Annotated in this window: 102 protein-coding genes, 6 pseudogenes and 1 riboswitch (2 of these 109 running past the window's edge); of the genes and pseudogenes, 43 read left to right on the top strand and 65 right to left on the bottom strand. The window is 73.1% G+C overall.

Going from position 1 to position 112,327, the window contains the following annotated elements:
• The 3 genes from ACZ4VF_RS15990 to ACZ4VF_RS15980 form a co-directional block, all read right to left on the bottom strand.
• Positions 1–409, bottom strand: the start of a protein-coding gene (locus ACZ4VF_RS15990; protein WP_467926420.1) for an ROK family transcriptional regulator. The gene continues 749 nt to the left of window position 1, outside the view; 409 of the gene's 1,158 nt are visible here — the first part of the coding sequence; its start codon is at positions 407–409; its stop codon lies off the left edge, out of view.
• 98 nt (positions 410–507) lie between these two features.
• Entirely contained in the window at positions 508–1,164 is a 657-nt protein-coding gene (locus ACZ4VF_RS15985) for a response regulator (RefSeq protein WP_467926418.1), read from the bottom strand.
• Between the two features lie 14 nt (positions 1,165–1,178).
• Entirely contained in the window at positions 1,179–2,333 is a 1,155-nt protein-coding gene (locus ACZ4VF_RS15980) for a sensor histidine kinase (RefSeq protein WP_467926417.1), read from the bottom strand.
• Between the two features lie 107 nt (positions 2,334–2,440).
• Here ACZ4VF_RS15980 and ACZ4VF_RS15975 point away from each other — a divergent pair, with 107 nt between their 5' ends.
• From ACZ4VF_RS15975 to ACZ4VF_RS15965, 3 genes are read left to right on the top strand one after another with little or no spacing between them, the layout of a single operon-like run.
• Entirely contained in the window at positions 2,441–3,358 is a 918-nt protein-coding gene (locus ACZ4VF_RS15975; RefSeq protein ID WP_467926416.1) for an ATP-binding cassette domain-containing protein, read from the top strand.
• A 2-nt stretch (positions 3,359–3,360) separates the two neighbouring features.
• On the top strand, positions 3,361–4,071 hold the full coding sequence (locus ACZ4VF_RS15970; protein WP_467926414.1) for an ABC transporter permease: 711 nt from the start codon (positions 3,361–3,363) through the stop codon (positions 4,069–4,071).
• 58 nt (positions 4,072–4,129) lie between these two features.
• Complete coding sequence (locus tag ACZ4VF_RS15965) at positions 4,130–4,573, top strand: hypothetical protein (protein ID WP_467926413.1); 444 nt, start codon at positions 4,130–4,132, stop codon at positions 4,571–4,573.
• Here ACZ4VF_RS15965 and mug read toward each other — a convergent pair.
• The 9 genes from mug to ACZ4VF_RS15920 form a co-directional block, all read right to left on the bottom strand.
• Positions 4,534–5,064 (bottom strand): G/U mismatch-specific DNA glycosylase, encoded by a 531-nt coding sequence (mug, locus tag ACZ4VF_RS15960; protein WP_467926412.1) that lies wholly within the window; start codon positions 5,062–5,064, stop codon positions 4,534–4,536. The genes ACZ4VF_RS15965 and mug overlap by 40 nt on opposite strands.
• A 53-nt stretch (positions 5,065–5,117) precedes the next feature.
• On the bottom strand, positions 5,118–6,560 hold the full coding sequence (purB, locus tag ACZ4VF_RS15955; protein ID WP_467926410.1) for an adenylosuccinate lyase: 1,443 nt from the start codon (positions 6,558–6,560) through the stop codon (positions 5,118–5,120).
• Between the two features lie 127 nt (positions 6,561–6,687).
• Positions 6,688–7,476: an SGNH/GDSL hydrolase family protein gene (locus tag ACZ4VF_RS15950; protein ID WP_467926409.1), complete on the bottom strand. Its 789-nt coding sequence runs from the start codon at positions 7,474–7,476 to the stop codon at positions 6,688–6,690.
• Between the two features lie 88 nt (positions 7,477–7,564).
• Positions 7,565–8,584: a hemolysin family protein gene (locus ACZ4VF_RS15945; RefSeq protein WP_467926408.1), complete on the bottom strand. Its 1,020-nt coding sequence runs from the start codon at positions 8,582–8,584 to the stop codon at positions 7,565–7,567.
• On the bottom strand, positions 8,581–10,014 hold the full coding sequence (locus ACZ4VF_RS15940; RefSeq protein WP_467926406.1) for a hemolysin family protein: 1,434 nt from the start codon (positions 10,012–10,014) through the stop codon (positions 8,581–8,583). The genes ACZ4VF_RS15945 and ACZ4VF_RS15940 overlap by 4 nt, the downstream gene beginning before the upstream one ends.
• Positions 10,015–10,166: 152 nt before the next feature.
• Complete coding sequence (locus ACZ4VF_RS15935; protein WP_467926405.1) at positions 10,167–10,709, bottom strand: GNAT family N-acetyltransferase; 543 nt, start codon at positions 10,707–10,709, stop codon at positions 10,167–10,169.
• A gap of 20 nt (positions 10,710–10,729) precedes the next feature.
• Complete coding sequence (locus ACZ4VF_RS15930; RefSeq protein ID WP_467926404.1) at positions 10,730–11,620, bottom strand: LLM class F420-dependent oxidoreductase; 891 nt, start codon at positions 11,618–11,620, stop codon at positions 10,730–10,732.
• A 63-nt stretch (positions 11,621–11,683) separates the two neighbouring features.
• Entirely contained in the window at positions 11,684–14,251 is a 2,568-nt protein-coding gene (locus ACZ4VF_RS15925; protein ID WP_467926402.1) for an ABC transporter permease, read from the bottom strand.
• Between the two features lie 4 nt (positions 14,252–14,255).
• On the bottom strand, positions 14,256–15,098 hold the full coding sequence (locus ACZ4VF_RS15920) for an ABC transporter ATP-binding protein (RefSeq protein ID WP_467926401.1): 843 nt from the start codon (positions 15,096–15,098) through the stop codon (positions 14,256–14,258).
• Between the two features lie 111 nt (positions 15,099–15,209).
• Between ACZ4VF_RS15920 and ACZ4VF_RS15915 the strand changes: the two are divergent.
• Positions 15,210–15,442 (top strand): annotated as a pseudogene (locus ACZ4VF_RS15915) (hypothetical protein); the annotation flags it as partial.
• Positions 15,443–15,720: 278 nt separating this feature from the next.
• Here the strand turns inward: ACZ4VF_RS15915 and ACZ4VF_RS15910 are convergent.
• The 4 genes from ACZ4VF_RS15910 to bioB form a co-directional block, all read right to left on the bottom strand.
• Positions 15,721–16,413 (bottom strand): class I SAM-dependent methyltransferase, encoded by a 693-nt coding sequence (locus ACZ4VF_RS15910; protein WP_467926400.1) that lies wholly within the window; start codon positions 16,411–16,413, stop codon positions 15,721–15,723.
• A gap of 296 nt (positions 16,414–16,709) precedes the next feature.
• Positions 16,710–17,426, bottom strand: a complete 717-nt coding sequence (gene bioD / locus ACZ4VF_RS15905) for a dethiobiotin synthase (RefSeq protein ID WP_467926398.1) — start codon at positions 17,424–17,426, stop codon at positions 16,710–16,712.
• Between the two features lies 1 nt (position 17,427).
• Positions 17,428–18,708 (bottom strand): adenosylmethionine--8-amino-7-oxononanoate transaminase, encoded by a 1,281-nt coding sequence (locus ACZ4VF_RS15900; protein ID WP_467926397.1) that lies wholly within the window; start codon positions 18,706–18,708, stop codon positions 17,428–17,430.
• Positions 18,701–19,924 (bottom strand): biotin synthase BioB, encoded by a 1,224-nt coding sequence (gene bioB, locus ACZ4VF_RS15895; RefSeq protein ID WP_467926396.1) that lies wholly within the window; start codon positions 19,922–19,924, stop codon positions 18,701–18,703. The genes ACZ4VF_RS15900 and bioB overlap by 8 nt, the downstream gene beginning before the upstream one ends.
• A gap of 147 nt (positions 19,925–20,071) precedes the next feature.
• On the opposite strand from bioB, the gene ACZ4VF_RS15890 reads away from it, so the two are divergent.
• Entirely contained in the window at positions 20,072–21,199 is a 1,128-nt protein-coding gene (locus ACZ4VF_RS15890; protein ID WP_467926394.1) for an 8-amino-7-oxononanoate synthase, read from the top strand.
• Positions 21,200–21,256: 57 nt separating this feature from the next.
• Here the strand turns inward: ACZ4VF_RS15890 and ACZ4VF_RS15885 are convergent, their stop codons facing one another.
• Positions 21,257–21,478 (bottom strand): DUF397 domain-containing protein, encoded by a 222-nt coding sequence (locus tag ACZ4VF_RS15885; protein ID WP_467926393.1) that lies wholly within the window; start codon positions 21,476–21,478, stop codon positions 21,257–21,259.
• A 9-nt stretch (positions 21,479–21,487) separates the two neighbouring features.
• Positions 21,488–22,348, bottom strand: a complete 861-nt coding sequence (locus tag ACZ4VF_RS15880; protein ID WP_467926391.1) for a helix-turn-helix domain-containing protein — start codon at positions 22,346–22,348, stop codon at positions 21,488–21,490.
• A 213-nt stretch (positions 22,349–22,561) separates the two neighbouring features.
• Here ACZ4VF_RS15880 and ACZ4VF_RS15875 point away from each other — a divergent pair, with 213 nt between their 5' ends.
• Positions 22,562–23,017 carry an ATP-binding protein gene (locus ACZ4VF_RS15875; protein WP_467926390.1) on the top strand — a complete coding sequence of 152 codons (456 nt, stop codon included), beginning with the start codon at positions 22,562–22,564 and terminating at the stop codon, positions 23,015–23,017.
• Positions 23,018–23,133: 116 nt separating this feature from the next.
• Here ACZ4VF_RS15875 and ACZ4VF_RS15870 read toward each other — a convergent pair whose 3' ends face one another.
• Positions 23,134–24,057 (bottom strand): LysR family transcriptional regulator, encoded by a 924-nt coding sequence (locus ACZ4VF_RS15870; RefSeq protein ID WP_467926389.1) that lies wholly within the window; start codon positions 24,055–24,057, stop codon positions 23,134–23,136.
• A gap of 84 nt (positions 24,058–24,141) precedes the next feature.
• On the opposite strand from ACZ4VF_RS15870, the gene ACZ4VF_RS15865 reads away from it, so the two are divergent.
• Complete coding sequence (locus ACZ4VF_RS15865; RefSeq protein WP_467926388.1) at positions 24,142–24,759, top strand: LysE family translocator; 618 nt, start codon at positions 24,142–24,144, stop codon at positions 24,757–24,759.
• A gap of 7 nt (positions 24,760–24,766) precedes the next feature.
• Here ACZ4VF_RS15865 and ACZ4VF_RS15860 read toward each other — a convergent pair whose 3' ends face one another.
• The 3 genes from ACZ4VF_RS15860 to ACZ4VF_RS15850 all read right to left on the bottom strand — a co-directional run bounded on the left by ACZ4VF_RS15860 (position 24,767) and on the right by ACZ4VF_RS15850 (position 26,760).
• On the bottom strand, positions 24,767–25,240 hold the full coding sequence (locus ACZ4VF_RS15860) for a C40 family peptidase (RefSeq protein ID WP_467926386.1): 474 nt from the start codon (positions 25,238–25,240) through the stop codon (positions 24,767–24,769).
• A 3-nt stretch (positions 25,241–25,243) separates the two neighbouring features.
• Positions 25,244–25,394, bottom strand: a riboswitch (cyclic di-AMP (ydaO/yuaA leader).
• 417 nt (positions 25,395–25,811) lie between these two features.
• Positions 25,812–26,117: a hypothetical protein gene (locus tag ACZ4VF_RS15855; RefSeq protein WP_467926385.1), complete on the bottom strand. Its 306-nt coding sequence runs from the start codon at positions 26,115–26,117 to the stop codon at positions 25,812–25,814.
• A 7-nt stretch (positions 26,118–26,124) separates the two neighbouring features.
• Positions 26,125–26,760, bottom strand: a complete 636-nt coding sequence (locus ACZ4VF_RS15850; protein WP_467926384.1) for an ATP-dependent Clp protease proteolytic subunit — start codon at positions 26,758–26,760, stop codon at positions 26,125–26,127.
• Positions 26,761–26,846: 86 nt separating this feature from the next.
• Between ACZ4VF_RS15850 and ACZ4VF_RS15845 the strand changes: the two genes are divergently transcribed.
• The 8 genes from ACZ4VF_RS15845 (at position 26,847) to ACZ4VF_RS15810 (ending at position 33,607) form a co-directional block, all read left to right on the top strand.
• Complete coding sequence (locus ACZ4VF_RS15845; protein WP_467926383.1) at positions 26,847–27,125, top strand: type II toxin-antitoxin system Phd/YefM family antitoxin; 279 nt, start codon at positions 26,847–26,849, stop codon at positions 27,123–27,125.
• Between the two features lie 229 nt (positions 27,126–27,354).
• The gene (locus ACZ4VF_RS15840; RefSeq protein ID WP_059248006.1) at positions 27,355–27,657 is read left to right on the top strand and encodes an urease subunit gamma; all 303 of its coding nucleotides are present in this window, start codon (positions 27,355–27,357) and stop codon (positions 27,655–27,657) included.
• Positions 27,658–27,668: 11 nt separating this feature from the next.
• Positions 27,669–27,980, top strand: coding sequence for an urease subunit beta (locus ACZ4VF_RS15835; protein ID WP_388327956.1), 312 nt, complete (start codon positions 27,669–27,671; stop codon positions 27,978–27,980).
• Complete coding sequence (locus ACZ4VF_RS15830) at positions 27,973–29,694, top strand: urease subunit alpha (RefSeq protein ID WP_467926381.1); 1,722 nt, start codon at positions 27,973–27,975, stop codon at positions 29,692–29,694. Before ACZ4VF_RS15835 ends, ACZ4VF_RS15830 begins: the two co-directional genes overlap by 8 nt.
• A 10-nt stretch (positions 29,695–29,704) precedes the next feature.
• The gene (locus ACZ4VF_RS15825; RefSeq protein WP_467926380.1) at positions 29,705–30,379 is read left to right on the top strand and encodes an urease accessory protein UreF; all 675 of its coding nucleotides are present in this window, start codon (positions 29,705–29,707) and stop codon (positions 30,377–30,379) included.
• A gap of 55 nt (positions 30,380–30,434) precedes the next feature.
• Positions 30,435–31,112, top strand: coding sequence for an urease accessory protein UreG (gene ureG / locus ACZ4VF_RS15820; RefSeq protein ID WP_467926378.1), 678 nt, complete (start codon positions 30,435–30,437; stop codon positions 31,110–31,112).
• Complete coding sequence (locus ACZ4VF_RS15815; RefSeq protein WP_467926587.1) at positions 31,109–31,867, top strand: urease accessory protein UreD; 759 nt, start codon at positions 31,109–31,111, stop codon at positions 31,865–31,867. Before ureG ends, ACZ4VF_RS15815 begins: the two co-directional genes overlap by 4 nt.
• Positions 31,868–32,011: 144 nt before the next feature.
• The gene (locus tag ACZ4VF_RS15810) at positions 32,012–33,607 is read left to right on the top strand and encodes an alpha/beta hydrolase (protein WP_467926377.1); all 1,596 of its coding nucleotides are present in this window, start codon (positions 32,012–32,014) and stop codon (positions 33,605–33,607) included.
• Between the two features lie 260 nt (positions 33,608–33,867).
• Here the strand turns inward: ACZ4VF_RS15810 and ACZ4VF_RS15805 are convergent, their stop codons facing one another.
• Entirely contained in the window at positions 33,868–34,593 is a 726-nt protein-coding gene (locus ACZ4VF_RS15805) for a lysophospholipid acyltransferase family protein (protein ID WP_467926376.1), read from the bottom strand.
• Between the two features lie 346 nt (positions 34,594–34,939).
• On the opposite strand from ACZ4VF_RS15805, the gene ACZ4VF_RS15800 reads away from it, so the two are divergent.
• From ACZ4VF_RS15800 to ACZ4VF_RS15790, 3 genes are all read left to right on the top strand, one after another.
• On the top strand, positions 34,940–35,302 hold the full coding sequence (locus ACZ4VF_RS15800) for a CATRA system-associated protein (protein ID WP_467926374.1): 363 nt from the start codon (positions 34,940–34,942) through the stop codon (positions 35,300–35,302).
• Between the two features lie 7 nt (positions 35,303–35,309).
• On the top strand, positions 35,310–36,863 hold the full coding sequence (locus ACZ4VF_RS15795) for a CATRA conflict system CASPASE/TPR repeat-associated protein (protein WP_467926373.1): 1,554 nt from the start codon (positions 35,310–35,312) through the stop codon (positions 36,861–36,863).
• 81 nt (positions 36,864–36,944) lie between these two features.
• Positions 36,945–40,394: a CHAT domain-containing tetratricopeptide repeat protein gene (locus ACZ4VF_RS15790; RefSeq protein ID WP_467926372.1), complete on the top strand. Its 3,450-nt coding sequence runs from the start codon at positions 36,945–36,947 to the stop codon at positions 40,392–40,394.
• Between the two features lie 162 nt (positions 40,395–40,556).
• Here the strand turns inward: ACZ4VF_RS15790 and ACZ4VF_RS15785 are convergent, their stop codons facing one another.
• From ACZ4VF_RS15785 to ACZ4VF_RS15760, 6 genes are all read right to left on the bottom strand, one after another.
• Positions 40,557–40,943 carry an STAS domain-containing protein gene (locus tag ACZ4VF_RS15785; RefSeq protein ID WP_467926370.1) on the bottom strand — a complete coding sequence of 129 codons (387 nt, stop codon included), beginning with the start codon at positions 40,941–40,943 and terminating at the stop codon, positions 40,557–40,559.
• 134 nt (positions 40,944–41,077) lie between these two features.
• Complete coding sequence (locus tag ACZ4VF_RS15780) at positions 41,078–42,019, bottom strand: anti-sigma factor RsbA family regulatory protein (protein WP_467926369.1); 942 nt, start codon at positions 42,017–42,019, stop codon at positions 41,078–41,080.
• Entirely contained in the window at positions 42,016–42,798 is a 783-nt protein-coding gene (locus tag ACZ4VF_RS15775) for an MEDS domain-containing protein (RefSeq protein ID WP_467926368.1), read from the bottom strand. The genes ACZ4VF_RS15780 and ACZ4VF_RS15775 overlap by 4 nt, the downstream gene beginning before the upstream one ends.
• Positions 42,799–42,816: 18 nt before the next feature.
• Positions 42,817–44,376 carry an FAD-dependent oxidoreductase gene (locus tag ACZ4VF_RS15770; protein WP_467926366.1) on the bottom strand — a complete coding sequence of 520 codons (1,560 nt, stop codon included), beginning with the start codon at positions 44,374–44,376 and terminating at the stop codon, positions 42,817–42,819.
• Entirely contained in the window at positions 44,373–45,101 is a 729-nt protein-coding gene (locus ACZ4VF_RS15765) for a class I SAM-dependent methyltransferase (protein ID WP_467926365.1), read from the bottom strand. Before ACZ4VF_RS15765 ends, ACZ4VF_RS15770 begins: the two co-directional genes overlap by 4 nt.
• Entirely contained in the window at positions 45,098–46,348 is a 1,251-nt protein-coding gene (locus ACZ4VF_RS15760; RefSeq protein WP_467926364.1) for a lycopene cyclase family protein, read from the bottom strand. The genes ACZ4VF_RS15765 and ACZ4VF_RS15760 overlap by 4 nt, the downstream gene beginning before the upstream one ends.
• A gap of 273 nt (positions 46,349–46,621) precedes the next feature.
• Between ACZ4VF_RS15760 and ACZ4VF_RS15755 the strand changes: the two genes are divergently transcribed.
• From ACZ4VF_RS15755 to ACZ4VF_RS15740, 4 genes are read left to right on the top strand one after another with little or no spacing between them, the layout of a single operon-like run.
• Positions 46,622–48,418, top strand: coding sequence for a polyprenyl synthetase family protein (locus tag ACZ4VF_RS15755; protein ID WP_467926362.1), 1,797 nt, complete (start codon positions 46,622–46,624; stop codon positions 48,416–48,418).
• Positions 48,415–50,184 (top strand): phytoene desaturase family protein, encoded by a 1,770-nt coding sequence (gene crtI, locus ACZ4VF_RS15750; RefSeq protein ID WP_467926361.1) that lies wholly within the window; start codon positions 48,415–48,417, stop codon positions 50,182–50,184. The genes ACZ4VF_RS15755 and crtI overlap by 4 nt, the downstream gene beginning before the upstream one ends.
• The gene (locus ACZ4VF_RS15745) at positions 50,181–51,212 is read left to right on the top strand and encodes a phytoene/squalene synthase family protein (RefSeq protein WP_467926360.1); all 1,032 of its coding nucleotides are present in this window, start codon (positions 50,181–50,183) and stop codon (positions 51,210–51,212) included. Before crtI ends, ACZ4VF_RS15745 begins: the two co-directional genes overlap by 4 nt.
• Positions 51,209–52,213 (top strand): DUF5914 domain-containing protein, encoded by a 1,005-nt coding sequence (locus tag ACZ4VF_RS15740; protein ID WP_467926358.1) that lies wholly within the window; start codon positions 51,209–51,211, stop codon positions 52,211–52,213. The genes ACZ4VF_RS15745 and ACZ4VF_RS15740 overlap by 4 nt, the downstream gene beginning before the upstream one ends.
• A 42-nt stretch (positions 52,214–52,255) precedes the next feature.
• On the opposite strand, the gene ACZ4VF_RS15735 is transcribed toward ACZ4VF_RS15740, so the two are convergent.
• A complete protein-coding gene (locus ACZ4VF_RS15735) occupies positions 52,256–52,516 on the bottom strand; it encodes a WhiB family transcriptional regulator (protein WP_467926357.1) in 261 nt (86 codons plus the stop codon).
• Between the two features lie 308 nt (positions 52,517–52,824).
• Between ACZ4VF_RS15735 and ACZ4VF_RS15730 the strand changes: the two genes are divergently transcribed.
• Together ACZ4VF_RS15730 and ACZ4VF_RS15725 are read left to right on the top strand one after the other, a co-directional pair.
• Positions 52,825–54,198 (top strand): cryptochrome/photolyase family protein, encoded by a 1,374-nt coding sequence (locus tag ACZ4VF_RS15730; protein ID WP_467926356.1) that lies wholly within the window; start codon positions 52,825–52,827, stop codon positions 54,196–54,198.
• Positions 54,199–54,203: 5 nt separating this feature from the next.
• Entirely contained in the window at positions 54,204–55,712 is a 1,509-nt protein-coding gene (locus ACZ4VF_RS15725; RefSeq protein WP_467926354.1) for a cryptochrome/photolyase family protein, read from the top strand.
• 36 nt (positions 55,713–55,748) lie between these two features.
• On the opposite strand, the gene ACZ4VF_RS15720 is transcribed toward ACZ4VF_RS15725, so the two are convergent.
• Entirely contained in the window at positions 55,749–56,687 is a 939-nt protein-coding gene (locus tag ACZ4VF_RS15720) for a cobalamin-dependent protein (RefSeq protein ID WP_467926586.1), read from the bottom strand.
• Between the two features lie 129 nt (positions 56,688–56,816).
• Positions 56,817–57,404, bottom strand: a complete 588-nt coding sequence (locus ACZ4VF_RS15715; protein WP_467926353.1) for an RNA polymerase sigma factor — start codon at positions 57,402–57,404, stop codon at positions 56,817–56,819.
• Between the two features lie 259 nt (positions 57,405–57,663).
• On the opposite strand from ACZ4VF_RS15715, the gene ACZ4VF_RS15710 reads away from it, so the two are divergent.
• Complete coding sequence (locus ACZ4VF_RS15710) at positions 57,664–58,065, top strand: DUF6153 family protein (RefSeq protein ID WP_467926352.1); 402 nt, start codon at positions 57,664–57,666, stop codon at positions 58,063–58,065.
• Positions 58,066–58,175: 110 nt separating this feature from the next.
• Entirely contained in the window at positions 58,176–58,799 is a 624-nt protein-coding gene (locus ACZ4VF_RS15705) for a DUF305 domain-containing protein (protein WP_467926350.1), read from the top strand.
• Between the two features lie 76 nt (positions 58,800–58,875).
• Here ACZ4VF_RS15705 and rocD read toward each other — a convergent pair whose 3' ends face one another.
• From rocD to ACZ4VF_RS15665, 8 genes are all read right to left on the bottom strand, one after another.
• The gene (gene rocD / locus ACZ4VF_RS15700; protein ID WP_467926349.1) at positions 58,876–60,093 is read right to left on the bottom strand and encodes an ornithine--oxo-acid transaminase; all 1,218 of its coding nucleotides are present in this window, start codon (positions 60,091–60,093) and stop codon (positions 58,876–58,878) included.
• Positions 60,093–60,902 (bottom strand): dimethylargininase, encoded by an 810-nt coding sequence (ddaH, locus tag ACZ4VF_RS15695; protein ID WP_467926348.1) that lies wholly within the window; start codon positions 60,900–60,902, stop codon positions 60,093–60,095. Before ddaH ends, rocD begins: the two co-directional genes overlap by 1 nt.
• A gap of 153 nt (positions 60,903–61,055) precedes the next feature.
• Positions 61,056–61,541, bottom strand: coding sequence for an Lrp/AsnC family transcriptional regulator (locus ACZ4VF_RS15690; RefSeq protein ID WP_467926347.1), 486 nt, complete (start codon positions 61,539–61,541; stop codon positions 61,056–61,058).
• A gap of 37 nt (positions 61,542–61,578) precedes the next feature.
• Positions 61,579–61,746: a hypothetical protein gene (locus ACZ4VF_RS15685; RefSeq protein WP_356148704.1), complete on the bottom strand. Its 168-nt coding sequence runs from the start codon at positions 61,744–61,746 to the stop codon at positions 61,579–61,581.
• A gap of 70 nt (positions 61,747–61,816) precedes the next feature.
• A complete protein-coding gene (locus ACZ4VF_RS15680; RefSeq protein WP_467926345.1) occupies positions 61,817–62,767 on the bottom strand; it encodes a cytochrome c oxidase assembly protein in 951 nt (316 codons plus the stop codon).
• A gap of 103 nt (positions 62,768–62,870) precedes the next feature.
• On the bottom strand, positions 62,871–63,896 hold the full coding sequence (locus ACZ4VF_RS15675; RefSeq protein ID WP_467926343.1) for a 6-phosphofructokinase: 1,026 nt from the start codon (positions 63,894–63,896) through the stop codon (positions 62,871–62,873).
• Positions 63,897–64,175: 279 nt separating this feature from the next.
• A complete protein-coding gene (locus ACZ4VF_RS15670; RefSeq protein WP_356148695.1) occupies positions 64,176–64,904 on the bottom strand; it encodes a type 1 glutamine amidotransferase in 729 nt (242 codons plus the stop codon).
• Between the two features lie 20 nt (positions 64,905–64,924).
• Positions 64,925–66,163, bottom strand: coding sequence for a DUF1727 domain-containing protein (locus ACZ4VF_RS15665; RefSeq protein ID WP_467926342.1), 1,239 nt, complete (start codon positions 66,161–66,163; stop codon positions 64,925–64,927).
• Between the two features lie 153 nt (positions 66,164–66,316).
• Between ACZ4VF_RS15665 and def the strand changes: the two genes are divergently transcribed.
• On the top strand, positions 66,317–66,856 hold the full coding sequence (gene def, locus ACZ4VF_RS15660) for a peptide deformylase (protein WP_467926340.1): 540 nt from the start codon (positions 66,317–66,319) through the stop codon (positions 66,854–66,856).
• A gap of 49 nt (positions 66,857–66,905) precedes the next feature.
• Here def and ACZ4VF_RS15655 read toward each other — a convergent pair whose 3' ends face one another.
• Complete coding sequence (locus ACZ4VF_RS15655) at positions 66,906–67,550, bottom strand: TetR/AcrR family transcriptional regulator (RefSeq protein WP_467926339.1); 645 nt, start codon at positions 67,548–67,550, stop codon at positions 66,906–66,908.
• A 170-nt stretch (positions 67,551–67,720) separates the two neighbouring features.
• Between ACZ4VF_RS15655 and ACZ4VF_RS15650 the strand changes: the two genes are divergently transcribed.
• Positions 67,721–68,947, top strand: coding sequence for an acyl-CoA dehydrogenase family protein (locus tag ACZ4VF_RS15650; protein ID WP_467926338.1), 1,227 nt, complete (start codon positions 67,721–67,723; stop codon positions 68,945–68,947).
• 39 nt (positions 68,948–68,986) lie between these two features.
• Here ACZ4VF_RS15650 and ACZ4VF_RS15645 read toward each other — a convergent pair whose 3' ends face one another.
• The 8 genes and pseudogenes from ACZ4VF_RS15645 to ACZ4VF_RS15610 form a co-directional block, all read right to left on the bottom strand.
• Positions 68,987–69,508, bottom strand: coding sequence for a cupin domain-containing protein (locus tag ACZ4VF_RS15645; protein ID WP_467926336.1), 522 nt, complete (start codon positions 69,506–69,508; stop codon positions 68,987–68,989).
• 7 nt (positions 69,509–69,515) lie between these two features.
• Positions 69,516–70,733 carry a cytochrome P450 gene (locus ACZ4VF_RS15640; protein ID WP_467926335.1) on the bottom strand — a complete coding sequence of 406 codons (1,218 nt, stop codon included), beginning with the start codon at positions 70,731–70,733 and terminating at the stop codon, positions 69,516–69,518.
• The gene (locus tag ACZ4VF_RS15635) at positions 70,730–71,794 is read right to left on the bottom strand and encodes a type III polyketide synthase (protein ID WP_467926334.1); all 1,065 of its coding nucleotides are present in this window, start codon (positions 71,792–71,794) and stop codon (positions 70,730–70,732) included. The genes ACZ4VF_RS15640 and ACZ4VF_RS15635 overlap by 4 nt, the downstream gene beginning before the upstream one ends.
• Positions 71,795–71,968: 174 nt before the next feature.
• Positions 71,969–72,202, bottom strand: coding sequence for a DUF6213 family protein (locus ACZ4VF_RS15630; protein WP_356148676.1), 234 nt, complete (start codon positions 72,200–72,202; stop codon positions 71,969–71,971).
• A gap of 26 nt (positions 72,203–72,228) precedes the next feature.
• The gene (locus ACZ4VF_RS15625) at positions 72,229–73,614 is read right to left on the bottom strand and encodes an NADP-dependent succinic semialdehyde dehydrogenase (RefSeq protein ID WP_467926332.1); all 1,386 of its coding nucleotides are present in this window, start codon (positions 73,612–73,614) and stop codon (positions 72,229–72,231) included.
• A gap of 81 nt (positions 73,615–73,695) precedes the next feature.
• The gene (locus ACZ4VF_RS15620) at positions 73,696–74,169 is read right to left on the bottom strand and encodes an NUDIX hydrolase (protein ID WP_467926331.1); all 474 of its coding nucleotides are present in this window, start codon (positions 74,167–74,169) and stop codon (positions 73,696–73,698) included.
• A complete protein-coding gene (locus ACZ4VF_RS15615) occupies positions 74,166–75,704 on the bottom strand; it encodes an ATP-dependent DNA ligase (RefSeq protein WP_467926329.1) in 1,539 nt (512 codons plus the stop codon). Before ACZ4VF_RS15615 ends, ACZ4VF_RS15620 begins: the two co-directional genes overlap by 4 nt.
• A gap of 89 nt (positions 75,705–75,793) precedes the next feature.
• Positions 75,794–76,723: pseudogene (locus tag ACZ4VF_RS15610) on the bottom strand (NAD(P)/FAD-dependent oxidoreductase).
• A gap of 65 nt (positions 76,724–76,788) precedes the next feature.
• Between ACZ4VF_RS15610 and ACZ4VF_RS15605 the strand changes: the two are divergent.
• The 6 genes from ACZ4VF_RS15605 to ACZ4VF_RS15580 all read left to right on the top strand — a co-directional run bounded on the left by ACZ4VF_RS15605 (position 76,789) and on the right by ACZ4VF_RS15580 (position 81,979).
• Positions 76,789–77,361, top strand: coding sequence for a helix-turn-helix domain-containing protein (locus ACZ4VF_RS15605; RefSeq protein ID WP_467926328.1), 573 nt, complete (start codon positions 76,789–76,791; stop codon positions 77,359–77,361).
• A gap of 86 nt (positions 77,362–77,447) precedes the next feature.
• The gene (locus ACZ4VF_RS15600; RefSeq protein ID WP_467926326.1) at positions 77,448–78,413 is read left to right on the top strand and encodes an NADPH:quinone oxidoreductase family protein; all 966 of its coding nucleotides are present in this window, start codon (positions 77,448–77,450) and stop codon (positions 78,411–78,413) included.
• Entirely contained in the window at positions 78,410–79,591 is a 1,182-nt protein-coding gene (locus tag ACZ4VF_RS15595; RefSeq protein WP_467926325.1) for an acyl-CoA dehydrogenase family protein, read from the top strand. Before ACZ4VF_RS15600 ends, ACZ4VF_RS15595 begins: the two co-directional genes overlap by 4 nt.
• The gene (locus ACZ4VF_RS15590; RefSeq protein ID WP_467926324.1) at positions 79,588–80,661 is read left to right on the top strand and encodes an acyl-CoA dehydrogenase family protein; all 1,074 of its coding nucleotides are present in this window, start codon (positions 79,588–79,590) and stop codon (positions 80,659–80,661) included. Before ACZ4VF_RS15595 ends, ACZ4VF_RS15590 begins: the two co-directional genes overlap by 4 nt.
• Positions 80,662–80,776: 115 nt before the next feature.
• Complete coding sequence (locus tag ACZ4VF_RS15585) at positions 80,777–81,682, top strand: phosphatidylinositol-specific phospholipase C/glycerophosphodiester phosphodiesterase family protein (RefSeq protein WP_467926322.1); 906 nt, start codon at positions 80,777–80,779, stop codon at positions 81,680–81,682.
• A gap of 102 nt (positions 81,683–81,784) precedes the next feature.
• On the top strand, positions 81,785–81,979 hold the full coding sequence (locus tag ACZ4VF_RS15580) for a hypothetical protein (protein WP_467926321.1): 195 nt from the start codon (positions 81,785–81,787) through the stop codon (positions 81,977–81,979).
• A gap of 13 nt (positions 81,980–81,992) precedes the next feature.
• On the opposite strand, the gene ACZ4VF_RS15575 is transcribed toward ACZ4VF_RS15580, so the two are convergent.
• Together ACZ4VF_RS15575 and ACZ4VF_RS15570 are read right to left on the bottom strand one after the other, a co-directional pair.
• Complete coding sequence (locus tag ACZ4VF_RS15575) at positions 81,993–83,183, bottom strand: phosphodiester glycosidase family protein (RefSeq protein ID WP_467926320.1); 1,191 nt, start codon at positions 83,181–83,183, stop codon at positions 81,993–81,995.
• Positions 83,184–83,305: 122 nt separating this feature from the next.
• Positions 83,306–83,665 (bottom strand): DUF779 domain-containing protein, encoded by a 360-nt coding sequence (locus ACZ4VF_RS15570; RefSeq protein WP_467926318.1) that lies wholly within the window; start codon positions 83,663–83,665, stop codon positions 83,306–83,308.
• A 124-nt stretch (positions 83,666–83,789) separates the two neighbouring features.
• Between ACZ4VF_RS15570 and ACZ4VF_RS15565 the strand changes: the two genes are divergently transcribed.
• Complete coding sequence (locus tag ACZ4VF_RS15565) at positions 83,790–84,290, top strand: hypothetical protein (protein WP_467926317.1); 501 nt, start codon at positions 83,790–83,792, stop codon at positions 84,288–84,290.
• 34 nt (positions 84,291–84,324) lie between these two features.
• Positions 84,325–85,065 (top strand): DUF2625 family protein, encoded by a 741-nt coding sequence (locus tag ACZ4VF_RS15560; protein WP_467926316.1) that lies wholly within the window; start codon positions 84,325–84,327, stop codon positions 85,063–85,065.
• A 232-nt stretch (positions 85,066–85,297) separates the two neighbouring features.
• Here ACZ4VF_RS15560 and ACZ4VF_RS15555 read toward each other — a convergent pair whose 3' ends face one another.
• Positions 85,298–85,936, bottom strand: a complete 639-nt coding sequence (locus ACZ4VF_RS15555) for a DedA family protein (protein ID WP_467926314.1) — start codon at positions 85,934–85,936, stop codon at positions 85,298–85,300.
• Between the two features lie 111 nt (positions 85,937–86,047).
• Positions 86,048–86,296, bottom strand: a pseudogene (locus ACZ4VF_RS15550) (AbfB domain-containing protein); the annotation flags it as partial.
• Between the two features lie 682 nt (positions 86,297–86,978).
• Here ACZ4VF_RS15550 and ACZ4VF_RS15545 point away from each other — a divergent pair.
• The 3 genes and pseudogenes from ACZ4VF_RS15545 (at position 86,979) to ACZ4VF_RS15535 (ending at position 91,470) form a co-directional block, all read left to right on the top strand.
• Complete coding sequence (locus ACZ4VF_RS15545) at positions 86,979–88,598, top strand: endonuclease NucS domain-containing protein (protein WP_467926313.1); 1,620 nt, start codon at positions 86,979–86,981, stop codon at positions 88,596–88,598.
• A gap of 111 nt (positions 88,599–88,709) precedes the next feature.
• Positions 88,710–89,058 (top strand): annotated as a pseudogene (locus ACZ4VF_RS15540) (transposase family protein); the annotation flags it as partial.
• Between the two features lie 135 nt (positions 89,059–89,193).
• Positions 89,194–91,470, top strand: a complete 2,277-nt coding sequence (locus ACZ4VF_RS15535) for a GmrSD restriction endonuclease domain-containing protein (protein ID WP_467926312.1) — start codon at positions 89,194–89,196, stop codon at positions 91,468–91,470.
• 264 nt (positions 91,471–91,734) lie between these two features.
• Here the strand turns inward: ACZ4VF_RS15535 and adh are convergent, their stop codons facing one another.
• From adh to xylB, 7 genes are all read right to left on the bottom strand, one after another.
• Positions 91,735–93,258 (bottom strand): aldehyde dehydrogenase, encoded by a 1,524-nt coding sequence (gene adh, locus ACZ4VF_RS15530; RefSeq protein ID WP_467926311.1) that lies wholly within the window; start codon positions 93,256–93,258, stop codon positions 91,735–91,737.
• 56 nt (positions 93,259–93,314) lie between these two features.
• Complete coding sequence (locus ACZ4VF_RS15525; protein ID WP_467926309.1) at positions 93,315–94,622, bottom strand: GAF domain-containing protein; 1,308 nt, start codon at positions 94,620–94,622, stop codon at positions 93,315–93,317.
• 103 nt (positions 94,623–94,725) lie between these two features.
• A complete protein-coding gene (locus tag ACZ4VF_RS15520) occupies positions 94,726–95,331 on the bottom strand; it encodes an N-acetylmuramoyl-L-alanine amidase (protein WP_467926308.1) in 606 nt (201 codons plus the stop codon).
• Between the two features lie 315 nt (positions 95,332–95,646).
• Entirely contained in the window at positions 95,647–96,660 is a 1,014-nt protein-coding gene (locus ACZ4VF_RS15515) for an acetamidase/formamidase family protein (RefSeq protein ID WP_467926307.1), read from the bottom strand.
• A 333-nt stretch (positions 96,661–96,993) separates the two neighbouring features.
• On the bottom strand, positions 96,994–98,478 hold the full coding sequence (locus ACZ4VF_RS15510; RefSeq protein ID WP_467926305.1) for an APC family permease: 1,485 nt from the start codon (positions 98,476–98,478) through the stop codon (positions 96,994–96,996).
• 372 nt (positions 98,479–98,850) lie between these two features.
• The gene (locus ACZ4VF_RS15505) at positions 98,851–100,059 is read right to left on the bottom strand and encodes an ROK family protein (protein WP_467926304.1); all 1,209 of its coding nucleotides are present in this window, start codon (positions 100,057–100,059) and stop codon (positions 98,851–98,853) included.
• 51 nt (positions 100,060–100,110) lie between these two features.
• Complete coding sequence (gene xylB, locus ACZ4VF_RS15500; protein ID WP_467926303.1) at positions 100,111–101,556, bottom strand: xylulokinase; 1,446 nt, start codon at positions 101,554–101,556, stop codon at positions 100,111–100,113.
• A 155-nt stretch (positions 101,557–101,711) separates the two neighbouring features.
• Between xylB and xylA the strand changes: the two genes are divergently transcribed.
• Both xylA and ACZ4VF_RS15490 read left to right on the top strand, forming a co-directional pair.
• Positions 101,712–102,878 carry a xylose isomerase gene (gene xylA, locus ACZ4VF_RS15495; protein WP_467926302.1) on the top strand — a complete coding sequence of 389 codons (1,167 nt, stop codon included), beginning with the start codon at positions 101,712–101,714 and terminating at the stop codon, positions 102,876–102,878.
• 144 nt (positions 102,879–103,022) lie between these two features.
• Positions 103,023–104,477, top strand: coding sequence for a fascin domain-containing protein (locus tag ACZ4VF_RS15490; RefSeq protein WP_467926300.1), 1,455 nt, complete (start codon positions 103,023–103,025; stop codon positions 104,475–104,477).
• A 116-nt stretch (positions 104,478–104,593) separates the two neighbouring features.
• On the opposite strand, the pseudogene ACZ4VF_RS15485 reads toward ACZ4VF_RS15490, so the two are convergent.
• The 3 genes and pseudogenes from ACZ4VF_RS15485 to ACZ4VF_RS15475 form a co-directional block, all read right to left on the bottom strand.
• Positions 104,594–105,091: pseudogene (locus ACZ4VF_RS15485) on the bottom strand (esterase-like activity of phytase family protein); the annotation flags it as partial.
• Between the two features lie 105 nt (positions 105,092–105,196).
• Entirely contained in the window at positions 105,197–106,483 is a 1,287-nt protein-coding gene (locus tag ACZ4VF_RS15480) for an SWF or SNF family helicase (protein WP_467926299.1), read from the bottom strand.
• Positions 106,480–109,347 (bottom strand): annotated as a pseudogene (locus ACZ4VF_RS15475) (DEAD/DEAH box helicase). The gene ACZ4VF_RS15480 and the pseudogene ACZ4VF_RS15475 overlap by 4 nt, the downstream one beginning before the upstream one ends.
• A gap of 433 nt (positions 109,348–109,780) precedes the next feature.
• Between ACZ4VF_RS15475 and ACZ4VF_RS15470 the strand changes: the two are divergent.
• The gene (locus tag ACZ4VF_RS15470; RefSeq protein ID WP_467926298.1) at positions 109,781–109,963 is read left to right on the top strand and encodes a hypothetical protein; all 183 of its coding nucleotides are present in this window, start codon (positions 109,781–109,783) and stop codon (positions 109,961–109,963) included.
• Between the two features lie 123 nt (positions 109,964–110,086).
• Here the strand turns inward: ACZ4VF_RS15470 and ACZ4VF_RS15465 are convergent, their stop codons facing one another.
• Both ACZ4VF_RS15465 and ACZ4VF_RS15460 read right to left on the bottom strand, forming a co-directional pair.
• Complete coding sequence (locus ACZ4VF_RS15465; protein ID WP_467926296.1) at positions 110,087–110,947, bottom strand: hypothetical protein; 861 nt, start codon at positions 110,945–110,947, stop codon at positions 110,087–110,089.
• A 142-nt stretch (positions 110,948–111,089) separates the two neighbouring features.
• Entirely contained in the window at positions 111,090–111,386 is a 297-nt protein-coding gene (locus ACZ4VF_RS15460; RefSeq protein ID WP_467926295.1) for a hypothetical protein, read from the bottom strand.
• 98 nt (positions 111,387–111,484) lie between these two features.
• On the opposite strand from ACZ4VF_RS15460, the gene ACZ4VF_RS15455 reads away from it, so the two are divergent.
• Positions 111,485–112,327, top strand: the 5' portion of a protein-coding gene (locus ACZ4VF_RS15455; RefSeq protein ID WP_467926584.1) for an oxygenase MpaB family protein. 72 nt of this gene lie beyond the right edge of the window; 843 of the gene's 915 nt are visible here — the first part of the coding sequence; its start codon is at positions 111,485–111,487; its stop codon lies beyond the right edge, outside the window.

Genomic DNA, 112,327 nt, shown 5'->3' with positions numbered 1-112,327 from the left:
GCTCGGCGACCGCACCGCGCAGCCGGTCGAGCCGTTCGTCCGCCGGGGCCTTCTCGTCGACCTCCTTGGCCTGCGCGCCCAGCACCCGCCCGTCCAGGTCGGACAGGAGGGCGGCGACCCGGTGCGGCCCGATCTCCAGCCCCAGCAGATGCCCCGCCTCGGCCCGGAACCGGAACCGCCGGGCGGGCCGCCCCTGCCGGCGGGCACCGCCGTCGTCGGCCGCCGCCTCCACCACCAGCCCGCCCTCGATGAGCCCTTCCACGACGCCCTCGACGGTCGGCCGGGACAGTCCGGTGACGCGGGTGATCTCGGTGAGCGTCGCGCAGTCCGTGGCGCGCAGCGCGTGCAGCACCACCGCGGAATTGATCCTTCGCAGCAGCGAGGGATCGCCGCCGGTCAGCTGCCCCACCGTCCGTCCTCCCAGCTCGCGGGCGTGTTGGCCGGATCGTACTCGGCCCCGTCCGCCCCGGCGAGTGCCGGGTTCGGCCCGCGGGCCGCGTCCTTCGGTCACCCCGGTTCCACGAAACCGGACTCGTAGGCCGCGATCACCGCCTGGGTGCGGTCCCGCGCGCCGAGCTTGGCCAGCACGGCGCTCACGTGCGACTTCACCGTCTCCGCGCCCACGAACAGCCGCGCGGCGATCTCGGCGTTCGACAGCCCCCGGGTCATCAGCCGCAGCACCTCCGCCTCCCGCTCGGTCAGCCCGGCCCGCTCCAGCGCGGCCCGCGCCGGCCGGCCGCCGTCGCCGTACCGGGCGGCGAGACGCCGTACGGAGGCCGGGAACAACAGCGACTCGCCCTCCGCGGCCAGCCGCACCGCGTGCACGATCTCGGCCGGACGGGCCCGCTTCAGCAGGAACCCGTCGGCGCCCGCACGCAGCGCCTCGTACACGTACTCGTCGTCCTCGAACGTGGTCACGACGAGGATCCTCGGCGGCTGTGGCACCGTGCGCAGCACCGCGCGCGTGGCCTCGATCCCGTCCATGAGCGGCATCCGCACGTCCATGGCCACCACGTCCGGCCGCAGTCGCCGTACGAGCGGGATGACCGCCGCGCCGTCGGCCGCCTCGCCCACCACCTCGATGTCGGGCTGCGCCTCAAGGACGGCCCGCAGACCCGCGCGAACCAGGGGTTCGTCGTCGACGAGGAGTACGGTGACCGGCATCCGGCCAGCCTAGATCAGCGCAGCGGCAGCTCCGCGCGCACCTGCCAGTCGCCCTCGTCCGGACCGGTCCGGGCGGTGCCGCCGAGCAGCGCCGCCCGCTCCCGTATGCCGCGCAGGCCGCTGCCCCGCCCGGGGCCGGGCATCGCCCCCGGCAGCGGGTTGCGGACCTCCAGGGTGAGCAGCCCGTCGGTGACCTCGACCCGGACCCGGACGGGCACCGCTCCCGCGTGCCGCAGCACATTGGTGAGCGCCTCCTGGAGGATGCGGTGGCCCTCGCGGGACACCGGGCCGGGCACGGCCCCGACCGGCCCCGTCACCTCGGCGTCGACCTTGGCGCCGGAGGCCCGCGCCGACTCCAGCAGCCGGCCGGCGTCGGCCAGCGTCGGCCGCGCGCTCACCGGCCGCTCCGCCTCCCGCAGCACACCCAGCACCCGCTCCAGGTCCTCCAGCGCGGCCCGGCCGGTCTCCTCGATGGCACCCAGCGCCCGGTCGGTGAACTCCGGATCGCCCGCCGCGCGCGCGGCACCCGCCTGCACCACCGCCACCGTCAGGGCGTGCCCGATCGAGTCGTGCAACTCCCGGGCCATCCGGGTGCGTTCCAGCAGGTGCTCGGTGCGTTCCTCCAGCGCGGCCAGCCGCTCGGCCGCCGACGGCCCGAGGAGCCGGCGCGCGGCGGCCGTGACCAGCTCGCCGAGCCCGACGACCACGCCGTACAGGGCGAGCAGCGGCAGCGGCGCCAGCAGGGCCCAGGCGGGGTGCGGCGGCAGCCGGTCCAGCAGCGGGGCCCCGGCCGGCGCACCGCCCCAGGCGCACCGCAGCAGTTCGAAGCAGAGGGCGGGCAGCCACACCGAGGCGAACACGGCCGTGCCGCCGAGCAGCATGCGCAGCTCCAGCCACAGCACCGTACGCAGCCGGTCCCGCCAGGTGGCCGCCCGCGCCTGCGAGATGCCCGGCTCCGGCTCGCCCGGCGTGAGCAGCAGCCGCGCCTGCACCCCCTCACCCCGCCGCACCGCGGGCACGAGGCCGAGCGGGAGGAGCAGCAGCGCGGGCACCCAGGGGGTCGACGGGTCGACGAAGAGCCAGACGCTGACCATCAGCATCGGCATCCACAGGTGCAGCAGGCGCGTGTACGTCGTGCCGCGCAGCAGCGGGCGCAGGAGGCGGGACATGACGTCATCGTCGCAGGCGGCACCGACAACGGTTCTCCCCCGCACGGGGGAGACGGTCCCCGCCGGCGGGGGAGGAACCATGTGCCCCGCCCCGCCAGGCTGTTGCCATGACCAGCATCGACGTACGGGACCTCACCAAGGACCACGGCGGCCGGCGGGCCGTGGACCGCCTCACCTTCCGGGTGCACCCCGGCCGGGTCACCGGCTTCCTCGGCCCCAACGGCGCCGGGAAGTCCACGACCTTCCGCCTCGTCCTCGGCCTCGACCGGCCCACCGCCGGCACGGCCACCGTCGGCGGCCAGGCCTACGCGGACCTGCGCGACCCCCTGCGCCGGGTGGGTGCCCTGCTCGACGCCCGCGCCGCGCACGGCTCCCGCACCGCCCGCGACCATCTCCTCGCCCTCGCCGCGAGCAACCGCATACCGGCCCGCCGGGTCGACACCGCCCTGGAGGAGGCCGGTCTCGCCGCCGTGGCCCGGCGCCGGGTTCGGACGTACTCCCTCGGCATGCGCCAGCGGCTCGGCATCGCCGCCGCCCTGCTCGGCGACCCGGAGGCCGTGCTGCTCGACGAACCCGCCAACGGCCTCGACCCCGAGGGCATCGTCTGGATCCGCGCCCTGCTGCGCCGGCTCGCCGCCGAGGGGCGTACGGTCCTGGTCTCCAGCCACCTCATGGGCGAGATCGCCGCCTTCGCCGACCACCTGCTGATCCTCGGCCGGGGCCGCCTGCTGGCCGACACCCCCGTCCAGGACTTCATCCGGGCGCGCGTACAGCCCCGCGTCCGCGTCCGCACCACCGATCCCGCCGCCCTCGGCGACCTCCTCGCCCGGCACGGCCACGACGCCTCCCGCGCCGAGGACGGGACGTGGACCGTACGGCACGCGCGCGTGGACGACCTCGGCCGGCTGATGTCCGGGGCGGGCGTCCCCGTCCTGGAACTCGCCGCCGAGGAGGCCACCCTGGAGGAGGCCTATCTCGATCTGACCGCGGCCGAGGCCGAGTTCACCGCACACCAGGAGGCCTGACCATGCCCTTCGCACCGGTGCTCCACGCAGAGTGGATCAAAATCCGTTCGCTGCGCTCCCTGCTGGGCGCCCTCGCCGCGGTCCTCGTCGTCACCGCCCCGCCGGCGGCGCTCGCCTCGGCCGACGCCGACGGCACCGACCCGCTGTTCTCCGTGTTCTTCGGCATCGGCTTCGGCCAGGTCGCCGCGATCGCCTTCGGTGCGACGGCCGTCTCGTCGGAGTTCCGGGGCGGCGCGCTGCGGCTGACGCTGGCGGCGGTGCCCGGCCGGGGGCGCTGGTTCGCCGCGAAGGCGACGGCGATCGCCCTGCCGGCGCTGGCCGTCGGGCTGCTCACCGGGTTCGTCACGCTCCTGGTGGGCAGGGCGGCCCTCGGCACCTCCGCACCCGGCTGGGGCGAGGGCGTGCGCGGCGCGGTCGGCTGCGGGCTGCACCTGACGCTGATGGCCCTGTTCGCCGCCGGACTCGCGGCCGTGCTGCGCAGCGGGGTCGCGACCCTCGCGGTGCTGATCCCGTTCCTGCTGATCGTGTCCTTCGTGGTGGGCGACCTGTCCGGCCGCGCCGCCGACTTCCTCCCGGACCGGGCGGGCCAAGTGGCCCTGCACAGCGGCTGGGACGGTGCCCTCGGCCCCTGGAGCGGGCTCGCGGTGACCGCCCTGTGGGCGGCGGCGGCCCTGGCGGTAGGCGGGTGGAGGGTCCGGCGCGGGGACGCCTGACGGCGGGCGGCGCCTGACGGACCGCCAATTGTCAGTGCCCCCCGCTTTACTGGGTCCCATGGACATCGCGAAGTGCCTGGCCCTCATCGACCTGCTGTGCGCCCGGGAGTTCCCGGCGGCGTACGGCAGGACGGAGCACGGCGAGAGCGGGCCCGGCTATCACATAGCCGCTTTGGCGACGAGCGAGGACTTCTGGGACGACGACGGCAGCGCACGGGACGAGACGGAGGCACAGGTCGAGGCCGACCGGGACGGCCTCGCCGAGCGGCTGGGGGAGCGGTGGGGCAGTCCGCAGCGGTTCAGCCTGTACAGCGTGCTCGACCGCGGCATGGAGGGCGAGGACCTCGTGGAGCCCTGGGCCGGGCTCAGCGGTCACGTCCCGGACGTCCACCTGTGGCGGGTGCCGGAGGCGGACCGCTGGGTCGCTCTCGGTGTCTCCCAGTGGGACAGGGAACTGCCGTTTCAGCTGCTCGGGATAGTGACGGAGACCGACCCGCCGTGACCGGGCAGGTCCGCCGCCTCCCGCAGCCGGGCGAACTCCTGCGCCATCGTCGCCGCCGTCCAGTGCGCGTTCAGCCCGCTGGGATTGGGCAGCACCCACACCCGGGCCTCCCCGATGGTCCGCTCCTGCGGCCCGACCCGGGCCGTGCGGTCACCGAAGGCGGCCCGGTACGCGGTCACCCCGACCACGGCCAGCCACCTCGGCCGCAGCCGCGTCACCTTCTCGGTCAGCAGCCGCCCGCCCTCGGCGTACTCCTCGGCGGTCAGCTCGTCCGCCCGCGCGGTGGCCCGCGCCACCACGTTGGTGATGCCGAGCCCGTAGGAGAGCAGCTCCCGCTGCTCGGCCGGCTTCAGCAGCCGGGGCGTGAAGCCGGACAGGTGCAGCACCGGCCAGAACCGGTTGCCGGGACGGGCGAAGTGGTGGCCGGTCGCGGCCGTCATCAGACCGGGGTTGATGCCGCAGAACAGCACGTGGAGACCGTCCGCGACCACGTCCGGTACGAGGCGGTCGCGGGCGGCCTCCAGATCGGCCTTGGTCAGGCGGGTCAGAGGATCGCTCCGGGGGTGTAGCCGGCGGCCTCCGGGTGCTGCTTGACGATCTCCTCGATCCGGCCGACGACCACGCCGACCTGGTCGGCGGCGGCACCGGTGAAGGAGAGCTTGTCGGCCATCAGCGCGGCCAGCCGCTCCCGGTCGAGCGGCAGGCGCTCGTCGGCGGCGAGCTTGTCGAGCAGGTCGTTGCGCTCGGCCCCCTGCTCACGCATCGCGAGCGCGGTCGCCACGGCGTTCTCCTTGATCGCCTCGTGCGCCACCTCGCGGCCGACCCCGGCCCGCACGGCACCCATGAGGACCTTGGTGGTGGCCAGGAACGGCAGGTAGCGGTCCAGCTCGCGGGCGACGACGGCCGGGAAGGCGCCGAACTCGTCGAGGACGGTCAGGAAGGTCTCCAGCAGGCCGTCCAGCGCGAAGAAGGCGTCCGGCAGTGCCACCCGGCGCACCACCGAGCAGGACACGTCGCCCTCGTTCCACTGGTCGCCGGCCAGCTCGCCGGTCATCGAGGCGTAGCCGCGCAGGATGACCATGAGGCCGTTGACGCGCTCGCAGGAGCGGGTGTTCATCTTGTGCGGCATCGCCGAGGAGCCGACCTGGCCCGGCTTGAAGCCCTCGGTGACCAGCTCGTGCCCGGCCATCAGCCGGATCGTCTTGGCGAGCGAGGAGGGTGCCGCGGCGAGCTGCACCAGCGCGGTGACGACCTCGTAGTCCAGCGAGCGCGGGTAGACCTGGCCGACGGAGGTGAAGGCCTGCGAGAAGCCGAGGTGGCCGGCGATCCGGTGCTCCAGCTCGGCCAGCTTCGAGGCGTCGCCGCCGAGCAGGTCCAGCATGTCCTGGGCGGTGCCGACCGGGCCCTTGATTCCGCGCAGCGGGTAGCGGCCGAGCAGTTCCTCGACGCGGCCGTGGGCGACGAGCAGCTCGTCGGCGGCGGTCGCGAACCGCTTGCCCAGGGTGGTGGCCTGCGCGGCCACGTTGTGCGAGCGGCCGGCCATGACCAGCTCGGCGTACTCGCCCGCGAGCTTGCCGAGGCGGGCCAGCACGGCCACCGTGCGGTCGCGCACCAGCTCCAGCGACAGCCGGATCTGCAGCTGCTCGACGTTCTCCGTGAGGTCGCGGGAGGTCATGCCCTTGTGCACGTGCTCGTGCCCGGCGAGGTCGTTGAACTCCTCGATCCGCGCCTTCACGTCGTGCCGGGTGACCTTCTCGCGCTCGGCGATCGAGGCGAGGTCGACGGTGTCGAGGACACGCTCGTAGTCGGCGAGCGCCTCGTCCGGCACCTCGATGCCGAGGTCCTTCTGGGCCCGCAGCACGGCGAGCCAGAGCTGCCGCTCCAGTTTCACCTTCTGCTCGGGGGACCAGAGCGTGGCGAGCTCGGCGGAGGCGTAGCGTCCGGCGAGGACGTTCGGGATGCGGGGCTTGGCGGGCGCAGAAGTCACGTGTCCAGATTCTACTGGCGGTTCCTGCAGGCCAACGCCACGGGTGCGGTCGGACGAAGCTACGAGACCCCCGTCACGTCGGCGGCGGCCCTGGCAGCCGACGTGACGGCGAGGGGGCGGGGGAGGACTACGCCAGGTCCTCGTACGCGAGCAGCTCCGGGCGCTTCGGCGGGCGGCCGTCGCCGGAGGACCGGCCGGTCAGGCGGCGGCCTATCCAGGGGAGCAGGTGCTGCCGGGCGAACCGTACGTCGGCGGTCCGCCGCGTCAGCCAGCCCGGCGGGGCCGTCGCCGGCATCGGCACATGCCACGCGGTGTCCTCCGGGTCGTAGCCGAGCGCCTGCCACACCGCCTCGGCGACCCGGCGGTGGCCCTCCGCCGTCAGGTGCAGCCGGTCCACGTCCCACAGCCGCGGGTCGGCCAGCGCGGGCGCCCCGTAGAGGTCGGCCACGACGGCGCCGTGCTTGGCGGCCAGCTCGTCCACGCAGGCGAACAGCTCCTCCATGCGCGGCCGGAACCGTTCCAGCACCGGGCCCTGGCGGCCGGGGCTGCGCATCAGCACCAGCTGCCTGCAGGAGGGCGCCAGCCGTTCCACGGCCTCGGTGAGCAGGTCGCGGACCCGGCCCATGTCGCACTTGGGGCGCAGGGTGTCGTTGAGCCCGCCGACCAGGGTGACGACGTCGGCGTTCATCGCCGCCGCCACCTCCACCTGCTCGTCGACGATCTGCCCGATCAGCTTCCCGCGCACGGCGAGGTTGGCGTACCGGAAGCCGGGTGTCCGCGCGGCCATCCGTCCGGCGAGCACATCGGCCCAGCCCCGGTAGGAGCCGTCGGGCAGCAGGTCCGACATGCCCTCGGTGAACGAGTCGCCGACCGCGACCAGGCTGGTGTACGCAGGAGATGCGGGGTTCGTCTGCATGGCGCCACAGATGGTATCCCGAGGCCAATACCTGCCGGTCGGTAGGCCCGCGCGTTCTGCGCCCCGCAGACCTCCGCTCCCGCCGGTCTCACCCCTGCGCCGGCTGACCGAACAGCTGGCGCAGTACGTCCTCCATCGTCACCAGGCCCGCCAGCCGGCCGTCGTCACCGAGGACGGCCGCGAGGTGGGTGCGGCTGCCGCGCATGGCGGTGAGGACGTCGTCCAGCGGGGTGCCCTCGCGGACGCGGGCGATGGGGCGCATGTCCCGGAGCCGGAAGGGCACGTCCCGGGGGGAGGCGTCCAGCGCGTCCTTGACGTGCAGGTAGCCCACGATCCGGCGGCCGGTGTCGACCACGGGGAAACGGGAGAAGCCCGACTCGGCCGACAGACGCTCCAGCTGTTCCGGGGTGACGCCCACGCGGGCGTAGACGACCCGCTCCAGCGGGACCACCACGTCCCGCACCGGCCGGCTGCCCAGCTCCAGTGCGTCGTGGAGGCGTTCCTGCGCACGGTTGTCGATCAGACCCGCCTCGCTGGCGTCCTTGACGATCTCCGCCAGCTCGGTGTCGGTGAAGGTCGCCGACACCTCGTCCTTCGCCTCCACCCGCAGAAGCTTCAGCAGCCCGTTCGCGAAGGCGTTGATCGCGAAGATCACCGGACGCAGCGACCGGGACAGCGCGACCAGCGGCGGGCCGAGCAGCAGCGCGCTGCGCACCGGTTCGGCGAGTGCGATGTTCTTGGGGACCATCTCGCCGAGCAGCATGTGCAGATACGTCGCGAGGGTCAGCGCGATCACGAACGACACGGCGTGACCCGCGCTCACGGGCACGCCCAGCGCGTGGAACACCGGCTCCAGCAGATGCGCGATCGCCGGTTCGGCGACCACGCCCAGCACCAGTGTGCACAGCGTGATGCCCAGCTGGGCGGCGGCGAGCAGGGCCGAGACGTGCTCCAGCCCCCACAGCACGCTCCGCGCCCGCCGGTCGCCCTCCTGGGCGAGCGGCTCGATCTGCGAGCGGCGCACGGAGATCAGGGCGAACTCGGCGCCGACGAAGAAGGCGTTGACGACGAGGGTCGCCAGACCGATCAGCAGCTGTACGACGGTCATCGCGTCCCCTCCCGCGTCCCACGGGTCCGGCGAGACCCGTCGGTCCCGTCGGTCCCGGCGGTCCTCCCACTCCTGCCTGTCCCGCGGCTCCCGTCGGTTCCGTCGGCTTCCTCGGCGCGCTCGTCGTCCAGCGGTGCGTGCAGCAGCACCCGCGCGGCCCGGCGGCCGGAGGCGTCGACCACGTCGAGCCGCCAGCCGGCCACGTCCACACCGTCGCCCACGGCGGGTATCCGGCCCAGCTCGGTGGCGACCAGGCCGGCCAGCGTCTCGTACGGCCCCTCGGGAACCCGCAGGCCCACGCGGGCCAGCTGGTCGGTGCGGGCGGCGCCGTCCGCCGCGTACAGGGCGCGGCCCCGCTCGTCCGCGCCGGCGGGGGCGAGGTCGGGCGTCTCGTGCGGGTCGTGCTCGTCCCGCACCTCGCCGACGACCTCCTCCACGATGTCCTCCAGGGTGGCCACGCCCGCCGTGCCGCCGTACTCGTCGATGACGACGGCCATGGTGCGCCGGCCGCCGAGCCGGTCCAGCAGCCGGTCGACGGTGAGCGACTCGGGCACCAGCAGCGGTTCGCGCATCACCTGCGCGACCGTGCGGTGGCGCCGCTGGTCCGCGGGGACGGCCAGCACGTCCTTGATGTGGGCGGTGCCGACGACGGCGTCCAGGGTGCCCCGGTAGACCGGGAACCGGCTCAGGCCGGTGGCCCGGGTGGCGTTGGCGACGTCCTCGCAGGTCGCCTGGGTGTCCAGGGCGACGACCTGGACGCGCGGGGTCATCACGTTCTCGGCCGTGAGGTCGGCCAGGTTCAGCGTCCGCACGAACAGCTCGGCCGTGTCCGGCTCCAGGGCGCCCTCCTTGGCGGAGTGCCGGGCGAGGGCGGCCAGCTCCTGCGGTCCGCGCGCGGAGGCCAGCTCCTCGGCGGGCTCGATGCCGATCCGGCGCACGCACCGGTTGGCGGTGTTGTTCAGGTGGGTGATGAAGGGTCGGAAGAGGGCGCTGAACAAGCGCTGGGCGCTGCCCACCCGCCTGGCCACGGCCAGTGGCGAGGAGATCGCCCAGTTCTTGGGCACCAGCTCGCCGACGACCATCAGGACCACCGTCGACAGGGCCGTGCCCAGCACCAGCGCGGTCGTGCTCGCCGTCCCCCGGGACAGGCCCATCGCCTGGAACGGCCCGGCGAGCAGTTCGGCGATCGACGGTTCGGCGAGCATGCCGACGACCAGGTTGGTGACGGTGATGCCGAGCTGGGCGCCGGAGAGCTGGAACGTCAGGTTCCGGACGGCCTTCAGGGCGCCGGCGGCACCGCGCTCGCCGCGCGCGGCGGCCCGCTCCAGCTCGCCGCGGTCCACCGTGGTCAGCGAGAACTCCGCCGCCACGAACGCGCCGCAGGCCAGCGAGAGCAGGATCGCCAGCAGAAGGAGGAGCACTTCGGTCATCGGGTCACCCCCGTCCCATGATCGGACAGGGCAGGGAAGAACGCGCGGTGTCGCGGAGGGGGAGGCTCGCCCATGGGCGGACGCTCACTACCTTTCATAGAGGGCCGAGTGCTCCCTCCATGGTAAAGGATGGGCAAAAACGCGTTCGGGTCTCAGTCCGTGAGCGGTTTCACCCAGCGCCGCCAGTGCTCCTGCGGCCCGTATCCGGCCGCGGCCCAGGCGTGGTGCGCGGTCTCGTTGCGGACCAGCACCATCGCGTCCGCGCGCCGCCCCCCGAGCCGAACGAAGCGCTCCTCGGCGGCGGCCAGCAGCGCCGAGCCGATGCCCTGCCGACGCCGCTCCGGGTGCACCGCGAGCCGGTACAGATGGCACCGCCAGCCGTCGAACCCGGCGATCACCGTGCCCACCAGCTCGCCGTCCAGCTCCGCCAGGACCAGCGCCCCGGGGTCCCGGCCGACCAGCCGCTCCACACCGGCGCGGTCGTCGCTGATGCTGGTGCCCTCCGCGGCCGTCCTCCAGAAGGCGAGGACGGCGTCGACGTCGTCGGAGACGGCGGCACGTATGCGCGGCTCGGTCATGTGAGCATCATGATCGCGAACGGCCGGCCGTGCACGTGCTTTTCGCCGGCCGCATCCCTCCGGGCGTCCGCCGAGGAACCCGGAGCGGGCCCCCGCGCGAAGCCCCTCCCGGGGCACCCCGGAGGCGCCGGGACCCCTCAGGCGGACTCCTCCTCGCGCAGCCGGGCCAGCACCGGTGCGAACGCCTCCATCGACGGCTCCAGCACGGTCAGGTACGAGAACCCGAACCGCTCGCGCTGCGCCCGCGCCTTCGCCACGACGTCGTCCAGCGGGCCGGCCAGCACGATGGGCAGGGCCAGCGCCTCGTCCACGGTCATCCCGGGCAGACTGTCCAGCAGCGGCTTCAGCACCGGCTCCGGGTCGTCGGTGACGGCGACCAGCTGGATCAGCAGGTTCAGCTCGGCGGGCTCCGCCCGGTCCGCCGCCAGCGCGCGGTAACGGGCCACCCGCTCGTCCAGCTCCTCGGCGCGCAGCGGCTCCAGCGTGCCCGGCGTCCTGCCCGGGCGGGCGCCGGTGAAGGCCGCGATGTCCGCGTGCGCGGCGGTCAGCCGCAGCATCCGGTCGCCGTTGGCGCCGACCAGCACCGGCACCCGGGACTGGGCGGGCCGGGGCAGGTGTTCCCCGGAACCGAGCAGTCGTTCCAGCTCCGCCAGGGTGCGCTCCAGGTGGTCCACCCGCTCGCGCGGCGAGCCGAAGGGCAGCCCGGCCGCCTCGTGCTCCGCCTGCACGTACCCGGTGCCCAGGCCCAGTTCGAGCCGGCCGCCGGTCAGCGCGTCCGTGGTCGCGACCTCGCGGGCCAGCAGCGCCGGGTTCCAGAAGCCCGTGTTCAGCACGAACGTGCCGAGCCGCGGACGACGGGTCGCCTCCGCCGCCGCGACCAGCGCCGGGAACGGCGCCACCATGCCGAGGTGGTCCGGGACGAGGATCACGTCGTATCCCAGTTCCTCGGCGCGACGGCACTTGGCGCGCCACTCGTCGGCGGGCGCCGGCGTGAGCAGATTGACTCCGAAGCGGAACGGACGCGGCATGAACTCTCCCCGATACGAGACGACTTGGTCCGCTCCGATTCCATCACGTCCGGGCCGGCACGATCACTCGTGGGCGATCGCCTCCAGCACGTTCATCCGCGACGCCCGCAGCGCCGGCAGCAGGGCCGCGACCACGCCCACCACCGCCGCGCCGATCACCACCGCGACGAGCGTGCCCCAGGGGACCGCGAGCGCCGTCAGCCCGCGCAGGGCCAGCACCCGCTGCATGCACACGCCCCACACCAGCCCCAGCCCCAGTCCCAGGACCGCCCCGAACACCGCGATCACCACCGACTCCAGCCGGATCATCCGGCGCAACTGCCGCCGCCCCAGCCCGATCGCCCGCAGCAGCCCGATCTCCCTGGTCCGCTCCACCACCGACAGGGCGAGGGTGTTGACCACGCCGAGCACGGCGATCACGATCGACAGCCCGAGCAGCGCGTACACCAGGTAGAGCAGCACCGCGATCTGGTCGTGGACCAGGTCCTTGTAGTCGGCCTGGTCGCGCACCTGGACCTGCGGGAACGGCGTGAGCGCCCGCTCCAGGCGGGGCCGCAGGTCCGCGGGGTCCGTGCCGGGGGCCGCGTTGACGTAGAGCGCGGCGTCCTGCCCGTCCGGCAGGTAGGTCTCCAGCGTCGCCAGGCCGAAGAAGAGCCCGCCCTGCGCGCCGAAGCCCTCCGCCTGCTGCTGGTCGGTCAGCGCCCCGACGGTCAGCTCCGCCCGGCGCCCGCCCGGGAACTCCACCGGCAGCACACCGCCCACCCGCACGCCGTGCTCCCGGGCGTAGTCGGCGTCCAGCGCGAGGTGCCCGTCCGCCAGGGCGGCCGCCGAGCCGCCCCGCGCGTAGTCGAGGTGGGCGACGTCGTCGAGCCGGGGGCCGTACCCGGCCGCGACCGTCGTCACCCGCCGGCCGTCCGGCATCCGTACGGCGACGGCCGTGAGCCGCTGCGGTACGACGAGCCCGACCCCGGGGGTCGCGGCCACCCGGTCCGCGACCTGCCGGGTGAACGGCGTGAAGCCCGCGCTCTGGACGACGAAGTCGGCACCCAGCGTCCGGTCGATCTGCCGGTCGAACGACGCGGACAGCGAGGCGCTGGCCACCGACATCCCGCCGACCAGGGCCAGACCCACCATCAGCGCGGCGGCCGTGGCGCCCGTGCGGCGCGGATTGCGCAACGCGTTGCGCTGGCTCATCCGGCCGACCGGGCCGAACAACGCGGGGAAGGCCGCGCCCAGCACCCGGATCACCGGCCGGACCAGCAGCGGTCCGGCCACCACGGTCGCGATCAGCGTCAGGACGACACCGGCACCCAGCAGCGCGGCGGCCTGCGCGATGCGCGACGCCGTCGCGCACCCGGCCAGCGCCGCCGCCCCGGCCGCCCCCACCACCGCGCCGGCGATCGCCCGCGCCCTCAGCGGCTTGCCCGCACCGGCCACCTCGGCGTCGGCGAGCGCGGCCATCGGGGAGACGGCCGCGGCGCGCCGCGCGGGCAGATAGGCCGCCACGAAGGTGACACCGAGGCCGACGACGTAGGCCGCGACCGGTGTCGCCCAGCCGATCACCATCTCCGCGGCCCTCAGGTTCATCCCGAAGGCGCTCATCAGCCGGATCAGCCCGAACGCCAGCCCGGTGCCGGCGGCCAGTCCCAGCGTCGAGCCGACCAGGCCCAGCAGCAGCGCCTCGGTGAGCACCGAGCGCCGTACCTGCCGCCGGTCCGCGCCGAGCGCCCGCAGCAGCCCGAGCTCCCGGGTGCGCTGGGCGATCAGCATGGAGAACGTGTTGACGATCAGGAACACGCCGACCAGCAGCGCGATGCCGGCGAAGCCCAGCATCACGTACTTGACGACGTCGAGGAACGTGCCGAGTGTCGCCGTGGCCGACCTGGCCTGCTCGGCGGCGGTCTTGACCTCGTACGACCGGGTGCCGAGCGCCGCGCCGACGCGGCGCCCCAGTTCCGTGTCGGACACACCCCGCGCCGCGTCCACCGCGATGCCGGTCGCCCGCGCGGACGAGCCGAGCAGTACCCGGCCGGCCACCGCCGGGTCCAGGTAGACCAGGGCCGCGCCGGGGTTGGTCGTGGTGAAGGTGGCGATGCCCACGACCCGGACCCGGAGGGAGCCCGGCTGCGCCTGCAGGGTCAGCGGGTCACCGATCCGTACGTGCCGCCTGCCGGCCGTGTCCGCGTCCAGCAGCACCTCGCCCGCACCGCGCGGGGCGTGACCCGACGTCAGCCGTACCGGGCTGCGGTCGGTCGCGTACCAGGCGGCGGCGATGGTGGGGGCGCCGGTGGTCGGGCTGACGGGCCGGTTGCGGCGGTCGACCACCACCACGTTCTGCACGGACACCTCCGCGCGGGCCGCCGCCACCCCGTCGACCCGGGCCACCCGGTCCCGCAGGGCGGCCGGCAGGGTCTGCGTCACGCCGCTCGTCCGCGCCGACCGCAGATCCTCCTTGGGCCGGACCGTCACATCCGCGGCGGTGGAGGCGAACAGCCGGTCGAAGGTACGGGTCACCGTGTCGGAGAAGATCAGACTGCCCGCGACGAACGCCACGGACAGGACCACGGCCAGCGCGGACAGCGCCAGCCGCCCCTTGTGCGCGAGGAAACTCCTCAGGGTCGCCTTGAGCACCGGGTCAGCCCTCCTGGGCGGCGCGGACGTCGCCGGACCGGCCCGGGAGCGCGTCGGACTCGCAGGTCCGCGGGTTCCCGCCGGGGAAGACACGCATCCGCTCCAGCACGGCCTCCGCCGTGGGCCGGGGCATCTCGTCCACGATCCGCCCGTCGGCGAGGAAGAGCACCAGGTCGGCGTGGGCGGCGGCCCCGGGGTCGTGCGTCACCATGACGACGGTCTGCCCCAGGTCGTCCACGGCACCGCGCAGGAAGCCCAGTACCTCCAGGCCGGCCCGCGAGTCCAGATTGCCGGTCGGCTCGTCGGCGAAGACCAGCTCGGGCCGCGAGAGCAGCGCCCGCGCGCACGCCACCCGCTGCTGCTGGCCGCCGGACAGCTGGGCCGGCCGGTGCGTCAGACGCTCCCTCAGCCCCAGCCGGTCGATCACGTGGTCCAGCCGGCTCGGGTCGGGCTTGCGGCCCGCGATGTCCATCGGCAGCGTGATGTTCTCGGCCGCGGTCAGCGTCGGGACGAGGTTGAACGACTGGAACACGAATCCGACCCGGTCCCGCCGCAGCCGGGTCAGCTCCCGCTCCCGCAGCCCCGTGATCTCGGTGCCGCCGAGCCAGACCTGACCCGCCGTGACGGTGTCGAGACCCGCGAGGCAGTGCATCAGCGTGGACTTCCCGGACCCCGAGGGGCCCATCACGGCGGTGAACCGGCCCCGCGCGATGTCCACGTCCACCGCGTCCAGGGCGAGCACGGCCGTCTCACCGGAGCCGTACGCCTTGGTCAGTCCGCGGGCACGGGCCGCGGTCCCGCCGTCCGGTGTGCGGTCGGGTGCGTGGTGCACAGCAGGTGTCGACAAGACCGCCTCCCGGTCGCCGGTACTGCCCGTCCCGGGCGAGCGTAGGGCACCGCCCGTGCGGGCGAGCGTAGGCGACGTGCGCGCCGGGCGCAGCGCCTCCGTGCGGCCTTGCTGCCGCAGGCGTTTCGGCGCCGGCGTCGGGCCACGGCGAAGACCCGGCCGAACGTGCGCGCGGACGAGGGCGCCGCCCGCGCGGCCCGCGAGCGCGCCGTGGCCCGCGGCATAGCGTCGACCGCTCCATCGAGGAGCCGGTCGGGCAGGACACCGGCGAGGCGGGCCGCACCTTCGTGGAGGCCGCCGCCGACTTCATGAGGCAGTACGGAGCCGTGTTCGCCGAGGAGTTCTCCGACACCTGTTCCGCCGATACCCGTTCCGCCGACACCCGCTCGGCCGACACCCGCTCGGCCGACACCCGCTCGGCCGACACTCGCTCGGCCGACACCGGTGACCGGTTGTCGCTGATTCGGGAGACATCCGGCGTACCCGTCCACGACAGCCCGCACGCCCGCGACGCCTTCCTGGTCCAGCTGCTGGTCGCCGGCGGCGAGAAGGCGGCCCCCGTCCCCGAGCAGTCCCGGGACCTCACCCGGCTGGTCGAGGACGGCGCGGCCGGAGCGTCTGATCAGCGGACGTCCCCTTCGTCCTCCCGCCAGGCCACACCGAGCGAGCAGTAGGAGGCCGGCAGCGCCGGACCGTTCTCGGGCAGCAGCACCCGCCGGTGCGGGCCGAGGCGGAACCCGGCGGCGCGCAGCGCGGCGACCGGGTCCCGGGACAGATGGCAGCCGCCGGCCAACGCCGGCCACAGGGTGCGGTCCAGGGCCTGCTGGGTCAGCGTCATCGCCCGGCCGCCACCCCGCCCGTGCTCGAAGAACCGGACCTCGCCGCCGGGCCGGAGCACCCGTCGTACCTCGCCGAGCGCCCGCTCGACATCCCGCACACTGCACAGCACCAGCGACAGCACGACCGCGTCGAACGCCTCGCTCTTGACCGGCAGCGCCTCCGCCGCGCCCGGCACCACGTCGACCGGCACCTGGGCGCGCAGCGCGGCCCGCAGCGCCAAGCTCCTGAGCAGCGGCTCCGGTTCGATCGCGACGACCTCCGCGACCGCCCCGGGGTAGTACCCGAAGTTCAGCCCGTTGCCCGCGCCGATCTCGATCACCCGCCCGGACAGCCCGGCGAGCAGGCGCCGCCGCACCCCGGCCATCCCCAGCCGGGACTCGGCGCCGACGCTGACCCGGGCGTAGCAGCGGGCGAACAGCGGATGGCTCACCGGACTCCGCGCCGTCCGGCCGGAGCGGGTGGACAGCAGCCGCATGGCAACCTCCCTGCACAGCACGTCCCTGGCAAGAGTGTCCCCCGGGACGGCCCCGCGCACCCGTGCCGGCCGCCGGCGGACGCGGGGCCGCCCCAAGAACACGCGACCGGCGGACGGTGCGGGGAGGCCGTGCCGGACACGGACCGGCGCGTGGCGGCGGGGGCTACGGCGCCGCCCGGATCCGGAAGGCCTCCGCGTCCCAGGTGCCGTCCGGCCGCGGAGCGAGCCAGCCCGGTGCGCGGCGGACGGTGCGGGGAGGCCGTGCCGGACACGGGACCGGCGCGTGGCGGTGGGGGCTACGGCGCCGCCCGGATCCGGAAGGCCTCCGCGTCCCAGGTGCCGTCCAGCCGCGGAGCGAGCCAGCCCGGTGCCGCGTCACGGAACCGGGCGGGCGGCAGCGCCCCGGCGCCCGCGGGCAGCGCGCCGAGCAGCGGGGCGTCGGCGACCTCCGGCAGGTCGGCCACGTTGCAGCGGCTGGCCAGATCGGGGGCGTCGGGCCAGTTGCCGATCACCACACCCGCCAGCTCCACCTCACGGCGCCGCAGTTCGCGGGCCGTCAGCTCCGTGGTGTTGAGCGTGCCGAGCCCGGCCTGCGCGACGAGCAGCACCGGCGCGCCCAGCAGCGCGGCCGCGTCGGCCAGCGTGCCGCCGGCCGCGTCGAACCGGACGAGCAGTCCGCCCGCCCCCTCGACCAGCACCAGGTCGTGCTCGGCGGCCAGCTTGGCGGCCCGCTCGGCCACCTCTCCCGGGTGCACCGGCGCCATCCCGGCCCGCCGGGCCGCCGTGCCCGGCGCCAACGGCTCGGGGAAGCGGGCGAGTTCGGCGGTCGTGACCGGACCGGCGAGCCGCGCGACCTCGTCGGCGTCCCCCCGCTCGTCCGGTCGTACGCCCGTCTGGGCGGCCTTCAGCACGGCCACCGAGCGCCCGGCCGCGAGCGCCGCGGCGGCGACGGCGGCGGTGGTGACGGTCTTGCCGACCTCCGTGCCCGTCCCCGTGATCACCAGTACCGGCATCTCATCCCTCCCGCGCCGCGGCGCACACCGCGCGCGCGATCCGTGCCACGTCCTCGTCCGAGGTGACGTACGGCGGCATCGTGTAGATCAGGTCGCGGAACGGGCGCAGCCACACGCCCTCCCGCACGGCGGCGCCGGTCGCGGCCTCCATGTCGACCGCGTGGTCGAGCTGGACGACCCCGATGGCTCCCAGGACGCGGACGTCCCGCACCCCGGACAGCCCGCGCGCCGGCTCCAGGCCCTCCCGCAGCCCCGCCTCGATCCGCTTGACCTCCGCGAGCCAGTCCTGCCCGAGCAGCAGCTCGATGGAGGCGCAGGCGACGGCGGCCGCCAGCGGGTTGCCCATGAACGTGGGGCCGTGCGCGAGCACCGGCACCTCGCCCCGCGAGATGCCGTCGGCGACCCGCGCGGTGCACAAGGTGGCCGCCATCGTCAGATAGCCGCCGGTCAGCGCCTTGCCGACGCACATGACGTCCGGGGTGACGGCCGCGTGGTCCGCCGCGAACAGCGCGCCGGTGCGGCCGAAGCCGGTGGCGATCTCGTCGAACACCAGCAGTACGTCGTGCGCGTCGCACGCCTCGCGCAGCACCCGCAGATAGGCGGGGGAGTGGAAGCGCATCCCGCCGGCGCCCTGCACCACCGGTTCCACGATCACCGCGGCCAGCTCGTCCGCGTGCCGTGCGATCAGCTCGCGCAGGTGGTCCGCGTACGGCTCCTCGTACCCGGCGGGCGGCGCGTCCGCGAACACCTGGCGCGGCAGCACGCCGGTCCACAGCTCGTGCATCCCGCCCTCGGGGTCGCACACCGACATCGGCTGCCAGGTGTCGCCGTGGTAGCCGCCCCGCCAGGTCAGCAGCCGCCGCTTGCCCGGCCGGCCGAGCGAGCGCCAGTACTGCAGGCACATCTTCACCGCGACCTCGACCGACACCGAGCCCGAGTCGGCCAGGAAGACGTGCTCCAGGCCGTCGGGCGACAGGTCGACGAGGTGCTTGGCGAGCCGGACGGCGGGCTCGTGCGTGAGTCCGCCGAACATGACATGGCTCATCCGGCCCAGCTGGTCGCGCACGGCCTCGTTCAGGACCGGGTGGTTGTAGCCGTGGATGGCCGACCACCACGACGACATGCCGTCGACCAGCTCGCCGGAGCCGTCGGCCAGCCGCAGCCGGACCCCGCTCGCCGCCTCCACGACGAGCGGTTCCACGCGCCCGGGCATCGGGCCGTACGGATGCCACACATGCCGCCGGTCCAGCTCCAGCAGGTCCGGCACGCCGAGGTCAGGCATTGGGCGCGAGGTCCGTTCCGGCGCCCCGGCGGCGGACCGCGACGAGGTCGGGGCGCGGCTCGTGGGCCGTGCCGGGCGCGCCCGCCGTGCCGCAGACACCGCCGCCCTCGTGGGTCCCGCACCCGGTCCCGGCGTGCGCCCCGCACCCGGCGTCCGCGCCCGCGTCCGTGCCGCAGCCCGTCCCGGCGTGCGCGCCGCACCCGCCGCCGGCCGCCCGGTGCTCCGGCAGCGTCACCTCGCCGGCGCCCTCGACCTCGAAGCCGGCGTCCGCGATCATCTCCAGGTCCGCCTTGCCGGCCTGGCCCTCGCTGGTCAGGTAGTCGCCCAGGAAGATGGAGTTGGCCAGGTGCAGCGCCAGCGGCTGCATCGTGCGCAGGTGGACCTCGCGGCCGCCCGCGATGCGGACCTCGACGTCCGGGCAGACGAACCGGACCATCGCCAGGATCCGCAGGCAGCGCTGCGGGGTGAGGTTCCACTCCTTGGCCAGCGGGGTGCCCTCGAACGGGATCAGGAAGTTCACCGGCACCGAGTCCGGGTCCAGCTCACGCAGCGAGAACACCACGTCGACCAGGTCCTCGTCGGTCTCGCCCATGCCCGCGATCAGACCCGAACAGGCGGACAGACCGGCCGCGTGCGCCTTCTGCACCGTGTCCACCCGGTCGGCGTACGTGTGGGTGGTCGTGATGTCCCCGTACGTCCCCTCGGACGTGTTGAGGTTGTGGTTGTACGCGTCCGCGCCGGCCTCGCGCAGCCGCTCCGCCTGGCCGTCGGAGAGCAGACCGAGGCAGGCGCACACCTCGACCTCCTCGTTCTGCTCCTTGATCGCCTTGATGGTCTCGGAGACCCGGTCCACGTCCCGGTCCGTCGGACCGCGCCCGCTGGCCACCAGGCAGACCCGCTTGGCACCGCCCGCGAGGCCCGCCGCGGCGGCCTGGGAGGCCTCGTCCGGCTTGAGCCAGGTGTACTTCAGGATGTCGGCCTTGGAGCCGAGCCGCTGGGAGCAGTACGAGCAGTCCTCCGGGCACAGGCCGGACTTGAGGTTGACCAGATAGTTGAGTTTCACCCGGCGCCCGAACCAGTGCCGGCGCACCTTGCCGGCCGCGGCCACCACGTCGAGCAGGTCGTCATCGGAGGTGGCCAGCACGGCGAGCGCTTCCTCGCGGGTCGGCAGCTCGCGCCGAAGCCCCTTGTCCACCAGCGTGTTCAGCAGGTCCATGAGGTCCGATCCTGTCCTACGGGAGCGCCCCGGGCCAAGGAGACTTCGCACAACAGAGTCGCTTCACCGTGTGGGTATTGCCACACCATGGGCAGTCGGCCGTACCGCTAGGGTCTGTCCGCTACCTACAAAAGCACCGGAGGAACCATGGTGTTCGGCTGGATCGACGAGCAGGCCGAGGCGCGCCGCCGCGCGGGACTCGTCCGCACCCTGCGCCCGCGCCCCGCCGACTCGCCGCTGCTGGACCTGGCGAGCAACGACTACCTGGGTCTGGCCCGCCATCCGGAGGTCACCGAAGGAGCGGCCGAGGCTGCCCGGACCTGGGGCGGCGGCTCCACCGGCTCCCGGCTGGTCACCGGCACCACCGCCCTGCACACCGAGCTGGAGCGGGCGCTGGCGGCGTTCTGCGGGTTCGAGGCGGCCCTGGTGTTCTCCTCCGGGTACGCCGCCAACCTGGCCGCGGTCACCGCGCTCGGCCCGCACGGCTCGCTGATCGTCTCCGACGCGGGCAACCACGCCTCCCTCATCGACGGCTGCCGGCTCGCCCGGGGGGAGCGGCAGGTCGTCGGGCACGCCGATCCGGAGGCCGTGCGCAAGGCCCTGGCCACGCATCAGGGTCCGGCGATCGTCGTCTCCGACACGGTGTTCTCCGTGGACGGCGACCGCGCCCCGCTGGCCGGGCTGGCCGAGGCCTGCCGGGAACACGGCGCGGGACTGGTCGTGGACGACGCCCACGGGCTCGGCGTGCTGGGCGACGGCGGCCGGGGCGCGCCGTACGCGGCCGGTCTCGCGGGCGCCGGGGACGTGGTCGTCACGGCCACCCTGTCCAAGTCGCTGGGCAGCCAGGGCGGGGTGGTGCTCGGCCCGGCGCGGGTGATCGACCACCTCGTCAACGCGGCCCGGACGTTCATCTTCGACACGGGTCTGGCGCCGGCGGCGGCCGGTGCCGCGCTGGCGGCGCTGCGGCTGCTGGAGCGTGAGCCCGAACGGGCGGCGCGGGCCCGGGAGGTGGCCGCGGAACTGCACGCACGGCTGACCGCCGCGGGTCTGGAGGCGGTGCGTCCGGACGCCGCGGTGGTCTCCGTGCGGGCTCCGTCCCCGGAGCAGGCGGTGCGCTGGGCGGCCGACTGCCGTACGGCAGGCCTGGCCGTGGGCTGCTTCCGCCCTCCCTCCGTGCCCGACGGCGTCTCCCGGCTGAGGCTGACAGCCCGAGCGGACCTGTCCGGGGCGGAGATCGAACGCGCTGTACGGGTCATCGGCGAAACGCGACCGTGAGTCGGCGTGGCACGGCCGTGCGTCGCGCAAAAGCGGTCAGGGGCTGATCGAAACCGATCAGAGTGCGGTCAGGAATCCCGTCCAGCTCTCGGGGGAGAAGAGCAGGGCGGGACCGGCCGGCCTCTTCGAGTCGCGCACGGCGAGCAGTCCGGCCGCGGGGCCGGAGCGCGGCCGTGCCGTCTCCACGCAGTTGTTGGCTCCCGTGCTGTGGCTGCTGCGCAGCCAGCGCACATGGAGCAGGTCGGTACTGGCAGGGACGTTCCGAGGCAGAGCGGTCATGGTGCCTCCTTACGCGCCGTCACCTATTCCGGCGATGTAGTCCAACGAGTCCTCGGGGGAAAGGGCGTGGAACCGAAGGATGTCGAAGGCCTCCGAGTAGGCCATGAGGTCTTCTTTCCGTTCCAGGTAGAGGCTACTCGTCAACTGGTCGAGAACAACTACGTCCAGATCAGAAGTGCTCGGAAATGAGAAAATAACGAAAGGCCCGGTGAGGCCGACATGTGCCCCCGCGGCGAACGGCAGCACCTGGAGCCGTACCTGGGGCAGCCGCGCGGCCTCCATCAGCCGCTCCAGTTGCCGCGCCATCACCTCCGGACCACCGACCTCGCGCCGCAGCACCGCCTCGTCCAGTACGGCGCTCAGCACCAGCGGCGGGTCCGAGCGGAGCACGTCCTGCCGGGCGAGCCGCACCTCCACCAGCGTGTCCAGGCGGTCCTCGTCCAGGTCCTTCACCGCCGCCCGGGTCACCGCGCGGGCGTACTCGGCCGTCTGGAGCAGACCCGGCACGACCGTGGTCTCCAGGGTGCGCATCGCGCTGGCCTGCGACTCCAGGCTGATGAAGTCGCGGTACGTGGGCGGCAGCACCCCGCGGTAGGCGTGCCACCAGCGGTGCCGGCCGCCCGCGTCCTCCGACCCGGCCAGCATCAGCAGCAACTCGCGCAGATGCCCGTCCCGGACCCCGTAGGCGTCCAGCAGTAATTCCAGATCCGCCGGTTTCACGCCGCTGGAGCCCGTCTCGATGCGGCTGACCTTCGACTGGTGCCAGCCGACCAGCCGTGCGGCCTCACCACTCGTGAGCCCGGCGCCGGTACGCAGCATGCGCAGCTCGGCGCCCAGTTTGCGGCGCCGCACCGCCGGACCGTTCTGCATGGGCTTCTCCTTACTCCTGACGGGCCGCCCCGATACGGTCTCCCGTCGCAGAGTTCACCGCTTCGAGCGACAGATATATGCATATCTTGGTGGATCGCCCCCCGTGACCGGCCCGTTGGTGGCAGTCTGGCGGACAAGCACCAGTCCGGGACCGTACTCGAACCCCCCGCCGCCTGTCGGACCGCGGTCCCGTGGGAAAGGGACGACGTCGCCATGGCAGACCACCTGGAAGCATCCGTCACTCTGCCGAGCGATCCCGCCTCGGTCTCCGCCGCCCGCTCCTACGTCGTCGGCACCCTCGCGGAGTGGGGTCTGCCCTCGGACACCGAGACGGCCGACACCGTCCGGCTCATCGTCTCCGAACTCGCCACGAACGCCGTACAGCACACCTTCGGCCAGTCACCCACCTTCACGGTCGAGATCGCGCTGCACCATGACGAACACCTGCGCATCGGTGTCACGGACAGCCACCCCCGCTTCCCGAAGAGACTGCCCGCCGCCGTCCAGCAGGACAACGGTCGCGGCATGGTCATCATCCGCTGGCTCACCGCGGAGTGCGGCGGCAGACTCCGCATCCGCCCCACCCGTGAGGGCGGCAAGACGGTCTCCATCGAACTGCCCTGGACCGTCCCGGCCGCCCCGGTCCCGGCGGGCCAGCCGGAGCCGTAACCCTCCCGCACGGGGCCACGCCGGTGCTTCGGGGCCCCACCGGACACCTCGCGCACGGCAGTGTCCCCGAGGCGTCGGCCCACGCCGGGAACCGGTGGCCCGCGCACACGGCAGGCTCAGCCGCCCGTGCTCCTCCCCGCCCGCCCGAACGCCCCCCGCAGCAGCGCCCGGAAGGCGTCCGCCGCCGGATTCGTCTCGTCCGCCCGGTACGCCACCGAGATCGTGCGCCGCAGCCGCCCGCCCTCCAGCGGCCGCACCCCGACCGGCGTCGTCGCGGTCCGCGCCACCATCTCCGGTACGACGGCCACCCCCAGCCCGGCACTGACCAGCGCGCACACCACGGCATAACCGGGGGTCGGCACCAGCAGCGCCGGTGTGGCACCCGCCTCGGCGAGCAGGGCCTCGATCTCCCGCCGGGCCGCATGGTGCGGCGCCATGCTGATCAGCGGCTGTCCGGACAGCTCCGTCAGCGGCAGCCGGGCCGAGGCACTGGCGAGGGCGTGCCCCGGGGCCGTCACCAGCACCAGTTCCTCCACCAGGACCGGCTCCAGCCGCACCGCCGCCGGTACCGGGACGGGCTCCGCCGGATGGTAGGTGTGGGTGAGCGCCAGGTCCACCTCGCCGGCCGCCACCGCGGTGACCCCGGACGGCGGGTCGTAGTCCGCCACCGAGAGCCGTACGTCGGGATGCGCCCGGCGGAACGCGCTCAGCGCGGGCGGCAGGAGATGCACCCCGGCCGTCGGGAACGTGCCGAGCCGCAGCGCGCCGCCGGTGAGACCGGTCAGCCGCGCCAGTTCGTGCCGGGCCCGCTCCAGTTCGTCCAGCACCCGGCGGGCATGGGCCACCAGGACCTCCCCGGCCTCGGTCAGCCGGGCCCCGCGGTGGTGGCGCACCAGCAGCGCCGCCCCCGCCTCCCGCTCCAGCTTGGCCAGCTGCTGGGAGAGGGCGGGCGGCGTGTAGCCGAGCCGGTCCGCGGCCCGGGTGATCGAGCCGGCCTCCGCGACGGCCACCAGCGCGGCGAGCCGAGTCGGGTCGTACATGCGCTCAGGCTAAAGCAATGCTTAAGGCTCACCCTGCTGATTCCACATACCTGCTGAAGGCTGTTCCCCGGCAGGCTGGCCGGCATGGACGCACAGCTCATCGCCTTCACCGGGATCGCCGCGGCCCTGGTCGCCATGCCGGGCGCCGACTTCGCCGTGGTCGTACGCCACGCGCTCGTCTCGCGCCGGGCCGGCGCGGTCTGCGGTCTCGGCATCGCCGGCGGGCTCCTGGTGCACACGACCCTGGCGGTGGCCGGCGTCGCGGCCGTCCTGGTCGCCGTGCCCGCGCTGTTCCGCGCCCTGCAGCTGCTGGGCGGCGCCTACGTGCTCCAGCTCGGCGTACGCACCCTGTGGGGGCTGCGGCGGCCCGCCGGGACGCCCGGAGAGACCGCGGCCGGAGCCGCCCACCCGCTCCGGCAGGGCTTCGTCACCAACGTGCTCAACCCGAAGGCCTCGCTGACCTTCCTGAGCCTGCTGCCGCAGTTCGTGCCGGCGGGCAGCCAGGCCCTGCCGCGGACCCTGCTGCTCGCGCTGATCGTGTGCGTGCTGGCGCTGCTGTGGTTCCAGCTGGTCGCCCTGCTGGTGGAGCGCCTCGGCAGCCGGCTGCGCCGGCCCCGGGCCGCCCGTGGGCTGGAGGCGGGCACCGGGGTGGCGCTGACGGCCCTGGGAGCGGCCCTGCTGCTGGAGCCGCTCCTTGCCTGAGGACGGGTCAGCTGACCCGGCCGTACCAGACGCTCCTCGTCCAGATCTTCTGGAGCTTCACCACGTCGCCGGTCTTCGGGGCGTGCCAGATCTTCCCGTGACCGGCGTAGATGCCGACGTGGTAGACGTTCGAACCCGAGTGGAAGAAGACCAGGTCCCCCGCCTTGCGGCTGCGGGCGGAGATGTGGTGGGTCTTGTTGTACTGCTGCGCCGCGGTGCGCGGCAGCTTCTTGCCGGCCTTCTTGTAGGAGTAGAGCGTCAGCCCCGAGCAGTCGAATCTGCGCGGCCCCGTGGCTCCCCAGGCGTACGGGGCACCCTTCTTGGAGGCCGCGATCCGCAGCGCTTTGGTCGCCGTGGTCGCCGCCGAGGCCTCACCTGCGAGACCGGGCACCACGATCGAGCCGCCGACGGCGGCGAGAGTGAGAGCCGAGGCCGTGCCGGCCCGGGCCATCAGCGACGGGACACGATTGAGCGCAGTCATGCGCAACCCTTCGTCAGCCGCCTGTGAAGGATGACCTGTCGGATTCGGGCTGGCGAAGTTGCCCGGCCGCGTTGCCGCGGCTTCACCCCAAGGGCTGCTCGGAACCTCACGCCCGTCCGTGTCGGACGAACATCCGTTCCGGCGACCCGTCTTGCTTGGGTCCTCCACTCCTGCCGATCCACTCCGTCGACCGGTCATCCGGGCGGCGGCAGGACTCGGCGTCCGCCCGGATCGCCCCGCCGCGGTGGCGGGGGCTTGTCGTCAGACAGGGATCTTGGCTCACTCCTGTCCGAAAATCCCAATGGAATCGGGGATTTGTGGCGTTACTCACCACTCACCCGTTCGGGTGGACACTGCTCTGTTCGAGCCTCCGTCAGTTCCCGGACGTAGCCCCCGACCTGGGGCGAAGCGTCGCCACGCGACCCGCGAACCCGCGTGCCGCGCAACTCGGGAGGCCCGGAAAACGATCCGGATGTACACCGGTCGGCGGTACGTCGTTCGGGCCGTTTCAACTCCCCTCCGAACGACGCCCGTCGACGCCCGGGTGTCCCGGGCCGGTCGGATGTCCGTCTCAGCCGGCGCCGTCCGGCGGGAGCGCGACGCGAGCGACCCGGCGCTCACCGTCCAGCACCCGCAGGGCCCGTGCCAGCGTGTCCCCGTGCAGCTCCGTCTCGCCCCGCTGGTGCATCAGTGCGAGCGCGTCGCGCAGCTCTGCCGCCTTGCGCACCAGGGCCTGCGCCGCGCGCAGTCCGTGGTAGGTGCCCCCGGGGCGGGCCGGGTTGATGCGGCCGAGCAGGTCGACCGCCTCCAGGTAACGGTCGACCAACTCGCCCTCGGCGCGGGTCAGGGCGGGCAGCGGCGGAAGGTCCGGCAGCACGGCCGGCTCACCTCGCGCCCGGTGCGCCGGGCGTGTCCCGGCGGCTGGGCACGATGCCGTCCACCAGACCGTAGGCGACGGCTCCGGCGGCGTCCAGGATCAGGTCACGCTCCAGGTCCGCGTCGACCTGCTCGGCCGTGCGCCCTGTGTGCCGGACGAGCATCTCGCGGAGCGTCTCCCGGGTCCGGGTCAACTCCTCGGCCTGGAGGAGCAGGTCGCTGGGCTGGCCGCGCACCGGTTCGGGCAGCGCGGGCTGCTCGATCACCATGCGTGCACCCGGAAGGGTGAACCGCTTGCCCGGGGTGCCGGCCGCGAGCAGCACCGCGGCCGAGGCGGCGGCCTGGCCCAGGCAGTAGGTGACGACGTCACAGGTGACGTACCGCATCGTGTCGTAGATCGCCGTCATGGCGTCGAACGAGCCGCCCGGCGAGTTCACGTACAGCGTGATGTCCCGGTCGGGTGCCGCGTGCTCGAGGTACATCAGCTGCGCCGTCACGTCGGTCGCCGCCGCGGCGTCGACCGGCGTGCCGAGGAAGACGATCCGGTCCTCGAAGAGCTTCGCGTACGGATCGAGGGTGCGGACGGCGCCTCCCGTGCGCTCGGTGAACTCGGGCAGGACGTGCCGGGCTGCCGCTCGGTGCATGGACATACGCCTCCTCATGACGAGGCCCCCTTGGGCTCGACTTCTGTAAAAAATGTACAGGACGTACGTGACGTTATGATGGGGGTATGGCCTACGAGATTCCGGTGACGCAAGCCAGGGCTGAGCTCGCCGACCTGATCAACCGCGTGGTGTACGGCGGTGAGCGCGTCGTGGTGACCCGGCACGGCAAGCCGCTGGTCGCCCTCGTCTCGGCCGCCGACCTGGAGCGCCTCGACGCGCTGGAGGCGCCGGCCGAGGAGCAGATCGTCAGGTCGGTCTCCACGGTCCGCGAGGCCGGTTCCGTGTCCCATGAGCAGCAGCGCTTCGGGATCGCGGCGGAGCACCGCCGGCCGGGCGCGTCCTGAGCCGTCCCCACCGTCTGCGGGAGACCATCGGCCGGTCATGGGCCGATCAAAGTCTGGTTAACGTCGTTGAAACTCCGGCGCTCTAGCCTGCCGATCCACGCCACCAGGGGTTTTTCTGCCCGGAATGCAGCATCTCCGGGGATTTGTCTGTGTGTTACACCTATCCCCGCCGTGGTGGCTGCGGCAACCGGACCCCGCACGGTCCGGAGCAAGGACTGTGAGGTGGGACGTGCAACTGACCCCGCACGAGCAAGAGAGGCTGCTGATCCACGTGGCGGCCGACGTGGCCGAGAAGCGCAGGGCCCGCGGGCTGCGGCTCAACCACCCGGAGGCGGTCGCCCTCATCACGTCGCACATCCTGGAGGGCGCGCGGGACGGCCGTACCGTCGCCGAACTGATGTCCTCCGGCCGCAAGATCCTGACGAGGGACGACGTCATGGACGGCGTCGCCGAGATGATCCACGACGTCCAGGTCGAGGCCACCTTCCCGGACGGCACCAAGCTCGTCACCGTCCACGAGCCGATCATCTGAGGGAGGCCGCGATGATTCCCGGAGAGATCCTGTTCGCGGACGACCCCGTCGTCTGCAACGCGGGCCGTGAGGTCACCCGGCTCACCGTCCTCAACGCCGCCGACCGGCCGGTCCAGGTCGGCTCGCACTACCACTTCGCCGAGGCCAACCCCGGCCTGGAGTTCGACCGCGCCGCCGCCCGCGGCAAGCGGCTCAACGTCGCCGCGGGCACCGCCGTCCGCTTCGAGCCCGGCATCCCCGTGGAGATCGAACTGGTGCCGCTCACCGGCGCCCGCGTCGTGCCCGGGCTGCGCGGGGAGACCGGAGGTGCCCTCGATGCCTGAGATCTCCCGCGACGCCTACGCCGACCTGTTCGGCCCCACCACCGGCGACCGCATCCGGCTCGCCGACACCGATCTGCTGATCGAGATCGAGGAGGACCGCTGCGGCGGCCCCGGAAGCTCCGGCGACGAGGCGGTCTTCGGCGGCGGCAAGGTCATCCGCGAGTCCATGGGCCAGTCCCGCGCCACCCGCGCCGAGGGCACCCCCGACACCGTGATCACCGGTGCCGTCGTCATCGACCACTGGGGGATCGTCAAGGCCGACGTCGGCATCCGCGACGGCCGGATCACCGCCCTCGGCAAGGCCGGAAACCCGGACACCATGGACGGCGTCCACCCCGACCTCGTCATCGGCCCCGAGACCGAGATCATCGCGGGCAACGGGCGCCTCCTCACCGCCGGCGCCATCGACGCGCACGTCCACTTCATCTGCCCGCAGGTCGCCGACGAGGCACTGGCCTCCGGCGTCACCACCCTGGTCGGCGGCGGCACCGGCCCCGCCGAGGGCTCCAAGGCCACCACCGTCACCCCCGGCCCCTGGCACCTGGCCCGGATGCTGGAGGCGATGGAGGCCTACCCGGTCAACGTCGGCTTCCTCGGCAAGGGCAACACCGTCAGCCACGAGGCGATGCTCTCCCAGATCCGCGGCGGCGCCGTCGGCCTGAAGCTGCACGAGGACTGGGGCTCCACGCCGGCCGTCATCGACGCCGCGCTCACCGTCGCCGACCGCACCGGCATCCAGGTGGCCATCCACACCGACACGCTGAACGAGGCGGGTTTCGTCGGCGACACCCTCGCCGCGATCGCGGGCCGGGGCATCCACTCGTACCACACCGAGGGCGCCGGCGGCGGCCACGCACCGGACATCATGACGGTCGTCTCGCAGCCGAACGTGCTGCCCAGCTCCACCAATCCGACCCGGCCCTTCACCGTCAACACGACCGAGGAACACCTCGACATGCTGATGGTGTGCCACCACCTCAACCCGGCCGTGCCGGAGGACCTCGCCTTCGCCGAGTCCCGGATCCGCCCCTCCACCATCGGGGCGGAGGACATCCTCCACGACCTCGGCGCCATCTCGATCATCTCCTCCGACTCCCAGGCCATGGGCCGCGTCGGCGAGGTCGTCCTGCGCACCTGGCAGACGGCGCACGTGATGAAGCGCCGGCGGGGCGCCCTGCCCGGCGACGGCCGCGCCGACAACCGCCGGGTACGGCGCTATGTCGCCAAGTACACGATCAACCCGGCGCTCGCCCAGGGCCTCGCCGCCGAGACCGGCTCCGTGGAGCCCGGCAAGCTCGCCGACCTGGTGCTGTGGGAGCCGGCCTTCTTCGGCGTCAAGCCGCTCCTCGTCATCAAGGGCGGACAGATCGCGTACGCCCAGATGGGCGACGCCAACGCCTCCATCCCCACCCCGCAGCCGATCCTGCCCCGCCCGATGTACGGCGCGATCGGCCGCGCTCCCGCCTCCAACTCCGTCAACTTCGTCTCGGAGGCGGCGATAGAGGACGGGCTGCCGGAGCGGCTGGGGCTCGGCAAGCGGTTCGCGGCGATCGAGTCCACGCGCGCGGTCACCAAGGCCGACATGCGGGAGAACGACGCCCGGCCCGACGTCCGGATCGACCCCGACAGCTTCGCCGTGCACATCGACGGCGAACTGGTCGAGGCCGCGCCGGCCGCCGAACTGCCCATGGCCCAGCGTTACTTCCTCTTCTGAGGGCGGCGTGATGTCACGGGCAGCACTGCTGGTCCTGGCCGACGGCCGCTTCCCCGCCGGAGGACACGCGCACTCCGGCGGGGCCGAGGCCGCCGTCAAGGCCGGCCGCATCACCGACGCCGCGAGCCTGGAGGACTTCTGCCGGGGCCGGCTGCACACCGCCGGGCTGGTCGCGGGCGCGCTCGCGGCCGCCGCCGTGCTCGGCGCCGACCCGGGCGAACTGGACGCGGCGGCCGACGCCCGCACGCCGTCCCCGGCCCTGAGGGCCGCCGCGCGGCGGCTCGGCCGACAGCTGCTGCGGGCGGCGCGGGCGACCTGGCCGTCCGCCGAACTCGACGCGGTCGCCCGGCAGTTCCCCAAGGGAGCCCACCAGCCGGTGGTCCTGGGCCTCGCCGCCCGGGCGGCCGGACTCACGCCGGAGGACGCGGCCCACTGCGCGGCGTACGAGAGCGTGAGCGGGCCGGCGACGGCCACCGTGCGGTTGCTGAGCCTGGACCCGTTCGACGCGACCGCGGTGCTCGCCCGGCTGACGCCCGAGCTGGACCGGGTGGCGGACGCCGCCGTGGCGGCGGCGCGCAGGACGGCCGGGGAAGGGGTCGACGCGCTGCCGGCCGCGTCGGCCCCCGTGCTGGAGGTCATGGCCGAGGCGCACGCCGCCTGGCCCGTGCGGCTGTTCGCGTCCTGAGCCCGCACCCCCCACCCGCCCGGCTGAAGACCCACCGACCCCAGGAGCCGCACTCATGCACCTCGACCACCCCCACCCCGGCCCCGCCGCCGTCAGCGCGGACGCGCACCGCCCCGACGGCACACGCCGCGCCCTGCGCATCGGGCTCGGCGGCCCCGTCGGATCGGGCAAGACCGCCACCGTCGCCGCGCTCTGCCGGGCGCTGCGCGACGAGCTGTCCCTCGCCGTCGTCACCAACGACATCTACACCCGCGAGGACGCCGAGTTCCTCCTCCGGGAGGCCGTGCTGCCGCCCGAGCGGATCACCGCCGTCGAGACGGGGGCCTGCCCGCACACCGCGATCCGCGACGACATCTCCGCCAACCTCGAAGCCGTCGAGGACCTGGAGGACGCGGTCGGCCCGCTGGACCTGATCCTCGTCGAGTCCGGCGGCGACAACCTCACCGCCACCTTCTCCAAGGGGCTCGTGGACGCCCAGATCTTCGTCATCGACGTGGCCGGCGGCGACGACATCCCGCGCAAGGGCGGACCCGGCGTCACCACAGCCGACCTGCTCGTCGTCAACAAGACCGACCTCGCCCCGTACGTCGGCTCCGACCTCGCCCGGATGGCCGCCGACGCCAAGGCCCAGCGGGCCGAACTCCCCGTCGTCCTGCAGTCGCTGCGCGGCGGGACCGGCGTCGCCGACGTGGCCGCCTGGGTCCGCGGACGGCTCGCCGCGTGGACGGCGTGACCGTCACCGGGGTCCGGGCGAGCGCCCGGATCGTCGCACGCCCCGACGGCCGCGGCGGAACGGTCCTGCCGGTCCTGGACGGCGAGGGCCCGCTGGCCCTGCGCCGCACCCGGTCCACCGGAACCGGCGCGAAGGTCATGGTCGTCGGTGCCATGAGCGGGCCCCTCGGCGGCGACCGCTTCACGCTGTCGGCACGGGTGGAGGAGGGCGCCCGGCTGCACGTCGGCTCGGCCGCCGCCACCCTCGCCCTGCCGGGCCAGGCCGAGGGCGAGGCCCGCTACGACGTCCGGATCGACGTGGCCGCGGGTGGCGAACTGCACTGGCTGCCCGAGCAGTTGATCTCCGCCGACGGCAGCGACCTGTACGTCACCACCCGGGCCGAACTCGCCGCCGGCGCCCGCCTCGTCCTGCGCGAGGAGCAGGTGCTGGGACGGGCCGGCGAGCCCCCCGGCCGGCTCACCAGCCGCCTCACCGTGCGCGTCGGGGGCCGGACCGTACTGGACCAGGAGCTGTCCTGCGGCCCCGGCGCACCGGGCGGCTGGGACGGGCCGGCGGTGCTGGCGGGCCACCGGGCCGTCGGGCAACTGGTCGTCGTCCGTCCCGGGTTCGCGGAGCGACCGGTACCGGCCCGGATGCTGGGGGAGAGCGCGGCCCTCATACCGCTGGCCGGTCCGGCCGTGCTCGTCAGCGCCGTGGCGTCCGACGCCCTGCGCCTGCGACGGCTCCTGGACGAGGCACTCACCGGGCTCGACTGAGGCGGACGGGCGGTTCGCGGCTCGAACATGATCATCCGGTTATCGGATTGGTAAAGAAGACCGGAAAACCCTGTTCCCAGCGCGCTCGCAGCCGAGAGGATCCCCGCCTGAGCACTCACAGCGAGGTACGGGGAGGGGCCCCACTTGAGGGAGAACAGTCCGAAGAGCCGTCTGCTGGCACTCGGTTCCGCCGGAGCACTCGTCACCGCCACCCTGATCGCCGGCGTCGTGTCGGCGCCCACGGCCGGTGCCGTCGGGCGCACCGCGCCGGACCGGGAGGCCAAGGGCGCGGAGATAGCCGCCGCCCGCGCCGCCAAGGACGGCGTCAAGTGGCAGGACTGCCCGGCCGACTGGGGGCTGGAGAAGCCCATCCAGTGCGGCTGGGTCAGCGTGCCGCTCGACTACGCCCACCCCTACGGCAAGCAGATCAAGCTCGCCGTGGACCGCATCGGCAACACCGGCACCAAGAAGGAGCGCCAGGGCGCGCTCGTCTACAACCCGGGCGGCCCCGGCGGCTCCGGCCTGCGCTTCCCGCGCCGGGTCACCACCAAGAACGCCGTCTGGGCGAACGTCGCCAAGGCCTACGACTTCGTCGGCTTCGACCCGCGCGGTGTCGGCCACTCGGCGCCCATCTCCTGCATCGACCCGCAGGAGTTCGTCAAGGCGCCCAAGATGGACCCGGTGCCGGACAGCCGGGCCGACAAGACCGCGCAGCGCAAGCTGGCCCGCGCGTACGCGGACGGCTGCGCCGAGCGCAGCGGCCGGATGCTGCCGCACATGACCACCCCGAACACCGCCCGCGACCTGGACGTCATCCGGGCCGCGCTGGGCGAGAAGAAGCTCAACTACCTGGGCGTCTCCTACGGCACCTACCTCGGCGCCGTCTACGGCACCCTCTTCCCGGGCCACCTGCGCCGCATGGTCGTCGACAGCGTGGTCAACCCCGCGAAGGAGAAGATCTGGTACCAGGCCAACCTGGACCAGGACGTCGCCTTCGAGGGCCGCTGGAAGGACTGGCAGGACTGGGTCGCCGCCAACGACGCCGCCTTCCACCTCGGCACCACCCGCGCCGCCGTCCAGGCCAAGTGGCTGGACCTGCGGGCCACCGCGAAGAAGCACCCGATCGGCGGGGTCATCGGCCCGGCGGAGCTGATCTCCTTCTTCCAGAGCGCGCCGTACTACGACTCCTCGTGGGTGCCGGTCGCCACCGTCTTCAGCAAGTACGTCGCCGGTGACACCCAGGCGCTGGTCGACGCGGCCGCCCCGGACCTGTCGGACACCGCGGGCAACATCGCCTCGGAGAACAGCAACGCCGTCTACACGGCCGTCGAGTGCGCCGACGCCAAGTGGCCCACCAGCTGGCGGAAGTGGGACCGGGACAACACCCGGCTGAACAAGGACTACCCGTTCCTGACCTGGGCCAACGCCTGGATGAACCTGCCGTGCGCCACCTGGTCGGCCAAGCAGCACACCCCGGTCGAGGTCGGGACCCACAAGGGCCTGCCCCAGGTCCTGATCGTGCAGTCCACCCGTGACGCCGCCACCCCGTACGACGGCGCCGTCGAGCTGCACAAGCGCTTCAAGGGCTCTCGCCTGATCACCGAGAAGGACGCGGGCTCCCACGGTGTGACCGGCCTGGTCAACCCCTGCATCAACCAGCGCGTCGACGCCTACTTCCTCGACGGTGCGCTGGACGGCAAGGACGTGACCTGCGCCCCGCACGCCACGCCCAAGCCGTAACCGCACCGGTACGGTGACCAGGGGCGGCCGGACTTACCCGGCCGCCCCTTCCGTGCGCCCGCCGGGCCGCGCCCCGGGCGTCCTCCGCCGCGTGGCCGGACAGGTCCGGGCACACCCGGGCGAGCGGGCGGACCTGGCCGAAGAGGGGAAGACCGTGCGCCGGTCCCGGTCGCGCCGCGCCCCGATCACCATTCCTGTCGCCGTGCGGCGATCCCCGGTACCCGGCCGACGGCGGCACCGCCCTCCGCCGACGGCGGGGATCAGGCGAACGGCGCCCGCGGGAACCTCCGCTCCCGCGCCCGCTGTTCCGCCGCGTGCCGTTCCTTGACGACCGCCGCGTACTCGTCGACGTACTCCTGCCCGGACAGCTTCAGGATCGCGTGGACGATCTCGTCGGTGACCGCCCGCAGCACGGCCTTCTCGTTCTCCATGCCGGCATGGCGGGAGAAGTCCAGGGGCTCGCCGAAGCGGATGGTCACCGGGCGGATCCGGGGGACGACCTTGCCGGGCGGCTGGGCCTCGAACGTGCCGATCATCGCGCAGGGCACCACCGGCACCCCCGCCGTGAGGGCCATGACGGCGACCCCGACCTTGCCCTTGTACAGCCTGCCGTCGTGCGAACGCGTGCCCTCCGGGTAGATGCCCAGCAGCTCCCCCCTGCGCAGCACCCCGAGCCCCTCCCGGATGGCGGCCTGCCCCGCCTCCTTGCCCGAGCGGTCCACCGGGATCTGACCGGCGCTGCGGAAGAAGAACGCGGTGAGCCGGCCCTTCACCCCCGGCCCCGTGAAGTACTCCGCCTTGGCGAGAAAAGTGATGCGCCGTCTGAGGATCGCGGGCATCAGGAAGTGGTCGGAGAAGGACAGGTGGTTCCCGGCGACGATGGCCGGCCCCGACGCGGGCACGTGCTCCAGGCCCTCGATCCGGGGACGAAAGAGCAGTCTGAGCGGCGGCCCCAGGAACACGTACTTGAGCAGGTAGTAGAACACGGCTCGCCCTTCACTCGGTCAGGTCCGCTGCCGACCTGGGCTTCAGCAGGTCAGCGCATCGGTCGTGGGACTTGACTCACTGCGCCTGCAGTCATCTGTAACCACGTGCGGCAGAACTCATGCTGACCCTTCGCCGCATCAGGTGATGGGCTGTCAGTGGAGGGTCGCTGTCAGCCGGTGGGCCAGGGATGACGCGGATCGTAGGGCGAGGTCTGCTGTCATACGGAGTGAAGTGGGTTCGAGTGGCCGACGACGGGCCAGTGGGGCGCTCGTCAGGCCGCGTGCAGGAAGCCACCGACGGGCGCAGTCGTACGTCCCGCCTACCGTTCAACTAGCATCTGTACTTATGGAGTTGCCGGAACGAGATGCGGTCGAGGCGAGCACTGCGGAGGACCGGGACGAAGCCGTGGAGGCGGTTTCCGGGATCACCGGTCTGGTACTGACGTCGGCGGGGTGGGAACGGGTGAGGCGTGCGCTCGACCGGATGGAGAGCGCGGTCGTGTCGGGGAACGCGGAGGGCTTGAACGCCGCTACGGGACAGCTGGAGCTCGCTATGCCCGCCAGGATCCGGACGCCGCTCGGCGAAGAGGGGGAGCCCGCACCGTGCGACGTGCTGGAACGAGCCAACCGGCTGGTACACGCGTTGCGCGGCGAAGCTCGGGACGGTGATCGCGCGGAGGGCGAGCCGACCGGTGACGGCCCTCACTGACCAGTCCTTGGTCGTCCATCTGTTCACCGCCACGACCGGACGGCGTGCCGCTGAGTCGTACCGGCGGCTGCGCGAGGCGTGGGAGGCGTTCGGGACGGATCTCGGTATGACGCATCCTGTAGCGGCGACCGGGCTCCCCGACGTGCTTCCCGAAGAGCTGGGGGGTCTGCCCGCGGCTGCGGGGCTGGCGGCGCGGCGCAGCCGCGACGGCCTCTCGCAGGCGATCCTGCGACGGCATCAGGACTTGTTGTGCCTGTCCGTGGCACTCTCGCCCGCTGCGGGTGCCGAGGCGTCGTGGGCGGAATGGGACCGCCGATGGGCGCAGGTCGTCGGTACGACGGGAGAGTGGGCCGTCGGCGAAGCCCGGCTTCTCGTCGCCTACCGTGCCGCGGCTGACGGGTCCCCGGTGAACACCCGGCTGATGGAGGAGTCGATCCGGTCGGGGCTGTCTTCTGTCGATCCGCTGCCGCTGGGGCCCGGTGCCGACGTGGTCCGCCCACCGGTCACCGTGTGGGAGGCGGGTGACACCTCCGAGAGCCGGCAGCTGCGCCGGTTCGTCGCCGTTGCCGTCGACCGTGGCAGCGAGCCGCAGGAAGTCGAGCGCTGGCTCTGGAGCCAGGGGGGCAGCGTGCCGCCGGCGTTCGTCCGGTATCTCGCCAACGCGGCCAAGCTCCGCTATGAGATCAGGGTGCGAGCGACCCACGACAGTCATCCGGGTTCCGGCGTGGGGGCGATCGTGGACGCCGCGCTGGCGGTTCTGGACAGGTCCACGACGTTCGACGAGGCGCAGCCGGACGCACGCGGCGACGAACTGGCCTTGTGGCGCAACCGGCTGCTGGCGCTGACCGCCGGCTCCGCCGGGCTCACCCAGCGGATCACCCGCTTGAGGGAGATGCGCGCCACCGCACAGATCGCCGAGGCGAACATGCGTGTCTTGAGGGACGATGCCGGGGTGTCCGCCGACGGGGCCGGCGTGTTCGCGGAGGACATCGCTCTGGCCAGCCGATTCATCCAGCATCTCGCCGACGAACTGGTCTACCTGGAAGCGGACCGGGAACGCGCACGAGACGCGCTGGCGGCTGTGGCGGCCGAGGCGGAGCAGGCCGTACAGCGGCGCCGGGAGATCGTGCAGGAACGGGCCGACGCCCTCCAGCGGCGGCAGAGCGAGACGAATCTGATGCAGACGGCCCTGCTCGGTGCCGTGCTGATGGTCCTGGCCGCCGCCCAGACCTTCGAATACCGGATTCCTTTCCTGCCCCGTCCCGTGATTCCCGCCCTCATCGCACTGCTCGGCGCGGCCGCCCTCCTGTTGGGCAGCATGGTGCTGTGGCTCGTCGTCCCGTCGCGAACTGCTGTACAGGGCCGTGGACGGAGGCGGGTCGGCGCTGTGTTCGCAGGCCTGGTCGGCGCCGCCGTGGGCTGGCTGACCGTCACCGTGCTCGTGTACGCGGTCACCGGCAGGGCCTCGCCGGTCGTGCTGACGCTGGCTGCGGCCGTGCCTGCGTTCGGTTGTGGAAGCTTCATCATGCACCGCCACCTGCACCCACGCGACCGGAATTGATTTGTGGCGACCGAAGTCGGGCGGGATCGACTGCGTCTACCAAGGTGTTGGCTTTTTCGCTGAGTGTGCGGAGGGGGAAGCATGTGGGAGGAGCCCGCTGCGGCCGTTGCCGCGCGTGTGCGCCGGTTCGAGACGGAGAGCGACCTGGCGGCGGTACTGGAGCCGGAGGCGTTGGCCGATGCCCGCCGACTCGCGGCAGTGTTGCGGGACGACGAGGTGGGTGAACCCAGGACCACGCTCGGTTTCCTGTACTGGTACAGATCGGGCGCATTGCAGTGGGAGGGCCGCCCGAACCACGAGGAGATCGAGGCGGCGGTAGGGGTTCTCGCGCCGTGCTTCGTGGCGGGTGGCATACCGTTGCCCGAGCTCCTGCTGCCCCTGCTCGCCCGTGCCGCCGTCCCCGTCGCGCTGGCCATGCTCCAGGACATGCGAGAAGACGCGGGCCCCGAGCTGTGTGCCGTCGTCCCGGGCCTGTGGGGCCGTATCGTGGAGGCCACGCCCCCCATGGTTGCCGCATCCCGGGCCTTCAGCTTGGCCAAGCTGAGCGAGGCTTTACTGCTGCGATTCAAGAAGGAGCGAGCGAAGCCCGATCTCGAGGTGGCGATCGACGTTGCCCGGGAAGCCGTACAGCTGGTCTCCTCCGAGGATCCGGCCCGGGCGGGATACCTGCACGCCCTGGGCGAGGCACTGCAGGCACGGCACCAATACACGGACGACCGGGACGTACTGGCCGAGGCGGTCACCCTTTTCCGCCAAGCCGTACGGACCGCGCGTGGTGACGACCCGGGCCGGGCGATGTACCTGGCACACCTGGCGGATTCCCTACTGGAACAGTACCGCCGGACGGGGACGACCGAGCACCTCGACGAGGCCATCGAGGCGCATGCACGGGCAGTGCACCTTCCACACCACGACGATGAGGATCCAGCGCGGGCCAGGTTGCTGGGCAACCTCGGCATGCTCCTGCGGGAACGCTTCGAACGCACCGGGGAACCCGGGTACCTCCACGAGGCCGTCGCGGCGAGCCGTGCTGCCCTGGAGGCTGCTGCCCCCGAGGACACCCTCCTCCGGGCGGCTGTCCTGTCGAATCTGGGTGCATCCCTGCGGAACCAGTTCGGGATCACCGGTCGTCAGGAACTCCTCGACGAGGCCGTCCCCCTGCTGCGTGAGGCGGCGAGCCTGTCCCCCCGTGAAGATCCCGGTGGCGCTGCCGCCTTCTCCAATCTGGGGGCAGCGCTCGGTGACCGGTTCGTCCGCACCGGCGCCCAGGGCGACCTGCACGAAGCGATCGGACACCTGCGTGAGGCCATCCGACGTGCTGCGCCGCCGAACGCGGCCGAGCCGGAACCAGGTGTGTACTGGGCCAACTTGAGCGGTCTTCTGAGGAGACGTTTCGAGCGCTTCGGTGAGCCGGCGGACCTGGACGAATCGATCGACGCAGGCCGGCGGGCCGTGCGTCTCACCCCCCACGATCATCCCAACCGGGCCCTGTACCTCTCCGCCCTGGCAGCCGCTCTCGGCTACCGGGCGGACACATCCACCGGCCGACCGTCCCACCTGGGGGAGCTGGTCGACATCTGCCGCCAAGCCCTTCGGGCGGCGCCTCCCGGGCACCCGCTCCACGTAGTGTGTCTCTCCAACCTCAGCGACGCCCTCCGCCTCCAGCACGAGGGCTCCGGCGGGAAGTCCGGAAACCTCGACGAGGCAGTCGAAACGGCCCGGGCGGCCGTGCAGGCCGGATCCGGAACCGATCCCTACAGGGTCGTCCACCAGTACAACCTGGGGCGGGCTCTTCAGATTCGCGCCCAAGCGCGCGCGGACGCCACCGACGTGGACTCGGCGACAGAGGCTTACGCCGCCGCCGCATCGAACACCGTCGGCGCGCCGGCTTGGAGGATCAGCGCAGCGGGTTCGGCTGCGAAACTGGCGCGGGAGCGGGGCGACACGCGCTACGCCGCCGAGCTCCTGGAGACCGCCGTGCGTCTGCTTCCTGACACCGTCCCGCGCAGACTCACTCGTGTCGACCAGCAGCACGCCCTGAGAAGCCTTTCGGGACTGGCCGGCGATGCCGCCGCCCTCACCCTGGCCGCCCATGGCCAAGCCGGTGCCGCACGCGCACTGGGACTGCTGGAGCAAGGCAGAACAGTGCTGCTCAGCCAGGCCCTTGACACCCGCAGCGACCTGACCGACCTGCGCCAGCGGCATCCCGCCCTCGCGGCCCGCTATGCGGAGTTGCGTGACCAGCTGCACGCTTTCGGGGCGCTTCTCGGCGGCACGCGGCCGGCGACCGACACACCGCACGTGCTCCTCGACAGACACGAGCTCTCCGCTCGGTTCGCCGAGACCGTCGACGAGATCCGGGGGCTCGATGACTTCCACACCTTCCATCTTCCACCCGGGACGGAACAGCTCGTGCAGGAGGCGTATCACGGCCCCATCGCGGTGCTCAACGTCAGTTCGCACGGCAACGACGCCATTCTTGTGCGGCCGCAAGGAATCACGAGCATCGAGCTGCCCTCGCTCACTGTGGAAAACGTCAGCGAAAGACTCTTCCAGTTCCACAAGTCGCTCGCCGACGTCCACGACCCCAGCCTTGGACAAGAGGAACACGACCGTGCGCAGGGAGCGCTGCACGACGTGCTGGAATGGCTGTGGGAAGCGGCTGCCGAACCTGTCCTCGAACGGCTGGAGATCTGCGGGCCACCGTCGGAGGGAGGGGCCTTGCCGCGCATGTGGTGGGTTCTCGCAGGTCCTCTCGGCCTACTGCCGATCCACGCTGCCGGACGCCACCGGCAAAGGACCGGGGACACCGTCATGGACCGTGTCATCTCTTCCTACACTCCGACGATCCGTGCCCTGAGCCACGTGCGACGAGCGACTCCGCCCACGGCTCCTGCCGGCAAGGCGCTGATCGTGGCCGTGTCGAACACACCCGGGGCTCGCCCGCTGCCCCACGTACGCGGCGAGGTCGAGAGCATCAAGAGGCGACTGCCCGAGCACGTCGTCCTCACGGACGATCCGGACACCAGCGCGGAGCAGACACACGATGCGTCAGCCACCACGGCCAATGTCCTCTCCCACCTGGCCGACTGCACCTTCGCACATTTCGCCTGCCACGCCGTCAGCGATGCCGCGGACCCTTCCCGCAGTGGCCTACTGCTCCACGGCGACCGGGAGGCACCGATGTCCGTCGCCGATCTCGCCTCGGTCAGTGTCCGTGCTCGGCTGGCCTATCTGTCGGCATGCCGCACCGCGCTCACGGCTGACCTCCGCCTCGTGGATGAGGCGATTCACCTCACCTCCGCGTTCCAACTCGCCGGGTTCCGCCACGTGATCGGCACTCTCTGGGAAGTGAACGACAGGTTCGCCGCCCGAGTCTCCGGCCGCTTCTACGCCAGTCTGCTCGAACCTACGGACACAATCGAAGACGACGGGGTCGCCACCGCGCTGCACCACACGATGCGCACGGCACGCGACAGATACATCGATACGCCGTCCTTGTGGGCAGCCCATGTCCATGTGGGGCCGTGACCGGGTCTCGGCCTGCGTCGCGAGCACGTGCCGCCGCTGTCAGGCCACGGTCTCTCCGCGTCCCGCTCCGCGCGGCCACCGGTCTGACCGTCCCGGCGATCGCCACCGGCACAGCGGCGGTTGGCCGATCGGTTCACGCCCCGGCCCGCCGCGTCCCGGGGTTCAGACCGAGCCCGCGTCCTCGCGGGCGTCCATGCGGCCGGGCGCGGCCGGCGCGGCGGGCGCCTTGAGGGCGGCGTCCGCCGTGGGGAAGACGGGGAGCACGGCGTGCAGACCGAGGATGTCCCACACGTGCCGGTAGTGGTCGTTGAGAGCGGCGAGACGCAGGCTGCCGGCGCGGTCCTCGAGGGTGCGCCACAGCGTGATGAGCATGCTGACGCCCGACGAGTCGAGGTACTCGAGCCGCGACGCGTCCAGTACCAGGGTGGTGCACCCCCGCCGGATCAGGTCCTCGCACTGGGCAGCGGCGACCGGGGCGGTGTCGTAGTCGATCTCCGCCGGCAGTTGTGCGACTGTCGTGTTCTCGCCCTGCATTCGCACGGTGAGCATGGGGTGAGGTGCTCCCATCTTGACCGTTTGTCTCGTTCAGCCCCGTCTGGGTGCTGTCCTACGCCTACCCACCACCCCGCCGGCCACGCGCCGGGGGTGCCGGGACGCCGTCGGAGCCGGGCCGCACCGGCGGATCACTCGGGCAGCGCGGTGTGCAGCCGTATCGTGGTGCCCTCGTGCGGTGTGGACCTGATCTCCACGAGGTCGCACAGCTGATGGACCAGCCACAGGCCGCGTCCGCCCGTCTGCCGGGGGCCCGGCCTCCGCCGCCCGGCCAGGGGGTCCTCGATGTAACCGGCGTCACGGAACTCGGACACGAGCCGGCGGTCCTCGCTCCACGTCCGCAGCACGCCCTGCCCGCCGCCGTGGCGGATGCTGTTGGTGGCCACCTCGGTGGCGGCGAGGTGCAGCTCGCGCAGCCGCCGGCCCGTCAGGCCGTGCTGCTCGGCGCAGGCGGCGATCTTCTCGCGCACGGCGGACAGGTCGCCCTTGGTGTAGGTGAACTCGTCGTACGGGTCACAGGGGGCGGTGAGAGGCGTGAACGCGAACGGCGCCCGCGGGTCGTACGTCTCGCACGGCACCGTCCGGCCGTTCTCGCGCAGCTCGGGGTGGCAGTCGGCCATCTGCGCGAGAGCGGCCCCCTCCTGGGCGGTGTCGTAGGGGCACAGCAGCCACCAGGCCGGACCCTGGGCGAACGCCTTGTTGAGGAGCCACTCATGGTAGCGCAGTTCCTGGGCCTCGGCCCGGCTGCGGACCGTGTCCCAGGGCGATTCGCCGATGCCGCGGACCGGCCGCCCTTCCGAGGCGTACTCCTGGATCCAGTCCTGCCAGGCGGCGATCAGCCGGCCCGGGTGGTGCGCCACCCGGCTCGTGTCGACGTAGCGCACGGCGTCGTCCTGGCGGATCTCGGCGCGCAGCAGGGACGCCTTGTCCGACGGCACGGCCACGACGACGGCCTCGTCACCGTCGAGTGCGTCCCGGATGAAACGCACGGTGCCCTCGACGAACTCGTCCTTGCCGGAGTACGGGTACAGCTCGTGCCGGTACCCGGCGGAGGTGGGCGCGGAGGAGGTCACGGCGTCATCACCACCGGGATGTCGGGGCTCGCGAAGCCGGACAGTTCCCAGGAGAGCCGCACGGTCTCGTTGGCACCCTCCAGGACGACCTTGCGATCCGGGAGGAGCGTGACGGCGTCGGCCAGGGCACTCATCCCGGACACGTCGAAGAACTCCAGGGTGTGGCAGATCAGGCGTACCGTCGCCGTCTGCGCCAGGAGCGCGCACAGAACGGCGCCGAAGGCGGCCGCGCCCTCGCTGTCGACGATTCCGTCCACCGCCCAGCTCTCCCTTCCTGCCCGGAACACTCGGAAAGCGGGAGATACCGGACGGCTGCCCAGCCAGTGGGGATGCACACATCCGATCTGCTGGAGGGCGGGAAGATCCCAGTCGAGGCCGTGGTAGGCGCATACCACCAGGGCCCCGGTGTCGGCGGCGAACTCGTCGAGGTCGAGTTCGCTCCGCAGCAGCTCGTCGGCCTGCTCGGGGCAGCAGCCGGGGCCGACGTGATGCAGCACACGGAGCGAACGGAAGCCCTGCCGGTCGGCGGTGGCCGCCTCCCGGCGCACCGCGGCCAGTAGGGAACCCCGCAACCGGGCGGGGTCGAGCACGACCCGCGGGAACCCGCTCTCCGTCTGGAGCATCGGACCGACGATCACCACCTTGTCGCCGTGCAGCGCTCCGTCCGCGACGAAGGCCAGACTGCGGTCGACGACGTCGTCCGCGTGGTCCAGGACCTGGCAGACGTGATCACCGGCGTCGACCTCGTCCAGGCTCGTCAGAGTGCGCGGCGCTCTCACTACCCCTCCCTAGCCTCCTCACCTCACTCTACTGGCGAACCGGGAGGCCAGCGTCCGCAGGACCGCGCTCCGCCCGCGGTCCGGCACCGTCCACAGCGTCTGCCCCCGCACCCCCCACCGCTCCAGCAGGGCGTTGGCCGCGAGGAAACCGCTCGTCGCCGCCCGCTCCATCAGCGCCACGGGGAGACCGGTGCGGACCAGGTCGCCGGCCACGACCAGGCGCGGGTCCGGGGTGCGGACGGTGGGGCGGTCGCCGTACCCGCCCGCCGGGAACAGCGGACAGTCCGCGTGCCACTCGTGGCGGGCGTCGACGACCGTGGCCGCGCGGGTCTCCGGGTAGACGCGGTGCAGCCGGGCGACGAGACGCTCCTGTTCGGCCTCCCGGACCGATCCGGGCGGTACGGCGTAGGCGTGCAGCTCGACCACGGAGCCGCCGGTGCGCGCGCTCCAGCGGGCCGCCTCGTCCTCGTAGCGTTCCAGCACGCTGATGTTGTCCAGGGTGCCGAAGCCGCTGGTACCCAGGAAGCCGGGGCGGTCCGGCGCGACGGGCCGGTCCAGCCACAGGCGGCTCACCAGGAAGGGCGGGGCGGTGCGCAGCCGTCCGATCCGCTCGCGCCAGGCCGCGTCGCCCAGCTGCCCGCAGCGCTCGACCAGTGAGCGCAGGCCCGCGCAGTCCAGGGCCAGGACGACCCCGTCGTACCTTCGCTCCTCCCGGTCGGAGGCGACCAGGAGACCGCCGTCCGGAACGGGCGCGACGTGCTCGACGGCCGTGCCGGTGCGCACCTGCGCGCCGTGCCGGGCCAGGTAGCCGGCGAGCGGGTCCCACAGGGCCGGGAAGGGGGAGCGGGGCACGTCGAACAGCAGGCCTTCGGCGGAACCGAGGAAGTAGATGTGGAACATCAGCGCCATCTCGGCCGCCGACAGCTCACGCGGGTCGGCGAAGAAGCTCCGGGAGAACACCTCGAAGGCCAGGTGACGGGCGCTGTCGGGGAAGCGGACGGCGTCCAGGAAGGCGTCGGCGCTGGTGCCGTCCATACGGTCGTACACCTCCGGCACCCGCACGTCGAGCAGCGGCAGGGCCGCCAGCGGGTCCATCGCGCGCAGGTCCGCGAGCCGGAAGGAGGGACTGAGGGCGACGAAGCCGAGCGCGCTGAGCGGCGGGGTGCGCGGGACGTGCCGGAAGCTGTCGCGCAGGCCGCCGGCGTGGAGCAGCGGGTAGTCCGGGAGGGCGGCGAGCCGTTCGAGGCCGGGGTCGGTCCGGCGCAGCAGTCCACGCAGGTTGTAGTACTGACGGAAGAACGCGTGGAAGCCCCGGCTCATGGTCACCGTGGTGCCGTCGCCGAGTTCGGTCGGCCATCCGCCCACCCGTCCGCCGAGGTACGGCTGTCTCTCGTACACGGTGACGGCCACCCCGCGCTCGGCGAGCGCGGTGGCGGCGGCCAGGCCGGCGATGCCCGCGCCGATCACCGCCACCGACGGCGGGGTCCCGCGTACCCGGGGGGCGGCGGGCCGGGCGGGCAGGATCCGGGCCCGGCGGTCGCGTCCCCGGCGCGCACCGCCCTGCCGGGGGGCCCTCACGCGTCCTCCCCGGGGTCGTGCGGCCGGCGGGCGACGAAGGTGTGGGTGATGCCCGTCTGCCAGCCCGGCAGCGGTACGGCGCGTACGTGGTCGAAACCGGCCGCGGCGAGCCGCCGCGTGAATCCCGCGGCCGTGTCGAACTCGACGACGCTGCGCCACAGGTGCCGGTACAGCGGCCCGTCCCCGAGCAGGGTCGCCACGGGCTGTACGACACCGCGGCTCACCAGCGCCCAGACCGCGCGGTCGGCACGGCGCCCGCTGAGGGTGTACTCGTGCACCCCGAGCCGGCCACCCGGCCGCAGCAGCCCGCGCACGGTGGCGAGGACGGCGTCGGGGTCGGTGACGTTGCGCAGGAGATAGGCGGCGAACACCGCGTCGAAGGGGCCACGCACCCCGGCCTCGGTCAGCCGCTCGGCGGGGGCGTGCACGAAGGTCACCCCGTCCGCCCACGGCTTGGCGGCGGCCCGCCGCAGCATGCCGGCCGAGGCGTCCACGGCCGTGATGCAGGCGGCGGGCAGGACGGAGCGCAGGGCGGCGGTGGAGGCGCCGGTCCCGCAGCCGAGGTCGAGCAGGCGCAGCCCCTGCCCCCGCCCGGGCAGGCGGAGCCGGCGCACCGAACGGCGGAGGTGGGCGTGGTAGCCGGGGTTCGCGGCCACGAGCGTGTCGTAGGTGCGGGAGGCGTGGTCGAAGGCGGCGGCGAGGTGCTCGTCGCGCAGCAGCGTCATGCGGTCTCCGTCGGGAGGTGCGGGGCGGCTCGATGGGCCGGCGGTTGCGGGGGCGGGGGCAGGTCGAAGGGGCGGCGGGGCAGGCGGGGCAGCTCCAGCGCGGAGCGCAGCATGGGCCCGACGGGCGTGCGCAGGCCGATGCCCAGGTCCTCGTGCAGGCGGGTGCTCCCGTCAAGGAAGCGCAGCAGCCGCGCCATGGGCACACGGGCGAACAGGCGGCCGAAGAGCTCCGGACCGTCGGCCCGGCCGCTGTCCAGGGCGCGGAGCAGAACGGCGTCCATGGCACGCGAACGTGCCCGGTGCGCGGCGGGCGGCACCGGGCGCCGACCACGGCGCAGGGCGTCGGCGACGGCCCTGGTCTGGCGCTGCAGGCCGGCGAAGGTGTAGCCGGTGGCGGGGCGGGTCGCTCCGCCGGCGGCGCCGATGCGGAAGACCGAGGCCCCGGTCTGCCGCGGGACCGGCGCGTCGGTCATCGGGATGACACCGGTCTCCCGGGCCAGGACCTGCCGGTCGCCGAGCCGCAGCACCTCGTCGGCGTAGTGCCGTACGGCGGCCTCGTACCGGTCCCACGTGAGCGGGTGGGGGGAGAACTCGGTGTACTCGACGAGCGCCTCGCACGGGCCGGTCGGCAGGACGTAGCCGAAGGACAGGCCGTGGGCGGGCTGCGGGGTACGGAAGTCCATCAGCTCTGCCGCGGCCGGGTCGAACGCGGGGCGGGCCGTACGCACGAACCAGCCGTGGAAGTGCTGCAGCAGGACGGTACGCGCGGCCGGGAGGCTGCCGAGGGGACGGGAGTCGAGCACCCAGCGGGCACTCAGCACCCGCACCCGGCCGTCGGGATCCCTCAGGTGGACGTGCGCCCCGCCGGGCACGTCCTCGACGGCTTCGACGGTCGCTTCGAGGCGCCGGACGTTGGGGCTGCGGGCCAGGTCCCGGAGGACCATGCGCTCGAAGTCGTCCGAACGGATCATGCGGTACCTCAGGGGGGTGATGTCCCCCTCGACCGGGGCGCCGGTGCGCGGGCGCACTCTCAGCCGCTGCCACTGAGCCCGCACCACCGCGTCGAACCGCCCCGGTCCCGCCGCCCAGAAGCACCAGGTACGCGGCGGCGGCCGCAGCGGGCCGGGCGGCGCGTCCACCAGGACGACGGACGGTGTCCGCAGGCCGGGAACGCTCCCGGCGAGCCGGTGGGCCAGCGACAGCCCGGCCGCGCCCGCGCCCACGATGGCCACGTCCGCTTCCGGCACGGCGTCCTCCCTTCGTACGGCGGTGAGGTGGGCCGGCGGGTCCGGTGCCCGCTCTCGGCTGCCCCGGTCCGGTCTTCCGCAGTCTTTACCCCGGCGGATGCAGGGCACCCCCTGACGGCGAGCGGCCGGACGCCGGGTGCAGCACGGTGGAGAGGGCGGATCCCCGGTGGCCCCCGCGATCGAGTGGGGCGTTCGCGCATCCGTCCGTGGCACCCGGACGGAAGCAGTCGGGTGACGGGAACGACGGACACGGAGACGACGGAGGGAACCGGGATGCGTCCCACCCAGGCGAAGGACCACCCCGCGGCCTCGCCGCCGCGGCCGGTCGCGGCGGTGCCCGGCGCGGCGTTTCCGCGCGGGCCCGTGACCGGCGGCGGGGAGGGACGGGACGGCACGGAGGCGCGCTGCGTGACGGGCGGGCCGCTGCCGGACCGGGCCGAGGAGGTGCGGCGGATCGACGCCGACGTGCCCGGCGCCGTCGGCCGGATCCTCGACGAGGTGCGGCGGATCGACGCGCCCGTGACCGGGGGCGGCGGGGGAGAGGGCGGCATGGAGGCGCGCTGCGTGACGGGCGGGCCGCTGCCGGACCGGGCCGAGGAGGTGCGGCGGATCGACGCGCCCGTGTCCGGGGGCGGCGGGGGAGAGGGCGGCATGGAGGCGCGCTGCGTGACGGGCGGGCCGCTGCCGGACCGGGCCGAGGAGGTGCGGCGGATCGACGCCGACGTGCCCGGTGCCGTCGGCCGGATCCTCGACGAGGTGCGGCGGATCGACGCGCCCGTGTCCGGGGGCGGCGGGGGAGAGGACGGCACGGAGGCGCGCTGCGTGACGGGCGGGCCGCTGCCGGTCCGGCCCGACGAGGTGCGGCGGATCGACGCCGACGTGCCCGGTGCCGTCGGCCGGATCCTCGACGAGGTGCTGCGGGAGCGCCTGCGCCGCGCACGGCTGGCGGATCCCGTGTTCGCGGAGGACGTGGCCGAACGGGTGGCGCGCTTCACCCTCCAGGGTGGCAAACGCACCCGCGCGCGGCTGGTCTGGTGGGCCACGCGGGCCTGCGCCGGCCCGGACCCCGCCGCCGCGGCGGCGGCCCTGCGGATCGCGGGCGCCCTGGAACTGCTCCAGACGTGCGCGCTCGTCCAGGACGACGTGATGGACCGGGCCGTCCTGCGCCGGGGCCGCCCCACGCTGCACACGGACCTGACCGCCGGGTACGCCGACCGGACGGGGCCCGAGCGGGCCCGGAGGTTCGGGCAGTCGGCGGCGGTGCTCGCCGGGGACCTGGCGCTCGCCTGGGCCGACGACCTGGTGGCTGAGACACCGCTGGCGGCATGGACCGGGGTGGTGGTGCGGCGGCTGTGGAGCGACATGCGCACGGAGATGGTGGCGGGCCAGTACCTGGACGTGCAGGGCCAGGTCACCGCGGCCTGGTCCCTGCCCCGCGTGCTGCGCGCCGCCCGCCTGAAGAGCGCCCTGTACTCGGTCGAGCGGCCCCTCGCCCTGGGAGCCGCCGTGGCCGGCGCGGACGATGCGACGCTGCGCCGGCTGTGCGACGCCGGACGCTGCGTGGGCCTGGCCTTCCAGTTGCGCGACGACCTGGACGACGTCTTCGGTGACCCGGAGGAGACCGGCAAGGCGCCCGGCGGCGACATCCGCGAGGGCAAGCCCACCTACCTGGCCGCGGTCGCCCGCGCGCGGGCCGAGACCGCCGGCGACAGTGCCGTGCTCGCCGTGCTGGACCGGCGGCTCGGTGACGCGGCGCTCACCGGGCGCGCGCTGGACGAGGTGCGGGAGGTGCTGGTCGCGACGGGTGCCCGCGCCACCGTGGAGGCCAAGATCGACCGGCTTGCCGCGCAGGGACTGCGGCACTTCGACGGCGCGGCCCTCGACCCGGAGGGCGCCGGTCCGCTGCGCGCCCTCCTGCTCGCGACGGCCGGGGCGCGATCGGGCGGGGCGCGGCCGGGCGGGGCGCGGCCGGGCGGGGGACGGCCGGGCGCGGAGGCCGCCGTGAGCCCGGGGCCGGTACCCGATCCGTACGCCGCACCGGCCCGCGGCGGCGCGGGAGGAGGCCGGTGACCCGCGCCCTGCCCGGCCCCACGGACCACGTGGTGGTGGTCGGCGCCGGACTCGCCGGACTGTCGGCGGCGTTGCACCTGCTGGGCGCCGGACGCCGGGTCACCGTCGTGGAGCGGGACGAGCTGCCCGGCGGCCGCGCCGGGCGCGCCGACCTGGCCGGGTACCGGATCGACACCGGGCCCACCGTGCTGACCATGCCCGACCTCGCCGAGGAGGCGTTCGCCGCCGTCGGCGACAGCCTGTACGACCGGGTCGACCTGATCCCCCTGCACCCGGCCTACCGGGCCTGTTTCGCGGACGGCAGCAGCCTCGACGTGCACACCGGCGCGGACGCGATGGCCGCGGAGGTGGAGCGGTTCGCCGGGCCGGCCGAGGCGGCGGGCTACCGGCGGCTGCGCGACTGGCTCCAGCGCCTGTACCGGGCCCAGATGCGCCGGTTCGTCGACGCCAACTTCGACTCGCCGCTCGGCCTGCTCAACGCCGACCTCGCCCGGCTGGCCGCCCTCGGCGGCTTCGGCCGCCTCGACGCACGCATCGGCCGGTTCCTCGGCGACGAGCGGCTGCGCCGGGTGTTCTCCTTCCAGGCCCTGTACGCGGGCGTGCCCCCGGCGCGGGCGCTGGCCGCCTACGCGGTCATCGCCTACATGGACACGGTGGCGGGCGTGTACTTCCCCCGGGGCGGCATGCACGCCCTGCCGCGGGCGATGGCGGACGCCGCCGCCGCGGCCGGCGCCGATCTGCGGTTCGGGCAGCGGGTGACCCGCCTGGAGCGGTCGGGCGAGCGCGTGACGGCCGTCGTCACGGACGCCGACCGCATCCCCTGCGACGCGGTCGTCCTCACCCCGGACCTGCCCGTCGCCTACCGGCTGCTCGGCCGCCGGCCCCGCCGGCCGCTCCGGCTGCGCCACTCGCCCTCCGCGGTCGTGCTGCACGCCGGCACGGACCGCACGTGGCCGCGGCTCGCCCACCACACGATCTCCTTCGGCGCGGCGTGGCACTCCACCTTCGACGAACTCACCCGCGCCGGGCGGCTGATGAGCGACCCGTCCCTGCTCGTCACCCGCCCCACCGCCACCGACCCCGCTCTGGCGCCGCCCGGCCGCCACCTGCACTACATCCTCGCCCCCTGCCCCAACACCGACATCGGCCCGGACGCGGCGGCCTGGTCCGACCTCGGCCCGCGCTACCGGGACGCGCTGCTGCGGGAGCTGGAGCGGCGCGGGCTGGACGGCCTCGGAGCCGCCATCGAGCAGGAGTGCCTGGTCACCCCGGCGGACTGGCACGCCCAGGGACACGCCGCCGGGACCCCCTTCTCGGCCGCCCACACCTTCGCGCAGACCGGGCCGTTCCGGCCGCGCAACCTGGTGCGCGGCACGCAGAACGCGGTCCTGGCCGGCTGCGGCACCACACCGGGTGTCGGCGTGCCGACCGTGCTGTTGTCGGGGAAGCTGGCCGCCGCCCGCGTCACGGGGCCGCCCGGGCGGGACAGCGCCCGCGCACGCTCCTCCGCCCCCGTCGGACGGACCCGCGCCGCGGCTCCCCCCACCTCCCAGGCTCCCTCCCCGGCTCCGCGCGCGCTCCGGGCCGCCGGGCCGGAGCCGTCGGCCGGACCGCGCGCGCACGGGGCACCGCGCACCCGTGCCGGCGCCGCACAGGAGCCGCCGGCCGGCCCGCCGGAATCCCCGGCCGCCGCGAGGCGGACCGCGGCGCCACAGCACCCGCCGGCCGGCCCCACGACCCCCGCGACCGAAGGCAGGGCAGGATGACCGTTCGAGAACTGGACGCGGCGGGGATCACCGATCCGGCGCTGCGCGCGGCCTACCGCCACTGCCGCGACCTCAACGCCCGGCACGGCAGGACCTACTTCCTCGCCACACGGCTGCTGCCCGTCGAGCGCCGGCCCGCCGTGCACGCGCTGTACGGATTCGCCCGCTGGGCCGACGACATCGTCGACTCCCTCGCCCCCGGCGCCGGAACGGAGGCGCGGGCGCGGGCACTGACCCGGCTCCAGGCGGAGATGGAGGAGGGACTGCGGCGGGGCGGGGCCGCGGAACCCGTCGTCCACGCCCTCGCCGACACCGCCCGCCGCTACGCCATCCACCACGCCCACTTCCGGGACTTCATGACCGCGATGCGCTCCGACCTCAGCGTGAGGGCCTACCCCACCTACGCCGAGCTGGACGCGTACATGCACGGCTCGGCCGCGGTGATCGGCCTCCAGATGCTGCCGGTGCTGGGCACGGTGGTGCCGCGGGAGGAGGCCGAGCCGTACGCCGCGGCGCTCGGCGTCGCCTTCCAGCTGAGCAACTTCCTGCGGGACGTCGGCGAGGACCTCGACCGCGGGCGCGTCTACCTGCCCGCCGACCTGCTCGGCGGCCACGGCGTCGACCGGGAGCTGTTGCTCTGGAGCCGTACGACGGGCCGCCCGGACCCCCGGATCACCGCCGCGCTCCGGGAGTTCGAGGCACTGACCCGTGGCGTGTACCGGGAGGCGGTGCCCGGGATCGAACTGCTCGAACCGGTGGCGCGGCCCTGCATCCGCACCGCGGCCGTCCTGTACGGCGGCATCCTCGACGCCGTCGCCCGCGACGGCTGGTCCGTGCTGCACCGGCGGTCGGTGGTACGGCGACGGCGCAGGGCCGTCGTCGCCGCCGACGGGCTGGTCCGGGTGGCGGCGGCACGGCTGCGTGCGCGGACCGGACCCGCACACCGGCCGCCCGCCCGCGCCGGCGCCCGGTCCGTGGCCGCGTTCTCACCGGCGGGGGCCGTCCGCTCACCCGAGGAGGTGGCGTGAACCGCCGTCGTCTGCCGCTGTCGCTGCGCCGGCACGCCGTGCCCTGGGAGAACCAGCGGCCCGCCTGGCGCGAGGCACGGCCCGCGGTGATCGCCGCGGCACTGAAACGGGCGCAGGCCCGCCCGTCCGGGAACTGGTACGTCGTCGGCGCCTCCCGCGCCCTGCGCGGCGACGGCAAGCTGGCACTGACCGTGGCGGGGCAGGAGGTGGTGGTCTGGCGGGGTCCCGGCGGCCGCCTCGTCGGCGGACCGGGCGTCTGCCCGCACCTGGGGGCGCCGCTGCGGGACAGTCCGGTGCGCTGCGGCACGCTGGTGTGCCACTGGCACGGCCTGGCCCTGGACGGCACCCCGTACGCGGGCTGGTCGCCGCTGCCCGTGCACGACGACGGGGTACTGGTGTGGGTGCGGCTGGACGCGGTGGGCGGCGAGGAGCCGCTGGAGGCACCGGTCGTACCGCGGCGGCCCGGGCCCGCGCGCGCCCTGACGGCCGTCTACACCGGAGTGGGCGGCTGCGAGCCGGAAGACGTGGTGGCCAACCGGCTCGATCCGTGGCACGGAGCGTGGTTCCACCCGTACTCCTTCGTCGACCTGACGGTCGTGGACGTACCCGGCCCCGACGGCGCGGAGGACGGGAGCCGGGACGCCCTGACCGTCGACGTGTCGTTCAAGGTGGCGGGCCGGCTGGTGGTGCCGGTCCGCGCCGTCTTCACCGCGCCCGAGCCCCGTACGGTCGTCATGCGCATCGTCGCGGGCGAGGGTGTGGGCTCCGTCGTGGAGACCCATGCGACACCGCTGGGTGCGGACCGGACGGGCCGACCGCGGACCGCCGTCGTCGAGGCGGTGGTGGCGGCCTCGCACCGTCCCGGCTTCGCCGCCGCCCGCCGGGCCGCACCGCTGCTGCGTCCCCTGATGAGAGCCGCGGCCGGACGGCTGTGGCGGGACGACCTGGCCTATGCCGAGCGGCGCTGGCAGCTGCGGTCCACGGGCCGCTTCCCCGGCTGAAAGGGGAACGGGCGCTCCCGCGGCCGTCCTCGCACCGGGTGTTCACCGGTCCAGGACGGCACGGCGGATGGCCCTGCGCTGGCTCGCGGTCGTGTCGCCCCAGACACCGTCCGCCTCGCCGTGGCGGACGGCCCAGTCACGGCAGGCGACCAGCACGGAACACCGTCGGCACACCGCGCGGGCAGGTGCCGTCGCGGCGTCCGTCTCCGTGACGGGGAAGAACAGCTCAGGGTCCTCGCCGGCGCACAGCGCCCGCACGCGCCAGTCGGGTTCGGGAAGGGGGGACGCCGGTGAACGCGTCATGTCGCACCTCCGCGGGCGGACAGGGCATCGGTGTCACCGCGGCAGGAGAACCGCGGTGCCGGCAGAGGCGGACGCCATGCTAACGCCGTACGGCCGAACATCGCCATAGCCGACTTTCACGGATATACCGGTCGCGATCGGGAGGCTGTCCGGGACCGAACGCGACCGCCCCGCCCGGGAGCCCGGGCCACCGGACGCGGAGGCGCCCGCACCCGATCGGGGGACTGCCGGCGCCACACCGCATCCGTCACCGGCGGGCGGGGCGAATCCATCCGAGAGTGACCCCACCGGAAGCGGAAGTGAGCCCCATGCAGACCTCGGTCGTCGTCTTCACCTGCGATCTGCGCCTGTCGGACCATCCTCCGCTGCGCGCGGCCCTGCACGGGGGAGGCCGGGTGGTACCGCTGTTCGTGCGCGACCCCGCCGTGGACGGAGCCGGTTTCGCCGCGCCGAACCGGCTGGCGTTCCTCGCCGACTGCCTGCGAAGCCTGGACGCCCGGCTGCGCGAGCGGGGCGGCCGGCTGGTGCTGCGCGAGGGCGACACGGTCACGGAGGTGTGCCGGGTGGCCGCCGAGACGGACGCCGACGAGGTGCACGTCGCGGGCGACGTCAGCGCCTTCGCGCACGCGCGCGAACGACGGCTGCGGCGGGCCCTGGAGGCCGACGGGCGGCGCCTGTACGTCCACGAGACGGTGAGCACCGCCGTGGCGCCGGGCGCGGTGACACCGGCCTCCTCCGACCACTTCGCGGTGTTCACCCCCTACTACCGCTGCTGGTCCGCCCAGGGCACACGGGCCGTCCTGGACGCGCCGCGGACGATCACCGTGCCGGAGGAGGCGGCCTCCGCCCCGCTGCCGGAGCGCGGCGAGGTGAGCGGTGTGTCGCCGGGGCTGTGCGCGGGCGGCGAGGCGGAGGGCCGGCGCCTGCTCACCGCGTGGCTGCGGTCCGGCGTGCACGCCTACGGGGAACGGCACGACGACCTGGCGGGCGACGCCACCTCCCGGCTCTCTCCCCACCTGCACTTCGGCACGGTGTCACCGGTGGAGGTGGTGCACCGGGCCCGCAGGGCCGGCGGCGCGGGCGCGGAGGCGTTCGTACGGCAGGTCGCCTGGCGCGACTTCAACCGGCAGCTGCTGGCCGCACGCCCCGACGCCGCCGCACACGACTACCGCACCCAACGCGACCGGTGGCGCCGCGGCACGGACGCGGAGGCGGACACCGAGGCGTGGCGGGAGGGCCGTACCGGCTACCCGGTGGTGGACGCGGCGATGCGGCAGCTGCGCCACGAGGGCTGGATGCACAACCGGGGCCGGCTGCTGGCGGCCAGCTTCCTCAGCAAGACGCTGTACGTCGACTGGCGGGTGGGCGCCCGGCACTTCCTCGACCTGCTGGTCGACGGCGACATGGCCAACAACCAGATGAACTGGCAGTGGATGGCCGGCACGGGCACCGACACCCGGCCCTACCGCGTGCTCAACCCCGTCACCCAGGGCAAGCGGTACGACCCGGACGGGACGTACGTGCGGCGCTGGGTGGAGGAACTGGCGGACGTGGCGGGCGGGGCCGTGCACGAACCCTGGAAGCTTCCGGCGCCGGTGCGCTCCGGCACCGGATATCCCGAGCCGATCGTGACCCTGGCCGAGGGCCTGGACCGCTTCAGACGCGCCCGGGGACGGATGTGACGCCCATGCCCACCGCACACTGGATCTTCGGTGACCAGCTCGGCCCGCACTTCCTCGCCCCGGCCGGCGAGGGCGGCCCCGACCCGGGGGCGCCCGTGGTGATGGTCGAGGCCAGGTCCGTCTTCCGGCGGCGCCGCTTCCACCGTGCCAAGGCGCACCTGGTGCTGTCCGCGATGCGGCACCGCGCGGCGGAACTGGGCGAGCGCGTCACCTACGTGCGGGCCGACACCTACCGGGAGGGCCTGCGCCGCGCGGTCGGCGGCGCGCCGGTCACGGTGTGCCACCCCACCTCGTACGCGGCGCTCCGGCTGGTGCGGTCCCTTCCGGCGGTCCGGGTGCTGCCCGCCCGGGGCTTCCTGGTGACGCACGCGGAGTTCGCCGGCTGGGCCGGGGGACGCGGCGGACGGCGGCTGCTCCAAGAGGACTTCTACCACTGGGTGCGCCGGGAGCACGACCTGCTGATGGAGGCCGGTCACCCGGCCGGCGGCCGGTTCAACCACGACCACGCCAACCGCGAGCCCCCGCCGGCCGGCGCCCCGGAGCTGGACGTGCCGGCACCGTACCGGCCGCGGGAGGACGACATCGACGCCGGCGTGCGCGACGACCTCGACCGGTGGGAACGCGAGGACGGGGTGCGGTTCGTCGGCAGGGACGGGCCCCGCCGCTTCCCCGCGACCCGGCGGGAGGCCCTGTCGGCCCTGCGCCGGTTCACGGAGCACCGGCTGGCGTCCTTCGGGCCGTACGAGGACGCGATGCTCGCCGGTGACCCGGTGATGAGCCACAGCCTGCTGTCCTCCTCGCTGAACCTGGGACTGCTGCACCCGGCGGAGTGTGTGGAGCGGGCCGAGCGCGCGTGGCGGGCGGGTGCAGTGCCGGTGAACAGCGCGGAGGGCTTCGTGCGGCAGGTCGCGGGGTGGCGGGAGTACGTGTGGCATCTGTACTGGCACTTCGGCGAGACCTACCGGCAGGGCAACGCGCTCGGGCACACGGAGGGCCTGCCCGAGTACTTCGCCGAGCTGGACGCGGACGCCGTCACGGCCCGCTGCCTGGCCACCGTGCTCGCCCAGGTGCGCGACACGGGGTGGACGCACCACATCCCCCGCCTGATGGTGCTGGGCAGCCACGCGCTGCAGCGCGGCTGGGACCCGGCCGCGGTGACCGACTGGTTCCACCGTTGCTTCGTCGACGGCTACGACTGGGTGATGGTCCCGAACGTCGTCGGCATGTCCCAGTACGCCGACGGCGGCCGGACGGTCACCAAGCCCTACACGTCGGGCGGCGCCTACATCCACCGCATGAGCGACCTGTGCGAGGGCTGCGCCTACCGGCCCTCCGACCGCACCGGCCCGCGTGCCTGCCCGTACACCGCCGGGTACTGGACCTTCCTGCACCTGCACCGGCGGCTGCTGGCCGGGAACGCCCGCATGCGGCGCGCGGTACAGGGTCTGGACCGGCTCGGCGACCTCGACGAGGTGCTGCGGCAGGAGCGGCGGCGCGCACGGGGGACGCCGTGAAGGGGCGGTGCGGGGGAGGCCGGGGGCGGCCCCTGCTCACCCCGCCGTGCAGAGCGCGCGCAACGCCTCCACCGCCTGCGCCAGCCCGGTCGGCCTGAGCACGCCGGCGGGCTGGGACCGGCTCCAGCCGGGGCCGCCCAGCAGCACAGCCGGACCGCGCCGCGTCCCCTTCATGCCCCAGCGCAGGCCGGCGACGTGCCGGGCCAGGGCGGGGGCCGCGCGGGCGCTCTCCTGGGCCCACAGCACGACCGCGGCCGGGCCGAGCCGGCGCACCGCCGCGTCCAGCGCCTCGACGGGCAACGCGGCTCCCATCATGCGCACCGGCACCCCTTCCCGCGCGAGCGCCGCGTGCAGGGCCTCCAGGGGCAGGGTGTGCTGTTCGCCGGGGACGCACGCCAGCAGGACACAGCCGGTCCCCGGGGGAGCGACGGGCGGAGCGGGCGGTGTGCTGCGGCGCAGCACGGTGGAGACGTGCCAGGCGAGCAGGTGCTCCACCTCCACGTACTGGTCGTCGGAGGAGGCCCAGCGGCGCCCCACGGCGTGCAGGGTGGGGACCATCACCTCCTGCCAGGCCACCACGAGGCCGTAGCGTTCGACGGCGGCGACGAGCTGCTTCTCCAGCGCCGGGGCGTCCAGTCGTACGGCGGCGCGCGCCAGGCCGCGGCACTCCAGACGCACGTCACCGAGGGGCAGCGCGCCGGCGGCCCGCGACCGTCCCGCCGGAGCCGGAGCCGGAGCCGGAGCCGGAGCCGGAGCCGGGGGCGGCGCGGCGGTGGCGGCTTCCGCCGCGACGGGCGGCCCCGCGGGGGGCGTACGGGCTGCGCGGGCCGCGTCCGCCGGCGGGATGCCGGTCGCCGTCAGCCGGCACATCTCCTCGACCGTCGCCACGTCCGCCGCGGTCCAGCGGCGGTGCCCGCCCCCGGTGCGTGCGGCCGGCCCGATGCCGTACCGGCGGTCCCATGAGCGCAGGGTCATCGGCGACACGCCGAGGCGGCGGGCCAGCACGCCGGTGGTCAGTCCGGCGCCGGCCGGTACGGCGGACGGCCCGGGGGCCGGCTGCGCGGCGGAGTTCACGGCGGTCACGTCCTCTTCCGTCAAGTGCGGTCACTCCGTGGCATCGGTGTCCAGGCTCCGCCCCAGACGCAGCAGGCCGCGCCGGGTGTGGCTTTTGACCGTACCCAGCGGCCAGCCGGTGACGCGGGCGATCTGGGTCTGGGTCAGGTCGCCGTAGAAGGCCAGGCACAGCACCCGCCGCTGCGCCTCGGGCAGGCGACGCAGTTCCCGGGTCACGTGGACGCGGTCCAGCACCGCGTCCTGCGCGTACGGCGCCTCCGGTGAGGAGGGCGACTGGCGCGCCGCCGCGGCGGCGACGTCCGTGCGCCGGGTGCGGGCGGACAGAGCGTCGGCGATCTTGCGCCGGGCGATGCCCACGAGCCAGGCCGGCAGCGGTCCACGGCCCGGACGGTAGCCCTGGCGTCCGCGCCAGGCCGCGAGGAACACCGTCTGGGTGACGTCCTCCGCCTCCGCGCCGTCGCCCAGGGACTGGCGCGCCAGGGACAGGACGAGCGGGGCCCAGCGGCGGTAGACCGCCTCCACGCCGTCCTCGTCACCGGCCGCGAAACGCGAGGCCAGCTCGTCCTCCTGACACGCCACGGGCACGGGCTCGGATGCGGTCACAGCGAGTGCGGTCATGGCCTGCTCCCTTGTCCGGGGTGGCTCCCCGTCTGACCACCACGGTCCGTCCGGCGCCACGGCGTCGGCAACTCGCATCGAGTCTGCATCGAATATCCGGACCGCGCGGATCGCGCGCGGCTGATCCCACCCGGCGCCGGAGGACGAACCCGCGCCGAGGCCCCGGGCGGCGGTCGCCACCAGCCGCGACCGCCGGGGCTGTTCCCGCTCCGGTGCGCCCCGCGCGGCGGCCTGCCCCCGCCCCCGTACGATGTCCCCGATGACCGGCATCCGAGCGCACACCCCGCGACCGCCACGGCGGCGGCACCGCGCGCTGCTCGTGCTGGCCGTGCTGGCCGGGCTGCTCGGCATGCACGCCCTCGCTCCCGGCGGGGGCATGGGACACGCCGGTCACCCCCGGGCCGCGCACGGCGCGGTCGCCGTCACCGCGCCGGACGACTGTCCGGGCGGGGCCGGCCACTGCGGCGGACACCGGCTGCACCACGCCGACCCCAGCTGCGCCTCGGGCGCGCCCGACGCCGGTCCGCAGCTGCCCGCGCCGGCTCCCGGCCCGGTGACCGCTGCCGCGCCGGCCCCCTGCCCGCGCTCCGGTCCCGCCACGGCACCGGACAGCGCCCGCGCCCCGCCCGACCTCGCCGAACTCCAACTCCTGCGGATCTAGAGGCCGCCCCGGCCGCACGCCCCGCCATGCGCGGAACGCCCTGCCATGCGCGGTGCGGCGGTCGTGCTCACGCGTGCCCACATCCCTTGAGAACAGCAGGAGTTCCCCGCATGACCATCCGTACCCTGACCCGCCGTGCCGCCCTCGCCACGGTCGCCGTGACCGGCGCCCTCGCCCTGGCCGCGTGTGGCGGCGGCGACGGCGACGGCGGCGCCCACGGCGCACCCGCCACCGCGAGCGCGTCCGCCGGCGCGCACAACTCCCAGGACGTCGCCTTCGCGCAGGGCATGATCCCGCACCACCGGCAGGCCCTGGAGATGGCGGAACTCGCCGACGGCCGGGCCGCCTCGGCCGAGGTGAAGGACCTCGCCGCGCGCATCGAGAAGGCGCAGGACCCGGAGATCCGCACCATGACCGGCTGGCTGAAGTCCTGGGGCGAGGAGGTCCCCATGGCCGGCATGGACCACTCCGGCCACACCGGCATGTCCCAGATGTCAGGGATGTCCGGGATGATGAGCGAGGCCGACATGACGGCCCTGAAGAAGGCCCGGGGCAAGGACTTCGACACCCGGTTCCTCACCCTGATGGTCGAGCACCACCAGGGCGCCGTCACGATGGCCACCACCGAGAAGGACAAGGGCCGCTACGGCGCCGCCACGGCCATGGCCGACGACATCGTCACCGCGCAGAACGCCGAGATCACGGAGATGAAGAAGCTCCTCGGCGAGAAGTGACACACGCGGCGGGCGGGAACCGGTCGTCATACCGGCCCCCGCCCGCCGTCCCTCGGACCGGCACCTTCCCGGTCCCTCAGACCAGCACCTTCTCCAGCGCGGCCAGCGCCGACCGCAGCTCCTCCGCCGTGATGGTCAGCGGCGGCGCCAGCCGGATCGTGGAGCCGTGGGTGTCCTTGACCAGGATCCCCTCGCGCATCAGGCGCTCACTGATCTCCCGGCCGGTGCCGAGCGCCGGGTCGACGTCCACGCCGGCCCACAGCCCGCGCGAGCGGAACCCGGTCACGCCCCTGCCCACCAGCTCGGTGAGCCCGTCCCGCAGGACCACCCCCAGCTCGGTCGCCCGGCGCTGGAACTCACCGGTCTCCAGCAGCTCGACCACGGCCGTGCCGACCGCCGCCGCGAGCGGGTTGCCGCCGAACGTGGAGCCGTGCTCGCCCGGGTGCAGCACCCCGAGCACCTCGCGCCGGGCCACCACCGCCGACACCGGCACGATGCCGCCGCCCAGCGCCTTGCCGAGCAGCAGCACATCCGGGACGACGCCCTCGTGCTCGACGGCGAGGGTACGGCCCGTCCGGCCGAGGCCCGACTGGATCTCGTCCGCGATGAACAGGCACCCCTTGCGGCGGGTCAGCTCGCGCACCCCGGTGAGATAGCCCTCGTCCGGGATGACCACCCCGGCCTCGCCCTGGATCGGCTCGATCAGCACCGCCGCCGTGGTGTCGTCCACGGCCTCCTCCAGCGCGGCCAGGTCGTTGTACGGCACGACCTTGAAGCCGGGCGTGAAGGGGCCGAAGCCGGAGCGGGCCGTCTCGTCCGTGGAGAAGCTGACGATGGTCGTCGTACGGCCGTGGAAGTTCTCCGCCGCGACCACGATCGTCGCCCGGCCGGCCGGGACGCCCTTCACGTCGTACGCCCACTTGCGGGCCACCTTGACGGCGCTCTCCACCGCCTCCGCGCCGGTGTTCATCGGCAGCACCATGTCCAGGCCGGTCAGCGCCGTCAGCCGCTCGGCGAACTCGGCGAGCCGGTCGTTGTGGAAGGCGCGGGAGGTCAGCGTCAGCTGGTCGAGCTGGCGGTGGGCCGCCTCGATCAGCGCCGGGTGCCGGTGGCCGAAGTTGAGGGCCGAGTAGCCGGCCAGCATGTCGAGGTAGCGGTTGCCCTCGACGTCCTCCACCCAGGTGCCCTCGGCGCGGGCCACGACCACGGGCAGCGGGTGGTAGTTGTGCGCGAGAACCGGCTCCTCCGCGCGGATCAGCTCGACGGACGTACGGGTGCGCGCGGGTGCGGTCATCAGCGGATCTCCTGGGTGCAGCACTTGATGCCACCGCCGGCCTTGTGGAACTCGGACAGGTCGACGGGGACGGGGACGTAACCGTGGTCGGCGAGCCGCTCGGCCAGCGCCTCGGCCCGGGGCGCGATGAAGACGTTCCGGCCGTCGGAGACGGAGTTCAGGCCGAACGCCATGGCGTCCTCGCGGGTGGCGAGCACCGCGTCCGGGTACAGCCGCCGCAGCACCTCCCGGCTGCCCGGCGAGAACGCCTCCGGGTAGTAGCAGACGTTGTCGTCGTCGAGGACGAACAGCGCCGTGTCCAGGTGGTAGAAGTACGGGTCCACCAGGGTCAGGCCGATGACCGGGTGGCCGAGGAACTCCTGCGCCTCCCGGTGGGCCTCGCGGGTGGTGCGGAACCCGGTGCCGGCGAGCACATACCGGCCCGTCCACACCAGGTCGCCCTCGCCCTCGGTCACCGACTCCGGACGGTACACGTCGTAGCCCGCCGCCTTGAACCAGGTGTCGTAGTGCACCGACTCCGGGCGCCGCTCCGGGGCGTGGAACAGGGAGCCGAACACCCGGCCGCCGACGACGAAGGCCGCGTTGGCGGCGAACACCATGTCGGGCAGGCCCGGGACCGGATCGACGGTGTCGACCGCGTGGCCGTGGGCCCGGTAGGCGCGGATCAGCGCCTGCCACTGCTCCTGGGCCAGGTCCACGTCGACCGGCTTGTCGGGATGCATCCAGGGGTTGATCGCGTACTGCACGGCGAAGTGTCTGGGTTCGCAGACCAGGAAGCGCCGGGAACGCGGCACACGGTTGTCGGGCACAGAGGGTTTCCTCCGCTTTCCTGTGTGTCACTGAGGGGTGTCACCACGGTAGGAAGACAGGTGGACGGACGACAAGCGAAGAAGACTGCGCGGATACGCAGCATCGCTGCGTATCCGGCGCAGGTCACGCAGTACTCCTGCGCATATCCCGGGTCATTCGGGGGCCGGATGGGTGGCGCCCGCCTCCGGGCTTTCCGGGAGCAGATGGGACAGCACCATCACGCTGATCGTCTTCCGGATGAACGGCTCGGCGCGGATCCGCTCCAGCACCTCCTCGAAGTGCTCCACGTCCCGGGCGCGCACGTGCAGCAGCGCGTCGGCGCCCCCGGTCACGGTCATCGCCGCCGCGATCTCCGGATGGTTGCGCACGACCTCCGCCAGCCGCCGGGGCGGGGCCGCGCCCTCGCAGTAGACCTCGACGTACGCCTCGGTGCGCCAGCCCAGCGCCGAGGGCTTGACCGTCGCCGTGAACCCGGTGATCACCCCGGTCTCGCGCAGCCGGTCCACCCGCCGTTTCACCGCCGTGGCGGACAGCCCGATCACCGCTCCGATCTCGGCGAAGCTGGTGCGGGCGTTCGCCATGAGCGCGGTGATGATCTTGCCGTCGAGGTCGTCGAAGGACGCAGCCCTGCTGTTCATGCGGGCACTGTAATCAGCCAGGCCCGCGGCGGCGGTGCTACGCCTGGGTGACCACCAGGGCGAGGGTCAGCAGCCCCAGCACCACCCACCCGAACCACAGCCAGCCGTTGCTGCCGAGCGCGACCGTGTAGGCGGTCACGAGGACCAGCCCGCCGACCGTGAGCGCCCCCATCGCCTTGGTGGAACCGTTCGTGGAACCGGGCATCGCGACACCCTCCTCATGGTCCGTCTGAGACCATGGTGCCCCCGTTCGGGCGTGGAGGGGACAGGCGTGACTAGCCTTCGCGTGCGTCCAGCGAGGCCAGGTAGGCGTTGTACGCCTCCAGCTCGGTGTCGCCGTCCCGGTCGGCGGCCCGGTCCTTGCGCTTGGCCTGCCGCTGCTCGGAGCGGTACCACTGGAACAGCAGGGCGATCAGCACCAGCACCGACGGGATCTCGCTGAACGCCCAGGCGATGCCGCCCGCCGCGCTCTGGTCGGAGAGCGCCTCGACGCCGAGGGAGGCGGGCGGGTTCCGGAAGGTCTCCACCATCGGCGTCGACGCCATCATCAGCGCGATGCCGAAGAACGCGTGGAACGGCATGCCCGCGAACAGCTCCAGCATCCGCATCAGGTGGCCGGGCCGGTGCGGGCCCGGGTCGACCCCGATGATCGGCCAGAAGAACACCACGCCGACCGCGAGGAAGTGCACCATCATCGCGATGTGCCCGGTCCTGGAGCCCATCAGGAAGTCGAACAGCGGGGTGAAGTACAGGGCGTACAGGCTCGCGATGAACAGCGGAATGGTGAACGCCGGGTGGGTGACGACCCGCATGTACCGGCTGTGCAGCAGCATCAGCAGCAGCTCGCGCGGCCCCTTGCGGCCCTTCCCGGTGGCCGGCAGCGCGCGCAGCGCCAGGGTGACCGGGGCGCCGAGCAGGATCAGGATCGGCGACAGCATGCTGATCACCATGTGCTGCACCATGTGCACGCTGAACATGACCATGCCGTAGTCGTTCAGCCTGGTGCACATCACCAGCGCGATGGTGAGCACGCCGACGGCGTACGAGACGGTACGGCTCACCGGCCAGGCGTCCCCGCGCCGTCGCAGCCGCGCGACACCCCAGCCATACAGGGCCAGCCCGGCCATGCAGGCGATGAGGAAGAAGGGGTCGGCCGACCACTCGAGCCCTCGCCCCAGCGTGAACGGCGGCAGATCCATCGTCATGCCGTGCCCGCTGTGATCCATCCGCCGGCTCCTGTTTCGTGGGGGTTGTGCGAGTTGTCCGCCCCCCAGAGTAGAACCGCCCCCGGTCAGGGCCGTGACCGGGGGCGGGTTGTTCTCGGGTGAACTACAGAACGCACTCCGCCTCGTCGTACCGCTCCACCGGAACGGTCTTCAGCGTCTCGACCGCCTCCGCCAGCGGCACCGTCACGATGTCGGTGCCGCGCAGCGCGGTCATCATGCCGAACTCGCCCCGGTGCACGGCCTCCACCGCGTGCCAGCCGAAACGGGTCGCCAGCACACGGTCGTACGCGGTCGGCGTACCGCCCCGCTGCACGTGTCCGAGGATCACCGGACGGGCCTCCTTGCCGAGCCGCTGCTCCAGTTCGACCGAGAGCTGCCGGGCGATACCGGCGAAGCGCTCGTGGCCGTAGATGTCCTTGCCGCCCTCGTCGAAGTCCATGGAACCGGGCTTCGGCTTGGCGCCCTCCGCGGCGACCACGATGGCGAACCGCTTGCCCGCCTCGAACCGCTCGCCGACCTTCCGGGTCAGCTCCTCGATGTCGAAGGGCCGCTCCGGCACGACGACGGCGTGGGCGCCGGCCGCCATGCCCGAGTGCAGCGCGATCCAGCCGGTGTGCCGGCCCATGACCTCCACGATCAGCACCCGCTGGTGGGACTCGGCGGTGGTCTTCAGCCGGTCCAGGGCCTCGGTCGCCACGGTCACCGCGGTGTCGAAGCCGAAGGTGACATCGGTGACGGCGATGTCGTTGTCGATGGTCTTGGGCACGCCGACGATGGGAAGCCCGCTGTCCGACAGCAGCCGGGCCGCCTTCAGCGTGCCCTCACCGCCGATCGGGATGATCGCGTCCAGGCCGAGTTCCCGGACGTGCCCCCTGGCCCGCTCCACGCCGTCCCGCAGGTGCTCCGGGCGGACCCGGGAGGAGCCGAGGATGGTGCCGCCGCGGGCCAGGATGCCGCCCACGGCGTCCAGGTCGAGCTTGAGGTAGTCGCACTCCAGGAGGCCCTTCCAGCCGTCCCGGAAGCCGATGACCTCGTCGCCGTGGTCGACGACGGCACGGTGCACGACGGACCGGATGACGGCGTTCAGGCCGGGGCAGTCGCCGCCGGACGTGAGGACACCAATGCGCATAGCCCGAATACCTTCTCAACGTGGGCCGGGTAGACCGGACCACGTTGTCCGGCGGGATTCCCGGCCACCCTACCGGCGTGAGGGGGTGGCTCCGTAGCGGGCGTCCGCCTGCTGGACGCGTCCGCACATGTGAGCGGACGGACCGTCAGGCGGGCCCGCCACGAGCCTGCCGGACCACGCTGAAGTCCCGGTGACGTCCGGGTGACGCGCAGCGGCCCGCGTGCTGGTTCCACGCGGGCCGCTGGGCGGTGGTGCCGGGAGCGCTGTCGCGCGGTGGTGCTACGCCGGCTGCTGCGCGGCGGTGATGCGCTCGTTGCGCAGCGCCTCGTACCAGCGGTCGTCGATCGGCGGCAGCGCGTTGACGTCCAGCGCCAGCTTCAGCAGCAGGTCGGCGATGAGCGGGTTGCGGGCGAGCACCGGCCCGTGCATGTAGGTGCCGAAGACGGTCCCGTTGTAGGCGCCCTCGGTGCCGTCGCCGGTGCCGTTGCCGTTGCCGACCAGCACCCGGGCGAGGGGCCGGGCGGTGGGGCCGAGGTGGGTGACGCCCTGGTGGTTCTCGAAGCCGGTCAGCTGGGGCAGGCCCAGCTGCGGGTCGACGTCGGCCAGCACGTCGCCGACGCACCGCTCCTTCTCGCCGCGCACCGAGACCACGTCGAGCAGACCGAGGCCGGGCTCGCGCTGGCCGAGGTCGTTGATGAACTCGTGGCCGAGGATCTGGTAGCCGGCGCAGACGGAGAAGACGATCGCGCCGTTCTCCACCGCCCGGTGCAGGTGACCGTCACGGCGCAGCCGCTCGGCGGCGAGCCGCTGCGGACGGTCCTCGCCGCCGCCGATCAGGTAGATGTCGCCGGAGGTCGGGATCGGCTGGTCGCTGCGCACGTCCAGCCGGGCCACGTCCAGGCCGCGCTGCCGGGCCCGGCGCTCCACGACGAGGGCGTTGCCCTGGTCGCCGTAGGTGCTCAGCAGGTCCGGGTAGATCCACACCAGCCGTAGTTGGTTGTCGCTCATGAGGTGCTCGCCCTTCCTGTTCAGTTGCCGACGCGGCGGCGCAGGTCCTGGAACGCGGTGTAGTTCGCGATGACCTCGATCCGGCCGGGCGGGCACATCTGCACGGCCTGGTCGAGGTTGTCGCAGACCTGGAAGTGCTGGTTGGCGACCTCCAGGCGGACGGCGAGGTCCAGCTTCCGGTCTCCGACGACGAAGATCGGGTGGCCGGTCAGCCGCGTGTAGTCGACGTCCCACAGCCAGGAGGTGTCGGTGCCGTCGGCGGAGCGGGCGTTCACGGACAGGATCACCGGCGCGGGCGCCGGGTCGATCAGGGAGAACGTCTCCAGCCAGCCGGCCGGGTTCTTGGCGAGCAGCAGCCTGAGGTCGCGGTTCTGGAACTGGACGACGTCGTACCGGCCGGCCACCGCCTGCACCTGGTACATCCGCTCCAGGGCGACCTGCGGCGGCACGCCGAAGACGGCGGCGACGGCCGCGGAGGAGGCGGCGTTGGCCTTGTTGGCGCGGCCGGGCAGCTGCAGGTGGATCGGCCAGGCCGAGCCGTGCGGGTCGAGGACGTGGTCCCCGGACAGCGCCCAGGTCGGCGTGGGCCGCCGGAACCCGCACTCGCCGCAGAACCAGTCGTCGCCCGGGCGCTGCATCACGCCGCCGCACGACGGGCAGGACCAGGCGTCCTCCTGCCACATCTGACCGGCCGCGACCCAGACGACGTTGGGGGAGGAGGACGCGGCCCACACGACCAGCGGGTCGTCGCAGTTGGCGACGATCACGGCCTTGGAGCCGGCCAGGCCCTCGCGCCAGTTCTCGGCGAGCATGCGGGTCTCGGCCGCGCGGTCCAGCTGGTCGCGGGAGAGGTTCAGCAGCGCGATGCACTTCGGGGACGTGTCCCGGGCCACACCGGCCAGGTACTTCTCGTCGACCTCGATGACGCCGAACTTCGATTCCGAACCGCCCGCCAGCGCCGAGGTGATGCCGGCCGGCATGTTGGCGCCGAGCGCGTTCGACACGACCGGGCCCGCGGCGCGCAGCGCCTCGGCGATCAGCCGGGTGGTCGTGGTCTTGCCGTTGGTGGCGGAGACCAGGACGACGTCCAGGTTCTGGGCGAGCCGCCCGAGCAGATCGGGGTCGAGTTTCAGCGCGACCCGGCCACCGATCACCGACCCGCTGCCGCGTCCCGCGGCCCGCGATGCCGCAGCGACCGCCTTGCCCGCGGTCACGGCCAGCTTGGCCCGCGGCGAGAGCGGGTCCGAGTTGCCTGCCATCAGTTCTCGATCCTCCTTGCGTACGCGCCGCCGCCTGGGGCCATCCGGCTACGTGGTGTGAACCTCAGCCTATCGAGATCCATTCGCACACCCGAATCCCGGCCCACGCCTTCGGCGCCGGGCATGAGCGATACGAACCGTACCCTTGCCGCCATGCGACACGGTTCCATTCCGGGCGCCCACGGGCGCGTCCGGCCTCTCACCCTGCTCGGCGACGCGGCGCTGCACGCGCCCTGCCGGGACGTCACGGACTTCGGCCCCGGTCTCGCGACCCTCGTGGAGGACCTGTTCGCCACGATGTACGCGGCGCAGGGGGTGGGCCTGGCCGCCAACCAGATCGGGGTGGGTCTGCGGGTGTTCGTCTACGACTGTCCGGACGACGAGGACGTGCGTCATCTCGGTCACATCGTGAACCCGCGCCTGGTCGAGACCGACGGCGTGGTCGTCCGGGGCCCGGAGGGCTGCCTGTCCCTGCCGGGGCTGGAGGCCGGGACCGAGCGCCACGACCACGCGGTGGTGGAGGGCCTCACGGTGACCGGCGACCCGGTCACCGTCCACGGCACCGGCTTCTTCGCCCGGTGCCTGCAGCACGAGTGCGACCACCTGGAGGGCCGTGTGTACGCGGACCGCCTCACGGGCTGGCGCGGGCGCAGACTGGCGCGGCAGATCGACCGGGCCCCGTGGCGCCGGTGAGGGGACCCGCCCGGGAGACGCGGGGAGCCGCGCGCCCGGGGGACGAGGATCAGAAGCCCGGGCCTCCGACCCGGTCGCCCGCGGCCGCCAGCCGGCCCCACAGCAGGTCGGCCAGAGAGCGCACCAACTCCGCACGGGAGCAGGGCCGTTCCCCGAGCCACCAGTCCCCGGCGGCATGCATCATCCCGACGATCCCGTGCCCCCAGACCCGGGCGAGCCGCTGGCTCTCCGGACCGAGGTCCACCCGCTCCTCGATGACCTGGGCCAGCTCCTCGCCCATCCTGCGCAGCAGCGGCGCGGAGTGCTTGCCGACGTCGAACCCCTGGTCGCCCCCCGTGCTCCCCTCGGCGGGGTGCATGAGGAACCGGTACACCTGGGGCCGTGCCTCGATCGCGGCGAGGTAGGTCTCCAGCGTGGACTCGACCCGCTCGCGGCGGTCGGCGGGAGCGTCCAGCGCGGCCCGCAGCGAGGCCAGCAGGGCGTCGGTGTGCCGCTTGGCCAAGGCTGCGTAAAGGCCGCCCTTGTCGCCGAAGTGCCGGTAGAGGATCGGCTTGGTGATGCCCGCTTCCGCCGCGATCGCGTTCATCGACGCCTGCGGGCCGTCGCGCAGCACCACCCGGTCGGCGGCCTCCAGCAGCTCGCGCCGTCGGCGGTCGGCGGACCGCTGCTGATCGGTCCGCTGCGTGGTGTCCATGTGCTCTCCCCACCCGTGCTGATTCGGTGACGCCTGCGCAAACTAACACTGACCTCGCCCTGGACATCGAACGGGATGCCGAGGCGCCATCGGCGATTGACTTTTCCTACCGATGAGTAACAGACTCGGGTTACCGTAAGTAACATCGCACCACCGCCGCTGGAGGGGACATGGCCGAGTTCACCATGGAGCTGAACGACGAACAGAGGGAAGTGCGCGACTGGCTCCATGGCTTCGCCGCGGACGTGATCCGCCCGGCGGCGGCCGAGTGGGACGAGCGCGAGGAGACTCCCTGGCCGGTCATCCAGGAGGCCGCGAAGGTCGGCATCTACTCCCTCGACTTCTACGCGCAGCAGTACTTCGACCCCACCGGCCTCGGCATACCGATGGCCATGGAGGAGCTGTTCTGGGGCGACGCGGGCATCGCCCTCTCCATTGTGGGCACCGGTCTCGCCGCCGTGGGCGTGCTCGCCAACGGAACCGAGGAACAGATCGGCACCTGGATCCCGCAGATGTACGGCGACCAGAACGACGTCAAGGTCGCCGCGTTCTGCTCCTCCGAGCCCGACGCCGGCTCCGACGTCGCCTCCATGCGCACGCGTGCCGTGTACGACGAGGCCAAGGACGAGTGGGTGATCAACGGCACGAAGACCTGGGCGACCAACGGCGGCATCGCCAACGTCCACGTCGTCGTCGCGGTGGTCGACCCGGAGCTGGGCTCCAAGGGCCACGCGTCCTTCATCGTCCCGCCGGGGACACCCGGCCTGTCCCAGGGCCAGAAGTTCAAGAAGCACGGCATCCGCGCCTCCCACACCGCCGAGGTCGTCCTCGACAACGTCCGGGTGCCCGGCTCCTGCCTGCTCGGCGGCAAGCAGAAGCTGGACGAGCGGCTCGCCCGCGCCCGCGAGAGGGCCAAGGCGGGCGGCGAGCGCGTCAAGAACGCGGCGATGGCCACCTTCGAGGCGTCCCGCCCGGCGGTCGGCGCCATGGCGGTCGGCACCGCCCGGGCCGCGTACGAGGTCGCCCTCGACTACGCCATGACCCGGGAGCAGTTCGGCCGCCCCATCATCGACAACCAGGGCGTCGCCTTCCAGCTGGCGGACATGCGCACGCAGATCGACGCCGCCCGCCTGCTGGTGTGGCGCGCCTCCTGGATGGCGGTCAACGGCAAGCCGTTCACCGCGGCCGAGGGCTCCATGTCGAAGCTCTTCGCCAGCGAGACCGCCAAGAAGGTCACGGCCCAGGCCGTCCAGATCCTCGGCGGCAACGGGTACACGCGGGAGTACCCGGTGGAGCGCATGCACCGGGACGCCGCGATCTACACCATCTTCGAGGGCACGAGCGAGATCCAGCGGCTCGTCATCGCCCGCACCCTGTCCGGGATGCCGATCCGCTAGGGGGCGCCACGGAGGGGCCGGTCCCGGCGCCCCCGGGGATCACCGGTGCCTGAGCGGTGTGAGCTGCTCGATGTCGTACTTCGCCCGCAGGGCCTCGATGGCCTCCTGGTCCGGCGGGCCGCCCTGGGCGAGGATCTCCAGCAGCTCCTCGAAGTACCGCTCGTGATCCGGCGGCGGGGACGCCTGGAAGAACATCCTCGCCGGTGCCTCCGTCGGGTTGGCGAAGGCGTGGGGGCAGCCCGGTGGTACGACGATGACCGTGCCCGGCGTCGCACGGACCACCCGGCTGCCCGAACGCGACTCCCACTTCCGCCAGTTGTCGGGGGTGCGGACGCGGGGCTCGAAGGCGAGGACGTCCAGTTCGCCGTCGAGGACGTAGAACAGCTCCTCGCTGCGCGTGTGCACGTGGGCGCCCACGTCGAAGCCGGGCGGCACCTCCACCTCGAAGGTGGAGGCCATCCGCGAGTGGGTGCCGGTGACCTTGAACGTCACCCGCTGCGCCGGTGTCTCCACGACCCGGCCCGCACCCGGCGGCACGTACAGTCCCTCGGTCTCCGTCATGGTCCCCTCACCAGGTCACCGGAAGGGACTCGGGTCCCCGGATCAACGCGCCCCGGTGGAAGGGGACCTGATCCGGCGGTACGGCCAGCCGCAGCCCCGGCACCCGGTCCAGCAGAGCGTCCATCAGGAGTTCCTCCTCCAGCCGGGCGAGCATGCCGCCGGGGCAGTAGTGCGGACCGAAGCCGAACGCCACATGGGGGTTCGGGCTGCGGGTGAGGTCGATGGCGTCCGGGTCGGGGAAGACGTCCGGGTCCCGGTTGGCGGCCAGGTAGGAGACGTAGACCGCGTCGCCCGCACGGATGCGGACGCCCCCGATCTCCGTCTCCTCCAGCGCGATCCGGCACAGGCCGACCGCGTTGCGGTGCGGGATCCAGCGCAGGAGTTCCTCGATCGCCCGCCGCCGGATCCCGGGTTCCGCGCGCAGCCGCCGCACCAGGTCGGGGCGGCTCAGCAGCAGGTGGAACATCTGCCCGCTGTTGTTGGTGACCGCCTCGCCGCCGATCTGCAGCAGCACGGCGAGACCGACGGCCTCCTCCAGCGTGACCTCGCCCCGGCCCACGGCCGCGCCGAGGAGCGAGGTCACGTCCTCGCCGGTGCTGTGCTCGCGGAGCCCGATCAGGTCGGAGAAGTAGGCGCCCATCTCCCGCTTCGCCGTCTCGCTGACCTCCCTGCCGTGCGCGGAGGACAGGATCAGCTGGGTCCAGGCGTGCATGCCGTGCCGGTCGTGGGCCGGGACGCCCATCAGCTCGCAGATCACCGCGATCGGGAACGGGCCGAGCACCGCGCTGGTGAGGTCCGCGGGCGGCCCCGCCCGCAGCAGGTCGTCCACCAGCTCGTCGAGCATGCCGCGGGCCCTGGCCCGGACCCGCTCCACGCCCTTCGCCGTGAAGGCGGCGGCGACCGAGCTGCGCAGCCGGGTGTGGTCGGGCGGGTCGAGGAAGCCGACCGCGCCCCGCTCGGGGATGAAGTGCGGGGCGAGCCGGGTGACCGGCCTGCCGACCACCGCCGAACGGCTGAAGCAGGGGTCGTTGACCACCCTGCGCACGTCCTCGTACCGGGTGACCAGCCAGGCCCAGCCCTCGCCGTTGGGCAGCTGGACCCGGGTGACCGGGCCCTCGGCCATCAGCTCCGCCAGCACCGGGTCGAACCCGGTCCCCGTGAGGTCGAGCGCCGGCCAGTGCCGGACCGGGGGCAGGGGCCCGGTGAGGGTGGCCTCCTCGATCATCGGGCGTTCCCGTCCCCGTTGACCCAGCGGCCCACCGTCATCTCCGCGGTGATGCCGGGGCCGAACCCGGCGAGCAGACCACGGGACCGGTCCTCGGCACCTCCCTCGTCGAACAGCCGGCGCAGCGCGTCCAGGACGACGGCGCTGGCGATGTTGCCGTACTCGGTGAGCGTGGCCCGGCTGAACCGGAAGGCGTGCGGGTCGACCTGCAGGAACGTGCTGAGGTCGTCGAGTATGCGGGGGCCGCCCGCGTGGATGATGTAGAAGTCCAGGTCGGACGCGTCCCAGCCGTGTGCGCCGGCCAGGTCCTTCAGCGCCGGGGCGAGCGGCTCCATCGTCGTGGGCACCCGCTTGTCCAGCAGGAAGTGGAATCCGGTGGCCCGGACGTCGTAGGCGATCCAGTCCTCGGTCTTCGGGATCAGGTAGGAGCCGTTGCGCTCCAGGCTGACCCCCGTGCCGCCGCGCCCGCGCACCACGGCGGCGGCGATGCCGTCGCCGAACAGGCCGTTGGAGAGCAGCGAGCCGACACCCAGGTCGGTGGGCTGGTAGCACAGCGAGCAGAACTCGCAGGCCACGATCAGCGCGTTGGCGTGCGGGTAGGCCGAGCAGAAGTCGTGCGCCCGGTTGATCGCCGCACCGCCCGCGGCACAGCCCAGCTGGGCGATCGGGAGCTGGCGGGTGGTGCTGTCGAAGTCCATCTCGTTGATCAGCCACGCGGTGAGCGACGGCATCATGAAGCCGGTGCACGACACGTAGATGATCACGTCGATGTCACTGGTGAGGAGCTCCGCGTCGTCCAGGGCGCGCTGGATGACCGCGGGGACGCGGGCCTTCGCCTCGGCCTCGTAGAGCTTGTTGCGCTCCTCGAACCCCGGATGCCTCAGGGTCTCCTCGATGGGCTGCACGATGTGCCGCGTCTTGACGCCGGTGTTCTCGATCAGCCTCAGCGCCAGCGGCAGTTGGGGGTGGTCCGCGTGACGGGAACGCGCCAGCTCCAGCGTCTCCTCCATCGTGATCACGTGCTCCGGGACCGACACCGAGGGTCTGCACAAAGTCGCCATGAACCGTCCCTGCTTTCCGCTGTCCGGAAGGTGGTCCACACCTCTGGGGTGCTCCACCCACCGTCACCCGGGAGGACGACGATCTCGCGCTGGGTTACTCCGAACCGGGGACCCCGACGTCAGGCTCACAGGGCGATTCATGCCCCCGGACGAGGGAAAACGCGGTGCCGGCCGTTACGGCGCCCCACTGCTGTGCGCGATGCACGCCACGTCGATCCGGTCGGCCAGCTTCGCCAGCTCGATCGTCAGCGCCGCGACCGTGTCCTCGTCCAGTCTCTGCTCCCCGGCCTCGACGAGATGCAGCCACCGCGCGCCCACGGTCCGCAACAACTTACTCACGTCGGCCGCGGAGACCTGCAGCACACCGCGGTCGTCGACGATCAGAGGCAGGGTCACTTCGCGGTTCACAAAACGGGATGGTAGCCGCGTGGCGCTCACGCACCCTGCCAAACCGTGGTGATGTTGCAGAACTCCCGGATTCCGTGCCCGGACAGCTCACGCCCGTACCCCGACCGCTTCACCCCGCCGAACGGGAACGCCGGGTGGGAGGCGGTCATCCCGTTGACGTACACGGCGCCGGCCTCCAGGTCCCGCGCGAACCGCTCCACCTCGTTCTCGTCCCGCGTCCACACGTTCGAACTCAGTCCGAAGGGCGTGTCGTTGGCGATCAGCACCGCCTCGTCCAGGTCGTCCGCCCGGTACAGCGTGGCGACCGGTCCGAACGCCTCCTCGCGGTGGATGCGCATCTCGCGGGTGATGCCGGCGAGGACGGTCGGCGGGTAGTACCAGCCCGGCCCGTCCGGCCGCTGTCCGCCGCAGAGCACCTGGGCACCGCTCCGCCGGGCGTCGTCCACCAGCTCCTCCAGGTCGTCGCGCCCCTGCTCGCTGGCGAGCGGCCCGATCTCGGTGTCCTCCGCCAGCGGGTCGCCGATCCTGAGGGCCCGCATGCCCGCGACGAACTTCTCGGCGAAGGCGTCGTAGACGTCGGTGTGCACGATGAAGCGCTTGGCGGCGATGCAGGACTGCCCGTTGTTCTGCACCCGCGCGGTCACCGCGACCTCGGCCGCCCGGTCCACGTCGGCGGAGGGCATCACGACGTAGGGATCGCTGCCGCCCAGCTCCAGCACCGTCTTCTTGACCATCTGCCCGGCGGTGGAGGCGACCGCCCGGCCCGCGGGCTCGCTGCCGGTCAGGGTGGCCGCCTTCACGCGTTCGTCGCGCAGGACGTCGTCCACCGCGCCCGAGCCGATCAGCAGCGTCTGGAAGCAGCCCTCCGGGAAGCCCGCCCGGTGGAACAGGTCCTCCAGGTACAGCGCGGTCTGCGGGACGTTGGAGGCGTGCTTGAGCAGACCCACGTTGCCCGCCATCAGCGCCGGTGCGGCGAACCGGACCACCTGCCACAGGGGGAAGTTCCACGGCATCACGGCGAGCACCGGGCCGAGCGGCCGGTAGCGGACCCTGACCCGGGAGGCGCCGGAGTCGCTCACGTCGGACTCGGCCGGCTCCTCGTCGGCCAGCAGCCCCTCGGCGCGCTCCGCGTACCAGCGCATCGCCTTGGCGCACTTCGCGGCCTCCGCGCGGGCCTGCGTGACCGGCTTGCCCATCTCGGTGGTCATGATCCGGCCGATCTCCTGCCGGTCCTCGTCCAGCAGGTCGGCGGCCTTGGCCAGCAGCCGGGCGCGGTCGGCGAAGGAGGTCGTCCGGTACGTGCGGAAGGTGGCCTCGGCGAGTTCGAGCCGGCGTTCCAGCTCGTCCTCGTCCATCGGCTCGTACGTCTTGAGTGTCTCGCCGTTCGCCGGGTTCACCGTCGCGATGGGCATGGCTGGCCTCCCTGGGAGCGGGCTTGTCTCGACCTTCGCGCGCGGCCCGGCAGGACGCAACGCGACAGGCGCTCGGGTGTTTCAGCCCGAGTGCTCCGCCAGCCGGTCGAGAAACGCCGCCTGGGCCGTGACGATCACCGCACGGGCCCGGTCCAGACCGAACCACGCCACCCGGTCCAGCTCCGGGAACTCCCGCGTCCGGCCGGAGCGCGGCGGCCACTCCATGGTGAACGTCCCCGGGGTGATCGTCTCCGGGTCGAGGTCCGCCGCCACCGCCCAGGCCGTGACGATCTTGCCGTTGCGCTGCACGACCTCGCCCAGCGGTACGGCCTCCCCGTCGGGCGGCGCCAGCCCCAGCTCCTCCCGGAACTCCCGCCGGGCCGCCTCCCAGGCGGGCTCGGCCGGGTCGTACTCGCCCTTCGGCACGGTCCAGGCGCCCGCGTCCTTCTTCGCCCAGAGCGGGCCGCCCATGTGGCCGAGCAATACCTCCAGTCCCTGAGCGGTGTGCCGGAACAACAGCAGTCCCGCACTGCGCTTCGTCGTCCGCACCGTCACGGCGTGACCTCCGGGTGGGCTGCCAGCAGGGCCTCCACGGTATCGGCCTCCTCCGGGCGCTTGTCCTCGCGGTAGCGGACCACGCGGGCGAAGCGGAGGGTGACACCGGCCGGGTAGCGGGTGGAGCGCTGGAGTCCGTCGTAGGCGATCTCCACGACGAGCTCGGGGCGGACCCGGACCACCCAGCCGTCGTCCTCGACCGCCAGCTCCTGGAGCCGCTCGGTCTGCCAGGCGAGCATCGCGTCGGTCATGCCCTTGAAGGTCTTGCCGAGCATCGCGAAGCCGCCGTCCGGGGTGCGGGCGCCGAGGTGGAGGTTGGACAGCTTGCCGGTGCGGCGGCCGTGACCCCACTCGGCGGCCAGCACCACGAGGTCGAGGGTGTGCACGGGCTTGACCTTCAGCCAGGAGGCGCCGCGCCGGCCCGCGCTGTAGGGCGCGTCCAGCGCCTTGACCACCACGCCCTCGTGGCCCCGGACCAGGGTCTCGGCGAGGAACCGCTCCGCCTCCCCGATGTCCGCCGGGCCCGAGGCCACCGTGCGCCTGACCCGCATCGGCTCGGGCACCAGCCGGGCCAGTTCCGCGTGCCGCTCGGCGAACGGCAGGTCGAGCAGGTCGCGGCCGTCGACGGAGAGGGCGTCGAAGAAGACGGGGGAGACCGGGACCTCCCCGGCCGCCTTCACCACATCGGTCCGGGAGCCCACCCGGCCCGCCGTCTCCTGGAAGGAGCGGGGCCGGCCCGTCGCGTCGAAGGAGATCACCTCCCCGTCCAGGATGAACCGATCGCCCCGCAAGTCCCGCGCGGCCGCGGTCACTTCGGGCAGCCGGTCGGTGATGTCGTCCAGCGTGCGGGTGTGCACCCGCACGGTGTCGCCGTCCCGGTGCACCTGGACCCGGATGCCGTCCAGCTTCTCCTCCACCGCGCAGGCGCCCAGCTTCTCCACCGCATCCGCGACCGAGGAGGCGCTGTGCGCCAGCATCGGCAGCACCGGCCGGCCCACGGTGAGCCGGAACCGCTCCAGCGCCGCGGGTCCCTCGCCCAGCAGGGCCCCGGCCACCGTCTGCAGCGAGCCCGCGAGCATCACGGCCCGCCGTACGTCCGCCGGGTCCGCGCCGGTCGCCCGGGCGAGGCCCTCCACCGCGACCGCGTCCAGGGCGCCCTGCCGGACCTCGCCGGTGAGCAGGCCGAGCAGGAACCGCTGCTCCTCCTCGGTCGCCGCGCCCATCAGCTCGCCGACGATCCGGGCCCGCTCCGTCTGGGAACCGGGTCCGGACACCTTGCCCAGCTCGGTGAGCCGGGCGTCGACCTCCCGCACGGTCAGGGAGGGCTCGCCGGCCGGCGGCACCCGGCGGCCCAGCACCTTCCAGCCGACGCCGAGCCGGCCCTGCGGCAGCCGTCCGGCCAGATAGGGGATGACGATCGGCACGTCGTCCGGCTCCGCGTCCCGGAACAACTCCGCGAGCAGCGCGGTCTTCCGGGACCGGGCCGCTGTCGCGGCGACCTCCCGGGACACCTGGGCCAGCCGGGTCAGCAGCATGCAGCCCATAGTGCATCAGTCCTCCGCCGGATGCCCGGCTCCTCGCGTCCGGGTGCGCCGTGGCCGGCCGCACACGGTCCCCGAGCCCTTCAGGGGGCGCTTCGGCCGAGGTCGGCCATCGGCAGCTCCCCGTTGATCGCCGCGCCCGCCCGGTGACCCCGGCCGGCCGCGTCGGCCACCTGTTCCGCGAAACCGCTCACGTTGCCCGCCGCCCACAGGCCCGGCACGCTCGTCGGCCCGTTCGTCGGTCACCGGGTAGCTGCCGAACGGGGTGTCGCGCGCGCCCCCACGCCCAGCCGGACCAGCGGGTCGTCGCGGGGGGACGGCGCGCGGGGCGCGTACGGGACCTCGCGGGCGTGGACCCTGCCGCCGGCCGGCCGCACCCCGGTGGGCCGGTCGGCGGTGACCACGAGCCCCGTCACCTCGCCGGGGACGGCCGTGACTCCGGCGGCGGCCGGCCGGCGCAGGTCCCGGACCGTCAGCTTCACTCGCTCACCTCGTGCAGGAACAGGCGTACGTCCTTCGACCACCGGGTGACCACCAGGGCCTGGTGCACGCTGAACGCGGAGGCGGCGAGGACGCCGGCCGGCAGGTCGCGGGACTCCCGGCCGTGGCAGTACGGGCAGTGCGGCACGTCCCGGCCGAACCGCTCGGCGAGCCCCGGGCCGGCGACGGCTCGTCCTTCAGCCCGGTGGCGACCACCAGCTGCCGGGCCCGCACGGTCCGACCGCCCGCGAGCACGACGTGAGATCCCCGCCCCGTCCCCGGTGGCGTCCACCACCCGGTCCCGGACCGGTTCCACCCCGTACCGGGCGATCTCCTCCCGTCCGACGGCCGGGAACTCGGCCGGGCACATGCCGTCCCGGGAGAGATGCCCCTCCCTGCGTGTGCGGCCGGCGCGTTGCGCGGCTCGCCCGCGTCGACGACCAGGGTGCGGCGCCGCGCCCCGCCCCGCCCAGGACCAGCGTGGCGGACAGGCCGGCGGCGACGACAACTTCGTGCCCGGTGTCCTCGGCCATGAGGCGACGGTCGCCCCTCTGCTGCGGGATTGACAAACGTATTTGCCGTTCCTGCAATAGGAGCCATGAGCACAGACGACGTACTGGCGGACGTGGGTCCGAGACTGCGCCGCATCCGCAAGGACCGGGAGGTCACCCTGGCCGCGCTGTCCGAGGCCACCGGCATCTCCGTGAGCACCCTGTCCCGGCTGGAGTCCGGCCTGCGCAGGCCCAGCCTGGAACTGCTGCTGCCGATCGCCCAGGCCCACCGGGTGCCGCTGGACGAACTGGTCGGGGCGCCGCCGGTCGGCGACCCGCGGGTGCGGGCCAAGCCGATCGAGCGGCAGGGGCGCACCATGTACCCGCTGACCCGCCAGCCGGGCGGGCTCCAGGCCTACAAGGTGATCGAGCCGCGACGGACCATGGAGCCCGATCCGCGGACGCACGAGGGGTACGAGTGGCTGTACGTCCTCTCCGGGCGGTTGCGGCTCGTGCTCGGGCAGCACGACGTCGTGCTGGCGGCGGGCGAGGCGGCCGAGTTCGACACGCGGGTGCCGCACTGGTTCGGGTCGACGGGGGAGGGGCCGGTGGAGTTCCTCAGCCTGTTCGGTCCGCAGGGCGAGCGGATGCACGTACGGGCGCGGCCCGCCCGCACGTGACCCACGCGACTGTTCCCCGATCGACAAGCGACCGCTTAGTATGCGAGGGACCCCGGTCCGGCGAAGCAGTCGCGTGGAGGCACCGCATGCAGGCATGGCAAGTGCACGAGAACGGCGAGCCGAGCGAGGTGATGCGGCTCCGCGACGTCGAGCGGCCCACGCCCGGAGACGGCCAGGTCCTGCTCAGGGTGCGCGCCGCCAACGTCAACTTCCCGGACGCGCTGCTGTGCCGGGGCCAGTACCAGATCCGGCCCCCGCTGCCCTTCACCCCCGGCGTGGAGATCTGCGGCGAGACCGAGGACGGCCGCCGGGTGATCGCCAACCCCGCGCTGCCCCACGGCGGCTTCGCCGAGTACGCCCTCGCCGACGCCCGGGCCCTGCTGCCCGCGCCCCAGGCCCTGGACGACGCCGAGGCCGCCGCCCTGCACATCGGCTACCAGACGGGCTGGTTCGGCCTGCACCGCCGGGCCCGCCTGGAAGCGGGGGAGACCCTGCTCGTGCACGCCGCGGCCGGAGGCGTCGGCAGCGCCGCCGTCCAGCTCGGCAAGGCGGCCGGCGCCACGGTCATCGGCGTCGTCGGCGGCGCGCGGAAGGCCGCCGTCGCCCGGGAGCTGGGCTGCGACGTGGTCATCGACCGGCGCGCCGAGGACGTCGTCGCCGCCGTGAAGGAGGCCACCGGCGGACGCGGAGCCGACGTCGTCTACGACCCCGTCGGCGGTGACGCCTACACCCAGTCCGCCAAGGTGGTCGCCTTCGAGGGCCGGATCGTCGTCGTCGGCTTCGCCGGCGGCACCATCCCCAGCCCGGCCCTCAACCACGCCCTGGTGAAGAACTACTCGATCCTCGGCCTGCACTGGGGCCTGTACAACACCAAGAACCCCGGGCTCGTCCGGCACTGTCACGAGCAGCTCACCGAACTGGCCGCCCGGGGCGCCGTCAAGCCGCTGGTGAGCGAGCGCGTCCCGCTGAAGGGAGCCGCGGACGCCGTGCAGAAGGTGGCGGACGGCCTGTCCACCGGCCGGATCGCCGTACTCACGGAGGAGGCAGCATGACCGACGCCGACGAACTGCGCCGCCGCACCCGCGAGCTGCTCGCGCAGGCCCCGCCCGCGAGCACCGGCCGCCTGGACTTCCTCCGCGCCCGCTTCGACGCGGGCCTCGCCTGGGTGCACTACCCGGAGGGCCTCGGCGGCCTCGGCGCCCCGCGCTCGCTCCAGGCCGTGGTGGACGCCGAGCTGGAGGCCGCCGGTGCCCCCGACAACGACCCCCGGCGCATCGGCATCGGTCTCGGCATGGCCGCGCCGACGATCCTGAAGTACGGCACCGAGGAGCAGAAGCGGCGCTATCTGCGGCCGCTGTGGACCGGGGAGGAGGTCTGGTGCCAGCTGTTCAGCGAACCCGGCGCCGGATCCGACCTGGCCGCGCTCGGCACCCGGGCGGTACGGGACGGGGACGGCTGGACCGTCAACGGGCAGAAGGTGTGGACCTCCAGCGCCCACCTCGCCCGCTGGGCGATCCTCATCGCCCGCACCGACCCGGACGTGCCCAAGCACCAGGGCATCACCTACTTCGTCTGCGACATGACCGACCCCGGCGTCGAGGTCCGGCCGCTGCGCCAGATCACCGGCGAGGCGGAGTTCAACGAGGTCTTCCTCACCGACGTCCGCATCCCCGACGACCGCCGGCTCGGCGAGGTCGGCGACGGCTGGCGGGTCGCGCAGACCACGCTGAACAACGAACGCGTCGCCATCGGAGGCATGGCCCTGCCCCGCGAGGGCGGCATGATCGGCCCGGTCGCCGCGACCTGGCGCGAACGCCCCGAGCTGCGCACCCACGAGCTGCACCAGCGGCTGCTGAAGCTGTGGGTCGAGGCCGAGGTCGCCCGCCTCACCGGCGAACGCCTGCGCCAGCAGCTCGCCCTCGGCCAGCCCGGTCCCGAGGGTGCCGGCATGAAGCTCGGCTTCGCCCGCCTCAACCAGGAGATCAGCGGCCTGGAGGTCGAACTCCTCGGTGAGGAGGGCCTGTTGTACGAAGACTGGACCATGCGCCGCCCCGAGCTGGTCGACTTCACCGGACGCGACGCCGGATACCGGTATCTGCGCTCCAAGGGCAACAGCATCGAGGGCGGGACCAGCGAGGTCCTGCTGAACATCGTCGCCGAGCGCGTCCTGGGCCTGCCCGCCGAGCCGCGCACCGACAAGGACGTCGCCTGGAAGGACCTCGCCCGATGACGGATCTGCTGTACTCCGAGGAGGAAGAGGCGCTGCGGGCCGCCGTCCGCGACCTGCTCACGGACCACTGCGCGGCGGCCGACGTGATCGCCCGCGGCGAGTCCGACACCCCGCACGACCTCGCCCTGTGGAAGCTGCTCGCCGAGGGCATGGGCCTGGCCGGGCTGCTGGTGCCCGAGGAGCAGGGCGGCCAGGGCGCGACCCACCGCGAGGCCGCCGTCGTCCTGGAGGAACTGGGGCGGGCGGTCGCTCCCGTGCCGTACCTGACCAGCGCGGTCGTGGCCACCGAGGCCCTGCTCGCCTGCGACGAGCGGGAGCTGCTGGGCCGACTGGCCTCCGGGCGCACCATCGGCGCGCTCGCGGTCGCCCTGCACACGGCCCCGGGCGCCGGCGCCAAGGCCGTGCGCGTGGACGACGGCCGCCTGCACGGCGAGCTGACCGGCATCGCGGACGCGGCCGTCGCCGACGTGCTGCTCGTCCCGGCCGACGACGGCGGCCTGTACGCCGTCACCGCCGACGCCGTGACCGTCACCCCGCAGGTCTCCCTGGACCTGACCCGCCCGTTGGCGACCGTACGGCTGGAGGGGGCCGCGGGCCGCCGGGTCGGCGACGCCGAGCCCGCCGTACGCCGGGCCCTGCGCACCGCCGCCGGGCTGCTCGCCTCCGAGCAACTGGGCGTGGCCGAATGGGCGTTGACGGAGACGGTCCGGTACCTGAAGGAGCGCAAGCAGTTCAACCGGCCGGTCGGCGGCTTCCAGGCACTCAAGCACCGGCTCGCCCAGCTCTGGCTGGAGGTGGTCAACCTCCGGGCCGCCGCCCGCGCCGCGGCCGACGCGCTCACCACCGGCGAGGACACGGAGGTCTCGGTCGCCGTCGCGCAGGCGTACGCGGCGCCCGTGGCCGTCCACGTCACCGAGGAGGCGCTCCAGCTCCACGGCGGGATCGGCATGACCTGGGAACACCCGGTCCACCTGTATCTGAAGCGGGCCAAGGCGGACTCGATCGCCCACGGCACGGCGGGTGCCCACCGTGAGGCGCTGGCCGCGCTGGTCGACCTCCAGGGACCCTGACTCCCGCGTCCACAGGTGAACAGAGGGACAACTCCCCGCCGGACGGGGCCGATCGGTGGTGTGCCGCACGCATACTTCCCTCGGCCCCGTCCGGCATCTCCCAGGGAGGCAGTGCATGCCCCTCACCACCGGCCGCAACGCACCCGCCACGCCCCGCAGCACCCCCATCACCCGTCGCAGCGCCCTCACCGGCCTCGGCGCCGCCCTCGTCGGCAGCCTCGCCCTGCCCGCGCGGGGCGCGTCGGCCGGGGAGCGGACGCGCCGTCCGCGTCCGCTGTGGCACGCCCACGCCCACAACGACTACGCGCACCCGCGGCCCCTCCACGACGCCCTCGACCACCGCTTCGGCAGCGTGGAAGCCGACGTCTTCCTCGTCGGCGACCAACTCCTCGTCGGCCACGAGGCGTCCGGCCTCGACCCGTCCCGGACCCTCGCATCCCTCTATCTGGAACCCCTCGCCGCCCGCGTCAGGGCCCAGCACGGCTCGGTCTACCGAGGCGCGCGCCGGCCGCTGCAACTCCTCGTCGACATCAAGACCGAGGGCTCCTCGACGTACCGCGCGCTCGACCGCCACCTGCGCCGCCACCCCCACCTGTTCACCCGGTACGCGCACGGCCGTGTGCACCCCGGTCCGGTCACCGTCGTCGTCTCCGGCGACCGGGCGGCCCGCGCCCCGATGGAGGCGCAGTCCGAACGCCGCGCCTTCCACGACGGCCGGCTCGGCGACCTCGGCGGCCCCGCCCCGGCCTCCCTCATCCCGCTGATCAGCGACAACTGGACGCAGAACTTCGGCTGGACCGGCACGGGCACCTTCCCGGACGCCGAACGGCAGCGGCTGCGCGGCATCACCGCCGCCGCCCACGCGCGTGGACGGCGCGTCCGGTTCTGGGCCACCCCCGACACCGCCGGCCCGGCCCGGGACGCGCTGTGGAGCGAACTGCTCGCCGCGGGGGTCGACCACCTCAACACCGACGACCTCGCCGGCCTGGAGGCCTTCCTCGACGCCCACCCCTCCGCGTAAGACCACACGATCGGAGGACATGTCAGCAGCCCGGACGAACCCCCCTCTACGCCACACTTGCGGCCGAACGCCGCACACGGGGCGTGGCGGAGGAGGGTTCCGATGGTCGTTTCCATCTCTGTGGTGCTGCTGCTTCTGACCCTGGCCGTGATCTTCATTCGGAACTGCTCGCTGAAGATCTCCCATGCCCTGGTCTGCCTGCTGCTGGGCTTCTACCTGGCCTGCACCAGCGTGGCGCCCACCATCCACAGCGGGCTGACCGCGACAGCCGAGCTGGTCAGCAGCCTGCGGCCCTGAGGCACCGGGTGCGTCACTCGGCGGAGAAGACGCCGATGCCGTTGGGCACCGGGCGTTCGGCGCCGCCGCTCGGGTGGTTGCGCACCGTCACGGCGGAGTCGCCGGTGCCACGGGTGACCAGCTCCGTCGAGCCGCCGCCGTCGAGGTTGAAGGCGTCGGTGGCCCCCAACGACCGCATGGTCTCCGCCTCCTCCGCGACGGTCAGTCCGGTGCGGTAGGCGGCGGAACCGTCCAGCGCCAGGAGCAGCAGCCGCCGGCCGCCGTCCTTGAAGCCGACGACCGTGCGCACCGCCGACGTCCTGCCGTCCAGGCCGGACAGCACGCTGCCGTCGCGCAGGATCGGGAAGCCGCCGATCGCGAACGAGTACGGCACCCCCGACGCGGCCGCCACCAGGGAGTGCGTGACGTCCACCCGGTCGCCGACCGACAGCTTGCGCAGCTTCCGCGCGCCCTCCTCCCGGCCCAGCAGTACCGTCGTGTCCGCCGGGATCGTGCCGCTGCCGGGGGCGTCGGAGGCGGAGACCACCCGGCCGCCGCGCACCTTCACCTCGTAGGTGTCGCTGCTGCACGGCGCCGACCGCTGGGTGTCGGTGCCGCACACGGCCCGGACCCGGGAGGCGCTGCCCCAGCGGGCGGTGAAGGCGCCGACGGAGTCCACCGGGAGGGCGTACTGGTTGAGGCCCTTCAGCGGCAGCTTCCCGTCCGGTGTGCCCACCGAACCGGAGAGGGTGAGGCGGTCCAGACGGGCCCGCCGGTCGGTGCCCACACCCAGCACGTCCCGGGTGCTGGTGCCCGGGGGCAGGGCGGGACCGAACCGCTGGCCCTTCGGCACCGCCGCCTTGAGCACCTGCCCGTCCGCCACGGCCGGCCCGACGGAGGCGCCGGTGGCCTGCACGCCCGGATGCTGCGTCTCGCTGATGTCGAAGAAGTCCCCGTTCACCCCGGCGACCGCCCCCGCCGAGTCCGCCATCCGGGAGACCGTCGCCCGGGCCGCCACCGCGTCCGGGTACAGCAGGTCGACGCTGACGTGCGAGTCGGAAAGGTCCACCGTGACCAGGTGGGCGCGGGTCTTCCCCGCCGCCGCCGTGAGGTCGAAGTGCCGGTAGGTGACGCCCGGCGCGAGCCGCCTGCCCGCGGGTGCGGCACCGGCCGGTGCCGCACCCGCCAGGGCCGTCCCGGTCAGCACACCGAACGCCGTGGCCACCGTGAGAACCGCTCTGCCCGCTGCCGAACGCCTGCGACGTCTGGTCACCGTGCCCCCTGATGTCTCGTCAACCGTCCTGTTCGCAGGGGCAGTGGACCAGAATCGGGCGGCGAGGGGGCCGACTAGGCGTCGACGACGCGAGAACGGGTGAGAAAACGCACCCCCTCGGGTGCTTCCAGTGAGAAACCGCTGCCACGTCCCGGAACGACGTCCACGATCAGCCGGGTGTGGCTCCACGCCTGGTACTGGCTGCGCGACATCCAGAACGTGACGGGCTCCGGCACACCCGCCACCGTCAGCTCCGCCAGCAGCACGTCCGAGCCGCCGGTGCGGAACTCGCCGTCCGGGTAGCACATCGGGGCGCTGCCGTCGCAGCAGCCGCCGGACTGGTGGAACATCAGCGGCCCGTGCTCGCTACGCAGTCGGCACACCAGTTCGGCGGCCTCGGGGGTGAGCTCGACGCGCGGGATCTCCTCTTCCATGGCACCGTCCTGGACAGCCGGGGGTCGGTCCGCTCCAGTCTCACGGATGGTCACGAACCCGTCCAGAACGCCTCCCTGCCCGGCCGGGCACGCTCCCGGGTCCGAGGGCGGGGACAATGGAGGCGTGAACCACGCCTTCCCGTTCCCGCCCGAGCCGTACTTCGTCCCCGCCGGTGAGTACCCCCTGTGGGAGGAGGCGCTGGCCGTGGTCGGCCGGGACCTGGCGGCCGCCCTGCCCGGGCAGAGCCCGCTGCGCCTCCTCGCCTACCCGGCCGAGGGCGACGAACCCGAACAGGTCTACGTCGCGCTGGCGAACGGCGACGCGCACGGCAACTCCCTGGAGCCGGCCCGCTCGGCCGCCGAAGCGCTGCCGGCCGTCGCCGAGGCCGCCCAGGACACGGTCCTGGAGTGCCTGTGGCAGGTGTGGCCGGTCTGCACCCTGCACGGGCTCGGGATGCACGTGGCGGAGGAGGCCGGGCGCGCGGTGTGGAGGTGCGCCGGCGGAGGCGCCCCGGGGGAACCGGCCCATGTCCGGGCGGCGGTGGGGGAGCTGGACACGGTGCAGCGGCCCCGGCGCCCGGACCGCGAGCGCCGCACGGACCGCACACCGCGCCGGGCCGGCTGATCCCGGGGCCGGAGCCTGCTGCGATCATCGGGGGATGCGAGAGTTCGACGAGCTGACCCAGGTGGACGATCCCGCCTGGCCCCACCTGCAGCAGGCGTTCACGGCCGCCGCCGTACCCGTCCGGGTGCTGCCCGCCGACCCCGACGAGGGGCGCCGCTGCCTGCTCCGGCTCCAGGTCACCACGCGGTCGGTGCTCGGCGCGCTCACCCTGCACTGCGGCGGCCTCGTCCTGGACGACGGCTGGCTGCGGGTGTACGGCGCCGGCTCCTCGGCCGTCGGACTGCCGAGCCTCGGGCGGGTCAACGGCTTCCCCGACGCGTCCGACGCCCCCTGGCACCCGGCGGCCGGGCTCGTCGTCGGCCATGACGTGCTCGGCGGAGTGTTCTGCCTCAACGGCTCCGACCCCGCGGGCAGCGGCCGCCCCGGCGCTCCCGGGCAGCTCACCTACTTCGCGCCCGACACCCTGGCCTGGGAGGCGCTGGACATCGGCCACTCGGCATGGATCGACTGGCTGCTGTCCGGCGGGACGGAGCGGTTCTACGCGGGCCTGCGCTGGCCGGGCTGGCGTGCGGAGACGGCGGCCCTGCACCTGTCCCAGGGCATCAGCGTCGTCCCGTTCCTGTGGTCCGAGGAGGCCCACGAGGATCTCGCCGCCACCAGCAGACGGGCCGTCCCGCTGCGGGAAGTGGTGGGCGTGTCCGCCGACTTCGCCCGACAGCTCGGCCCGGCGGAGCCCGGGTTCCTCGGGTCCCTCGGGCCCCTCGGCGAGGGCTGACCGGCCCGCAGGGGCCGGCCGCCGGTGACAGGCCGGCACGGGCTCGCCGTCAGCCGGTCGCCGCGGGCGCGGAGTCCGTGCCGGCGCATCGCGGCAGGCCCACCGTGACGGCCTCACGGACCTGGCCGAGGATCCGCCGTGGGCGCCGGCCCCCGAGCGGGCGGGGCTGCCGGCGCCGCTCACGCCGGTGACGGGGCGGGGCAGGCGCCGGGCGGCGGAGCGCGGCGCGCTCTCAGTCCGAGGAGTCGCGGCGCCCGCGGCGGGCGCGGAGGGCCTCCGGGAGCAGCGGCAGCAGCGACACCACGATCACCACGGCCACCAGCGGCAGCAGGTAGTCGTCGATGTGCGGGACCGAGGCGCCCAGCGTGTATCCGGCGAGCACCAGCGTCTGCGACCACAGCACCCCGCCGACCGTCTGCCAGAGGGTGAAGACCCGGGCGGGCACGCCCAGGGCGCCCGCGACCGGGTGCAGCACCGTGCGCAGCAACGGTACGAACCGGCCGATCACCAGCGCCTTGCCGTAGCCGTAGCGCGACAGCAGCCGCTCCGCCCGCGCCACCGCGTGCCGCACCCGGTCGCCGGAGGAGCGCGCGAGCAGCGCCCGGCCGCCGTGGCGTCCGATGAGATACCCCGCCTGGCCGCCCGCCACCGCCCCGACCGCGGCGCACAGCAGCACCTGCCACAGCGCCAGCCGCGGCGGCTGCTGGGCACTGCCCGCGCACAGCACCCCGGCCGGGAACAGCAGCGTGTCACCGGGCAGGAAGAAGCCCACGACCAGCAGGCCCGACTCTGCGAAGACCACCGCCAGGACGCCCAGCGCGCCGAAGGCGGCGAGCACCGAGGCACTGTCCATCGGGTTGACGGCGAGCACCGGCCGAACCTCCTGGCCTCCTCAGGGGACCTGTCCGCTCCCAGCATCGCGTGCCGCGTCCCTCCGTGCGCGCCGCCCGGTCGGACGAGGCCCGCCCGCGCCGGGTCGGCACCCGAACCGGAACGCAGCGTCCTGCCGGTCGGTGACCGTGGAGATCGGGTCGATCCGCGGACGTGGTCGGAGTGGCGCAGGTAGCCGGTGGGGTTGTTGTGACTACGAAACGACGACCCGCTCGCGTCCGCGAGGCCCGCCGTGCGCTGGAAGGCCGCGTTCCGCCGCGAACGTGGACGTGCCGTCGTCGACGTCCGGGCGGAGCCGGTAGTCGTCGTGGCGCAGGTAGCGGGTCGGGTGGCCGACCGACCAGGCGCGGCGAGGCCGGCCGAAGACCGCGATGCCCTCCTCGAAGACGACACTGCCGGCCCGCCCGGTCGACGTCGAGCGCCGTGCCGCCCGGCAGGGCCACGGTCCCCGCGCAGTGGGTGCGCGGCCTCCACGGCCGCAGGGTTCCGCCCTCCCGCGGGCGACGGCGGCCACTTCCGCCCGTTCCCGGGAACCGACTCCTCCACACCGACAGGCATCCGGCCGGGCAATACCCTCCCGGCCGGACGCCCCTCGGTCGCCGTAGCTGATTTCGTCCGCACCTGGTCCGGATCTTCATGCGTGATCTGTGGTGGCGGCGTGCGAGTCCTGCGGTACGACGCAGCACAGGCTGTAGAGACCGTCCAGGGGCGTCTACGCCAGTTCAGTGCGGGCCTGGGGGGATTACAGGTCGGAGTCGGGAGAGTCTGCCCGGTTGTCGCGATGGTGGGTCGCGCTGGGAGGCGAGGCCGGCTCTAGGCAGAGGCCCGACGATGTACGGCCTCCAGGGACGGAGTGGTCAGGCCGCCAGTGACGACGACGGCCGTGACCAGGCGAACCTCATCTTCCCGCGAGTAGCCCGAGATGCGGTCGTGCTCGGCGCGGGGACCGAAAGGGTGCAGGGGACCTGCCAACTGTCCTCTTCCCCAGGGGCCTTGTCAGTGCTTCGGTCTAGCCTTCGGCCATGCGACCGCCTCTCGAAAACGTTCTCCGCAAGACCCTCGTACAGAATCTGGAGCTGATCGAGCCGGGGCTCCGACCGGTTCAGTTCGAGGAGTACCCGCTGCCCAACGCACACGGCACCAGGGGCAGCATCGACATCCTGGCCCGTGATCGCCATCAGATGTGGGTGGTCATCGAGCTGAAGCGGTCTCGGTCCAGCGCGCGGCAAGCCCTGCACGAGGTCAACAAGTACACCGAGCTTCTCTGCCGGGAGAGGAACCTCGCGCCGGACCGCATTCGTGCGGTGATCGTCGCCATGCCGGATGACTGGGAGGAACTCCTGATCGCCGTCAGTCACGCCGCGCGTGACTGGAGTCATGATCTTCGCGGATACCGACTGTTCTTGGACAACAACGGCACCCCCATCGGGACTGAGCGGGTGGAACTCCTGCCCCGGGCGTTTGAACCTCGCATCACCCCCATCCACAACCTGTTCTTCTTCGCCACGGAGGAACAGCGGGAGCAGGGCTGGAGGATCATCAGCAAAGCCGCGGACGAGCTGGGGGCGCTCGACCTGTTGGCGGCAGATCTGGACCGCGTAGCGGAGAAGCACTACATCCCTGCGCCTTTCGGCCTGTACCTGGCGATCGGCCGAGTGAACGAGGAACTCGCCGCAGTGGATCTCCTGGGTGGTTACGACGGGCCTGAGCCGTTCGCTGACGAGCACCAGGCGGAGTACCTGGCCCTCTGCGAGATCTGCAACCGCCTTGCGCGCAGCAAGCTGCAGGGAATGAACATGGAGTCCGCACGCCCAGGGCTGTTGAAGAATCTCCGTGACGACCCCAACTGGGCCATTCAAGGCTTCCGAGGTACCGGCGCCTACGACGCCACAGCCGCCTTCGAAGAGCAGGACCTGTTCCGCTTCCTCACCGGGGACGAACGAGGAGACAGTCAGATCCTGTACACAGGCACCGCGAGCCCGCAGGTAGCCAGCCGTTGGAAGGCGTTCCGGCAGGAGGCTCGGCAGAGCCTGGTCGGCAATCACGAGTGGGATTCGTTGGTGGCCGGCTGGCTCGACGAAGTGGGCCCGAAGGTTGGTGAGGGAGACGTCGGACTGCACATCTACAACCCCTGTGACCTCCTGCAAACAATCATCCATGGGTGGCCAGACGGCCTGGACAATCTCCTGCCCATGGTCGTGGGCGAAGCCGTACCCCGCCACGGCCTACGCCACTCGGTACGTGGCGCCCTGTGTTGGAACGGCCGAGGCATGTCGTTGCGCGATGCGGTACGGCTCGTGTACCGCGATCCGCTGGTCCTGATGAGCAACATGTACGCGGGGGCCGTGTGGGAACGTGATCGAGAGCTCTTGGATCTCCTGGGGCTGCACTACGTGCTCCTGGAAAAGATCGGACCCGTTGGGTCCGAGGCGACGGTGGCCGAAGAGCACCGCATCTGGATACATCAAGATCAGGATGCTCGCGTCTACTCCTCGGACACGGATCCTCGTGGGTACGCACAGGCGTACGCAACCATTGCGGCTGATGGCGAGATCGTCTCGATCGGGCAGTACCTCAACAGGCATTCCCACGAGGTGGAGCTGGTGGCCCGGGAGTACCGCGCCTTCACTCATGTCGTCTAAGACGCCGCTTCTGATGGCGTGATCGTTCGTTGAGCAGCACATGGCGGATCTGATCGAGCGGTTGGTTCGGGCGAGTTGTGGGTGTTGTTCCGGGTCAGGCTGCGCCCGGCGCGGCTGCCGCCGGTGTTCGGGCCGGCCCGGCCCGCCATCTGCCGGGGCTTCGCCCGCTGGAGTCAGGCCCGGGGTGTGGGCCAGGCTCCACCGGGTCGTCCTCGACGAACTCGGTGCGCGGGGCGAGCTGGTCCGGTCGCGGTGCGCGATCGATTCGGTCAGCGTACGGGCGGCAAAGGAGGCCCTTGACCGGACCTCATCCGACCGACCGTGGTGAGGGCGGATCGAAAATCCGCCTTACCCGGACCGGGACGGCGTGCCGCTGTCGCATGGCATCTCCGGCGTGAACATGCATGACAGTGACGACGATCTCTCTCTGCTTGACCGACGGCCAGCGGTCAGCCATCGGCACCGCAACTTCGCTGCTACAGGAGCAACTCACGTGATAAGTCTCTGATGTTGTTCTCTTTCTCTGTTCGTCTCAGTCGCTGAAGCAACCTGAGTATCCGCCCTGACTGACCCGCTGACGTGAGGAGCCCGCACCGTGCCACCCACCCTCTACCGCGACACGGGGTACACCCTTCGGCACCTGCTAGAGGACATCGAGGGTGGAAGGATCGGGCTTCCCGACATTCAGCGGCCGTTCGTCTGGTCCGCGACGAAGACCCGCGATCTCTTCGATTCGATGTACCGCGGCTACCCGATCGGCACCCTGATGTTCTGGGAGACCGGAGCCGAGGTGGGGACCCGGCAGATCGGGACGGGAACGGGCGACCGGGCGCCCCAACGGCTGGTCGTGGACGGGCAGCAGCGGCTTACCGCATTGTTCGCCGTACTCACCGGGCGCAAGGTCGTCAACAAGTCCTTCGACGAGGTCACGCTGCGGATCGCCTTCCACCCGCAGGACCAGACGTTCGAGGTAACGGACGCGGCAATCGAGCGGGACACCGCCTACATCCCGGACATCACCAAACTCTGGGCCCCAGGTGGCCACCGTGGCACCGTCCGGGAGTTCTTCCACCGGCTCGAACAGGCCGCAGGCGAGCCTCTGCCGACCACGACGAGGGACGAGCTGGAGGAGCGGATTGACCGTGTCCGGGGCCTGCACGACTTCCGTTTCCAGGTGGTGGAGTTGGACGCCGCAGCCGACGAAGAGCAGGTCGCGGAGATCTTCGTACGTATCAACTTCCAGGGAGTGAAGCTCAACCAGTCCGACTTCATTCTCACCTTGATGTCGGTGCACTGGGAGAAGGGCCGACGTCAACTGGAGGACTTCTGCCGGGCCGCGGTGGTCGCGGGACTTCCCGGACCGAATCCGCGCAACCCGTTCCTGGACCCCAGCCCGGACCAGCTTCTGCGCGTCGCTGTCGCCGTGGCCTTCCGGCGTGCCCGGCTCCAGCATGTTTACAACGTGCTGCGAGGCAAGGATTTTGAGACCGGAAAGGTCTCAGCCGAGCGGCGCCAGGAACAGTTCGAAAGGCTGGCGCAGGCGCAGACGCAGGTCCTCGATCTGACCAGCTGGCACGAGTTCTTCCAGTGCATCACCGCGGCCGGCTTCCGTAGCCGCAAGATGATCACCTCTGACACCGCCCTGCTGTACAGCTATGCGCTGTGGCTGATCGGACTGCACGACTTCGGGCTGTCGGCGGAAGAACTGCGTCCAATCATCGCGCGCTGGTTCTTCATGGTGCACACTACCGGCCGTTACTCCAACTCCCCCGAGTCGCAGATGGAGTTTGATCTGGGTCGGATCGGCGGCCTGCCGCAGGGTGACGGCCAGGCGTTCGCCGCAGAGCTCGCCCGGATCATCTCCGCGCACTTCACCGGTGACTACTGGGACATCTCCCTGCCGAACAGGCTCGACAGCTCATCGTCGTACTCCCCGGTGGTGTTCGCCTACCAGGCTGCGTTGAACATCCTGGACGCCGAGTTGCTCTGCGGCGACCAGCACATCCGCGACTTGATGGATCCGGCGGCCAGGCCCGCCCGGAAGGTTCCCCGGGACCGTCTGTTCTGCTCCGAGACCCTTGCGGGTCTTGGTATCACCGACAAACGCCAGGTCAACGCCATCGCCAACATGGCATATGTGACGTGGCCGGCAAGCGAGAAAGGCAACACCGACGCACCTCACGTCTACTGGCCCAGGATCACCGAGGCGATGGACCCGGAGGTGGTCAGGCGGCAGGCCCTGTGGCACGCGCTGCCGGTCGGCTGGGAGCAGCTCGACTACACGGCCTTTCTGGAACGACGCCGCCAGCTGATCGCCCAAGTGGTACGGGAGGCGTTTGAGACGCTCAGCGCGGACCGACCAGCGTACGTGCCCACCGCCGCGGCCGATCTGATCGCCGCCGGTGAGTCCCAGAGCACCGAGTTCAAGGCGAGTGCCCGCTGGAACGTTCACACCGGGGAGTACGACAAGTCCCTGCAGCACAATCTCGTCAAGACGGTCTGCGGCTTCCTCAACGGGGAGGGCGGCAACCTGTTCGTCGGCGTCGGTGACGACGGGACCGTCCTGGGGATCGAGAACGATCTGTCCACCCTGCCGAAGCAGGCTGACCCCGATGGCTACGAACTGTTCGTACGCCAAGTCCTCGATGACAACCTGTCGACCCCGACCGCGACCACCGTGCGGATCAGTTTTCCCGAGGTGGCCGGCCGTGTCGTCTGCCGGGTCAGCGTGGCCGCGGCCGGCAAGGCCGTGTTCGCCAGGCCCGCCAAAGGCGGCACTGCGGCCACCGACTTCTGGGTCCGGGTCGGTAACGCCACCAAGCAGCTGCATGGTGAGGGTCTCCTGCAGTACCGGGAGGAGCACTGGGGGTGATCGAAGAGGACCTACCTTGAAACAACCCGCGAGCATGCCGCCGTGTGACCACGTCCGGCGCCCGACGTCGTCCGCATTTCCTCGTACTCTTCGCACCGCCGCGGACGACGTGAGGTAGACCTCAGCCGGTCCGTGGCTGGTCCGGGACGGGCACCGATTCGCGGTGGACGAGTTCGGCAAGTTGCTGAACGGTCACGGGGGGGGCGCTTCAGCCTGTGGGTGCCTGGAAGGGTAAAGCCCTCGCCAGGCACCTGACTTGCGGCTCTAGAAGAACCCAAGTTTCTTCGGACTGTATGAAACAAGGACGTTCTTCGTCTGCTGGTAGTGCTCCAGCATCATCTTGTGCGTCTCGCGGCCGATCCCGGACTGCTTGTAGCCGCCGAACGCCGCGTGCGCGGGGTAGGCGTGGTAGCAGTTGGTCCACACACGGCCCGCCTGGATCGCGCGCCCCGCGCGGTAGGCGGTGTTGATGTCCCGTGTCCACACCCCCGCGCCCAGGCCGTACAGCGTGTCGTTGGCGATCCTGATCGCGTCGTCGAAGTCGTCGAAGGAGGCCACCGAGACGACGGGACCGAAGATCTCCTCCTGGAAGACCCGCATGCGGTTGTCGCCCTCGAAGATGGTCGGCTGGACGTAGTAGCCGCCCTTCAACTCGCCGTCATGATCGACGCGTTCCCCACCCGTGAGCACCCTCGCTCCCTCCTGGCGGCCGATGTCCAGGTAGGAGAGGATCTTCTCCAGCTGGTCGTTGGAGGCCTGCGCGCCGATCATCGTGTCGGTGTCCAGCGGGTGGCCCGGCTTGATGCGCCGGGTGCGTTCGACGGCCGCCTCCAGGAACTCCGCGTAGCGGCCGCGCTGGATCAGCGCCCGGGACGGGCAGGTGCAGACCTCGCCCTGATTGAGCGCGAACATCGTGAAGCCCTCGAGCGCCTTGTCGCGGAAGTCGTCGTCGTGCGCCCACACGTCGTCGAAGAAGATGTTCGGCGACTTCCCCCCGAGTTCCAGGGTGACCGGCTTGATGTTCTCCGAGGCGTACTGCATGATCAGCCGCCCGGTCGTGGTCTCCCCGGTGAACGCCACCTTCGCCACCCGCGGGCTCGACGCCAGCGGCTTGCCCGCCTCCACGCCGAAGCCGTTGACGATGTTCAGCACGCCCGGCGGCAGCAGGTCCGCGATCAGGCTCAGCCAGTAGTGGATGGAGGCCGGGGTCTGCTCGGCCGGCTTGAGGACCACCGCGTTCCCCGCGGCCAGCGCCGGCGCCAGCTTCCAGGCCGCCATCAGGATCGGGAAGTTCCACGGGATGATCTGGGCGACGACCCCGAGCGGCTCGTGGAAGTGGTACGCCACCGTGTCGTCGTCCAGCTCGCCCAGCGAACCCTCCTGCGCCCGGATCGCCCCCGCGAAGTAGCGGAAGTGGTCGATCGCGAGCGGGATGTCGGCCGCCAGCGTCTCCCGCACCGGCTTGCCGTTCTCCCAGCTCTCGGCCACCGCCAGCGGCTCCAGGTACGCCTCCATCCGGTCGGCGATCTTCAGCAGGATGTCGGACCGCTCCGCCACCGCCGTACGACCCCACCCGGGCGCCGCCTCGTGCGCCGCGTCCAGCGCCCGCTCCACGTCCTCCGCGGTACCCCGGGCGATCTCCGTGAACGGCTGCCCGTTGACCGGCGACGGATTCTCGAAGTACCGCCCCCGTGCGGGCGGCACATAGGCACCGCCGATGAAGTGGTCGTAGCGCGCCTGGTAGGAGACGATCGAGCCCTCGGTGCCCGGCGCCGCGTAACGAGTCATCCTGGTCTGCCTCCCGGTGCAGCGCTGCCCGCCGTTGGGCAGCTCCCGCCGCGAGGCTAGGCAGGCGGACGTTGCAAGTACGTTGCACCACGGGTCCGCACCGGTGCCCGGCCGGCCGGTACCGCCAGTTCGGCCTCCAGCGCGGCGAGCCGGGCACGGACCGGTGCCGTCGGACGCACCACGGCGAGCGCCCGCCAGACCTCGATGTCCTCCTCGCCCCACGGCGCGTGCGCCCAGTCCGCCAGCAGGTCGGGATCGCCGTGCGCGATCAGCGCCGTGCGCAGCGCACCCGCGAGCCGCTCCCGCAGCCGGACGATCGCCGGGGCCTGCGAGCCGGGCAGCAGGGGCCCGGCGTACGCCCTCGCCGCCGCGGTGAGCCCGCCCGTCTCCAGCCGCCGCTCGACCACGGTGGCGTCCGACTCGACCGCGGCCGTCAGCCGGTACGGCCGTGAGGCGAGCAGTTCAGGCCCCAGAAGTCTGCGCAGCCGGGCCAGTGCCGCCCGCAGCGTCACCGGGGTCACCGACTCGTCCGCGTACAGCGCGCACAGCAGCTCGTCGCCGCTCAGGCCCTCGGGACGCCGCGACAACAGCACGAGGATCTCGCTGTGCCGCCGGCTGAGCCTGATCCGCCTCCCGTCCACGGCGAGCTCGGCCTCGTCCCGGCCCAGCGCGCTGAGCAGGGGCCCTTCCCCGGCGCACGGCGGAGGGGCGAGCAGGGCGAGATGCGCCTCGGCCGCCCTGGCCACCGCCTGCACGAAGCCGAGGCTGTGCGGATGGGCGAGCCCGTCCCCTCCGGTGATGTCCACGGCCCCGAGCACCCGTCCGGTGCGCGGATCGTGCACCGGAGCGGCGGCACACGTCCACGGCTGCACCCGCCGTATGAAGTGCTCGGCGGCGAACACCTGCACGGGCCGGTCCACGGCTACCGCGGTGCCCGGCGCGTTGGTGCCGACCGCGCTCTCCGACCATCGGGCCCCCGGGACGAAGTTCATCCGGTCCGCGCGACGCCGGGTCGCCGGATGCCCCTCCACCCACAGCAGTCTGCCGTGCGCGTCGCACACCGCCAGCAGATGCTCCCCGTCGGCCGCGAACGTGCCCATCAGCTCCCGGAACAGGGGCATCACCCGGGCCAGGGGGTGCTCCGCGCGGTAGGCGCCGAGGTCGCCGTCGGCCAGTTCCACACGGGCGGTGCCGTCCGGCCCGACACCCGCCCGCGCGCTGCGCCGCCACGACTCCGCCACCACCGACCGCACCGGGCGCGGCACCGTCCCCACCGTGGTGAACGTCTCGTGCGCACGGCGCAGCGCCCGGACGCGCTCGGCGAGGTCGGCACCCGGCTCCAGGGCAACCCACGGATCGGTCAACTCGGCCCTCCCGGACGGTGGAACGGCGGAACCACGGCGCTTCCGGCCATCGTCACCCCGCGTGTTCGCGGGAACAACCGGTGCGGCAAGCCACTCTCCTCCGCTAGGCGAAGTTGACCAGTCTTATGTAGCGCACCCAGTCCCAGTGCGGCCCCGGGTCGGTGTGGCCGGTGCCGGGCACTTCGTAGTGGCCGATGATGTGTTCTCTGTCCCGGGGGATGCCGTACGCCGCGCAGACCGCCGCCGTGAGCTTCGCCGACTGCTCGTAGAGGGCGTTGGTGAAGTAGGCGGGCTGGTCCACCCAGCCCTCGTGCTCGATGCCGATGCTGCGTGTGTTGTAGGACCAGTTGCCCGCGTGCCAGGCGATGTCGGCCTCGTGCACGCACTGGGCGACGTGCCCGTCCGCCGAGCGGACCAGATAGTGCGCGGAGACCTTCTTCTGCGGATTGGCGAAGATCGCCAGTGTGTTTGCGTACGTCTCCTGCGTGACGTGGATGATCACACGGTCGATGGCGTAGTCGGCTGGGCGGTCGGCCACCGTGTAGTTGGAGCCGCTCGCCGGCCGCCACTCGGCGAGCGGGTAGTCGACGAATCCCGTCTGCGCTCCGGCACGCGGGTCGGGAAGCAGTGCGTAGGGGACGGCGGCGAGTGCCGCGCCCTTCAGCAGCCGGCGCCGGCTGAGCCGTGGTGCGGCCCGGTCCTTGTCCATGGCGGGGATCCTTTCGGTGAGCCGTTTCGGGGGGTGCCTTTTCGGGATGCTTGCCGGGATGTCCTTCTGTGTGTCGTTCACCAGGCCGTCGCGGATGCCGTGCGGTGCCTTGTGACTTGGGTGCCGGGGGCGCCTTGGGGCTGCCCTCGCGCGGCCTGTGGGGCTTCGTGAGTTCTTGACGGTGCGTTCCTCAGGCCTTGACGTGCGTCGGTGCGACGGCGGGGCTGCGTTGTGATCCTTTCGGAGGGCGGTTGTGGCGGCTTGGGACGTCGTCGGGGAGCGGTGGCTGTACGGCGAGGGGATACGGCGGAGTCGTCAGCCGCGTAGGACCCGCGCCGTCTCCCGCATCCGGGCGTGCACACCGCGGTACGTCTCCCGCGAAGGCAGCCACTCCTTGCGGAGCTTGGCCACACACGTGTAGTTGGTGTCGCACACGTTGGCCAACGGTGACTCGACCGCCTGTGTCGCGAACTGGTACGCGTCCAGCTCACTGAACCCGTAGTCGCGCACCAGCCACTGCACGAGGTCGAGTTGGGATATCCGGAAAGCGTCCTCCAGCGGGCGGGCCGATCCGGTCGAGATGATGTGGGTGTCCGACTCCAGCCGGGGCCACGGTGTGGCGACGCCCTTGAGGAGGTCCACGACCACCACCGTGTTCATCGCGCACTCCACGGCCACCCCGCAGGTCTCGCCCTCCCCCTGCCGGGCATGCCCGTCGCCCAGGCTGAGCAGAGCGCCCTCGACGTTGACACCCAGGTAACAGGTGACGCCGGCCCGCATCTCGGGCGTGTCCATGTTTCCGCCGTGCGCGTCCGGCACCAGGGCCGAGCGCACCTCCAGATTGGCCGGTGCCACGCCCACCGTGCCGTGCATCGGATCCAGGGGCAGCTCCACCCGGATGTCGCTGTCCCGCGCCTCGAACAAGGTGGTCCGGCGGGTCCGGTCCAACTGCCAGATCCATACCCGCTCCGGCAGCGGTGGCTGCAGCGTGGCCGTGGTGTGGGTGGAGGTGAGGGCGCCGAAGAGGGGGACGGTCGTGGACGCCGCCCAGTCGCGGGCCGGTTCGACCGACACGAAGTGCACGGCCACGGTGTCGCCGGGCTCGGCGCCCTCGATGTGGAAGGGGCCTGTCTGCGGATTGAGGTAGGGGAACTCGCACACCTCGGACACGAGGTCCTTCTCGGAGCGGACCCGGCCGGCGAAGCAGTCCTCCGTGTACAGATCGAGGACGGTGCCCGGAGCGATCCGGGCCAAGGGTGCTGCTCCGCCGAACGTCCAGGCGTACTGGTCCGGTTCCGGACGCACGGTGAGGATGCGGGGCTCGGTCATCGTGGGGTGGCTCCCTTCACGGGGCGGGTCTGTCAGGTCGGTGAACCGGGTCGGCCGGGGTCGTGAAGCCGACCGGGCCGGGTGATGACTGGGGTTGGCTGAGCGGTGGTCGGGTCGGCCGAGGTGGTGGGTGGGGCTGGTCGAGGCGGTGAGGCAAGTAGGCGAAGTGGCGCATGAGGGGTGGCCGGGGTGGTGAGGCGGGTTGGCCCAGGTGGCGACCAGCAGTTGGCCGGGGCGGGGCGGCCTGGCCCCGGGACGGGGCCGGATCCGGTGTCGACGACCTCGCTGTGACCGTTGCTCAGCGAGGCGCGGTCCCGCTCCGCCGTCGGCGGGTCAGCGAGGGACGGTCCCGCTCTGCCGGTCGGCGCCGGGGTCGTACGCGTCGAGGTGCACGCGCGCGGTCTCGGCTATGCGCTCGGGATGCCGGCGTACGAGCACCAGCAGGACGAGTACACCCAGCCCCATCCAGACCCCGACGGCCGGGCCGGCGTAGGAGACCGGAGCCGTCAGTTCCGTGACGAAGTCGAACACCGGGAGGCCGGCGGCCGTCAGCAGGGCGGGGACGAACGCGGCGATGCCCAGCACCGGGAATAGCAGGTGCCGGACCGGCTTGAAGGCGGCCCGGCCACGGCGCAGGAAGTGCCCGACGCAGGAGAGGTTCACGATGATGTAGACGCCGACGACGACCGTGACGATCACCGTGGCGAGGAGCAGGAACGCGGTCACGGGGTCGTAGGCGAAGCCGAGTCCCAGCACTGCCGTGACGGCCACGACGGTCTGCACGGCGATGCCGGCCACGGGGGAGCGGTGCCGGGGGTGGAGCGTGGCGAGCAGGCCGGGCAGGACTCGGATGCGGGCCAGGGCGAAGGCGGTGCGGGTCGAGACGTTCGCGCACGCGTTGGCGTTGGCGATCGTGGAGTTGACCACCGCGAGGAACACCAGCACCCAGAACAGACCGAAGGAGGCCCGGGCGACGCCCTCCCAGGACGCCGCGCCCGAGGCACCGAACTCCGCGAACCGGTCGGGGCCGTAGTAGACGGTCATCGCGTAGGTCGTGAGCACGTAGAACAGGCCGATGCCGAGGGCCGCTCCCAGGACCGCGCGGTGCATGGTCCGTCGTGGGTCGCGGGTCTCCTCGGCGAGCGGCGCCGCCGCCTCGAACCCGGCGAACGCCAGCACCGTGTACACGGACCCGGCGAACACCCCCGCGGTCCCCGTGTATCCGTCGGCGGTGTGTGCCGTGCCGAAGACCGACAGGGTGTTCGCGCTGCCCGCCTTGCCGATGAGCAGCGACGCGAACACGAGGAGGACGAGGATCTCGAAGACGCCGAGGACGGTGCCGAAGCGGGCCGAGGCGCGGACGCCGAGGTATCCGGCCACGGCGATCACCACGGCTCCCGCCAGCGCCCACGGCCACCACAGGTCCGCCGGATACGCGGACCACTCCTCGTGCAGCGTGGCCGCCGCCGTGAAGCCCAGCTGCAGGAGCAGCAGCGGTGGCACCAGCATCTCCACGAAGACGTAGGCCCACCCGACGAGGAAGCCGACGGCCGGGTGCAGGCCCCGGGCCGCGTACGTCGCCACCGAGCCCGCCGCCGGCAGCTCGCGGGCCAGCTCCGCCACACAGGAGGCGGTGAACAGGCAGGCCACCAGGGCGACCAGTACCGCCAGGGGAAGGCTGCCGCCCGCGAAGGCGGCGCCGGACGGAATGGACGCGGCCACCGCGGCGGCCGGCGCCATCGCCGTGATGCTCTGGAACAGCACCTCGCGCAACCCGATCGCATCGCGACGCAGTGCCCCGGTCGGCTCCTCGTTCATGTGCTCCCCCTGGTACGTGTCAGTCCGCTGCCACCTGCCACCTGCCGCCTGCGCGTTTCCCTCGTTCCGCGAGCGCCCGCCGCCCGCCCGTGCGTGACGAGCCGTCCGCCGTCCCATGACGTCCGTCGGCGACGTACGACGGCCTGCCGACGGAACCTGACGGGTTGGCCGGTGCACATGACGGGCTGTCGGTTCCTCGTGACGGTCCGTTGGCTGCGCCCCGCGTGAATCACGGTACGACTCGGGCCGGTTGGGCAGAAGGGCGTGCCGCGCTTCCGTGGACAAGTCGCGGCCTGTGGATAACGTGACCACCCGATCGGGGGAAGCACGGGACCGTGGGGGTACGGCCCCGGCGCTCGGCGATCCGGCCGCTCAGGACCGTTCCGCCACCATCGCCGGATCGTCCAGCACCGCTCGGACGACCGAGTGGGCGGCGCCCAGCAGGGGGCCCTGCGGGCCCAGCGCGGACACCGCCAACGGGCAGGCCGGACCCGCCGTGCGGCCCTCCAGCTCCGCCTGGAGCGACGGCAGCAGCCAGGGGGAGAGGCCGGCCAGGGCCCCGCCCAGGACCACCGTCTCGGGGTCGAGGAGGTTCACCGCCCCGGTCAGGGCGATCCCGAGCGCCGTACCGGCGTCCCGCAGAGCCGCCCGTACACCCTCGTCGCCGGCCTCGGCGCGCTCCGCGAGCAGGCCCACCAGATCCTCGCGCGGCTCCAGCCCGGCCGCGCGCAGCACCGCGTCCTCACCCGCGTACTGTTCCAGGCAGCCCCGGCCGCCGCACGGGCAGGAGGGGCCGTCCGGCCGCACGGGCACATGGCCCAGCTCGCCCGCGAACCCCCGGGTCCCGCGCAGCAGCGTGCCGTCGACGACCACGGCCGCACCGATCCCGATCTCGGCCGACACGTGCAGGAAGTCACCGGGGGTGCCCGCACCGAGCCACAGCTCGGCCAGCGCGCCGAAGTTGGCCTCGTTGTCCACGGTCAGCGGCCACTCGCCGGGGAGCAGGGGACCGAGATCGGTGTCGTGCCAGTCGAGGTTCGGGGCCCGTACGACGGTCCGTCCGTCCCGGGCCACCAGTCCGGGCACGGCGACCGCCAGCCCGGCGGGCCAGAGCTGCGCGGCTTCCGCCTCCGCGACGACCCGGCGGATCAGCTCCGTCAGCTCCTCGATCACGGGCTCGGCCGCCCGGCCCCGGTTGGCGCCGTGCCGTACGGCCCGCGCCCGTACCTCGCCGCGCAGGTCGACCGCGCACACCGCGAGATGGCCGACGCCGATCTCCGCGCCGATCCCGGCCGGACCCCGGGCGCTGACCGCGAGCGCCGACCCGGGCCGTCCCACCCGGCCCGGCCGTTCGGGCCCCAGCTCCTCCAGCAGGCCCCAGCGGATCAGCTCGTCCACCAGCGTCGACACCGCCGCCCGGGTCAGCCCGATCCGTGAGGCGACCGCCGCCCGGGACAGCGAGCCCTCGGCGCTGACGGCGTGCAGCACCCGGGCGAGGTTGCGCCGGCGCATGCCCTGCTGTGTGTCCGGCAGGGAGCGCCCGGCGCCCGGCGGGCGCGCCTCGTGCAGCGGTGCGGTCATGCCTCCGTCAATCCTCGGTGTCTGCCGCCCGGCTGGAGGCGGGCGGCCCGGTCACTGGGTTTTCGGGTCCCGCTCCAGCAGCGGGGCCGCGTCGGAGAGTACCCCGGTGATCCGGTCGAGCGTCGTGGAGTCCCGTTCCACGGCCTCCAGGACCGGGCCCGCGGCCGTGTTCCAGCGGCGGGCCACCGCCGCGGGGTCCTCGCCGGTCAGCAGCCCGGCCGCCTGTGCCGCCGCGCCCAGGGCGACCAGTTCCCTGGCCTCCGGCACCTGGACGGGCCGGCCCGACAGCCGGCGCACCGTCTGTTGCCAGGCCGTCCCCCGGGCCCCTCCGCCGATCAGGAGCAGCGGGGCGCCGCGGTCCGCGTCCTCGTCGAGGACCAGGTCGAGGGCGCCGAGCAGTGCGTGCACCGCGCCGTCGTAGGCCGCCTGCAGCAGCTGACCGGCGGTGGTGTCGTGGCGCAGCCCGTGCAGCAGTCCGGAGGCGTGCGGCAGGTTCGGGGTGCGCTCGCCGTCCAGGTAGGGCAGGAGGGTCACCGAGCCGCCTGGTTCCACGGCCTCCCGGTCCAGGCCCAGCAGGGTGGCGACGCGGTCCACCGCGAGGGTGCAGTTCAGGGTGCAGGCGAGCGGCAGCCAGTCCCCGCGCGCGTCGGCGAAGCCCGCCACCGTGCCGGTGGGGTCGGTGGGGCGGCGCCTGGAGACGGCGTAGACGGTGCCGGAGGTGCCGAGGCTCAGCACCGGGGTGCCGGGCCTGAGGCCGAGGCCCAGCGCCGCCGCCGCGTTGTCGCCGGTGCCCGCAGCGACCAGCGTGCCCTTGGAGAACGGCAGGTCGTGGCTGTCGCGCACGGTGCCGGCCACCTCGCCGGGCCGCACCACCCGGGGGAGCAGCGCCGGGTCGAGACCGATGTGCGCGAGGGTCTCCTCGTCGTACGCCTCCGGCCCGGACGCCCACCAGCCGGTGCCGGAGGCGTCGCCGCGGTCGGTCGTGCCCTGCCCGGTCAGACGCTCGGTGAGGTAGTCGTGGGGGAGGCGTACCGCCCGGGTCGCGCGCACCGCCTCCGGCTCGTGCTCGGCGAGCCACGCCCACTTGGTGACCGTGAAGGAGGCCCCGGGCACGCTGCCGGTGCGTTCGGCCCAGGCCTTCGGTCCGCCCAGCTCCTCCACCAGACGGCGGGCCTGTGGTGCCGAGCGGACGTCGTTCCACAGCAGCGCCGGACGCACCGGCTCGCCGTGCTCGTCGAGGGTGACCAGGCCGTGCTGCTGGCCGCCGATCGACACCGCCGCCGCCTCGTGCGCCGCGTCACCGCACTGGCGCAGTGCCGCGCACAGGGCGTCCCACCACTGACGCGGATCACTCTCACGGCCCGCTCCCGAGGTCACGGAGTGCGGGGCCTGGCCGCTCGCCACCACCTGACCGGTGGCCGCGTCGACGACCAGCGCCTTCGTGGACTGGGTGGACGTGTCCACCCCGACGACGAGTGGACCCTCGGCTGCTGACATCGGGCTCTCCCTCTTCCGCGGCTCCGCGGGACGTGCGGTGGGCTGTCGAAGACACCTTGCTGTCGAAGACATCTTGTCTCTTCCCAGCGGTGCGTCCGCATACTAATTTGTAAACCGCCATGACGAAATAGTCGTACGCAGCAAGGAGCCACGGCATGAGCTACCAGCCCACCCCCGAGGACAGGTTCACCTTCGGCCTGTGGACCGTCGGCTGGCAGGGAAGGGACCCGTTCGGCGACGCCACCCGCCGCGCCCTCGACCCGGTCGAGTCGGTGCAGCGCCTGGCCGAGCTCGGCGCGCACGGGGTGACCTTCCACGACGACGACCTGATCCCCTTCGGCTCCTCGGACACCGAGCGCGAGTCGCACATCAAGCGGTTCCGGCAGGCCCTGGACGCCACCGGCATGACCGTCCCGATGGCCACCACGAACCTCTTCACCCACCCCGTGTTCAAGGACGGCGCGTTCACGGCCAACGACCGCGACGTGCGCCGTTACGCCCTGCGCAAGACGATCCGCAACATCGACCTGGCGGCCGAGCTCGGTGCCAGGACGTACGTCGCGTGGGGTGGCCGCGAGGGTGCCGAGTCCGGGGCCGCCAAGGACGTACGAGCCGCTCTGGACCGGATGAAGGAGGCCTTCGACCTGCTGGGCGAGTACGTCGTCTCCCAGGGGTACGACCTGCGGTTCGCCATCGAGCCCAAGCCGAACGAGCCCCGCGGCGACATCCTGTTGCCCACGGTCGGGCACGCGCTGGCCTTCATCGAGCGCCTGGAGCGGCCCGAGATGTACGGCGTCAACCCGGAGGTCGGCCACGAGCAGATGGCCGGCCTGAACTTCCCGCACGGCATCGCGCAGGCCTTGTGGGCGGGCAAGCTCTTCCACATCGACCTCAACGGCCAGTCCGGGATCAAGTACGACCAGGACCTGCGGTTCGGCGCGGGCGACCTGCGGGCTGCCTTCTGGCTCGTCGACCTCTTGGAGAGCGCCGGTTATGAAGGGCCCCGCCACTTCGACTTCAAGCCGCCGCGGACCGAGGACCTCGACGGCGTCTGGGCCTCCGCGGCCGGCTGCATGCGCAACTACCTCATTCTCAAGGAGCGTTCGGCCGCCTTCCGTGCGGACCCGGAGGTGCAGGAGGCGCTGCGCGCCTCAAGGCTGGACCAGCTGGCTCAGGCCACCGCGGCCGACGGCCTGCAGGCCCTGCTCGCCGACCGCGCGGCCTTCGAGGACTTCGACGTCGAGGCGGCCGCCGCGCGCGGCATGGCCTTCGAACGCCTCGACCAGCTGGCGATGGACCACCTGCTGGGGGCGCGGGGCTGACCGCACGCGCGCGTGAGGGCGTACGGCTCCGCGCGTGCCGGAGGGACGCCGGGCATGTACATGCCCTCCGCTTCTTGATCATGTTTGAATTCACCCCGCGTTCACCCCCGCGCACAGGTGCGGAGCGTTCACAAGGGATCAAGCATGATCAAGCGAATACGGCTGGTGCTGGCGGCGGTGCTCACCGCCGTCAGCGCCGTTGTGGCGCTGGCCGCACCGTCGGCCGCGGCCGACACCGCGGTGCCCCCGTCGTCCGCGGGCCAGAGGTGGGCGCTGAAGGTCGCCGGCTACTACGTCTCCGTCTCCGCGGGTCCGAACGGTGACATGAAGCTCAGGGCCGACCCGGACGCCTCCGAGGCCAAGGGATGGGAGCTGTTCACCCTGCACACCGACTACGTGGAGGAGGTGAAGAAGTACGGGACGACGGTCAGCTTCCGCTCCGAGGCCACGGGCAGTTACGTCACGGCGGAGGACGACGCCAGCGGGTCCCTGCTGCGCACCCGGGGGACGACCACCGGATCCTGGGAGCGCTTCAAGCTGACGCCGCTGTCCGGCGGCGCGTTCGGACTGCTGGCCCACAACGGCGATTACGTGGCCGCGGAACTCGGCACCTACCCCGACCACGGACTGCTGCGCGCGCGGACGTCCGTCTCCGACCCCGCCCGTCTCGGTTCCTGGGAACGCTTCACCCTGGAGCGGATCGGCCCCGAGGGCGCCTACACCGCGAACATGCCCGCGCCCACCGCCCAGGCGCCCCGGACACGCGACGTCGTCTCCTGGAACGTCTGCGCCAACAACAACCCCGCCCCCGACTGCGATCTGAAGTACGCCCCGCCCGCGACGGTGGCGGACGACGTCTCGGCCGCTCTGCACGCCGCCATGGGCACCCGGCGGCCCGACGCGATCTTCTTCCAGGAGATCTGCGAGAAGTCCGCGAAGCCTCTGGAGCTGAAGCTCGAAGAGTGGGCCGGACCCCTGGACGTGCGGTTCATGCCGACGTACTACAAGGTGGCCACCGCATCCGACGGCACGGTCGTCCGAGCCCAGAAGAACTGCTCGGACGGCGCCGACCACGTCGACCGGGGCGCCTTCGGCATCGCCCTTGCCGTGCCCGACAGCAACACCTGGTACCAGGGCACCGTCCTGCCGTCACCGAACGGCAAGGAGCAGCGCCCCATGCTCTGTGCGGTCGTGCCGGCCGAGGGGTCCGCGTACTGCGACGCCCATTTCAGCAGCGGTCCCTACACCGACGCCGACGGCAAGCCGGCCGGCGACGACACCGACCCCGACAACCCCGTCCGCCCCCAGCAGGCCGCGAAGATGCGCGAGAGCGTCGACACCCTCACGGCCGGCGGTTACACCACCTACTACGGCGGCGATCTCAACACCACCACGAAGGACGTCGGCTACCTCGACAGCCTCTACCGCGATCACCAGGAGTGCGGGCAGCCGACTCCGGCCTCACCGCACACCGGCGCCGCCACGGACGGCGGCAACAAGATCGACTACATCTTCGGCCCGCAGGGACGCACGTACGCGTGCCGTGTCGTCGACGGCGGCCTGTCCGACCACAGGATGATCAATCTGACGACCTCCTGAAACCCGTCTGACCGGGGGGCGTCGGCCCGGCGCCCCGTCCGGCCGCTCGGCCCTCTGTCCGGTAGGCCGTCCGTCCGGTAGGCCGTCCGTCCGGCGGGGCGGCCCGCCGGACCTGGTCACAGCCTCCCGGACAGGCGGACGTACACCACCGTCGTCCGGACCCCGCTGCCGACCAGGCGGCCCCGGGCGTCGAAGGCGCCCGGCCCGTCGGTCATCCCGAAGTTGTTGTCGTTGACGAGCGCGAGCGTGTCGTGGTCCACGCGCGCGATGCCCTCGGTCTTCCCGGGCACCCCGGCCACCTCGCCCTGGTCCACCACGAGCCGCTTGGACAGCACCGGCACCCCCGCGGCCGCCGGGTCGTCCAGCTGCTCCAGGGAGGGTGACGTCGTGTCGTCGTCCCACGGGCCGCCGAGGACGTCGGAGCTGCCGTGCAGCCTGACCAGTTGCAGGCGGGCCGCCCTGTCGGTGCGCTCCTCGACGAGCAGCCGGTCGCGGCCGACCGCCACCACCGACGAGATCTTCAGCTCGCAGGTGTCGTCCTCGCCCGGGTCGACCACGCCGACCGGGTCGAAGCGGTATGCGTACTCGGCCGTGACGGCCTCCTCATGCGGCGATGGCTGCGGCCAGCCTTGGGCCCCCGGAGGAACGCCGTACGACCGTCGGGTGAACGGCCGGCGTCCGCCGCTCATCGGCTCCCGCCGGTCCCTGATGGCGGCCGGTCAGGAGCCCAGCGGCTCGGTTGCGCCGGGCCGCGCCGAGGCCAGTGCCGTCGCGGGATCGGGATCCGCCCCGGCCGCCGGCACCCACTGGTCTCCCTCCTCGCGGTACGGCCACCAGTGACCCTCACCGTCGAGCCTCAGCTGAACGCCTTCCTCCACAACGGTCCACCGGTTGCCGCCGCGGTGGAACACCGGCCGCTCGTCCGCCTCCCAGGCCCCTTCCAGAGCCGCACGCGCGCGTGCGAGTGCCACGCCCTCCACCTCCCGCTCCTCGTCGAGCACGGCCAGCGCCGCCGCACCCCCGAGCCGCCAGGCGCGCACGGCCGCCGAGAGCCCGCCAGGGCCACGTCCCGACCCGGCGGCGAGCCGCTCGACGGCGCCGGCGGGAGCCGGCCCGCAGGCCAGTCGTACGGCGTCCTGAGCGACCGTCAGGCCGTCCTCCGCCTGCGCGCCGCCGCCCAGGATCACGGCCAGCAGCCGGGAGGCCTCCACGGCGGTACGGCCGGCCAGGTGCTCCAGCGCCGCGGCGTCGATTCCGGGCGCCGCGACGGAGCCGGTGGTGAGGGACGGCGGCGTGCCGGGTGCCCGCGCAGGCCCGGGCACCTCGGGCAGCGGCGGCAGGATGCCGGCAGCCGCCCACGCCTCGGCCGCGTCCACTCCGGCGGCCGCGGGTGCCACTGCGGACGGCCCGGCGGTGCCGCGCACGTGCAGCTCGGTCAGGAAGACGTCTTCCTCCCGCCCCCGCAACAGCAGCAGCAGAAACGGATCCTCGTCCAGCAACCGGGCCACCTGGTGACACAGCGCCGCCGTGTGTCCGCAGTGGTCCCAGGCCTCGCAGTCGCACTCCGGTTCCAGCTCGCCGAGACCCGGCAGGAGTTCGATCCCGGCCAGTGCCGCGTCCTCGATCAGATGGGGCGGAAGCTCCCGGTCGAGCAGCGCGGCCATGTGTCCGGACCGCTCCACCACGAGATCCTGGAACCGCGCCCACGCCCCGTCGGACAGCTCCGGCAGCAGGACGTCGGCCCGGTGGGCCGCGCCTGCGGGGTCGCGTACGACGGCCGTGACCCGGCCGGGCCGCACGGTCACCGCGCCGACACCGCCCGCGCGCGCGAGCCGGCGTCCCGCCTTGACCACCGCCGTTTCCAGGGCCGCGTCCTCCAGCGCCTGCAGCCAGGCACGCCCCCACCAGCTCTGCGCGAAGGCCCGCCCGCGCGCGGGCGGCAGCGCGGCGAACGTCCGCTGCGCCCGGCCGTCCCCGGCATGGTCCCCGTCGTGGTCGTGAGTCATCGTGCCTCCCCGCGCAGTTCCACCAGTGCGGCCAGTTCCTCGTTCGACAGCTCGGTCAGAGCCGCCTCGCCGGTGCCGAGCACGGCGTCGGCCAGCTCCCGCTTGCGGCCCAGCATCTCCGCGATGCGGTCCTCCAGGGTCCCCTCCGTGATCAGCCGGTGCACCTGGACCGGTCGGGTCTGCCCGATGCGGTACGCGCGGTCGGTGGCCTGTGCCTCCACCGCCGGGTTCCACCAGCGGTCGTAGTGCACGACGTGCTCGGCGCGGGTGAGGTTGAGGCCCGTTCCCGCGGCCTTCAGCGACAGCAGGAACACCGGCGCCTCGCCCGCCTGGAAGCGCCGTACCAGGGCCTCCCGCTGGGCGACCGGGGTTCCGCCGTGCAGAAGGAGGGACGACACCCCCCGCGCCCCCAGATGCCGTTCGAGCAGCCGGGCCATGCGCACGTACTGGGTGAAGACCAGCACCCCCGAACCCTCCGCGAGAATGGTGCCGAGGAGTTCGTCCAGCAGCTCCAGCTTGCCCGAGCGCCCCGCGAGCCGCGGATCCTCCTCCTTCAGGAACTGCGCCGGGTGGTTGCAGATCTGCTTCAGGCCGGTCAGCAGCCTCACGATCAGGCCCCGGCGTGCCATGTCGTCGGCGGTCGCGATCCGGTCCAGCGTCTCGCGCACCAAGGCCTCGTACAAACCCGCCTGTTCGGACGTGAGCGCCACCGGGTGATCGGTTTCGGTCTTCGGCGGAAGCTCGGGGGCGATGCCCGGATCGGACTTGCGCCGACGCAGCAGAAACGGTCCGACGAGCCGGGCGAGCCGTCGTGCTGCGGCGGGGTCCCGGCCGCCCTCGACGGGCTGTGCGTAGCGCGCGCGGAAGCCGCCGAGGCCGCCGAGCAGGCCCGGGGTCGTCCAGTCGAGGATCGCCCACAGCTCCGTGAGATTGTTCTCCACCGGAGTACCGGTGAGCGCCACGCGCGCGCGTGAGCCGATCGTGCGCAGAGCCCGTGCGGTCGCGGAGTAAGGGTTCTTCACGTGCTGGGCCTCGTCGGCCACGATCATCCCCCACGACACACCGGCCAGCTCCACGGCATCCATGCGCATCGTCCCGTACGTCGTGAGGACGAACTCCCCCTCCGAGGGAGACCCGAGCGTGCGCCCCGCTCCGTGGAACCGGCGCACCGGCGTGCCGGGAGCGAACCGCTCGATCTCGCGCTGCTAGTTGCCGAGCAGCGAAGCCGGGCAGACGACGAGCGTGGGTCCGGCCGCCCGGGCGTCCGTCTGCCGGTGCAGATGCAGGGCGATCAAGGTGATCGTCTTGCCGAGACCCATGTCGTCGGCCAGGCAGCAGCCCAGGCCGAGGGATGTGGTCCGGGCCAGCCAGTCGAGGCCCCGCAGCTGGTAGTCCCGCAGGGTCGCGGCCAGGCCGGGCGGCTGCCCGACAGGGTCCGCCGGCTCGTCCGCCGTGAGCCGTTCCCGCAGGGCCGCCAGCCAGCCCGTGGGCCGTACGTCCACCTGTCGGCCGTCGACCTCCGCCGAGCCCGTCAGCGCCGCGGCCAGCGCCTCGACGGGAGCGAGGGTGCGGTTCCGCTCCGACCGTGCGCGCTCCGCCTCCCGCGGATCGACCAGGACCCACCCGTCGCGCAGCCGCACCAGAGGACGCTTGGCCTCCGCCAGCCGGTCCAGCTCGTCCCGGGACAACTCCCGCCCGCCCAGGTCGAACCACCAGCGCAACGAGACCCCCGCGTCCGCGGAGAGGTACGACGGTGCGGTCGCCGCACCGGGCGAGGCGGTGCCGTCGTCCGGTGGGCCGACGGCCGCGTGCGCGGTCAGGCCGCGCGCCAGGTGCTTCGGCCAGTGCACATCGACTCCCACGGCGGCCAGCGCCCGCGCGCCCTCGCCCAGCAGGTCGGCCAGTTCTTCGTCGGCCAAGTCCATGGCGTCGGGCACGGCGGCGGACAGCACAGGCGCCAACGGCGGCCAGGCCCGGGCGGCGCGGCGCAGCGCCAGCAACGCGTCCGCACGCGCACGTGGAGCGGACGCCACGTGCCCGGCCTCCGCACCGGTCCACAGGCCGGCGGCATCCAGGACGTCCCCCGAACCGCTCTGGCCGTGCACCTGGAGCACAGCGCGGAAGCGGACCGGGGAGCCGTCCCCGGGCGCGACGTCGTCGAGACCGGAGGCCTCCACGCGCAGCGACAGCCGCACCCCCGCGTCATGGCCGGCGGCGATGTCGTCGGCCCACGCCCGAAGCGCCGGCAGACGCTGCGGCTCGGGCGCCGCGTACGCGGGACCGCCGGTCAGCAGCGGGGCGGCCGGGGAGCGGGGGAGTACGTCGGCGACCGCGTCGAGGAAGGCACGCAGCAGCCGCTCCGGGTCGGGCATCAGCAGCGGCCCGTCTCCCGGGAGCGGCACCGCGTGCGCCTCCGGGGGCATGGCCGCGGCGAGCTCCCTGACCAGCTCCGCGTCCTCGGCGGACAGCGGGCCCACGCGCCAGGCGTCGTGGTCGCCCGTGGACAGGTCGGGCAGGAGCAGACCTCGCGCCAGGAAGGCCAGGGCCAGTTCGTACGCGGTCCGTCAGAAGGCCGCGGCCCGGTGCTCTCCCGGCAGCGCACGCGCGCGCGTGAGTACCGGAAGCGCACTGCGGACGGGGAGCAGGAGCACAGGCAGCGGGACGCGTTCGACGCCGCCGTCCGCAGCGGGCACCGCGAACTCCAGATCGGCCAGTGAGCCGCCCGCGCATACGGGGGGTGTTCCGCCGTCCGGCCTCCAGAAACCGATCCGGCCCGCCCGCGCCGGGTCGGACGGCAGGAAGACGACGGAGCAGCGGGCCAGTTCGGACGGGTCGGAGGGTGGTGCCGTGGGAATGGTCTGCACTGCTCTACCGCACTCCTCAAATTTGACTACCTGACCGGAGTCGCCGAGGGTACAGCACGAACTTCCCTGTTGCGGCCGCGCGTTGTGACCGAGCGAGGGGGGCACGGACGGACGCCCGGCTTCCGGGTGCCTGGGACCGCGGTCCGGACGGTGCGGTGGTGGTCGTTCCCCGCGACCGGCGCAGGCGGAATCCTCCGGGTCCACCGTCACCGTCACCGGCGCCCTGGGCCGGTCCCCGGAGCGCCGGCGCATCGCAGCCGGTGCCCCCGGCCGTGCACCTCCGTGACCTGGCCCCGCCGCCGGTCTCGTCCCTCGGGCGGAACCACTAGGGGCAGGCCTCAGGGATGTCTCAGGGCGGGAACGTGGAACCGCGGCCGACGGGAGGCCGTTCTCAGATCAGGAAGCGGCGGCGGCCGCGAAGGAGGCGACGCTCATGTCCATGAATCCCAGAATCGTCGCAGGAGGCGCGGCCGTCGGGCTGATCCTGCTGATATGGCTGACCGGGTGGATGGCCTTCCTGCTCGTCGTGGGAGTCCCGCTCGTGGCGTACCTCGCCCTGGACTCCTCACAGCGCCGTCGGCTGCGCCGGGTCGGACGCAAGCGGATAGGCCGCTGAGGCGCCGGCCCGGAGCGCGCGGGCCGGCCGGGCGGGCGACGCGGACCGCGCCGCGCCCTGTGGTGCGACGCCGCGCGTCACGGCTCGGGAGCGGCACGGGAGGCTTCGTTCGGTCGCTCCGGCTCACAGAGGCCGGACGGCCAGCTTGTCGAGCGCGTCCAGCAGTCCCGGCAGCTCGGGGCCCCTGCCCACCGGCAGGACCTCGCCGGGTTCCTCGTCGAGCAGGACGAACGCGATGTCGTCGGTGCGGGCCACGATCGACCAGCCGGGACCGTCGGCGCGCAGGGTGCGAGCCTCGCCCGGGGCGAACGACGAGCGCACCCGGCCGAGCGGCGGAGGCGAGTCGACGTAGGAGCGCGCCTCCGCGAGCACCCGGCGGACACCGCTGTGGCCGCCGGACGAAGCGCGTTCGGCGCCCTCCGCGCCCCGCGCTGCGGCCCCGGCGCCCTGCACGGCCTTCACCGGCTCGCCCGGCGCGGGGAAGTCGGCGTCATTGATCTGCTCCCGCCACGCCGCCCACTGCAACTCGATCTCGTCGGCGCCCAGCCGGCGCTGGGCCGGTCCCCAGGACGCGGTGTCCGGAGGGCTCAGCGCCGGCCGGTCCGCCGCCTCGGCAGGCGGGTCGTGCGGAGCGGGTACGCCCGGTGCCGCCACGGCGACGGCCAGGGGCCACCCCGGCAGGGCGGTCACGACCGCGCTCTCGTCCGGCGACAGCTCGTACTCCATGCCGCAGTCCCAGGAGGCGATCGCCACGGCGACCAGCGAGACGTCGTCGATGACGACCGTCCAGCGGGCGCCGTCCCCGTCCTGGCCCAGCACCAGGCCGTACCCGTCGGCGCGCGGCGCGAGGTTCAGCGCGGCGCACGCCTCCGGGTAGTCGTCGCCCAGCACGCTCGGAAACTGCGCCGGCGTCAGCAGCACCGCCGTCAGCACGTACAGCGCATCGTCCGCGGCGGCGACGGCCTCATCGTCCGTCCCGGCCATCCCTGCCTCCCCAGTGGTCGTCCATCGGCGCGCACCCTAGTGCGAGCGGAACCCCCTTGTCACGACTGCGCGCGCCACGCGGAGCTGCAGGTTTCCACCTGGACAGGGGCGAAACGGCCACATCTGGAGAGGAAAGTTCCGCTCATACGGCGGGCAGTCCGAGAAGGGCTCGGGCGACCTCGTCGGGCGACTCGTCCCGCTGCCGGGCCAGCGCCACCACCGCCCGGCAGGCCAGTTCGCTCACGCCGAAGGAGAGCGCCTCCGGCGACACCCAGGCCGCCGCTTCCTCCATCCGGTCCTGGTCGTCCTCCGCCCGGGCGGCCACGTAGACCGCCGCGGCTTCGAACAGGTTGTGCGCGCGCCGCTCCGGAGCACCCTCGGGGCGTGCGGGTTCGGAGGTGCGGAGCCTGCCCGCGTACCTGCGGATCGTGTCGAACACACGGATCACCTTCTCCCCGGACGAAGTCACCACTGATCGCTCATCTGCTGCCTCCCAACGTAGAGTTGGAGATCCGGTATCAGAAGGGGGACGACGCGGTGAAGCGGTTCGAGCAGCTGGACCGGATCCGCCGGCTGGACCCGGTGGCGGACGCGCTGGAGATCTACCGGATCAGCGTGACGTACGAGTTCCCCTGGGACTACACCCGCGCCCTGGAACTGGCCCTGTACCGCACCTACGCGGTGCCCGGCATCGGCCGGCTGCTCGCGCGGACGGCCGAGCTGACCGAACGCACGCAGAAGCGGTACGACGACACCGTGCTGCTCCTCGACACCGTCATGGAACACGGCTTCACCGCGGAGCAGGGGCGCACCGCCATCCGCCGTATCAACCAGATGCACCGCAGCTACGACATCAGCGACGACGACATGCGGTACGTGCTGAGCACGTTCGTGGTGATGCCCCGGCGCTGGATCGACACCTACGGCTGGCGTCGGCTGTCCCGGCTGTCCCGGCACGAGATCGTGGCCACCACCGAGTACTACCGCACCCTGGGCCGGCACATGGGCATCCCGGACATTCCCCGCACCTACGAGGAGTTCGAGGCCCTGCTCGACAGCTACGAGGAAGCGCACTTCGGCTGGGACGAGGAGGCCCGGCGGGTCTCCGACGCCACCCTGGACCTGATGGCGTCCTGGTACCCGCGCCCGCTCGCCCCGGTACTGCGGGCGGCGACGCTCGCCCTGCTCGACGAGCCGCTGCTGCGCGCGTTCCGCTATCCGCGCCCCGGTGCCGCCACCTCCGCGCTGGTGCGCCGCGCCGTACGGGCGCGGGGCCGGCTTGTCCGGCTGCTGCCGCCGCGCCGCAGCCCGCACTTCGCCCGCCAGAACTGGGAGATCAAGGGCTACCCGAACGGCTACCGCGTCGCCGACCTGGGCACC

It is taken from the genome of Streptomyces sp. NPDC029151 (assembly GCF_055564315.1).
The sequence above is the reverse complement of the archived record's forward strand: the minus strand, read 5'-3'. Positions and strand labels throughout refer to the sequence as shown.

Excerpts from the sequence above, each read along its gene's own strand:
- ACZ4VF_RS15985 (WP_467926418.1), bottom strand. The coding sequence starts at position 1,164 with ATGCCGGTCACCGTACTCCTCGTCGACGACGAACCCCTGGTTCGCGCG.
- ACZ4VF_RS15980 (WP_467926417.1), bottom strand. The coding sequence starts at position 2,333 with ATGTCCCGCCTCCTGCGCCCGCTGCTGCGCGGCACGACGTACACGCGC.
- ACZ4VF_RS15975 (WP_467926416.1), top strand. The coding sequence starts at position 2,441 with ATGACCAGCATCGACGTACGGGACCTCACCAAGGACCACGGCGGCCGG.
- ACZ4VF_RS15970 (WP_467926414.1), top strand. The coding sequence starts at position 3,361 with ATGCCCTTCGCACCGGTGCTCCACGCAGAGTGGATCAAAATCCGTTCG.
- ACZ4VF_RS15965 (WP_467926413.1), top strand. The coding sequence starts at position 4,130 with ATGGACATCGCGAAGTGCCTGGCCCTCATCGACCTGCTGTGCGCCCGG.
- ACZ4VF_RS15950 (WP_467926409.1), bottom strand. The coding sequence starts at position 7,476 with ATGCAGACGAACCCCGCATCTCCTGCGTACACCAGCCTGGTCGCGGTC.
- ACZ4VF_RS15945 (WP_467926408.1), bottom strand. The coding sequence starts at position 8,584 with ATGACCGTCGTACAGCTGCTGATCGGTCTGGCGACCCTCGTCGTCAAC.
- ACZ4VF_RS15940 (WP_467926406.1), bottom strand. The coding sequence starts at position 10,014 with ATGACCGAAGTGCTCCTCCTTCTGCTGGCGATCCTGCTCTCGCTGGCC.
- ACZ4VF_RS15930 (WP_467926404.1), bottom strand. The coding sequence starts at position 11,620 with ATGCCGCGTCCGTTCCGCTTCGGAGTCAATCTGCTCACGCCGGCGCCC.
- ACZ4VF_RS15910 (WP_467926400.1), bottom strand. The coding sequence starts at position 16,413 with ATGCGGCTGCTGTCCACCCGCTCCGGCCGGACGGCGCGGAGTCCGGTG.
- bioD (WP_467926398.1), bottom strand. The coding sequence starts at position 17,426 with ATGCCGGTACTGGTGATCACGGGGACGGGCACGGAGGTCGGCAAGACC.
- ACZ4VF_RS15900 (WP_467926397.1), bottom strand. The coding sequence starts at position 18,708 with ATGCCTGACCTCGGCGTGCCGGACCTGCTGGAGCTGGACCGGCGGCAT.
- bioB (WP_467926396.1), bottom strand. The coding sequence starts at position 19,924 with ATGGACCTGCTGAACACGCTGGTGGACAAGGGGCTTCGGCGCGAGCTG.
- ACZ4VF_RS15890 (WP_467926394.1), top strand. The coding sequence starts at position 20,072 with ATGGTGTTCGGCTGGATCGACGAGCAGGCCGAGGCGCGCCGCCGCGCG.
- ACZ4VF_RS15885 (WP_467926393.1), bottom strand. The coding sequence starts at position 21,478 with ATGACCGCTCTGCCTCGGAACGTCCCTGCCAGTACCGACCTGCTCCAT.
- ACZ4VF_RS15880 (WP_467926391.1), bottom strand. The coding sequence starts at position 22,348 with ATGCAGAACGGTCCGGCGGTGCGGCGCCGCAAACTGGGCGCCGAGCTG.
- ACZ4VF_RS15875 (WP_467926390.1), top strand. The coding sequence starts at position 22,562 with ATGGCAGACCACCTGGAAGCATCCGTCACTCTGCCGAGCGATCCCGCC.
- ACZ4VF_RS15870 (WP_467926389.1), bottom strand. The coding sequence starts at position 24,057 with ATGTACGACCCGACTCGGCTCGCCGCGCTGGTGGCCGTCGCGGAGGCC.
- ACZ4VF_RS15865 (WP_467926388.1), top strand. The coding sequence starts at position 24,142 with ATGGACGCACAGCTCATCGCCTTCACCGGGATCGCCGCGGCCCTGGTC.
- ACZ4VF_RS15860 (WP_467926386.1), bottom strand. The coding sequence starts at position 25,240 with ATGACTGCGCTCAATCGTGTCCCGTCGCTGATGGCCCGGGCCGGCACG.
- ACZ4VF_RS15850 (WP_467926384.1), bottom strand. The coding sequence starts at position 26,760 with ATGCACCGAGCGGCAGCCCGGCACGTCCTGCCCGAGTTCACCGAGCGC.
- ACZ4VF_RS15845 (WP_467926383.1), top strand. The coding sequence starts at position 26,847 with ATGGCCTACGAGATTCCGGTGACGCAAGCCAGGGCTGAGCTCGCCGAC.
- ACZ4VF_RS15835 (WP_388327956.1), top strand. The coding sequence starts at position 27,669 with ATGATTCCCGGAGAGATCCTGTTCGCGGACGACCCCGTCGTCTGCAAC.
- ACZ4VF_RS15830 (WP_467926381.1), top strand. The coding sequence starts at position 27,973 with ATGCCTGAGATCTCCCGCGACGCCTACGCCGACCTGTTCGGCCCCACC.
- ACZ4VF_RS15825 (WP_467926380.1), top strand. The coding sequence starts at position 29,705 with ATGTCACGGGCAGCACTGCTGGTCCTGGCCGACGGCCGCTTCCCCGCC.
- ureG (WP_467926378.1), top strand. The coding sequence starts at position 30,435 with ATGCACCTCGACCACCCCCACCCCGGCCCCGCCGCCGTCAGCGCGGAC.
- ACZ4VF_RS15800 (WP_467926374.1), top strand. The coding sequence starts at position 34,940 with ATGGAGTTGCCGGAACGAGATGCGGTCGAGGCGAGCACTGCGGAGGAC.
- ACZ4VF_RS15790 (WP_467926372.1), top strand. The coding sequence starts at position 36,945 with ATGTGGGAGGAGCCCGCTGCGGCCGTTGCCGCGCGTGTGCGCCGGTTC.
- ACZ4VF_RS15785 (WP_467926370.1), bottom strand. The coding sequence starts at position 40,943 with ATGCTCACCGTGCGAATGCAGGGCGAGAACACGACAGTCGCACAACTG.
- ACZ4VF_RS15765 (WP_467926365.1), bottom strand. The coding sequence starts at position 45,101 with ATGACGCTGCTGCGCGACGAGCACCTCGCCGCCGCCTTCGACCACGCC.
- ACZ4VF_RS15755 (WP_467926362.1), top strand. The coding sequence starts at position 46,622 with ATGCGTCCCACCCAGGCGAAGGACCACCCCGCGGCCTCGCCGCCGCGG.
- ACZ4VF_RS15745 (WP_467926360.1), top strand. The coding sequence starts at position 50,181 with ATGACCGTTCGAGAACTGGACGCGGCGGGGATCACCGATCCGGCGCTG.
- ACZ4VF_RS15735 (WP_467926357.1), bottom strand. The coding sequence starts at position 52,516 with ATGACGCGTTCACCGGCGTCCCCCCTTCCCGAACCCGACTGGCGCGTG.
- ACZ4VF_RS15730 (WP_467926356.1), top strand. The coding sequence starts at position 52,825 with ATGCAGACCTCGGTCGTCGTCTTCACCTGCGATCTGCGCCTGTCGGAC.
- ACZ4VF_RS15725 (WP_467926354.1), top strand. The coding sequence starts at position 54,204 with ATGCCCACCGCACACTGGATCTTCGGTGACCAGCTCGGCCCGCACTTC.
- ACZ4VF_RS15720 (WP_467926586.1), bottom strand. The coding sequence starts at position 56,687 with ATGACCCTGCGCTCATGGGACCGCCGGTACGGCATCGGGCCGGCCGCA.
- ACZ4VF_RS15715 (WP_467926353.1), bottom strand. The coding sequence starts at position 57,404 with ATGACCGCACTCGCTGTGACCGCATCCGAGCCCGTGCCCGTGGCGTGT.
- ACZ4VF_RS15710 (WP_467926352.1), top strand. The coding sequence starts at position 57,664 with ATGACCGGCATCCGAGCGCACACCCCGCGACCGCCACGGCGGCGGCAC.
- ACZ4VF_RS15705 (WP_467926350.1), top strand. The coding sequence starts at position 58,176 with ATGACCATCCGTACCCTGACCCGCCGTGCCGCCCTCGCCACGGTCGCC.
- rocD (WP_467926349.1), bottom strand. The coding sequence starts at position 60,093 with ATGACCGCACCCGCGCGCACCCGTACGTCCGTCGAGCTGATCCGCGCG.
- ACZ4VF_RS15690 (WP_467926347.1), bottom strand. The coding sequence starts at position 61,541 with ATGAACAGCAGGGCTGCGTCCTTCGACGACCTCGACGGCAAGATCATC.
- ACZ4VF_RS15685 (WP_356148704.1), bottom strand. The coding sequence starts at position 61,746 with ATGCCCGGTTCCACGAACGGTTCCACCAAGGCGATGGGGGCGCTCACG.
- ACZ4VF_RS15680 (WP_467926345.1), bottom strand. The coding sequence starts at position 62,767 with ATGGATCACAGCGGGCACGGCATGACGATGGATCTGCCGCCGTTCACG.
- ACZ4VF_RS15675 (WP_467926343.1), bottom strand. The coding sequence starts at position 63,896 with ATGCGCATTGGTGTCCTCACGTCCGGCGGCGACTGCCCCGGCCTGAAC.
- ACZ4VF_RS15670 (WP_356148695.1), bottom strand. The coding sequence starts at position 64,904 with ATGAGCGACAACCAACTACGGCTGGTGTGGATCTACCCGGACCTGCTG.
- ACZ4VF_RS15665 (WP_467926342.1), bottom strand. The coding sequence starts at position 66,163 with ATGGCAGGCAACTCGGACCCGCTCTCGCCGCGGGCCAAGCTGGCCGTG.
- def (WP_467926340.1), top strand. The coding sequence starts at position 66,317 with ATGCGACACGGTTCCATTCCGGGCGCCCACGGGCGCGTCCGGCCTCTC.
- ACZ4VF_RS15655 (WP_467926339.1), bottom strand. The coding sequence starts at position 67,550 with ATGGACACCACGCAGCGGACCGATCAGCAGCGGTCCGCCGACCGCCGA.
- ACZ4VF_RS15650 (WP_467926338.1), top strand. The coding sequence starts at position 67,721 with ATGGCCGAGTTCACCATGGAGCTGAACGACGAACAGAGGGAAGTGCGC.
- ACZ4VF_RS15645 (WP_467926336.1), bottom strand. The coding sequence starts at position 69,508 with ATGACGGAGACCGAGGGACTGTACGTGCCGCCGGGTGCGGGCCGGGTC.
- ACZ4VF_RS15640 (WP_467926335.1), bottom strand. The coding sequence starts at position 70,733 with ATGATCGAGGAGGCCACCCTCACCGGGCCCCTGCCCCCGGTCCGGCAC.
- ACZ4VF_RS15635 (WP_467926334.1), bottom strand. The coding sequence starts at position 71,794 with ATGGCGACTTTGTGCAGACCCTCGGTGTCGGTCCCGGAGCACGTGATC.
- ACZ4VF_RS15625 (WP_467926332.1), bottom strand. The coding sequence starts at position 73,614 with ATGCCCATCGCGACGGTGAACCCGGCGAACGGCGAGACACTCAAGACG.
- ACZ4VF_RS15615 (WP_467926329.1), bottom strand. The coding sequence starts at position 75,704 with ATGCTGCTGACCCGGCTGGCCCAGGTGTCCCGGGAGGTCGCCGCGACA.
- ACZ4VF_RS15605 (WP_467926328.1), top strand. The coding sequence starts at position 76,789 with ATGAGCACAGACGACGTACTGGCGGACGTGGGTCCGAGACTGCGCCGC.
- ACZ4VF_RS15600 (WP_467926326.1), top strand. The coding sequence starts at position 77,448 with ATGCAGGCATGGCAAGTGCACGAGAACGGCGAGCCGAGCGAGGTGATG.
- ACZ4VF_RS15595 (WP_467926325.1), top strand. The coding sequence starts at position 78,410 with ATGACCGACGCCGACGAACTGCGCCGCCGCACCCGCGAGCTGCTCGCG.
- ACZ4VF_RS15590 (WP_467926324.1), top strand. The coding sequence starts at position 79,588 with ATGACGGATCTGCTGTACTCCGAGGAGGAAGAGGCGCTGCGGGCCGCC.
- ACZ4VF_RS15585 (WP_467926322.1), top strand. The coding sequence starts at position 80,777 with ATGCCCCTCACCACCGGCCGCAACGCACCCGCCACGCCCCGCAGCACC.
- ACZ4VF_RS15580 (WP_467926321.1), top strand. The coding sequence starts at position 81,785 with ATGGTCGTTTCCATCTCTGTGGTGCTGCTGCTTCTGACCCTGGCCGTG.
- ACZ4VF_RS15570 (WP_467926318.1), bottom strand. The coding sequence starts at position 83,665 with ATGGAAGAGGAGATCCCGCGCGTCGAGCTCACCCCCGAGGCCGCCGAA.
- ACZ4VF_RS15560 (WP_467926316.1), top strand. The coding sequence starts at position 84,325 with ATGCGAGAGTTCGACGAGCTGACCCAGGTGGACGATCCCGCCTGGCCC.
- ACZ4VF_RS15545 (WP_467926313.1), top strand. The coding sequence starts at position 86,979 with ATGCGACCGCCTCTCGAAAACGTTCTCCGCAAGACCCTCGTACAGAAT.
- adh (WP_467926311.1), bottom strand. The coding sequence starts at position 93,258 with ATGACTCGTTACGCGGCGCCGGGCACCGAGGGCTCGATCGTCTCCTAC.
- ACZ4VF_RS15520 (WP_467926308.1), bottom strand. The coding sequence starts at position 95,331 with ATGGACAAGGACCGGGCCGCACCACGGCTCAGCCGGCGCCGGCTGCTG.
- ACZ4VF_RS15515 (WP_467926307.1), bottom strand. The coding sequence starts at position 96,660 with ATGACCGAGCCCCGCATCCTCACCGTGCGTCCGGAACCGGACCAGTAC.
- ACZ4VF_RS15510 (WP_467926305.1), bottom strand. The coding sequence starts at position 98,478 with ATGAACGAGGAGCCGACCGGGGCACTGCGTCGCGATGCGATCGGGTTG.
- ACZ4VF_RS15505 (WP_467926304.1), bottom strand. The coding sequence starts at position 100,059 with ATGACCGCACCGCTGCACGAGGCGCGCCCGCCGGGCGCCGGGCGCTCC.
- xylB (WP_467926303.1), bottom strand. The coding sequence starts at position 101,556 with ATGTCAGCAGCCGAGGGTCCACTCGTCGTCGGGGTGGACACGTCCACC.
- xylA (WP_467926302.1), top strand. The coding sequence starts at position 101,712 with ATGAGCTACCAGCCCACCCCCGAGGACAGGTTCACCTTCGGCCTGTGG.
- ACZ4VF_RS15490 (WP_467926300.1), top strand. The coding sequence starts at position 103,023 with ATGATCAAGCGAATACGGCTGGTGCTGGCGGCGGTGCTCACCGCCGTC.
- ACZ4VF_RS15480 (WP_467926299.1), bottom strand. The coding sequence starts at position 106,483 with ATGACTCACGACCACGACGGGGACCATGCCGGGGACGGCCGGGCGCAG.
- ACZ4VF_RS15470 (WP_467926298.1), top strand. The coding sequence starts at position 109,781 with ATGTCCATGAATCCCAGAATCGTCGCAGGAGGCGCGGCCGTCGGGCTG.
- ACZ4VF_RS15465 (WP_467926296.1), bottom strand. The coding sequence starts at position 110,947 with ATGGCCGGGACGGACGATGAGGCCGTCGCCGCCGCGGACGATGCGCTG.